The sequence below is a fragment of the Pseudarthrobacter enclensis genome (assembly GCF_030811655.1).
Classification (GTDB): domain Bacteria; phylum Actinomycetota; class Actinomycetes; order Actinomycetales; family Micrococcaceae; genus Arthrobacter; species Arthrobacter enclensis_A.
Genome location: NZ_JAUSRE010000023.1, coordinates 1 through 84,750, shown reverse-complemented (window position 1 = coordinate 84,750; position 84,750 = coordinate 1). Strand labels below are relative to the sequence as shown.

The following is an 84,750-nucleotide window of genomic DNA, read 5'->3' as shown; positions in this document are numbered from 1 at the left end:
TTTCGCTCTCGACAAGCACCACACAACACCCGGAGGTCCTCTTATTGCGTCAAATCCGTCCCCGTGTCACCAACCTGCCGGGACAGTACACCTAGCGCGATTCCCAAGGGGGCTCGGAACGGCTCCGTTGCGTTTGCCACGACGGCCATAGCCATCGCAGCAACTGCACACGTCCCAGCTATCCGAAGCCACCCTCGGCCGAGGCTGAACGCAAATATGTATTGGCCTGGTTCGGCCGGTACTGCATGTTGGTTCATCTGCCGAGGATAGCCCTACGAATACTCATAGAACATCCCCTGATGTGAACGCGATGAACTGCCGAACGCTGAACTCGTCATAGGCGTCCTTGGTCCGCTTCCCGTTCCCATCGGGGGTGTAGGTCTTGCGACCCTTCCCAAAATACGAAGTCAAGATCGCGTCGTTGTGAATTCAAGCGTTGCCTGGGTTGTCGAGTTGCTTGCGCAGCCGCTGGACTTCAGCCTCAGCCGCGGCGAGTCGAGCCTCGATCTTCTCCCGATCGAGGTTCGTCGACGGACGCGGTGCCGGCCTCGTCCTCGTAACGAGCCAGCCGATCCGCTGATAGCCAGTGATCCGCCGCACCTGCGTACACGTGAAGCAGTCCCTCTCGGGCTCGGGGCGCGGCCAGCGCAGATCGATCATCTTCCGGATGTGGTCTCGCTCGAAACCCTTTTCAGGCCATCCAGGGTTATCCGCTGCCGCCCAGCTTTCCTCGAAATCACGGCGGATTTCCACGATGCGCTCCTCGGACACCAGCTTGGGCCCGTCCTCGGGCTTCCAATCCACATCAGTGCAGACTTGCTCATAGTGCCCGCAGGAGAGCTTGACCCGCCAGAACGCCGACGAGTGTGGCTTGGGTTTCCGGATCTTCGCCCAGTCCTCGGCGTCCATCCAGTCGTATTCCGGCTCCACAGGGTCCGCCGGGAACTCCGTGACCTTGCGATCGACCCACTCGACGATGTCCCGATACGGCTTCTGAGCAGGTCCGTGGTCAGTCGTACACCAGAACTCCCCGGAGGGAAGCCTGCACTGACTGATGAGGTCGGGGAAGCGGCGATCGTCCGGATACTTGTCCTCTCCGTGCGTGTAGACCTCGTGCTTACATCCGCACTCCAACTCGACGCGCCAGCGAAACATGTTCTTGGCTTCCGGGACGAAGAGCGGCCAGAATACCGGGTCGTAATGCTGACGCAACTGGGCGACACCCTCCTCGAACTCCCGGAGGGCCTCCTTCTGAGGCCGCGCCCGCCCAGGTACTCGCTTCAGCAGTCTTGCGGATTCACGTGTCTGGTCATCGACCGGGGCAGTGTCGGCGGCGCTCACTATTCAATGCTCGTCCACAGCGTCACCCAAGTCTAGGAACAAGCCGGACATCATCCCGAAAACGTAGCTTTGAACAAAAGCCCGGTCCTGCGCAGTTCCAGCTGATGGTTTTTCGTTCGGCTAATTGTTGGCACCAATCTGCTAGGAGACAGCAGCCTGGGTGGGGACGGACAATGAGCGGCTATGGAACCAAATGCAAAGGTTTCCCGTGGCCCCTGCCCGGGGGAAGAGTGGGCCTACAGGCTGCGTGACGATGCGCCGTCCGAGCGGGTGCGGATTATGCGGGTGGAGGCCGGAGAAGCTATGTTGCAGCCAGGGCGGCCCGCAGGGCTGCAGGGGCCGGGAGTCCGGACAGGCCATGGCTGGTGAGGTAGACCAGGCAGGACAATGCCGGAGTGGAGGGGGCCGGGAACAGGTCCCCTCCGCCCGCGGTGAATGTGGGCGATCCATGGAAAGCAAGGGCAGTCGCGTCGTCCTCGGAGGCCACGACCCGGATAGTGAGCCGGTCAGCGGCTATGCCTTCCGCGGTCAGGGCCTCCCGGAACAACTCCGCTGCAGGGCGGTATTGGGGCAGCCCGGGATGACCCTGAGCTCGTAGCCAGTCACTCCCGACGCCCGGGAACTCTGATGGCGACCGGCTTCGCTGCGGCATCGTCACCGCATCCGGCGCAGCAGGAACCGCCGGTTTCTGGTTGCTGCACGGTGTCCGGTGCGGTGGTGTCAGCAGCGGCGGCGTTCGCATGACCGGCTTGTAGTTCAGACACGGTTCCCCGCGGTCCAGAGTAAGCAGAAGACCTGTTTGATGAAAGCCTAACCTGCGTCGCCCATGGCGACCGGACAGATCGGGGCAGGACCTCCGCCAGCGACCTTCGACGCCGGAGTGTGGCCAAGGACTACCCGACGCCTTTGGCTTCCAGTCGCTTCAGGCCCAGGCGCAGAGAGCTTGCCACTGGAGCGCCCCGCGTCGCGACAATCAAGAACGCTGCAACCCGCCCCGCCATGCTGGTTGGAGTCCGGTTGCACGTGATGTGAATGCGTGATCCGCCCGATACGTTCGGCTTGATCCGTGCGCTCACGTAACTCCCGGGTGCGCAGAAATTGCTCTCCTGCACAGTCCACGTCACCGTCTCGGGATCTGACCAGTCGTAGTGTTCCTTGGCCCAGATCGCGCCGCCGGGAGCCTTGCTCCCTTCCCTGATATCCGCGTACGTGTCCCCCACGTCGTACACCTCATACAGCGGCGCATGAATGCCCGGCCAGACGTTCGGCCTGCCCGGGCTGAAATCCAACAGCGCTTCCCTCACCGTCGCCGGCGGAATGGGGGTATCCACAACCATCTCCACTTTAGGCATTCCAGTTCCTTCCCTGATACATCCAGTCTGACCACTTCCTGCACGCGCACCAGCGGACCGGCCCGAGGGGACAACACATGCAAGGTCCTGCTCCAGCTTCGCGGGCGGAGTTACGAGGGGGACTGAACACCGATTACCTGCTTTTGACGGTGACGAAGGTATTCTCGCCCTGCCACAGCCAAGGTCACAGGCGCCAAAGGATGACGGCAGCAACGCCTGAATGCGGCCCCACGAGCCCATCGAACCGCCGGGGTTTGCCGGTTATCTCGCTGAAGCAAAGCCTAGTGAAGGCTGTTCCGCGTTTCAGGCCACCGGTTTGATGTTCTGGTTGATGTGGAACAGGTTGCCGGGATCGTACTTGGCCTTGATCTTGGCTAGCCGGGCGTAGTTCCCCCCGTAGTTGTCCTCTATGCGGGACTGGTCGTCGGCGTCAAGGAAATTTACATAGCCCGCGCCGGCCCCATGGGCATGCAGGGCCTGGTAGTAGTCTCGGACCCACTTCGTGTTGGCGTCGTTGTCCGCCGGGGACTCCCACATTCCGGCGATGGCTACCGAGAAGTTGACGTCCCGGTAAGGAAAGGCAGTCTCATCCTGTCCCACGCGTTGGGCCGCGCCATTAATGGGATAGAAATGATTGGCGGTTTGGGGGCTGGGCACGCCGGCTCCGAATTTCTGGGCAACGCCGATCACATCGTCGCTTAGCTTCGGAAGGAACTCCGCCTTCCAATATGCTTGGAGACCTTTCGGGAGAAGCGGGTCGAACAGAGTGTTGAGCATCGGGTAAGGGAGCGGCCCGATAAACGACCCAGCAACGGGGGCGACATCCAGGAAACGCTGCCACTGCCGCTCGCCTTCATCGTGAGGACCGGTCCAGCCACCCACCACAACCACCACGGGCTTGCCGTGGTGCTCCTCCGGCAGGAAGGGGACCGGCGGGCCCTGGTGGAATCCGAGGAAGATTCCCATCTCTTCCGGAGCCGTGGCAATGTAGTCCCGGTACAGCCGGGAAACAGCCTCAGCATGCTCGAGCAGATAGATGACCACACCGCCGTACACCACGTCGACGGGATGCAGGTCGAATTCCAGGGAAGTGACGACGCCGAAGTTTCCTGTGCCGCCACGTAACGCCCAGAACAGGTCATCATTCTCGGTTGCGCTGGCTGTGAGGAACTTCCCCTCTGCGGTCACCACATCGACGGATTTGAGGTTGTCGCAGGACAGACCGTACTTACGTGCGAGGTAGCCGATGCCGCCGCCGAGCGTCAGTCCAGCAACACCCGTGGATCCGATAATGCCGCCGGTTGTTGCCAGCCCGAATGCGTTTGTTGCGTGGTTGAAGTCGGCCCAGGTGGTGCCTGCCTCAGCCCGGGCCGTTACGGCAGCCGGGTCCACCCGGACGCCCCTGCGGTCGGCGAAGTCGAGCACGAGGCCTCCGTCGCAGGTCCCGAATCCGGGCGCGCTGTGCCCGCCACCTCTGAGTGCCAGGTCCAGGCCCTCGTCGCGGGCAAAGTTGACTCCCGCGATGACATCAGCGACTTGAGAAACACGCAATATGGCTCCGGGATGTTTGTCGATCATGCCGTTATAAACAGTCCGTGAGGCGTCGTAGAGGGGGTGGTCGGAAGTGATGACCTGGCCGCGTACTTGTTCCTGCAGGGCCTGAAATCCGTTGTTGTCCATGGTGACTCCCATTCGCCCTGAGCATGCCTTCACGATCAGGGATCTGGCACAGCCACGCTTCCGGCCGTGCGGGACATTCAAAGTGCAGCCGCTGGGGGCCAGAGGAGAGCCCGGAGCAGACCGGCAGGTCTGCTCCGGCGGCTGAGACCGGATGCACCTGTGCTGCGTGCGTCTTGGCATGCAGTTATCGGCGTGATTCTCGAACATGCGCGTGCCGACGAGCCTGGTAGGCGAAGCGGGCAGCACACCCTTTGGATCGACGGCTAACCGTAACGTACGCCTGCCCGTTTCCGAGGTCAAGAAGCCGCCAGAAAAGGCGTTGCCCTCTACGCCGTCGTCACCTGGCCACGGCATAAGGAGACAGGCGGCAGCCGATGCGGTCGCCGATTTCAACAGATGGACATTGAAAGACTGCCTCGTAGAGGGCCGGCTGTCTCGAATGCCAGCGCTATTGTCTTTGCCGTCGGCAAACGAGCTTAATGGAGCACGAGCGACGCTCCGTCGCTCCAAGGAGAGAACCATGACCCTGACCAGGAAATAACTCGCGGTTGCGGGCAAAGTATTTGCGGGGACTTTGGGATTGGAGCCAGCTGCGTCTGCAAACGACCCCATTGTCGAATCGTATGATTGCGCGATACAGCGTTTGCGAATCATCCACTGGGAGACGTGAGAAGTGCCAGGTGTGACCCCGGGCTACGGCAGTCACTCGACCAACAGTGACCTTGCATCGCTGTCGGCCACGTCGGATGGCTTCACGGACTTCTCCAGCCCGGCGTGGTCTGACTTCAAGCTCAATGGTGTTTGCGGGCAGGTTGGCCGGTAGGCAAGCAGGACGCGCGGCCCCTGTCTGGGAGGGCACGTGTATAAGTTTGATCGACAGACAGCCGCGCGCTCAGGACGAGATCGCTTTTCGTGGAAAGAGTTGTTGGGCGTCCAACTATGCGAAGGTCGCCAGCAAATTAGCAGGCATCGTCTCCCACTCGTCATCAGGTCACAAAGAGCATTTCCGCTTCGCCACTCGGACCACAGCCGTTGCCGTTGCCGTTGCCGTTGCCGTTGCCGTTGCCGTTGCCGTTGCAACAGAGTTTGGGCGATGGACGTTGGAAACGATAGTTGGTCGAAGGCGGCAAAGGCGCCGTCGAACTTCAAGCTGATGGAGTCATTCACCTTACCTGGAAACCCAATGTCAGTATCGAGGCTCAAGACGCACACGCCGCAATGGCCGCAGTCAACGAAATAGCCGAGGGTTCGGAATATCCAAAGCTGGTGGAAATGGTGACAGTAGAGGCCGTGAGCCGCCAGGCCCGCGCCGTCTTTTCCGTCCCGTCCGCGGCCTTCCGGATCGCCTCATTTGGATCCGGCCGTGTGGATCACCTTCTCGCAACCTTCTTCTTCGACGTGCGCGTCCCCGTTGCCCTACCCGCTATTTCAGTTCACGGACCGAATCCATAAACCGGCTGCTCGGAGAATAAGCTGCCCGCCGCCGTGGTTCAAACTCGCCCCGCGGCGAACGAATGGGTCTCCTGTATCTACGAGCCACATTCTGTACCTTGGAATCTGTTGTTGGGCAGTTCCATCTTCAGCGACGCCACCCCGCACGTTCGCGCGGGCTGTTGCCAAACCGACCCCTGAGCTCCAGCATTGAGTGCATGGGCAAGGATCCGGAGGCAGTGGCGCAACGGTGGGTCAGGTCCTTGTCATTACATGACTTGGAAGCAGCGGTGGATTGCTTCGACAGGGACTACACTGACGAAGCTCCGGCACGCCGCGGGGAGTCCGTCCAAGGGCAAGACGCTGTCCGGCAAAATTTCGAGAAACTACTCAGAGACCTGCCTGACCTCACGGCCACGATTTCCCGGACAGTATCGGACGGGGACGAGTTATGGATGGAGTGGGGCATGCGCGGGACCCGCAGGGATGGCACGGTCATGGAGTTCGTGGGAGTCAACATCTTCCAGGTCCAGGACGGCAGGTTCCGCTCCGGCCGGATCTATACGGAAATTGTGCGCGATGCCGGCGGTATTGAGGCGCAGATTGACCGTATGACCAAGGGTGCACCGTAAGGGCACACGCTCCGGAACACTCGCCAAAGATGGACCCTGCCGAGCAGTCGCGAGTGCAGGCCAAGGTCGCCCCGGACGGGTAGGTGCCGCAGTCCCCCGGCGCGGTCGACATATTTGCGCAGCCTCTCCCGGTCAGTACCGGGGCCAAACCGCTTTCAGCTCAAACCGGGTGTTTCGGGCTTACGCAGAGTTCAGCCAAAAAGACGGGAAGTGTTCTGCAGCGCTTCGGTGGCCTGCTCGATGAGTCGCTGGACTATGTCCCGGGCCGGCAGGACCTCGCCGATCATGCCGACCGACTGTCCTGTGAACGGCACGAATCTCTCCATGCTCTGCTTCCTGACGGCTTCCATGATCTGGCTCTGGAGGCGGGCGGCCTCAGCGGACGCATCAGCGCGGTGGTCCTGCCATTGCTCGATGAACGGCGTCTCAAGGGCCCGCGGAACAACATCGAAGGCGCCGCCGCCGGGCTTGCCGAAGATGTCATCCCACACGTCCACTTTCACAGCGTTCTGTGAGCCAGCCGCCAAAATCGCCTGTTTCCATTCACCACTGATAGTCGCCTCCTCCGAAGCCAGAAACCGGGTGCCAATGTTCACTCCCTGCGCACCCAGGACGAGGGCAGCAGCCAAACCCCTGCCATCGGCGATACCCCCGGCTGCGAGAACCGGCACCGGACCCACAGCGTCGACCACCTGCGGGACAAGAACCACTGTCGAAACCATCCCGCCGAAACCGCCCGCCTCCGCGCCCTGGGCAATGATCACATCAACTCCCCGCCCTGCGACCAGATACGCCTGTTCGACCGTATGCACCTGCTGGATAAACAGGGCACCCGCCTCATGCGCACGTGCCGGCAGCTCTCCCGGATCGCCAAGGGCTAGCGACACAACCGGCGCGTGCAGCTCAAGAGCGATGTCAAAGGATTCAGGGTGCTGTTGAAGCCAGGGCTGAGTGAAGTTAACAGCAAAGGGGCGCTCGGTCAGAGTGCGCAGAACGGACAGTTGTTCTCGCAGGTCCCCCGGCGACCGGGCCGCGCCGCCGAGGCTGCCAAGGGCGCCTGCATTGGACACCGCGGCCGCCAATTCGGCGCCACTGCCGAATGGGCCCATACCCGCCTGAACGATAGGGTGCTCAACCCCAAGCACCTCGCAAAAGGTTGTCCGCAACATCTCAATTCTCCCGGAGAAGCCGTTGATCAGGCCGATCTTACGCCGGACGCAGGTATTTGTCCGAGGTTCCGACTAAGCCCGGCAAGTTCTCCCTACCAGGGAATGCTTTGGGTGGCATACCACCCCGGCTGCAGCGAATCCTTGTTGCCTTCTCGGCATCTGTCTGCCACGGAAGAATCGGAGCATACTGAATACATCGCTGGGGCCCTCGAAGCGAGATGAGCGAGAGTTGACTGCCAGTCGTGGTGCAGACGCCGGCCCGGTTCCCGAGCGGTCGCCCGGCCTGCCGCGCAACCGGCAGCAGGAAGCCCCCGCTCAGCCGCTCCGGGCTGCAACAGCCCACCGTGACGACGGCGGCGGCATACCCCCTCGCGCTGAGGTCCCTCTCCCCGAATCATGCGAACGCCAGAGCGCCCGAAACGGCAGATCTCCCGTCCCCCGGCGCTTGCTCCTTTACGAGCATAGATATCGGGCGACATTGCGAGCAGAAGTCCGCGGCGGCGAGTTCCCTGCCATCAAGCCTTAGCGAACCGGCAGCGCGACCTGGCTGACGCCGCGACGACCGTTCCCCGCGGGCCCTTAGCAGGGCACAGGCCAGGGGAGCCACAAGAAGAAATCAGAAAGTGAGGAAAAACCATGCGCAGAATAATCGCACTCTTACTGGCGGTGCCGCTCCTGGTGCTGTCCCAAACAACGGCCGCCAGTGCACAATCAGTGAAAGGCTCCTTCGAATACCACGTCGGCGATGCACTCATCCAAAGCCTCGGGTTCCCCGCCGGCAACCAAGCCATCGCCACTAACGGCGACGTGGTGACCATCGTCGCCACGGGCACGTTCGACACAGTCACGAACTCTGCCACCGGAGGCGGCACCTTCACCCACCACGTGGCCGCAACCGGACAAACGATCACCGGAACCTTTACCACAACAGGACTGGTCAGCTTCCAGTCCTACGGCGACGCAACACCCCAGGGCCTGCCCGCGTCGTTCTTCGGCGGCAAACTGATGCTCTCCGGCACCGCAACCCCGGATGCGGCTCCCAGCGTGCACCTGCCACTCACGCTCACCATCGAATGCGATTTGGGCAGCCCTCCTGCCTCAGCGGTCGAAGGCGTGCGGGTCAACGTCAAGGACGTGATCAACTTCAGTAAGTCCGTGCCGGAAAGTGGCGCCAACGTCTACATCTTGCAGTAGCCCAAGCGCGATCCCACGAAGGCACCTTCCGGCCTCTCGACGATAAAGCGGCGCGCGAGGCGCATCCGCCGGAACCGCCATCAAACGAAACACCATGATGCCCGTTCCTTGTTTCCGCGGATCATGGATTGGACCATTCCAACGGCGGCTAGACGACCCTTCTATGGTGGCGAGTCAAGCCATGAGTGTCTGGAGTTGGCGGAAGATCTGTCTTGCGATGAAGCGTTTGAGGCAGCGGCGGATTTCCCGTGGGCTCTTTCCTTCCGCGGTGCGCCGCCCGATGTAGGCGCGGGTGGCGTGGTCTGTGAGGCTTCGGGTCCTGGCGACGACGTCCAGTGCGCGGTTGAGTTGCCGGTCACCGTAGCGGTTGAGCCGGTGCCTGTTCGTGTTGCCGGAGGATGCCGGCACGGGGCTGGCGCCGGCGAGGGCTGCGAAGGCCGCTTCCGAGCGGACCCGGCCGTGGTGCGAATAGGCGGCGAGGATGATCGCCGCGGTCACCGGGCCTACCCCTGAGATGTCCAGGATTCCCGGGGCCATGAACTGGACATGTTCGGCAAGGGCCCGCTGATTGTCCTCCAGCTCCGCGCCGAGGGTGATGACGGCGGAGGCGAGGCGACGTGCCTCTGCCCGTGCGACGGCGGCAGCAGGTCCGTCGCCCTGTCTTACCCGCCAGCCCTGGACCGTCCTGACCTGCGCAGCGGTCAGCGGGGTGCGTGCGTCGATTCCCAGATCGAGGGTTCGCAGCAGGGCGGTCAGCGCGTTGCGCGCGCCGGTCCGCTGGGTGTCCATCGAGCGCCGGGCGGCCAGAAGGATTCGAAGTGCTTCCCTGAGACCCTCGGCCCTGGGGCTGACGAGTTCGGTCGTGGCCGTTCCCAGGACGGTCCGGGCCGCGGCGACGGCGTCGATCGCGTCGGACTTGCCATGGGCGCGGCGGGATTGCCGCCGGGGCGGCCTGGCCTCGCAGACAGCGAAGCGCTCCACCTCCAGCAGACGCGTCAGTCTTGCCCCGTAGGAGCTCGTCCCCTCAACCGGGACCAGGACGTTCCCGGCGGGGGTGCGGCGCCGGATCCATTCCACTGCCCGGCTCATGCCTGCCCCGGTGGTGGGAAATGTGTCGGTCCCGATCACCGCGCCTGTGGTGGCGGCGAGCATTGAGAATGTGTGGGTCCTGGCATGTGTATCCACGCCGACGACGTGAGTGTACTGGTCTGCGACTATGGTCATTTGTTTGCTCCTGTCCGAAGAGGTCCGGTCGGAACCAGCCGGGAGGGATCACGCCGAGGCAAATCTCTAACGGGTCACGCAGCACCACCGGGGTGAAGCGGACAGCCTTCTATCAAGCCATTGGAGTGGGCCGGCTGCTCCCGGGCCCTCCGGGCGGACAGGTCGTCTATAAGACACCGCAGGGCGGGTCAGATATGAAGGGAGTCACGCCCGGCGGTCCCGGAAAGCAGTCTGCCAACCAACCTCGGGCTGGTCACTACCTATTAGAGATATGTAGCAGGAGGTGCCGGGGCCCTGGGTCGGGATCCCTCCTGGTTCCTGGGGCCTTCTGAGGGCCATTGTGGCCGGACCGTATCCGGGGCGTCCAGCTTTGTGCGGTTCCGTCCCGGGTGGTGGATAGTGGACGCCCCGGATCCTGTTTCCGGCGTTGATGGGCCTCTGTCAGAAGGCCCAGGAAGTGTGGTCCAGGGGGGCTGGGACCTCCTTTTCAAAGCGAGGCGTGGGGTTGCCTGCCACACTTGGCCGGACAGGTAGAGCCACATTTGAAATTTGGAGGTTCCAGCTATGTTCGAGGCAGGCAACCCAGCCCGCGGACCGCTTCCTCACGTTCTTGACAAATGAGAACTACATATTAGATGTCTTGACCACGGACGTTAGCGATGCGCGGCATGGTTTGGCGCCATGAAGAAGACCTCCGGGTGGAGTGAAGCTTGCCTAAAGTCCAATTTCACGCACGGAGGTCTTCCCGAACGCTCTTCTGGCCCCTCGCGGCCGGCTGCAGCTCGCGCAATGTGTCGTTGATCAGTGAGTGCTGGAGTCTGCGGCACGCCGCGGAGCGACGTCTCGTTTGGCACGTCCCTCCAGTACGTGCCATACGTAACTCGCCTTTGCTTCCGTTTGCTGATAGGGCGAAATGAGGCTGAAGGGTAGACAATCCGACTGACGTCCACTTCGGCGCTGCGAACCTTCGAGCTGCGCCGCGACCCTTTGTCCGAGCAGTGGCTGCTGGCCGGGATCAGCGACACCGGGGCTGCCGCGGCCTGAGCCCGCTCCATCTCGTAGACTCATCCCCGAGCGTGACGATTCGACTCGTATCAGATTCCATTCGATTGATCCTCTGACTCATTAGTTGATTGAGTGCCGATAGGCATTCAAAGCACAGCTATCTGAGGCAGGCAGTCATGGCAGGACAGGTCACAATTGCGGTGTGCACTCGTGGCCCGTTGACTGTGAAGAGCAGGGCGAACTTAGCCCAGTCCATGTCGCCTGGGTCAGGCTGGAGCGCCTGAACCCGTTCCCAATGGAGTTCCGCGTACTTCCCTGCGGGTCGGGGCCGTCGCTCGGCCGTTTTTACGTCCGTCTCGCCATGGACGAGGAAGCCATGGTGCATGCCACGAAGGCTTTGAAGGACATCTCCGTACAAACGGCATCTTTGCGGTCCCCGCCCCGGCTTGGGAGCCCTTCACGCCAAAGGGAGCATCGTCGCCCTCTATACCGTTTACACAGCTTGGAAGACCATCGGCGGACAGTCGCCTCACCGGATGACCCGGTCCCCCGGGCAACCGGAATAAAGTTAGGGCCGGTCGCTGACTCGAACGGTCGCCGCGGAGACCGCTGCAGGAACATATGTCCCCTAAACTCCCCCTTTGCCTGGGCGAGGGCGGCGGGGGAGATACATCGTCCAACTCTGCGCGCCGGTCCTTCGAGGGCTCACCGGTACATCTGTCAATGGCCACTAGCTTCTGCCCACGGGCGGCCAGTTAGTGTGCTCGCCGGCAGTGGGCAATTTCGTGGCCGCCTTTGGGCAGTTTTTCATGGCCGCTAACATACATCTGCGTTGCCCCGCCTTGCCGCTGTAAAAGGGGGACTCAGGGACTGATCCCGGGAGGCACGCTGGGACTTTTCCGGGCCGGTGGCTTGGTGCCTTTCAGGAGAGCAACTCGCGTCAGCGACTTTTGCCGTCGTTCACGTCGTGTTCGTAGTACTCTCCGCCGCGCCTGATCTGGGGAACCGGCATCGGGTGTCTGAGCGTTCCGGGGGGCCCGATGGCGTGCTGTATATCTTCTGCCCGAGTTCTCGGCCTGCCTTTCGGGGCTGCGTGGGCCGGAGAAGACTCCGGGCGAGTAGGTCATGTAGTAGTCAACTGACTGAACGGCCCTCCTTGCCAGCCGCCGGGGCCTGAGAGATTCCGAAGATTGCACCGGCGGCGGAGGTCACTGCTCCCCGGGAACGCCGTGGCACCCGCACGTACAGCAGCATAGATGAGGATGAATAACACAACAGCCCGGGACCGCGCCATAAGACCGCATGTGCTGCCCGGTCGCTTCAGGCCCGAGTCCGTCGACGCGGCAGACCGTAGCCGGCCAAAGCATGCATTGGAAGGTGGCGTTAAACATCAGGCCTTGCGATGGAAAAATCAAGATCTGGACAACCCGGCCCTTTCCCAGGACCCTCGCCTCAACCGAAACGGCTCTCTCCCGCACCTCTCAATCGGCGCTGACTGCACTCTCATTTCTGAAAAGTCACGTGGCCCGAATCGGTTCATCCCGCGAAAGCGAAATCGCCCCATCACCCGGGAAGTACTCCACGAAGCCGAACCCGACGTCACCAAACGCCCCTGGGTCCACGTCGGCTGACCCTTTCCCCTGACCATGGGCCGCGGAACCCGGCGGTCACCCGGGTGGGACCGGGACAGACGCCGCAAGCCATGCAGCATCTTCCAAGGAGGACGGCGTCATCTTGCGAAAAGCGGCGTCCGCGTCGCTTCTAAGGACACCGGCGGCGAGCACCCGAACCTGCACCTGCTGACCGTAGGAGGCACTGCACGCCAACACATCCCCGCGGACCAGGGCACGCAAAGAGAAGCTTTCGGTAGTGGTTCGGAAGATAATCCACCACTGACCACCGGAACTGTCCTCGAACAGGTAGCCGCCCCGGGAACGGTAGGCCGGACCCTCAACAGTCCGGCCATCAGACTCGCTGACGGTGCCGGCAGGTGCGGCATACCGTACCCCCGCGGGGAGGTCGGAGGCATACTCCCTCATACAATCTCCCGGCCGTGACAGGACATACCCGGGCGGGACAAGTTGTCGTCCTTACCAGGCGGCTGTCCCTTAGCTGGGCGTTTCATCACCGGCGCTGTCCCTTCTTTTCCACACGAACAAAGCCTGTCCCGACGAAAAGCCCGCACCATCGCGGGCGTCCACCATCTCTTTGTGCACCCAGGGACCGTTCCCTCGCCTTTCTTGATGGTTTCTTAACGGGTAGCGGCCCCGGACCCCCTGCAACGACCTCCGATGTGAGCGACAGCCGCGCAGCGTTTGACGTTCGGGTTCGCGGCATGGCTTGTTGACGTCCGTGCCACGAGGTTATTCGGATTCAGCCGCGGCGTTGCGGATGCCACGGGGACGTCCCGCTTTGGTCCAGGCCCGGTAAAGAAGTGCCGCGATGGCGAGGGCGGCCGCCAGGCTGACGAGGGGAAGACCGCGGGAGAGGTTGGCAACGAGGGTGAACGTCACGACGAGGGCGCCGGCGGTGTTCAGGATGAGGAATCCGGGTTGGTGGTCCTTGCGGGCGAAGAAAGCCATCGAGACCAGACCGGCGAGGAAACTGAGAAAGACCGAGACGGCGTAGAAAAGGACCAGCTCCTGGTCGTTTCCGCCGGCGGCGGCGGTGACGGCTCCAGCCAGGACGATGAACAGGACGACGCCCCAGTACGGGGTGTGGTGGGTGTTGGTGTGACCTACGGCGGCCGGGAGGATGCCGACGGTTTCGCCCTCATGGTTGGTGTGGCGCGCCAGGGCCTTGAGCAGGCCAGGTCCTGCCTGGAACGAGGAGGAGGCTGCGGAGAGCAGGAGCAGGGCGGTGACGAGCTGGAAGGCTGCGAAAACCGGCCCCGGAGCGGCGAGGCGGGCGAGTTCGGCGATCTGGGTGCTGTCCTCGGGCGGAATTCCGACCTGCAGGTACGCGGCCTCCAAGCTCAGGCCAAGGGTGATCGTGCCAACAATGGCGAGGGTCAGCCAGAGCGTGACCTGCCCAAAGCGGCGCCGTCCGTCGTTATCGAGCTGTCCGAGCTGAGCGACGGCCGAGGACGGTGCTTCGACCCCGGTGGCCAGGGCCATCGCTACAGGGAAGGCAAGCACGACGGCAAGGACGGGCTGATGCCCGGGGGCGCCCGTGATCGTGCCGACAGGCTGAGGTGTGGCTCCGAGACCGGAAAGAAGAACGATGACCGAAACGATAATGAACGCCACCGTCATCGCCGCGAAGACCAGCCGACCCAGGTGTCCGAACCAGGTCGCGGCACCGACGAGCACGACCAGGCCCAGCCCGAGCAACAGCCGCCAGGGCGCCAGAGCGGGGAAGTACGCTATCGCCGCCGAGGAACCGGCGGAGACGCTGATGGCGATGGTGAGCACGAAATCCACCACGAGCGCACCGATCGGGATGAAGGACCAGCCATCTCCGAAGGCCTCACCCACAGCCGCGGAAGCTCCCCCGCCCTGAGGGTAGCGGGCGATGAGCTGGCGGTAGTTCACGATGACAAGGGCGATGATCGCCACGACGAGGATCATCGTGGGGACCAGCAACGCCAAATCCCCGTTCAATGCGCGCAAGGCCGCTTCGATGGCCTACGCGACAGAGGAGACCGGGTCGGCCATGACGGCGAAGGCGAACGCCAACAGCAGCGCCGTGCGGGAGCGGAAAGCCCCGCCCACCCCCCTGGTCGACGTTCCCGCGGGCGCCGGCATCAGCAGATCCTCCCGCGGCCGCCTGCTGCACCTGCGGCGGGAAAAACCAACAGCCCAGCTCGTGGGAGAAAGCCGGCTGGGGGAAATGGCGGAATTTTCACTGAGGCCTCCGGGGTCAGGGCAGACCTATAGATCTGCCGACCAAACTTCCCGACTCACCTGGAACATACTCTACCGGCACGGCTGTTCCGCGGCGATCCTCCCTGGACATTTCTTGGCCCCGACCCGGGCCACTACTACCGGAAACCTGCCACACCCGGCAGCCCCGCGGATCCAGGACGGGTAAGCTGCTCGCACCCTTCTAATGGCCAATTCGTGGGCATTAGGCATCGCCTCCCTTCTTTGTGCATGGGGACCGTTGATACCAGGATGCTCCTCCGATGCCGGCGTCCGGTCTCGTCGACGCCATGTCCTGGAAAGGGGGTGAACAATCCCCGGAAGCTTAACGTTTTAGTGGCATTGGGATACCACGAATGCGGCCGCGCCAGCTTGAGCGCCACTTGCAGCCAACGGCAGAAACCACGCGCTTCGACTGCGTTGCCTGATCCCGCACCGTTTCGAGGGCCAAGAGGAATGGAAACCACCGCAACAAGGCCCATGCCGTCAGCGACCAAGTCCCCGTCTCTCGGCGGACTCAACAAATGTAATGGTGCGGGTCGCGGCCAGTATTTGAGGTGATAACGGTTAAGAGGCGCGGATACCGGCACTGGCGGCGCCGTCAGTATTGCCAGGTTCACTGACTCCGGGCACTATTACCCGGCATCGGCTGTCGTGCTTTTGCCCTGATTCCCGAAGGGAGGGAGGGACTGCTATGTGAGCGTCCCGCCGCTCTCCCCCGCACTGTTCCCCGAACTCGGAATTTTTAGAGGAGCCCTGCTTCGGTCATCAGCTCTGTGACCTTCTGACTGTTGAGTTTGGCGGGTCTACCGACAGTGCCTGAAGATCCTTGAGGGGCACGAGCTTGGGATTGCCTGGTACATCGGAGCCCACGGTGTATTCAAAGGAATCACCAGTCTGGAGGACCTGCTGACCCTCTTTGCCCGTGATGAACTTCAGAAACTCCTGGGCGTTGGCCTGCTTTTTACTCGACGCAAGGACGGCGCCTCCAGAGACGCTGACGAACGCGCCCGGGTCCTCGTTCCTGAAGTAGTGCAGCTCAACGTTCTTGCTGTTTTCTCCGGTCTGGGCCTGGTCCACGAAAGAGTAGTAGTGGTACAGAACACCTGCCTCCACCTTGCCGGCGTTCACGGCCGCGAGCACCGGGGTGTCGTTGGGTCGTCATCTTCCCGCTGTCTCTGGCATCCCTCGCGACCGGACTGGTGTCATCACTGGGCACAACATGGGGCCTGCTCCGGCACTACTGGGTCGTGCTAAGCTCATAATCAACGTCCTGTGCACTCTGGCCCTGCAGATGCACCTCGTCGCGACCAGCAGGCTCTCCCAGGCGGCGCTGTCCCCAACTTGGTCCGTCAATGCGTCCGCGGGACTGAGGAACGACCTCGCCCTCAAAAGCCGGCGCCGCCCTGCCGGTGCTGCTCGTAGCGACAGTGCTGGCCGTCTACAAGCCGCGCGGACTGACCCCGTACGGGCAACACAAACAGTCAGGCCGACGTACGCCAGCATCCGATGCCGAAACAAGCCCGCGGTTGCACCGGTCCAACCCTGAGCAGACCCACGCGACGTTGCAGTGAGGGATACAGACCCGCCGCCCGGATGTATCTTTGCGCCCTGGATGGTGGCAGGAACTGCCGTCACGAACGCCATCGCGCTCCGGTAGTCGTGGCTTTTCCCCTGCCCCGTTCAGTTGGAGGCGTTCAGCCGAGGTTATGTATGTCCGTGCGTTCGTCATAGAAGGCGATGAGGCCTTTGATCGGGTTCGCGTCAGGAAGGGGTTCTTCGTAACTCCATGCGATGTTCCTGCCCTTGGGGCCGGCATTGCGGACCGACCAGTAGGAGGCGTGACCCTTGTACGGGCAAATGCTCTGCCTGTCCGAGGGCTCCAGGAGTGAGAAGTCCACGTCGGAGCGGGGGAAGTAGGCCCGGACCGGCAGCATCGTCTCGTATACCAGGACAGGTTGCTGCGTCTCAGCGATGACCCGGCCCTCGAACTCAACTTTCATCCGTTGTCCCGAGGCGCGCGCATCCACGCGGTGAAACGGGTCCCTCGGGTGGCCGTCGACTGGTTCCTCGTCTTCGCGCCAACGGTCAAAAGCGCCGTATTCGAGCAGCACATATGCGGACAGCTCAGGATCATCGGCGACGAAGGCGGCGGCCGGGAGTTCGCCCCCCGGGGTCCTGAGCGTGAATTCCTGCCCGGCGCCATGGCCTCGGTGGAAGGCCGAACCGCGGCGGGAATTTTCGGCCGCCACGGGCAGCAGCTCAGCGGTGATGTCAGCGGCGGGAACGGCATAGACCGGCACAAGGGTCCCGGCTTCCCAGACGAGCACCGTACGTCGGGAGTCCACGATGAGATCGCCCAACGCCTCACCGCGGATTCTCTTCGCTGTCGGCTCATACCGCAGATGCTCGCGGAGCCTGCTGATCTGGTCCTGCATTCGAAGTGCCATGGTCATCTTTGTCCTTTCCGGCACGGCGGACACCGTGTGTCCCCTCCGCCCGTTGGGGCCAACGCAGCCCACGGCCCCGGAGCCGGTCTGTGATCTGCATTGCAGAGGAGGACTCCGGGGTCTGGCCGCGCCGGGTCCGCGTCCCGGATGGACCTGGAGACGCTGTCCGCTGAGGTGCGAGGACAGGGAACCCCGGGGAAGCGCCTGTCGCCTCCCCGGGGGTTCCTTATTCATCGGCCCGGTTTTACGGTTTACTGCAGGTATTCGGAGAATTCTTTTTCGAAGAATTGTTTCGGGCGTGCGCCGATAACCGAAGCCTTCTGTTCGCCGTCTTTGAACAGATACACGGATGGTATTGATGTGATTCCGTATCTGCTGGACGTTTCAGGATTCTCGTCCACGTTTACTTTGACGACATCGATTTTATCACCGTATTCCTCGGCGAGTTCTTCGAGGATCGGGGATAGTTTGGTGCAAGGGCCGCACCACTCGGCCCAGAAGTCCACTACGGTGGGTTTCGAGGCGCCCAGAACGTCGGTATTAAACGTGGCGTCGGTGACTTCCTTGGTTTTTCCCATGGTTCCTTTCCTTTCCTTCGGTGTGCCGCTGGGGAGGGAGCGAATGCCCCCTTCCCACGGCTCAGGCAGCGATTTCAGGGGCCGCGGGCAGGTCCAGGTCGGTGCGGGCGTAGTGGTTGAAGTAGTTGGTGAAGAGATTCTCCGCGATGTAGGCGAAGGCCTCAGCAAGCTGCTCGGTGGTCCAGCCCGCGTCCAGCGCCGCTTGCCAGACGGGGTCCGAGACGTATCCGGTGTTGGCTGCCGCTTCACGGGCGACAGCGGTGATAGCTTCCAGCTTGGGGTCGAAGTCGACTTCGCCCGAGCGTACGGCGAGGATCTGGTCTTCGCTGAGTCCCGCGGCCCGGCCCGAAAGGGTGTGCGCCGACTGGCAGTACCCGCAGTCGTTCTGGTTCCCCACGGCCAGTGCGATGGCTTCCTTGGTGCGGGCATCGAAAGTCCCGTGCTCGGCAATTGCGGCAGAGAATCCGTCATAGGCGCCGATCACGGCCGGGGAGGAAGCCATTCCCGCGTGGATGTTAAGCAGTTTGCCGATTTTCTTCTTCAGTTTGCCGGCAATTTCACGTGAGCCCTGGGGTGCAGTCTCAACGGTTTGGACGGGAATGCGTGGCATGTTTTTCCTCTTTCGCTTCGCTACTATTTGCGGGTGATTTATTAGGGCCCGCACAGGGTGTTAATGCGCTGGGGTCTGGAATAATTCCCGGCGGTTCTCAGAGTGTTGTTTCCTCGAAATGGATCAGGTCTGATGATGCGACATAGGGGCCGATCGCTTCACGTACCTGGCGGCTCTGCTCGGTCCCCGGGAAGCGCTCTGTGTGATCAGCCAGCGTGTCCCACCCGACGCGCAGGAGGTAAACCCCGGGCCGGTCGGCGCTGCGGTGGAGGGCTACGCTTTGGCATCCGGGGGCGTGCAGCAGGGCCTCACGAACGGAGGGGTAGGCGCTCTCAAAACCCTCGTCCATGCCCTCGTGGACAGTGAAGTGTGCGTGTTCAAAAACCATGGTTCAGTACTCCTCCTTGAGCCCGGCGCTTCCGGGCCCGTTACTTGGCTGGCTGTTATTCAAGAAGCGGCATCGTCATCAGCTGGTGGGCCCGGTCCGGGAACGCCCCGGTGGGTGAGGGACCGGCAGAATGCCGTGCTGTGGGGGGACCGCCGGGGTGGTGTTGCCATCCCATCCTTATCCTTCCCCTTAGGGGAAGGTCAAGGCTGGTGAGGCCTCCGTGCGGTGGCCGGACCCGGTGCTTACAGGGCCTGCCCGAGGGTCAAGGCGAAGCGTTCCTGGGGGTCTGTCCATTGGCCTGCCAGGGTAAAGCCTGCCCCGGCGAGTTCGGCTGCCACGGCCTGGGGACGGAATTTCGCTGATATTTCGGTGCGCAGTTCCTCGCCTTCTTCGAAGTGGATGTCCATGCCTGCCCCGGGCAACCGCACGAACATGGGATGTTTGGCGCGCAGGCGCATCTCGATCCATTCGTTCTCGGCGTTCCAGAGGGCCACATGTTCGAAGGCATCGACATCGAAATCCGCGTCGAGGATGTTGTTCAGGACCCGCAGGACGTTGCGGTTGAATTCTGCCGTGACCCCGGCGGAATCGTCGTAGGCCGGGACCAGCACCGAGGGGGCTTTCACCAGGTCGGTGCCAAGCAGCAGTGAGCCGCCTCCACTGCCCAGCAGTTCGCGGACCTTGGCCAGGAACGCTGCCCGTTGATGTGGTTCGAAGTTTCCGATGGTGCCCCCCAGAAACGCGACGAGCCGGTGTCCGTGCCGGGGCAGGACGTGCAGCTGTGTTTCGAAGTCCGCGAGCAGCGCATGTTGTTCAAGGTCCGGGAAGATGGCTGCCAGCCCGTCCCGGGCGCCGGCCAGGGCCGTGTCGCTGACGTCTACAGCAACGTAGCGTTCCAGGTGTCCGGTGTCGAGCAGTGCCTGGAGCAGCAGCGGTGTTTTCCGGGACGATCCTGACCCCAGTTCGATCAGGGTGCCGGCCGGGACAGCGGCAGCGATGTGCGCTGCGTGCTCTTGAAGGGCTTCGCGTTCAGCCCGGGAAGGATAGTACTCGGGCAGTTCGGTGATGCGGTCGAAGAGTTCGCTGCCAACCTCGTCGTAGAACCACTTCGGCGGAAGGGTACGTGGGCGGCTGCCCAGACCGGCCCGCACGTCCGCACGCAGTGTCCGGGCCAGATGGTCCTGGGGCAGGTGGCGGATGATCGTGTCCATGCTGTCGGCTGATCCCGTTGTCATGCGCTGTCCTTCCATGGCGCCGGGAGGGGACGCAGCGCGACCTCTCCGCCGGCGGCGGTCAGTATGGTGTTCTCAGGTACGCTGCGCCAGCCGGGCCCGTCGTCGAAGGGCTCGCTGGCCACGGCCACCCCGTCCGGCCCGGCCCGCCAGAAGAGGGTGTCTCCACAGGCGGTCGCGGCAATCCGGTGACCGTCGGTGAGCAGGAAGTTATACCTGCCTCCTGCCGCCGCGGATGCGTCCGCCGCGGTCTGGCCCAGCGCGTTCCCGGGTTCCTCGCCGCGCTCAAGCCGTTCCAGGACCAGCGCCCAGAGCAACGCCGAATCCACGGGCGCTTCCATCTCCAGCAGCCTTGATGCCGGGAGGCCGGCGGCGAGGTGTTTGACGCTGCCCGGCCAGCCGTTGACGCGGCCGTTGTGGCTGAAAAGCCAGGGCCCGGAGCTGAAGGGAGCTGCGGCAGACTCATCCGGGGCCATCGTTTCCGTGGCAGAACGCACCGCGGCCAGGATGCAGTGGCTGCGGCTCACCCGTGCCACGTCCGCGAAGGAACGGTCGGCCCAGATCGGCACCGCCCGCCGGTAGCGGGCGGGTACGACGTCGTCCTCCGCGTACCAGCCGGCCCCGAAGCCGTCGGCGTTGATGGCGCCATACTGCTGCTGACGCGGTGCCCAGGATTGCCGGAACAACCCGAACGCCGGCGCGATGAGCAGGTCGGCCAGGGACAGGGAGTTGCCGAGGTAGGCGATGTGGCGGCACATCCCTACCCCCTTTCGTCCGGGCTGGCGTCCCTGGCGGTGCGGAAGCCGGAGAAGATCTGGCGCCGGATCGGGTAGTCCCAGTTACGGAAGGTTCCCCGGCAGGCCGCCGCGTCCGTAGCCCAGGAACCACCACGCAGTACCTTGTACTCGGTCCCGAAGAAAACGTCGCTGTATTCCGGGTAGGGGAAAGCGCGGAAGCCCGGGTAAGGGCGGAAATCACTGGCAACCCATTCCCACACATCCCCGATGAGCTGACGCGCACCGGTTGCCGAGGCTCCTGCCGGGTAGGAGCCCGCCACTGCGGGCCGGAGCGTCTTCCCACCCAGGTTCGCCTGGCCCGGCGTGGGGTCCCCATCCCCCCAGGGATAGCGGTGCGACCGGCCGCTGCCCGGATCCCACCTGGCGGCTTTCTCCCACTCGGCTTCGGTGGGCAATCGGCGCCCGGACCACCGGGCGTAGGCCTCGGCCTCATACCAGCACACGTGCTGCACAGGTTCGGCATCAGGAACCGGTTCGAAGACACCGAAGCGGCGCCGGTACCACCCCTGGCCGTCGCGCACCCAATACAAGGGAGCTTCCAACCCGGCCGCCATCCGGTGCTGCCACCCTGGCCCGGACCACCATTGCGGATCCTGGTACCCGCCGGCGTCGATAAACCGGCGGTACGCACCATTGGTGACAGGGACGGTGTCGATCCAGAACGCCGGCAGGTCCACCTGGTGCGCCGGGCGCTCGTTATCGAGGGCCCAGGGCTCCAACGATGTCCCCATCGTGAAGGGCCCGGCGGGTACCGGCACTTCGTGCGGGAGATGCTCTGCAGAGGAAGGCCCGATCCCGGGCGGGAACGGGCCGGGTGCCAGGACCGGGGGGCCTTCCCTGAGCTGGTGCGTGGCGAGCATCGTCTCATCGTGCTGGTGCTCGTGCTGGATGATCATGCCGAAGGCGAACCCGTTCTCGATCAGCGCCGAACCTTCCAGCACCGATTGTTCGAGCACGTCCAGCGCTTTGTCCCGGACTTCGCCGATGTACTGGCGCGAGTGCTCCGGTGACAGCAGCGGCAACGATGGACGGGAACTGCGCGGGTGCTCAAAGGCGTCATACATCCGGTCGATGTCAGGGCGCAAAGCCTCCCGGCCGCCGACGTCGCGCACGAGCCAGAGTTCCTCCTGGCTGCCCACATGGGCCAGATCCCACACCAGCGGAGACATCAGAGGCGAGTGCTGTTTTACCAGCTCGGCGTCATCGCAGGATGTCAGCGCGTGGGTTCTGGCCCGGACCTTCTCCAAAGCACCGGCAATGCAGGCCCGGAGCAGGTCCGGTGAACCGGCCGCGGCAGATACTGGTTCACTGTATGCGTTCATGACTGCTCCTGACTGGGGGGAAGGAAAAAACTGCCCGTTCTGTGCCAATGATCGAGCCGCTCATCAGCCGGAGACCGGCCGCGCAGGGTGTACTTTTCAAGGAATTCAGCGGCCCCCGCCATGGTGGCCCGGTCTGCCCCGAACCGGGGCAGCGCGGCCAGTACCGCGTCGGCACAAGCCCGTGCCGCAGCCGCCAGCATGGGATTCTCCAGGCCGTCCCGGGCCGCACCCTCAGTGATCCCGGCCCTGCCCTCCAACGCTGCGCATGCCACATCGGCGGCCTCCGCCGCCTGCGGATCATCCATCAGCGCTGTGACCACCGCGGTGGCGGCCTCCCAGTCGGCCCCTTCCTGGGCGTCGATGACCCGCAGTTCCAGGTATCCCCGGGGCCGCACCGGCGGGAACAAGGTGGTCAAGTGGTATTCCAGGTCCGCCACGGTCACGGGCCTGGGTCCGCGACCGTTGAGCCAGTCGCGCATTGTGAGCCCGCGGGGTGCGTCCCAGTCCGCTCCTGCCGACCGGATGCACAGAACGTTCGCCTCCAGGGCATAACGTGCCCACGCCAACGCCGGATCAGACTCCCGGGCCGGGCCCGTGACAGGGGTGCTCCGCGTCGGGTCGATCGCAGCCCACACCCTGTGCCGCGTACTTTTCCATCCGCTGGGAGTCCGGTGCCGGAACGGGGAATTAGCGAACATGGCCACGAGAACCGGCGCTAGCCGGTGCAGCCGGTTCCACCGTTCGACGGCGCTTTGGGGTCCCTCCCCGGGGTGGCCTGCTTCCACGGAGATCTGTATGGCGGCCGTCGAGCACATCATGACAAGCCCTTCGGGGCCGGCCCGGTCGAAGTGCCGTTCCATCGCCGCGTACCGCGGATGGTCCAGAGAACGGGTCGGCGCACGCAAAGGATCAAGAGCCAACGGGCCTGGATAAAGTCCATCGGCGGCCAGGAGATCATTTACGGTCCGGTAATCCGCCCGGGTTGCTGCCAGCAGTGAGGCCAGGTCCGCCGCACAGGCCGAACTGATCTCCACCTGCCCGCCGGGTTCGAAACTGATGACTCCTCCCCCGGGCAGCAATCGGCCCGCCGGTGCCAGGGCCGACCGGACCCTCCCGGCAGTGACAGGCAAGCCGGGATCGTGCCGGTCATGGACAACCTGCTCAATCTCCACCCCCACAGGACCGGGAGGGCCTGTTTTGAAACACACCGACGCCACATACGTCTCCGCGTCCGCCACTGACAAGGTCCGGCAACGCTCCGGTACCCGCGCCGCCGTGGACCAACCGGGGCCGGTCTGTGCTTCGGCGTCCCGGACGGGAACGGGCCTGCCGGTCACGGACGCCGCTGCCGCCGTTGTGTCTCTGGTCATTTCAGCCCGCCGGTCCGGGGCGGGGCGTTTACTTCTTTGCCGACCGCCGTGTTGGAGGTGCTGTCTCCGCCGGCAGCTGCGGCAGTGCGCACCGTTACCGGCCGGGGACGTCGCATCATGATGGTTCCCTTTCTCTGTGGATTCTTTTGCCTGCCGGGTTGTTGTCTCTGGGCCCGCGCCTCGGCCGGGCCGGCCGGGGGTGGTTCAGGGCTGAAGCGGCGAAAAATCAACCGCTTCCAGGAACACCGACTCGATGCGGGTCACCAATTCCCCGTGGCGCACTGATTCGGTCTTCGCTTTTACCCACTCGGGGTCCGCGCTGAACTGCGCCCAGTTTTCCGCGGGTGTCCCCTGATGCCGGAGCAGGTACACGAGGGTATCGGTGTCCGCGACCGGTACCCAGTAGCCGAGGCTGAGCATTCCGTGGCGTTCCAGCAGCGCGACCGTGTGATCGCGAAATCGTTGCAGCAGATCCTCCATCCTGCCGGGAGCCGAGGTGTAAGTGCGCAGTTCAAACGTCATCGCATCGTCCTTGTTCGTTGTTCTTGCCGGCGAATCCCGCCGGTTCCCACGCTCAATGCCTGGTGCAGGTGTTCACTGGGTGAGGCCTTTGTCTTTGAGCCATGCGGCGGCCGCGTCTTCCGGGTTTTGTTTGCTGCTGCCGGAGACCTGGTCGTTGAGCTTGACCAAGTCCCCGGTGGTCAGCGAGGCGGAGACCTTGTTCAGTACCTCGGCGGCTTTACTGTCGACTCTGTCGGTGCGGACCAGAGGCACGACCTGCTGGGCGGCGAAGTTGTTCGCCGGGTCCTCCAGCGTGAGCAGGTGGTTCTGGGCGATCAGCGGGGAGGTGGTGAACACGTCGGCTGCCTGGATCTTGTCATCAAGAAGTGCCTTCACAGTGACCGGGCCCCCGCCGTCGCTGAAGGGCAGGAACTGCCCCGGCACGCACCCATATTTGGCCTTCAGCCCGGGGAGGCCTTGAGGGCGTCCCTGCGCTTCGGGGGGCATGCCGAGCGTGATTTTGTCGCAGACCTTTCCCAGGTCTGCGAGGGTTTTAAGGCCGTATTTGGCGGCGGTGGCTTCGGTGACGACGATGGAATCCTTGTCCTCGGCCGTGGAGGCGTTCAGAACCTTCAACCCTTGGGGGAGCTTTCCTGGCAGGTCCTTCATCACATCTTCCGCGCTGACGGCGGTGGCGTTCTTGTCCACGTATCGCAGCAGGTTCCCGCTGTAGTCCGGGACCAGGTCGATGGATCCGTCCTGGAGCGCCCTGACATACACCTCACGGGATCCGATGTTCGGTTTGGTCGAGGCGCTGATGCCGGCTGCGTTCAGGGCTCCGGAATAGATGTCGGCCAGGATCTGGCTCTCCGGGAAGTTCGCCGATCCCACGACCAGCGGGGCGCCCGTTCCCGGGCTGCCCGGGGACGGCTTTGCCAACGGTTCGGCTCCCGAACTGCAGGCGCCCAGTCCCAGGGTGAGGGCGGCGCCGGCAGCCAGCGCCGCCAGGCGGGAGGGTTTGAACGGGAATCCCATGGTGTTCCTTTCGGGCGCGGCGACGCTGGGGCCGCTTCTGGTGATCGTGGATGCGTGGCCGTTTCCGGGACCCGCCGGACCGAACGTAGCGGGAGGGGCCGGTGGTTCAGGATTCAGTCCTTCAGGGTTCAGTCGTTCAGGGGAGCCGCTGCCGGGAGGTCCAGGTCCGTGCGGGCGTAGTGGTTGAAGTAGTTGGTGAAGAGGTTCGCAGCGATGTGGGCGAAGGCTTCGGCCAGTTCGGTTTCCGTCCAGCCTGCCTCCAGAGCGGCCTCCCATAGAGCGTCAGAGACGTCGCCGGTGTTGGCTGCGGCTGCCCGGGCCACCTCGGTGATGGTCTGGAGTTTGGCGTCGAAATCGATTTTCCCGGCCCGGATGGCGAGGATTTGATCGTCCGTGAATCCGGCTTTGCGGCCGGAGAGCGTATGGGCGGCCTGGCAGTAATCACATCCGTTCTGGTTCCCGACGGCCAGGGCGATGGCTTCCTTCGTCCGCGCATCGAAGCTCCCGTTCTCAGCGATGGCCTTGGCCATGCTGTGGTAGGCCGCGATCACCACGGGTGAATGGGCCATTGCCGCGTGGATGTTCAGGAGTTTTCCCATGCGTTTTTCCAGATTGCCGGCGATCTCCTTTGACTCCTTGGGGGCGGAGGCAACAGTGTGAACAGGAATACGGGCCATTGTGGTTCCTTCTGTGACTTATTGGCTACCGTTGTCCGGCAGCTGCCTTGCTTGCTTGTTTCCGGATACTACGCACCCTGGCGTTTGTCTTGCAGCCGGACTCGCCCGGATGCAGCAAATCCGTGTGGAGCATTCCCCAAGACCCCTGGACCGCGCGGCGGCGGACCATCACGGGATCCTTCAGTGAGCGCACCTGGCGCATCCCGTGGGCCTTAGGGGCTGCCCGGCCGGCCTGGCTGTTCTTGAACGAGGATGCCCGTTCCGGTGTCGAAAGCGACCATGTTCCTGATCCTCCCCGCCAGCGGTGACGGTAGAGGGTAGGCCCAGGCTGCGTTGGTAATCCGGTGTCCTCCTGCCTGGACGTGGTAGTAGCGCGCTATGCCTTTCCAGTAGCACAGCGTGCGCAGCCAGCTCTTTTCCAGTGCGTCTTCGTCCACGGTTTCGCGGGGGAAGTAGTGGTTTCCTTCCAGGAACACCGTTCGCTCAGCCCGGGCCAGGACCGTCCCTGCGTAGGTTGCGGTGACCGTCGTGGGCATCGGGGCGGACCCGCCTGGTTTCGTACCTGTCATTGGGTGCTCCGGGCCATGGTCCTCAACGCCGCCGTGTCCTGAAGGCTGATCCTTCCCCTGCCCTGCCTGATGATCCCTTGGGCGGACATGTCTGCAAGGATCCGGCTGGTCGCTTCCCGGGTCGCCCCGAGCAGCCCGGCGATTTGCTCGTGGGTCAGCCGGATCTGCCGTCCATGGCTGAACCGTCCTGTCGGGGCGGTTTCAGCGAGGCCAAGGAGGGTGGAGGCGACGCGGGCAGCCAACGGCCGCAGGGCCAGATCCGTGAGGCGTTCCTCGAGTCGGGCTACCTGTTCGCCAAGAAGACGTGAGATGCGGATCGCGATCCGCGGGTCCGAGAGCAGGAAATGCTCGACATCGATCGAGTCAAGCCGGCAGATCGCCGAGTCCTCAATCGCTTCGGCGTAATTGTCATACATTTGCTGGCCCACCAGTGTCATCTCCCCGAACACCGCACCGGGTTCCAGAATTGCCATGGTCATGGCCTTGCCGTCCTCGGCGACCCGGAAGATGCGGACCCGTCCGGTCTTGAGGATGAACAGTGCCGTCACGGGTTGGGCCTGGCTGAACACCAGTTCCCCCCGGTGGAACATCCGGGCCGGGGCCATCAGGTCCATCGCCTGGATTTCAGCCACGCTGAGATCGGCGAACAGGTCCACCTCGTTCAGGCAGCTGAATCCGTGCGAGGAATCGAAACCCGGGCTCAGTGGAGAAACCTCCCGCTGGTCCGGGGACCAGGGACGGCGCTGACCTGTCAGGGCAGCGGCCACGTCCTCACCGCACTCTTCGTTCATGCCCGTCCCTTCAGGATCCGTACCGCGACAAGTGCCAGGATCACGCCGTACATCATGTGTCCCATCAACGACAGCATCACCGTCAGGTTAAACGTGAACAACGGCATACCCAGCATCATCGGCATGATCAGCAACGGGCCGATGATCCACAGCACGACCCCGTAGACCAGGCCAGTGAGGGTGCCCCGGCCGTAGGAGGTCAGGAACCGGGTGGCGAAGAACAGCGTCAACACCAGGCCGTAAACAATGGAGATCATCAGGTGGATCCCGAAACCGACCCAGGGCGACTGCGAACCCATCATCGAAGCAATGGTGACCAGCATGCCCATCATGGCCATGAGTATCCCGAACACGATGCCGCCGGCCAAACCGCCGGTGATACCGGCAGTAACCCGCCGTCCCAGAGGGGTCGAAACCGCCGACGGGCGGTGTGCTGCGCTGGATGAAGTGGACATCGGAAGTCCTGCCTTTCCTTGAAGAAATTATTGCCTACCACTGAAACGTAGAGGCCCTCGCGCAATGATTCTGTGAACCAGCACACAGAACGCCAGACCAAAAAGAAAAGCGGGCTGGTGCTCGAAGACAGGAACCGGCGGGACTTTGCGGAAAGTGGAATTGGCGGGGAGCGGTCCGGGCGCCTTCATCGCCGGGCCCCATCCCCGCCTGGCGTGCAGCACGGCCAAACCCCATCGGCTCCATCTGCTGGGAATAAGCAACAGGCATGGACCGGGTCGTTCCCCGGCCTGCATGCGCAGTTCGCGGAAGAGCCTCCTTAACAACGGGAGCCGGCCGCATGACAGTGCCGGCCAGTCTCGCGATTGACCCTCAGGAGCCCCTGGAGGTCCTCGTGACAGCCAAAAACCCGCCACCCACAAACGAAATAAGGGAGGCAGCAGACCAGGGATCCAAGCAGGGACAAGGACGACGTCATCACCAAAGGACCTCTACTGGCCGGTATCACATTCCGCGCGTAGGTTTATCGGCGGCCATGTGTCCGGCCTCACAGCTTTAGCTGTTATGGGGGCGCACGCCTTCACAGGACCATCGGGGCGGCAGCCCAGCGCCGTGTTGGCGCCCCGATGCGGAAGCGTCGACGGCGACGTGGCGGGGGCCTTCGTCGGGAGGAGAAGAATGGCAGGCATGTTCGAACTCTTCAATGATGAAGAGTCGGGCTTCAGATTCAGAATCACTGCTCCCGACGGGACGGTGATGGCCGTTTCCCGTTCCTTTCCGGACAAACCCTCAGCGGTTGCGGGAATCAAGGCGGTCCGGGAGTACGCCGGAATGGGTCACATCGCGGACCTGTGCCGGAAGTTACCGGGCACACCTACGTTCAGCTGACCCGGCAGGCGGCCCGCTACCTGGTGGCGGCGACTTTGTCCCAGGCTTTCCGGGCCGCGATGAGCACCGGATCCCACAAGGGTGAGAACGGGGGCGCGTAGGCGAGGTCCATGTTGATCAGTTCCTCCACTGTGGTCCCGTGCCAGAGCGCGACCGAGAGGACGTCAATGCGCTTCGCGGCGCCTTCTTCCCCGACGATCTGGGCCCCGAGCAGCCGGCCGCTGCCGCGCTCGGCTATCAGTTTCGTTCGGATCGGCCGGGCCCCGGGGTAGTACCCGGCGCGGGTCGTGGATTCAACGACGGCGCAGACGGGCTCAAGGCCGGCATCGCGGGCCTCCGGCTCCCCCAGCCCTGTGCGGGCGACTTCTGTGCTGCAGATCTTCATGGCTGCCGTTCCGACGACCCCCGGGAAGGTTGCGTAACCGCCGCCGATATTGATCCCTGCGGTGCGGCCTTCCTTGTTCGCGTACGTGCCCAGTGGAAGCCGGACAGGCCGGCGGGAGATGCGGTGGAACTTCTCCACGCAGTCCCCTGCCGCCCACACCCCCTCCGCGCTTGCCCGCATCCGGCCATCGACCGCTATGGCACCGGAGGGGCCAAGCCGGATTCCGGCGTCCAGGGCCAGGGCGGTGTTGGGCTGCACACCCAGGCCAAGGACCACCACATCAGCGGGTATGCTCCCCTGACCGGTAAGAACGGCGGACACGCGGCCAGCGCGCGTTTCAAACCCGGTGACTGATTCACCAAGGAGGATGGTCATTCCGAAACCGCGGACCGCGTCAGTGACCAGGTCAGACATGTCCGGGTCCAGGGCGGGCAGCATCGGCCCGGCTCCTCGCCCGACTATGGTGACCTCAAGCCCCCAGGCGGACATCGCCTCCGCCAGTTCCAGTCCGATGTAGCCGGCGCCCACGATGACGGCACGGCGCGGCTGCCTCTCAAGGGCCGTGCGGAGCGCGAGACCGTCATCGAGAGTCTGGACCCCGTAGATGCCCTCGGCATCGATCCCGGGCAAGGAAGGGCGGACAGGGCTAGCTCCGGTTCCAATCATTAACTGGTCAAAACCTTCCCAGGCTTCGCCGCCCGTGTCGAGGTTGCGGGCCAGTACCGCGCGGCGGTCCAGGTCGATGCTGCGCACCTCGTGCCGAATGCGTGCGTCTATGTGGTGGTTGCGGGAAAACTCCGCCGGTGTCCGGGCAATCAGGCTCTCAGCGTCGGCGACGTCCTTCCCAATGAAGTACGGGATGCCGCAGGCCGAGTAGGAGGTATGGTTGCCGCGTTCGAACGCGACGATCTCCAGTTCCTCGGGACCACGGCCACGGCGGGCGGCGGACGCCGCGCTCATCCCGGCCGCGTCGCCGCCGATCACGACCAAACGTTCCCTCATTGCTGTCCCCGTTCCATGAGTCCACTATGCCCCACCTGCGACGGAACACCGCATATCAGGAATGTTCCCGAACCCGCAGGAGTTGTGCTGTGAAAGCATCCCTGAAGTCCCAGGACAGGAGAACCATGAGTAACGCCAACATCAATTTCTATTTCGATCCCGTATGTCCGTTTGCCTGGATGACCAGTAAATGGGTCCGGATGGTGATGGAAGAGCGCGACTATACGGTTCAGTGGCGGTTCATTTCTTTGCGTCTGCTCAATGCCTCGGTCGATTACGACGCCCAGTTCCCGGAGGGTTACGAGGCCGGCCACACCGCAGGCCTGAGACTGCTGCGGGTGGCCTCCAAGGCCCGCTCCGAGCACGGGCCCGAGTCCGTTGATGCCCTCTATGCCCGCCTGGGTGCGCATATTTTCGATTCCGTGGAGGACGATAATCTTGTGGGCCCCGACGGGCTCGACCGCCGCGGAACAAGGGCTTTCCTCGAGCCGATCCTCAGCGAGGCGGGCCTGCCATCGTCGCTGGCGGATGCCCTCGATGATGCCTCCCTGGACGCCGGGATCCAGGCAGAGACAGACGAGGCACTCGCACTGACGGGCAAGGACGTGGGGACCCCGATCATCCATTTCGAACCACCCCATGGGGTGGCCTTCTTCGGCCCGGTGATCAGCCGTCTGCCGGCCAGGGTCGACGCCGCCGGGCTGTGGGATCACGTTGTGGGCCTGGCCCGCTTCCCCGGATTCGCCGAGCTCAAGCGCAGCCTGCGCGAACGGCCACAGCTGCGCAGTTTCGGCCTCACCGGTGAAGAAGCCGGGCTGACAGAGGACTGGCACGGCGGCAGCCGCCGTGCCAGGAAATAGGCCGGAATAAATAGCCCCTGAGCGCCCTCGCGCTGGTTTGGCATGATGGGGCCATGTCACTGAACATCGATGCGCTGCGCGCAGACACCCTCGGCGCCGGGACCGTCACCCACCTGAACAATGCCGGCAGCTCGTTGATGCCTCAGCCGGTGACGGCCGCCGTCGTGGGCCACCTGCGGAGGGAAGAACAGGTCGGCGGGTATGAAGCTGCCGCGGAAGTCGCCGCCGGTCTGGAAGAGGTGTACTCATCCATCGCAAGCCTGGTGGGAGGACATCCGGATGAGATCGCACTCATGGAAAGCGGGACGACGGCGTGGGCCCTCGCGGTAGCCCTCCTGCCCGTGCACGGACGGCGCATCCTGGTCGCGCGCACGGAGTACCGCAGTAACATCCTGGTCCTGATCCAGCTCGCGACGCGGCTTGGGCTCAAACTCGCGGTTCTGGAGGAGGACACCCACGGCAACATCAACCTGGCGCACCTTCGCCGGGAACTGGTCCGCGGCGACGTCGCCCTCGTAGCGCTCACGCACGTCCCGATGACAGGTGGTCTGGTCAACCCGGCGCCGGCTGCCGGCCGGCTCTGCGCCGACGCCGGGGTGCCGTTTATCCTGGACGCCTGCCAATCAGTGGGGCAACTGCCCCTGGATGTGGCCCAGCTGTCGTGTGACATCCTCATTGGAACCGGCAGAAAATTCCTCCGCGGTCCGCGCGGTACCGCATTCGCTTACGTACGGGCCAGTGTCCTGGAGCAGGCCGCCGCAGCGCCCCGTCCCCGGCTGCCGCTGCTCCGGGACAACGGAGAAGAGAGGCTGCAGGCGCGGCTCCTGGAAAGCAGGGAGGCGAGCATGGCCCTGCGTATCGGCCTCGGCCGCGCAGTCGACTACGCCCTGGACCTCGGCATCCACCCGATCAGGGAACGGGTTTTGCCGCTCGCGCAGACCCTGCGGTCCCACCTGGCCGACCTCCCCTGGGTCCGGGTCCACGGGCAGGAACATCCCGGCAGCGGCATCGTGACATTCTCAGTGCCCGGCAAAACGGCCCGGCAGGTCAAGGAACACCTCGCCCGTCAACACATCAACGTCTCCACCGTGGCACTGCCACCTTCCGGCACGGACGACCTGCTGCCCCTGACAGCGGCCACCCCCACGGCCGTCCGCGCATCGGTGCACTACTACAACACCGAAGAGGAAATCCAGCAACTCATATCGGCCCTGCGCTGAGACCTGATGCGCTAGGAACCGGACAGGAGGGAGTTGATGGCAGCAGCGACCGTTTCAGGGTGGTCTTCGGGGGTGAAGTGCCTGCCCTGAGGGATCCTGGTGAGGTCGCAGCCGAGTTCCTCGGCCAGACGTTCACCGTACTGGACCTGCTGGAACCTGTCTGCTTCGCCCCACACCACCCGCGCCGGAAGTCCGAGTGCGTGCAGCTGCCCGGAAACGTTGTCCGTGTCGTGCGGGGTGAGCGGAACCACCTGGCGCATCAGTGCCCGCGATGCTCCATGGGTGACATAGGGCGCCCAGTGCTCCCCTATCGATTCGAGAGCCACCTGTGGATTGTCGTGGCCGCGGTGGAGCAGTTGAACCAGCATGGGGTAGATCAGGGTCGCGGGAAGTCTGGCCAGAAAAGGTGCCATGCGCTGCATGATTTTCACGCTGGGGATCGGCCAGGAATCGTAGGCAACAGAGTTGGTCAGCATCAGCCCGGCGAAGGCATCCGGCTGCCTGACGGCCGCGATTTGAGCTACTCCCCCGCCCAGGTCGTGGCCGGCCAGTACCGGTTTCGCGTCGAGTGCCAGGGAGCCCAACCACTCAAGAAGGTAGCCTGCCTGCGCCGAAAGGCTGAGATCATGCCGCGACCCACGCGGGATGCTTGAGCCGTAGCCGGGCATCTCCCATGCCAGGCTTCGGCCCTGAACCAGCGGCATGACGTGGCGCCAGAGGCGCGGCGAGGTGGGGATGCCGTGGACAAGGATGACCGGAGCGCCGGTGCCGTGTTCGGCCCACCTTCCATATTCGTTCTCCCGCAACGGCTGCCGTTCAGTCATGTCCGTCTCCTTGAGCTTGCGTGCATCATGGCCTAACCACGGTAGCCCGCACCGCCGCCCCCTGTCTGCAGGGAGATAACTTCACCCCTCGGCCCTAATGTGCTCCAGGTTGCAGACGTGCGCCATCAGCTCCGGCTACCGTCGGGGACACGGCGCAAGCAGCAGTTGGTGAACCGGGCTTTGACTTCCTCAACGCACGGGCGGGCGCAATTCGAATGTGAAAACTCGGAGGATGAAGACATGGTCAAGGCAGTCTGGAACGGAAAAGTCATCGCCGAATCCGAAGACACCGTGGTGGTGGAGGGAAATCACTATTTTCCACGCGACGCGGTGAATCCGGTGTACCTGAAAGAGAGCGACATGCATTCCGTGTGCCCCTGGAAGGGGCAGGCGGCGTACTACAGCCTCGACGTTGACGGCAAAGTCAACGTCGATGCCGCCTGGTACTACAGTGAACCCAAAAAGCGGGCGCAGCCCATCAAGGACCGCATCGCCTTCTGGCGCGGCGTCAGGATTGAAGGATAAAACCCGGCGGTGAGCCAGGTGCGGGCCGAGGCCGGACCTGGTTTTCCCCGGCGCCGCGGCAGGAAGAAACAGCGAACAGTCTCCTTGACCTTCCCCCAGGAGGAAGGTGCAGGTTGGAAGGAGTCATGGGGGATCCATCCAGGCTTCCCCGTTCAACTCAGGCAGGGATCCTGGTCAGACAGGAATGGTGTTCCCTGCCGCTTTAGGGAGGTTTCATGGCCGTACCGCAGGGGTTTGACTTCGATCTGGCGATTATCGGCTCAGGCGCAGGCGCGTTCGCTGCCGCGATCCGGGCCACCAACCTGGGCAAGAGCGTGGTGATGATCGAACGGTCCACGCTCGGCGGGACCTGCGTGAACACCGGCTGCGTCCCCTCCAAGGCGCTGCTGGCCGCGGCCGAGGCCCGGCACGTTGCTTTGGATGCCGGCGGGAGGTTTCCCGGAATTACGGCGTCTGCGGACACGGTGGACATGCCTGCCCTGATCGCTGGCAAGCGGGCTCTGGTGGAGGGGATGCGCTCAGAGAAATACGTTGACCTGATCGCTGATTATGGTTGGGACCTTCGGCAGGGGACTGCATCTTTTGCCGGGACGCCGGAGGAACCTGCGCTGGAGGTCACCACCTCCGACGGGGTGCCGGAATCAGTGACCGCTGCCCATTACCTGGTGGCCACCGGCTCGGCCCCGTGGACTCCCCCGATGCCGGGACTGCGGGAAACAGACTATGTGACTTCGACCACCGCGATGGAACTGGAGGAGGTCCCGGAGTCCTTGCTGGTGGTCGGTGGCGGCTACGTGGCGATGGAGCAGGCCCAGCTGTTCGCCCGGCTGGGATCCAAGGTGACGATGTTGGTCCGCTCCAGGCTCGCCTCGGCGGAAGAACCTGAGGTGTCGCTGGCATTGATGAGCGTTTTCGCTGACGAGGGCATCCGGGTTCTGCGCCGCGCGACCCTGTCCTCCGTGAACCGCGACCCGGCTACGGGACGGGTCAGAGCAGTGGCAGATGTTGCCGGCGGCCAGGAGGAGTTCCAGGCCGAACGCCTGCTGATGGCCACCGGACGCCGCGCGATCACTGACGGTCTGAACCTGGACGCTGTCGGGGTGAAAACCGGTGACCGGGGTGAAGTCCTCGTGCAAAAGACCATGGGCAGCACCAACCCCCGGATCTGGGCTGCAGGGGATGTGACCGGGCACCGGGAATTCGTCTACGTCGCCTCCGCCCACGGCGCCCTCGCCGTGGAAAATGCCTTCAACGGCGCAGCCCGCGAAGTTGACTACCGGCACCTGCCCCGAGTGGCCTTTACCAGCCCGTCCATGGCCGCCGTCGGCCTGACCGACGAGCAAGCCAACGGCGGAGGGATCAGCTGCGAATGCCGGGTGCTGCCGCTGGAATACGTTCCGCGCGCCCTGGTGAACCGGGACACCCGCGGCTTCATCAAGCTCGTGGCCGAGAACGGCACCGGGAAGATCCTGGGACTGACCGCGGTCGGGAAAGAGGCGGGCGATATTGCCGCCGCGGGCGTGTACATCCTGGCTGCCGGGATGACCGTGGAGCAGGTCGCGAACCTGTGGAGCCCCTACCTGACGATGGCGGAGGGCATCAAAATCGCCGCGCAGTCCTACACCACCGACATTTCCCGGCTCTCCTGCTGCGCCACCTGACCACGCCTGCAGCGATACCTGTACACCACGAAAGGGAATGAACTGATGGAAGAACACTTTGACGTAGCCGTCCTCGGCATGGGCCCCGGAGGCGAAGTCGCGGCCAGCCAGCTTCTGAAGGCCGGCAAAAAAGTTGCCGTGATAGAGCGCGAACTGATCGGAGGCGAATGCGCCTACTGGGCCTGCGTGCCCTCCAAAACCCTCCTGCGGCCCCCCGAAGCGAAAACAGGAGCCGCCCGGGCGCCCGGAGTGACCGGGGCGGAACTGGAGTGGGCAGCGGCCAGTGACTACCGGGACTATATGATCCGCCACCTCGATGACAAAGCCCAGGTTGACAGCTATACGGGCCAGGGCGCCACCGTGATCAAGGCCGAAGCCAGGATCACCGGGCCCGGGACCCTGCAGGCCGGGGACAGGACGATCACCGCCGACCACATCATCATCGCCACCGGATCCGAGGCCGTCGTCCCCGACCTCGAGGGCGCCGGAAACGTGACCACCTGGACCAACCGGGAAACCTTCACCACCACGAGGCTGCCCGGCCGCGCGGTGGTCATCGGGGGCAGTGCGGTGGGCACCGAAACCGCGACGTTCCTGGCACGCTTCGGCGTTGACGTTACCCTGGTGCACCGCGGCAAACACCTCCTGGAGCGCGAGGATCCCCGCGTCGGGGAACTGGCACAACATTATCTCCGGGAGGCCGGCGTGAAGGTGCGGCTGGAGACGAACGCTCTCAAGGCCACGCGCGAGGGCAACGGGAGCCTGCTGGAGCTCGATGACGGCACATCGGTCGAAACCGACGTCGTCATTTTCGCCACCGGCCGCAGGCCACGCAGCAAGGAACTCGGTTTTGAGGCGGCCGGGGTGACACTTGGTGCCACCGGTGCGGTGGAGATTGACCAGCATTGCCGGGCCGCAGGGAACGTCTGGGCCATCGGGGACGTCACCGGTGTGATGCCCTTCACCCATGTCGCCAAGTATCAGGGCCGGATCGTCGCCGACGCGATCCTCGGCCAACCCAGGGCCGCCACCTACGAGGGGATCCCGAGGGTGGTGTTCGGCGATCCAGAGATCGCCGCTGCCGGGATCACCCAGGCCCAGGCCGACGAACAGGGACTCTCCACCGCCTTCGCAGAACTGGACCTGGCCGCATCACTCGCCCGCCCCTGGACCTACGAGCGGGAGCCCCGCGGCCACCTGGGCCTGCTCACCGACACCAACAAGGGAGTCCTGATCGGGGCGTGGGCTGTGTCCCCGCTGGCCGGGGAATGGATCCACCAGGCTTCCCTCGCGATCCGGGCCCGGATCCCGATCAGCGTCCTGCACGACCAGGTCGCCCAGTTCCCCACCTACAGCGAGGCCTTCCAGGGCGCCCTCGACAAACTCAAGTACCGCAAGGAAGACTGATTCCGGCGGCCGCCGGGCTGCCCTGTTTGGAGAAGGAGAAACACGGTTGAAACCTTCAGTCATTGTTTTTGACGTCAACGAGACCCTGTCCGACATGTCCCCGCTTGGCCACCGGTTCGTCGAGGTCGGCGCGCCTGCCCATCTGGCAAAATTATGGTTTGCCACACTGTTGCGGGACGGTTTTGCCTTGACGGCCGCCGGAGACAACGGAAGCTTCGCCGCGATCGGAGCCGACGCTCTGCGGGGCCTGTTCACCGGCGCTGAACTGAACCGCGATGCCGACTCGGCCGTGAAGCACGTCATGGCCGGCTTCGCCGGTCTCGGGGTGCACCCGGATGTCCCCGACGGCGTCAAAGCCCTCGATGCCGCCGGCTACCGGCTTGTCACACTGACCAACGGCTCAACGCAGGTGGCCGAGAAACTGTTCGCCGACGCCGGCATCCGGGACAGGTTCGAACGGCTGCTCTCCGTCGAGGACGCACCGGCCTGGAAACCAGCCAAAGCATCGTACGACTACGCCGCTTCGGTCTGCGGCGTTACACCCGAGCAGATCCTCCTCGTGGCCGTGCATCCCTGGGACACCCACGGCGCCGCCCGCGCCGGCCTCGCCACGGCCTGGATCAACCGGACGGGCGCAACGTATCCGAACTATTTCCAGGCGCCCGACTACACCATCTCCGCCCTGCCCGAGCTTTCCGAAGTCCTGGCCCGGTAACAGCCGTGTTGTGTGCCGGAGAAAGGAATGATGCCGGATGAGTGACTACCCGGTCCAGCGGAAGACTGTCCAGGTCAACGGAACCGCCTTGTCATATCTTCAAGCCGGTGATGAAGGCCCTCCCCTGCTCCTGCTCCATGGCACGTTCTGGAGCAGGGTGTGGCTCCCCGTCCTCCCGGAACTGGGCACCCGGGCCCGGTGCGTCGCCCTCGACCTGCCGGGGTTCGGCGGCAGCGGCGGTGAACTCGGCCCCCGCACAGCCACCGTGCCGGAGCTGGCCCGGACGGTGCTGGCGGCAGCGGATGCGCTGGGTCTGGGGACGTTCGATCTGGCCGGTCATGACATCGGCGGCGGGATCGCCCAGCATGTGGCCGCCAGGTCCGGACGGGTGGAGAGGCTGATCCTGATGAACTCGGTCACGTTCGACTCCTGGCCGGTCCCGGCTGTCGAACGCTTCCGCGACCCGGACGTGCGCGCCTCCATGGGCGTTGAAGAGATGATGGCGGCCCGGGCTGAGACCACACGCAGGGCTGTGGCCAGGAACCTGACGGAGGAGGAAGTCGCCGACTACATCTCGCCTTGGAAGGATCCGGCCAGGGTCAGGTCCTGGATGGCGATGGCTGCAGCCGCTGACGCCAGATACACCCTGGAGCTTGTCCCGGCCCTGATTAAAGCTGCGGTTCCCACGCGGCTGGTCTGGGGCACGGAGGATGATTTCCAGAAAGTCGCGTTTGCCCTCCGCTACGTGGCCGAGATCCCGGCAACGGACCTGGTGGAGGTTCCGGGTAAACACATCCCCACCGAGGACAGTCCCCAACAGGTCACCGCGGCCATCCTCGACCACCTCGCCCCGTAAGTCCTCCCAGCAGCCGCTTCAGAGGGCCGTGTTCAGCCGGCGCGGTGCCCGGACCGCCCGGGCAGTTCCGGTGGCGTTTCATGCCGGAACCTTCGGGGTTGGCGAAATCAGGGCAGAGGTCTCCGCTGTGGGCTGCGGGGCCACTGCTGCCAAAGCTGAAGTGGGGAGTTGGAGCCGGACCGTGTCCCCTGGTGCGGGGTGCGGGCAGGTGGTTTCTTCCGCATTGAGCGTCACACCTGCGGCTTCGACCGTCATCAGCCGCCGGGGGCCCCTGGCCCGGATCCGGGTGATTACCGCCGGCAGTCCCGGGTTGTGGTCCTCCAGGACGATGATGCGTTCGGGCCGGATGAGCAGCGTGGCTGGTCCTTCGGCCCACGGGTGGTCCGCGGGCAACGCATGGGCGCCCAAAGCGGAGTAGTGGACGCCGCCGCGGATCGTCCCCGGCACTTCATTGGTGCCTCCCATGAGGCGGCTGACCTGAAGGGAAACGGGCCGGGTGTACATTGCTTCAACGGAACTGTGCTGGAGCAGTGTTCCTTCGCTGATCAGTGCCAGCTGATCGGCTACAGCTGATGCTTCGTCCCTGTCGTGGGTGACCATGAGCACCATGGGGTTTAGTTGCTCTCGCACGTGTGAGAGCAGTTCGTGCATGGCTGAGCGGAGCTCTGGGTCCAGGGCGCTGAAGGGTTCATCCAGCAGCAGCACCGCCGGCCGCGCGGCCAGGCCGCGGGCGATGGCCACGCGCTGTTGCTGGCCTCCGGACAGACCGGTGACGGCCCGTCTGCCTGTTCCTTGCATCTGGACCAGCTCGAGAAATGATTCAGCATCCGCGCGGGCACGCCGGCGCGGAACGCCTCGGATCCTGGCTGCGAAAGCGACATTGTCAAGGACGTTCAGGTGCGGGAAGAGCAACGGCCGCTGAAAAACCATCGCCATCCCCCGGCGCTCAGGCCGGACCGTTGCGAGGTCCTGGCCGTCGAGCAGGACACTGCCGCGGTCAGGGATTTCCAGGCCCGCCACCGTCCGCAGGAGGGTGCTTTTGCCGGACCCGGATGGGCCCAGTACCGCGGTGCAGGAACCGGGCGCCAGCGACAGGCTGAACTCCTCAAGGGCCGGATGGGGGGCGCCCTTGAACGACTTTGACAGCCCCTGCACTACCAGTCCCTGCCTCATGGCCGGGCTCCCGGACGTCGTCGTCCTGTCATCCCCGCGAAAAGCAGCAGCGCCAGCGGCGGTGCCAGCGCGATGAGTGACAGCACCGCAACGATCCCGTCGTTGCCGGTCCCCGCCGCGGCGGATGCCACCAGCAGCGGTACCGTCACCAGGGAGCCGCCGCCGATGAGGACAGTGACCAGGTAGTCGCTCCATCCCACCAGGAACGCCAGGAAAGCCGCCCGGGCCAGGGCCGGTGCGATCAGGGGCAACTGGACCCGAAGGAACACCTGGCCCCGGGTGGCGCCCAGGGTGCAGGCCTCCTCCTCGAAGCCGAGGTCATGTGCCCCGAACGCCAGGCGCATGACGTAGGTCGTGTAGGGCAGGGCGTACGCGGTCAGGACCAGGACGACCCCGGCGGAGGAGGGGACCTGGAGCCGGACCAGGAGGACATTGAGCCCGAACACCGTGACGAAGGCCGGCAGCGCCAGAGGAGCGAACAACAGGGCACTGAAGAGGGCCGACCACCGGGAGGGGTGGAACGCCAGGCTCCGGGCAGCCAGGACACCCAGAGGGGTGGCCAGTGCACTGACGGCGAGGCCCAGGGCCAGTGAACCGGCAAACCCGGTGGCCGCGCCCCGGGACAGGGCGGAGTCAACGTTCTCCAGTCCCCAGTGCTGGGGCAGCGGTGCCGGATAGGACCAGCGGTCCGCGAAAACCCAGAGGCCCAGGGGCACCAGCGGCAGCACAAACCACACCGCAAGCGCTGCGGCAGTTGCTGTCCGCAGAATCCGGCCGGCGGCACGGGAGCGCGTCAGCCCGTTCCGGGCCGCGTCTTTTCGTAAGGCCTCCCGGGGGAGCCCCGGCGGCAGGGTTACCGCCACAGCGGGATCTTTCGAAGGAAGGCCAGTGCCATGAGAACTGCGCACAGGGACACCGCTGCGGTAACCACGGCGACGGCGGCCGCCTCAGGCCGGGAGGTGAGCGTCACGGAATTGTACAGGCGCAGGGCCATGACGGGCAGCGGCTCAGGATACGGCCGGCCCAGAAGCCATGCAACCTCATAGGAGCCGAAGCTGTAGATGAACGCTATGGTCCCGGAAGTCATCAGGGCGGGCAGGCTCAACGGCAGCAGCACGTGGCGGAGCCGCCCGAGCCGCCCGGCGCCCAGGAGGGCCGCTGTTTCCTCATAGTCAACGGACCGGGTCGCCAGCGTCCCGGCGAGGACGAGTCCTACGAACGCTGACTCCTTCCAGGCGTACTCAAAAATGACAGCGGCCCACCACGGACCTCCCACAAGGGGCGGCCAACGCTCTGCCGTCCCAAAGACCCTGGCCAGCAGCCCGGAATCGGCCAGCAGCAGACCCGTCGCTGCCGCGCCCACAATATGTGGAAGAGGGATGGACAGCGAGCTCATGGCCGCCACGAGCTTCCCGCACCACCTGCCCTGCATCATGATCAGCGCTGCCATGAAGCCGATCAGGCAGGCCAGGAGCGTGGACGTGCCGGCGATGGCCAGGGAGAGCCCCCCGCCCACCAGGAGGTCACCGCCGTGGGCGGTGTAGGCGGCCGTCGACAATTCCGGACGGCCAACCAGCGGCATCAACCCCAGACTCTGTGCCGTCACCATGGCTGATCCGCCAACGACAACGAAGGCGACAATCACGATAGCGGGGACTGCCAGAAGCGCCCCCGGGACGCGAGGCTTCGGCCGGGACCGGGTTATCAGGACCTCAGTTTCCGGCAAGAACATGCCTCCGCCAGGCCTCATCCAGAGCGGGCACCCAGGCAGCGGCGAGCTCCGGATTCGCGTTCTTCGACAACACCTCATAGCCGGGCACCACAGGTGAGGACGGGAGGTGGTCGAACAGGGCGCGCCCTTCGGGGCTGAGCGCACCGGGGTTCAGGACCGGGAATTGTCCCCAGATCGCGGGGTCGGCTTTTTGGGCCTGCTGCTCTTCGGACAAGGCCAGGTTGGCTACGACCATTGCGGCGGACCGGTGACCGGACGTTGAGGGTATGGCGAGGAAGCTGGCGTTTCCCACCGTTCCCTCCTCCAGGGTGAGGACTTTGGTCGTTGCCGGATATGTTCCCTCCGTCACCAGTTTCGTTAGTTCCGCCGGGCCGTAGGTCATCGTGAAATCCACCTGCCCTCCCGCGTAGAGAGCGTTCAGTTCGCTGGAGGATTTCGGGTACGTTGATCCTTCCCGCCACAGCGAGGGCTTCAGGTCCTGAAGTTCCGTCAGGAGGGCGGGGGTGAGCCTGTCAAACGCGCCCTGGTCAAAGGCCAGCCGCACCTTTGCGTAGCCCCCGGAGACGCTGTAGAGCACTTCGCGGGTAAAGACCGAGCCGGTGAAGTCCGGCGGCGCCGGATAAGTGAACCGGCCCGGGTGGGCTTTGACCCAGTCCAGCAGGCCGGCGAGGGTTTTCGGAGGATCGGGGACGGCGGCGGAGTTGTAGGCGATGGTGAACTGCGCTTTGCTCCACGGGGCTTCGCAGCCCTCCACCGGGGTGCCGAAGTCCTCTGAGAGCAGCGGGTCTGCCGGGTCGGTGAGGCTCATGTTCGGCAGCAGGGAAGTCCACCCGCAGGCCCACGCCCCGGCTTCCTTTCCGGTTCCGAAGTTGTCGCCGTTGACCCAGACGAGGTCCACTTGGCCAGCGGTGGTGCCGGACTGCTTCTCGGTCAGAACGCGGTTGAGGGCGTCTTTGGTGTCGGCTACCGGCACGCGTTCGAGCGTGACGCCTTCCTTTGCCGCGGCAGGGATGAGGTGTTCGTCCACGTAGGCGTTGCCTTGGGTGTCCCCGCCATACATCCACAGTTTGACTGTTTGTCCCTTCGCTTCGGAGGTGATCTGCTCCCAGCTCGCCGCTCCGGGCGGTTGCGCCGGGGCCGGCGGGGGCGCCGCGCAGCTGCTGAGGAACAACACCCCTGTTACGGCTGCCATAATGAGAGCCCGGCTGCCCACGGCGCGGGGTGATTTCACCGGTCGGTCCTGACTTTGGGGGTGAGGGGGAGCAGCTTGCGCAGGCCGGCGTTCTCGGCCGGGTCCAGGACCGAATGCTGGACGCATGCGGGGACCAGTTGCCCGGTTTCGGGATGGCTCATGGTGTACATGCACGCACCCAGACGTTCCTGGACCTCGCGGGTCTTCGGGTCCTCACTGGTGATGCCCTTGCCCATCAGGTCCCAGGCGGGTGCTACGTCCGCTGCATCCATGAAGTTATGGACCACGAAGGTCCGGAACGATAGTTTTCCCGCCCGTAAGGCGGCGAAGACGTGGCGCAGGCCGCCGGCGCGCGTGGCAAGACGGAACCCGAAACCAAGAATCAGGGGGATGTCGCGGGGGTGGGCCAGCAGGGCCCTGATGACTTTCAGAGCAACGATCCAGTGTGGCGTCCCGCCGAAAAACATTCCACCGAAATGGGCCAGCACCCGGTCCCGGGCGGCGAGATCCTTCGGGTCGGCCGGGTCCAGCAGCGGTGCCATCGTGTCCCCGGCCCGCAGGACCACAGCGCTGCGGTTGCAGCGCGGGTCCCCGAACTGGGCGCCCTGCCAGGGGATGGGCTGCCCGGCGCCCGCCTCGATCCGGTCCCACACCGCATCAATGGTGATGTCGGAGAAGTCCTTGCCCCATCGCCTGTCATCGCCAATGTACGCGGCGGGCTGGAAGGACAGCATGTCGAACGGCATCTTCAGTACCGCTCCGGTCACCCCGGCCACCTGATCGATATTCGCGGGGGTGACCGTCATGTTGTGGGCGAGGTAGGACCTGACGCGGTGCTCCCGGCGCAGGGCTGTGAACATCGCGGCGAACCGTTCACGGAAAGGGTTCAGTTCCTCCTCCGTCCTCGGACGGGGCGCTCCCCTGCGGCCACGCATGAGCGAATCAAAATGCCCTGCGAATGAAACCCGCCCGAACCGGGGCTTGCCGGTGTCATCGAGCGCCACGTCGAGAAGGTACTGATAGTCGAAGTCGCCATGGGTCATGGACATCGGTTCCCGCCCTGCGGCCTGCATGGCAAGCAGCGCGGCAGCGTGGTCTTCTGCTGGCAGCAGGCTCACTTCCCCGCCGATAAGCTGGGCGTGGGCGCGGGGTCCGCGGACCCGGCGGAGGAATCCGAGCTGGTCCTTCACCGCCCGCACGGTATGGCCGCCGTCGATCCGTACTTTATTCGCGTCTGCTGAGTGGTAGCACGGGGTGCAGGTCAGGTTGCACTTGGGAAAAACCCCGTGGGTTCCTTCGCATCCCACCGCCGCCCTGCCCAGCAGTTGAGCCGGGGTTTTGAGCTGCCCGGGCAACCCGGACCAGCGCCGGTCCAGGGCCTCCCGGCTCTCGGGGTGGATGGGCCGGGTCGCCAGTTCCAGGCGGCGGAATGCCGCGGCGATCTTCCCCGCAGGCCTTCCTCTCCACACCACGGCGCCCGTACGGCCGGGCATCGGAACGCTCCCACTGTCTGAGGCACGGGCTCCCGGACCCATTGGGCCGCCTTTCATCCTGCACGAAGATAGTCGTTGATACCGGACAAACCCTACGGCCCAAGGCCCGGCGGTTAAGTAACCTGGGGCACACAGGGACCGCGTATTTTTCCCCTTGCCGCTGAGCGGACAGGAGGCCAACCAGAACGGCCCCGGCAGCTCAACTCTCTGATGACACGCCGTGCAGCCGCGCCTGTCCCGCCCACGCACCGCGCACCTGGCCCCTTTCGTGGGGCGGACATGCTGCTGAGCCTCCCCCCCCCCGCAAGCAGGGTGAGTTGGTTTTGTGCCGGTCACCATGGACGTTCTTACCTCACCGGCGCAGTAGTGTTCGCCGTGCTCTTCCTTCGCCCCTTAGCCGCGTCTGACGAAGTTCATTCGTGCCTCCAGCCTCCTTCCTGCATGCTCGGTGGAAACATGCATGCTTGGGCGAAAGAGGGCCGCCGCAGGCGCAGGCCCTGGACCGAACGCACTTCTTCGGGATCTGGCATCCGGCGGAGCTGGCATGGGGTGTTCGCAGCCATCCCCGCTCCCGGGCTGGGCGGGCGTGGTCATCACGGGTCCGGTGTTTAGTTTCCGCTGCCGGCGCGCTGCACATTCCGGCGCCGGCCAATCCCTGGCAGCGTTCCGGCGCGGATCTGCAGATGTCCTGCCCGGGCGGAGGCCCGGATGACGTCGGTGCAGTCCTCCTCGACGGCCTGCCAGGGATGCGCTGTGATGTCCGCGCCGGCCACGGCGCAGGCCGCCCGGGCCAAGGGAGTGAGCAGGCGGGCCCAACTGACCGGGTCCTGCATGTCCACCACGGCGACCCGGGCATCATCGCGCAGCAGCTCCGCCGTGTTGGCCCAGGCTTTCCGCCATTCCGGCATCAATGAGAGCGCGTAGGTGGCCAGGGCGGCGTCAGAGAGCCCCTTTCCGCCCTGGCTTTGCATGACGGCACGGATGGTTGCGGGGTCCATTTCGACGGCGTCCGCCTGGATGAGAATGATGTTGTCCCATCCGGCCTTTGCGGCCCGGCGGCGCGCCTGGTCCAGCATGCGGTCGCTCCGGTCGATTCCGACAATGGTCCCCGAGGGACCTATTCTTTGCTGGAGCAGCGGAAAGTTAAGCCCGGTCCCGCAGCCCAGGTCCAGGACCTGCTGCCCGGCCGCCGGGGCCAAGCCGTTGATCCCGCGGACCCTTCCGGCCCGGTACACCGGATATTCTCCGGAAAGGGCATCGTAAAACGGCGCGAATGCTGTGTACTTGTCTGGGATAACCCACTCCTTGGCTGAATAAATGCGCAGGAAGCAGCCGGCAACGAACGTAAGGATCTTCATCATGGCATCCAGCGACGGAATGATCGACTTCCTGGTCCTCGGCGGAGGAACAGCAGGAATTGTCGGCGCCAAGACGGCCGCCGGTTTCGGTGCCAGCACCGTCCTGGTGGAGCAGGGACGCACCGGAGGGGACTGCCTCTGGACCGGCTGCGTTCCCTCCAAAACGCTCCTCTCCGCCGCCGCGCAGGCCAAAACGCTGCGGGAGCACACCGGCCGGGAAGCTGACTTCCCGGCCGTCCGGGACCGCATCGCCAACACCATTCGCACGATCGAACCCGTAGACACGCCGCAGGCCCTGGAACAGGCAGGCGTCGAAGTCCTGTCCGGCCGGATCACCTTCACCGGAGCCGGAACCGCAGCACTGGACGGACGCCCCTTACGGTTCCGGCAGGCGTTGATAGCCACCGGCGCCCAGCCTGCGGACCCCGGCGTGCCCGGGCTGGACCCGGCCCGGACCGTCACCTCCGAAACAATCTGGGACCTGACACGGCTGCCGGCCCGCCTCGCGATTCTGGGCGGCGGCCCGATTGCCTGTGAACTCGGTCAGGCCTTCGCCCGGCTCGGCTCCGAGGTCACGATGATCGTCCGCTCCCGGATCCTGGCGAAAGAAATACCGGAAGCTGTTGACATTGTGCGGGAAAGCCTCACGGCCGATGGGGTGACCATCCTGGAAAACTCCAGCGTTACCCATGCAACCAGCCCCGGGGATATACAGCTTCAATTGGCGGACGGAACGGTCGTTGGCGCCTCCATCGTGCTGCTGGCGACAGGCCGCACTCCACGGACCACGGCCCTTGGGCTCGAGCACGTCGGCGTCCGCGTGGACGGGCGCGGGCACGTGATCACTGATGCACGCATGAGGACCTCCAACCCCTTGATCTGGGCGGCAGGTGATGTCACCGCGCATCCGCAGTTCACCCATCTGGCCGGCGTCCACGCCAGCGTGGCTGCCGCCAACGCGGTGCTCGGCCTCCGGCGCCGGATCAGCACCGCGGTCCCCCGGGTCACCTACACCTCACCGGAAATCGCCACCGTCAACAGCACCGACGGCGGTGAGACCGGGAGGTCCCGGACTGTGTGGCATTCACACCTGGACCGGGCCGTCACGGAGGACAGGACCGAGGGTTTCACACGCCTGCTGGTGGGCGCGGGCGGCCGTGTTACCGGGGGCACCATCGTGGGCCCCAGGGCAGGGGAATCCCTCGCCGAGCTGTCCCTGGCTGTGCACAAGAAGCTGCGGACCTCAGACATCGCCGGTGCCACCCACGCCTACCCCACGTACTCGGACGGTGTGTGGAACGCCGCCGTGGCGGATGTCCGCGAACGCCTGGCTTCCCCGCTGACCGGTACTGCCATCAAGGTGTTGGCCAGGATCCGGCGGCTGGCCATTGACGGGGGCCGGATCAGCTCAGGGCCCGGTACCCGGCCAGGATCCGGTGGGCGGCGCTGACCCCTACCAAAACGGCCCAGACGCTTGCGGTCAGCCAGGCGATCCCGGGGAAGATCAGCCACACGCTGTGCACCACAATGGTCTCAGCCCCCTCGGCCAGTCCGCCGAGGAAGGACAGCGACCGTCCGTCATCGAGCTGGCGTCCGGTTTTCTCGGCAATGGAGGAAAACGCGAGGAACACGGCACCGTTGATGTAGTAGGCGAAGAGGACCAACAGGAACGGCAGCCACGGGGCGGCGAAGGCCGACGTGGCACCCAGCGCCACCCCGACGACAGTGGCGCCGTAGACGACGAAGTCAGCGCTGATATCCCAGAATCCGCCCCGGCCGGGATCCTCCTGCCCTGACCGGTGGCGCCTGAGACGGGCCAGCGGCCCGTCCAGGCCGTCGGCCAGCCTGCTCAGGAGCCACGCGGCCAGCGCCGGAAGCCACCATTGGGCCGCGGCCAGCCCTGCGCTGGCCAGACCCAGGACCAGGTTCAGGCCGGTCAGCCGGTCAGGGGTGACCCAGGTCCGGTCCGCTGCCGAAGCCATCCGGTCAAGGACGGGCCCGGTGTGGTGGCGCAGCAGGGCGTCAAACATTCCCTGCCCCTTTCTGCCGCCGCATGCGTGCGGCCACGACCAACCCGGCGATGGTCAGCAGGCCCAGAGCGGCCGCCGCGGACTGAACCTGCCATCCCAGCTGCGCGCCGAAGGCGCCCAGGGTCACGTAACTGAGAGTGCCCGGCAGGATTCCCACCGCTGTGCCCAGGAGATAGGGCCACCAGGAAACGGATGTCAAGCCGGCCAGGTAATTGATCGCGGTAAAGGGAAGCACCGGCACCAGCCGTACCCCGACTACCGCGGTGAAGCCTCTCCGTCGAAGAAGACCGTCCAGTTTCTCCACTCCCGCTCCCGTGAACGCCTCCACAGCGTCCCGCCCCAACCAGCGTCCCAGCCAGAAAGCAGCCGTCGCTCCCAGCAGCGCCGCGGACAACACCACCCCCGTTCCGCCGGCGAAACCAAAAACCACGCCGGCACCAATGGACAAGAGATTCTTCGGCACTGGGGAAAGCGTCAGGGCGGCATAGCCCAGGATAAAAACTCCCGCACCCCACGGCGTGCCCGTGAAATACCGCTGCAGATCATCCACCGACGGGAGGGGGAACAAAAGCACGGCCGCAGCAGCAGCGGCAATGAAAACCAGCAACCACACCAGGCGGATCAAGGCCCGGTGACGGCCCGGCAGGGACCGTGCCACCGGTTAGCCCTGCGTCCCGCGGGGCCCCGGAGGCGGGGATCCCCCGCTTTTTTCTTCTGCCCGGCTGATTGCCCAGGCAGCGTTGACCAGCCCGATATGACTGAAAGCCTGCGGGAAGTTTCCCAGCAGTTCACCACTGCCGGGGTCCGCTTCTTCTGAGAGGAGGCCAAGATCCGTCGCGAAGGCGGCTGCGGATCCAAACACGTCCCGGGCGCGTTCGAGGGACCCGGCCAGGGCGAGGGCGTGGGCGAGCCAGAACGTGCACAGCAAAAAAGTCCCTTCGGCCCCGGGCAACCCGTCTTCGACCCCATACCGGTACACCAGTCCCCGCGCATCCGTCAGATGCTCCTGGACCGCATCAATGGTTGCCAGCATCCGGGGATCATCCCCCGGCAGGAAACCAACAATGGACAGCATCAGGGCCGAGGCATCCAGGTGGTCTGAACCAAACGCCTGCGTAAACGCGTTCGCAGTTTCGCTCCAGCCCTCGCTGGTTATGGCTGCGGCTATTTCTTCGCGGGCCTGCCGCCAACGCGGAATCCTGTCAGTGGCATCCAACAGGGCGGCAAGGCTGATTGCCCGGTCCACAGCCACCCAGCACATGAGTTTCGAGTACAGGTAATGGCGGGGTGCACGGCGGAACTCCCAGATCCCGTGGTCCGGGGACTGCCACCGGTCAGCGGCCGCATCCGCGGCATCTGCAAGGAACCTGCGGGTGTCGGAGTCCATGCCGGCGAGGTATTCGGGCAGGGTCGCCGCAGCGTCCAACAGTTCCCCGTAAACGTCAAGCTGACGTTGGCGCCATGCGGCGTTGCCCACCCTGACCGGGGTGCTCGAACGCCACCCCGGCAGGTGCGGCAGTTCCCGTTCTGACAAGTCCCGCTCCCCGCCGATCCCGTACATGATCTGCAGTTCATCACCTCTGCCCAGTTGGCCCGAACCGGCCGTGGCCAGGAAACGAAAGAACTTTCCGGCCTCGTCCGGGCAGGCGGCAACCCAAAGGGCCTGCAGCGTCATGCTTGCATCCCGTATCCACGTGTAACGGTAGTCCCAGTTGCGCAGGCCTCCAACGACTTCCGGCAGGGACGTCGTGGGAGCGGCGACAATCGCCCCCGTGGGGTAGAACGTCAGCGCCTGCAGGACCCGGCCGCTGAGCGCGACCAAGTCCTGCCACGGACCGGTGTAGTTCTGGTGCATCCCCGACCAGCTCGCCCAGCCTTCAACAGTGTCCGCAAGCCGGCCCCTGATCTCCTCCTGCCCCCAGAAAGCCGGCGCAGCCTCCGAGCTCGTGGCGTGGTCCAAGGCGAAACCCCAGGTGTCACCTTTCTCCATGACGAGGCGGGACCGGGCGACGTCGCCGTCGACCGCGAACAGGACAGGCGCGGAAAGCGCGAGCACCGCCGCCCCTCCCCGCACCAGCAACCCGCCTGATTCGGGCCGGACCAACGGGCGTATAGACCCGTATTCGGGCCGGGCCACGAAGACCACGTCAAGCTCCACCGTTCCCCGCGTGCAGGAAACCACCCGCAACAGGGCCCCGGGCGACCCGGAACCTAGATCATGGCCCCTGTTCCCATCCCCAAGAGCCAGAGCATCGGTCAGGATTACTTCCCCCTCACCGGCATGAAAAGTGGTCTCGAGGACCATGCTCGGACCGACGTACCGGCGGGAGGAGGTAAAGTCGCCAACCGGACGGATCGACCAGAATCCGGCCTCCTCACCCAGAAGCCGGCCCAACACCGACGGGCTGTCGAACCGCGGAAGGCACAGCCAGTCCACCGACCCTTCAGCGCTGACCAGTGCCGCTGACCGGCAGTCAGAAAGCACCCCGTAGGCTGCGATCGGCGTGCTCGTCATTGGGCCGCCCTGACGGACAGTATCCGGGGCAGCGGAGAAACCCCGCAGGCCGGCCAACCCGGAGCGTCAGTCCTCATGACTGGGAAGCGAACTGTTCAACGGCGTCCTCGGTGGAAAGCACTGCCCCGGCAATATAGTTGAAGTTCGTCAGGGCCGCTTCATAACCGTCTCCGAGTTCGGGATGCTGCGCCGCGGCTGTCGCGTCGGCCACAACGGCAACCTCGAAACCCTGTTCAAGCAGTTCACGCAGGTGACTTTCGACGCAGAGATTCGCTGACATGCCGGCCAGGACGATCTTACTGATCCCCCGTTTCCGAAGCTGGAGCACCAGGTCATTCTGCTCCGGCCCGTACACCTTGTGCGGGCTGCAAATCACCGTCCTGCCATCGTCCAGGAAAGGCTTGAACCGGTCCAGCCAATCCGCACCGGAATCCCTGAACCCGGCCAGCTCCAGCGGCCCGGAGCGGTCAAACATCCCAATCTCATGCATCTTCTTCTCCAGCGTTCCGCCGAAATCCCATTGGTGATCGTGCGGAAAATAATAGTGCGGAGACACGAACACCCCGTAGCCGCCTGATTTAGCGGATGCCAGTAATTGCTCAATGTGATCGACGGTATGGTTTTTCTCCACGCTCTTTCCTACCAGTTCCCACGCCACACCGTCGGGGCTGAGGAAATCATTCTGTGGATCGGTCAGGACAAGTGCGGTCGTTGCGCTGTCAAACTGCATCGAATTTCTCCTCTTTCAAGCCGGATACGTGCACAGCACGCCTGCCTGATCAACCTAGGCCCCCAACTACACCCGGTCTGTAATCTGCCGCACAAAGCAATTCGCCACTCGTGCCAAAGCATCCCATCAAGGGTTGCCTTCGTGGCCGCGGCGGCCCTTTCAGCAGCCAGGCGCCGCAAAAGGGGGACCCATGCACGGGCCCTTCGTGCGTCAGGCGTATCATCGCCACCCCGGCGGGGACGGCGTGCGAAGTTCCCTGCCCGCAGTTACTGCAGGAATAGCTCGCCGAGGCCGCCCTCAGCCCTGCACGACCAGCGGGGTAATGAGCCGGGACAAACACTGTGAAGGTCAGGAACGCATCAGTGCCGCAACCCGCGCAGGTCGGGATCCGAGGGGTCAGACCCGTGACGAGGTCCCGTTGGGGTTTGCCGGGGAGCGCGGGGACTTCAGTCGACAATACAGATGCACATCCTCTTCGGATGAAAGGTTAGGTGGGTGGGTGTTTAGACAGGACTTGCAGATCACCTGCACGGGAGCCTCAGCCCAGGAATCCCGGAGGTTCCCTGGCTTCCCGGAAGATCCACCGGTCCCTCCGGCTGCGGCAGCACAACGGTGGACCCGGCGGCCAACGGAAACTCAGCTCATGCAGATGACCGCTGTGGGAGGGGCCAAAGGGAATGGGTGCGCCAGATAACCCGTTGCCGCACCCATTCGAAGCCACCTGCATCCTGATCCTGCTAAAAATTGCCTCCATAAACACAGTCTTGACCTTGCCCTGTGGAGCAAGGTCAAGAACGAATTTCCTGAGCTGAACAGGCCGCCGGCGCCCGCCCGGTATCGACTGCGGACACGAGCATCATCCCAATCAGATGAACATGCGCGGCAATCGACGGCGCGACGGCCAGTCGTACGGTAGGCCTCAGCACACCGGAGCACATCGCTAAGCGCTCTTCCTCGACCCCGGCACGAGGACTCTCATCAGCAACGGCCCTTAAGCCACCGGAACGTAACCTCACGGAAACCGCTCCTGTCCCGCAGGAACCGGCCGGGAGAGGCTCTTGACCTTCCCCCAAGGGCAGGGACCACGATAGGCGCGAGAACAAGAACAACAGAATCCCCTTGAGCGGCCCACATCGAAAGGCGCAGCAGTGAAGCAAACGGTCATGAATCACCACCGTACCGTTGCTGCTGCGGGCCTCCCGTTTCCGGAGCGGGTGCCTTTTTCGGGGAAGGGGCAGCCCCTAACTGACAGGTCAGGAACTTAAAGGAAAGGACGCAATGATGAAGGTGAAGATCGGCATCATTGCCGGAAGTACGCGCCCGGGCCGGGCAGGCCGGGCCGTAGCCGACTGGGTATACCAGCAGGCCTCCGAATGCGCAGGGGATGCGGCGTTCGAACTTATCGACGTAGCCGACTACGGGCTGCCGCTGCTCGACGAGCCGCTGCCGCCGTCGCTGGGCCAGTACAGCAATGAACACACCAAGACCTGGGCGGAAGCCATCACGGCATTTGACGGCTACATCTTCGTCACCGGCGAATACAACCATTCCGTACCGGGGGCACTGAAAAACGCCATCGACTTCCTCTATTCAGAATGGAACAACAAGTCCGCAGGTTTCGTCAGCTACGGCAGCGCTGGCGGCATCCGGGCCGTGGAACACCTGCGCCTGATCGCCGCTGAACTTCAAATGGCCGATGTCCGCGCCCAGGTCGCCCTGCCCCTGGCCAGTGAGTTCACCAACTACACCGACTTCGCCCCGACTGAACAGGCCACCCAGGCGCTCGGCCCGCTCCTTGACCAAGTGGAAGCCTGGGCCCGTGCGCTCAAGACCCTCAGGACCAAGCCGGGCGCCTGAGGGCTCCCGCTCCCGGGTTTCCCGTCCGGGGGCTTCCGTTCCCCGAGAGGCATACCAGGTACAGGGAAAGGCTCATGAAACGGCGGATACGCCCCGGAGTCTGTGGCCAGAGCCAGCTGCAGAGGCCGGGGATCCTCGCCCAGGCACCGACCGGCACTGTCGGCGTGGTTCGCTGAACAGGGCGTCCCACCGCTCAGGAAATCGTTCGCACCCGTCAAAGGGGACGTGACTTGTGAACGCGCCTGCAAAAGGTCATGAAGGCGCTGTCTCCCTGTGCCAGCGGTCATTTTCCAGCGTCGTACCGTAGGGAACATCCCTGCTGGCTTCAACGGTGAACAAGGACCTGCTCCGGCGGGTGATGAGTATTCCCCGACGGTCCCCGGCCATAGCGGCCGCACGCAGCTGCTGAACGGCGTCATCCAGGCCGTTCTGCAAGGATTCCGCGTCCTGGGCGACTACGTGGAGGACCTCGGGGGCCGGCCAGTGGGGCAGCCCGGAGTTGGGGGCGGCTGCGGTTATCGGCAACGTCTTCCTCAATCTGTTAACGTGCAGGGCCTGGCCCGCACGGCCACTACAGGTCATCCATTTCCGGCATCCGGTGGGCCGACCCTGCGCCGGACGAACCATACCGGGCCTTTGCGGCCGGGAAGCGCACAGCCCAAAACCTCCAACAGGATAAACCCTTTCCGGGAATCATTCCCCGAAATTCACCGTACGGCCCGTTTCCCTTGACAAGGGCCTCACCTCTGCGGATGTTCATCACCGGAAGCTCCTAAAGGGCCGGGAGACCTTTAGGGACTGTGCGGGGGCGCCCTTGACAGGTAGAGGCGCCAGGACGCTCACGGGCGGGCGGTCCTGTCCTGGTTCAAGGGCGTGCCGCCGGGGTGTTTCCCGGATTGTGTGAGGTCGGGCGTGGACGTGGCGCAGCAGTCGTTGACACCCGGTGTGCCGTCTACCGGTCCGGCTGCCTCAGCCGCGGCGCCCGAGGGACCACGGGCCCGGCTTCTGGCGCGGGCGCGTCGGCGCAGCGTGTAGAGGACCGCGCCGGCCAGGACCAGAACAGCGATGGCCAGGACAACAGGGGTGGCCAGGACCCCGCCGAGAAGTACGAGACCGCTTCCGGCGAGCAGCGCCGGGCCCGCGCAGCAGGTGACCGCCAGGAACACAGCCCCGATGGTGAGCAGGATCCCGCCCGGGCCCTGCCCGGGATTCAAAGGACGTTCAGACATTAAAATCTCCTAAAAACGGGTGCCGGACGTTGCCCGGGTTCCGTGGTCACCGCCCCGCGCGCGATACCGGCGATGCCGGCACGGGTGCGGGCGGGATTTTTCGTGAGAGGAACTTCCCGGGAGCGTGTGAGGGAGGGACCCATCCGCACACTGCGCCCGTGTGTTGCGGCACCGCCGCCCAGGAGTGCAACCAGGACAAGACCGGCCGCCACAGCCTCGGCCCCAGTCACCGCCACTGGATCCGGCAGCAATGCACCGATCCAGCCTAAGGCCCCGAAAACGGCCCACGCGATCAGCAGCGGCGCCCCGCAGCAGGCCAGCTGCCGCAGGACAAGAACCCAGGGCGCACGGGGACCGGGTGCGGCCCCTGTCACAAAGGTCGGCATATTCATTCCTTACCCTTCGCCCGCACGGAGTCGGCCATGGACCGGTGGCCAGCGGCTTGACCACCGGTCTAGTGCCAGTGTCATCCTTTCCCTATGGGTCAATGTCAAATTTCCCGGGCTGTCCGCGCCTGCCCGTGGCGGGTATTGACACGGTCGCCGCTCATGCTGTGTTCGGCGAAACCTTAAAATATTTCACTTCCCAAGCACGGGTTGGTGGGGGATATGTTTGGGGCATGGATTGGGGTGTGTATTGGTTCATGTTTCCCGGATGCATCCTGATCGCGGCAGTGGCGACCTTCAGCGGGATCAGCGGCGCGGCGCTGCTGACGCCGGTTTTCCTGATTGGGTTCCCGCTGATGCGTGTGCCCGAGCTGGGTACGGCGGCGGCGATTGGGACGTCGCTGTTTTTGGAAGCCGCCGGTTTCGGGGCTGGGGTGTTCAGGTATCTGCGGCTGCGGCTGGCTGATTTGTCAGCCGTCCGGTCCCTCGTAGCGCTGACGCTGCCCGCAGGTGTTCTCGGTGCGGTGCTGGGCGAGCACGTGCCGGGGCAGTGGTTGCTTATCGGCTACGGCGCGGCCATGTTGGGCGTGGCCTGGCTGATAGGTTCGACCGGCAGGAAAACCGTTGTTCGCCGCCCTGACCGGCCCTGCCCATGCCTGGTCTGTGAATCTGAATGTTCGGACCCGGAATGCGCTGGCCCGGACCGGCGCTCGGTGCGGGCCGCTGACGGTCAACGGTATGACTATTGCGCTTCCGGGATGGGTTGGCAGCGGGTTTTCTCCGGAGCCGGAGCCGTGGTGGCCGGGATGATTTCTACCGGTGTCGGCGAAGCGACGCTGCCCACGCTGGTGCGTCGGTCCCGGTTCCCGGTACCGGTCGCGGCCGCCACGTCGACCCTGGTGGTGGCCGGGACGGTGGTGGGGGCCGCCGCGACCCATTTGATCCAGCTCACCGCTTCCGGAGGCCTGGCGGCGATTCCCTGGAACCTGATTGTCTGGGCGGTGCCGGGAGCTGTTCTGGGCGCCCTGGCCGGAACCCGTCTCCAGGGGCGCGTCAGTGAAAAGCTCACGCGCCGGTTCTTCTCCATGCTGTTTGTCGGTATCGGCCTGGCATTCCTGATGGCCTTCACGGTCTTCAACGGCGCTTTCAACGCCCGCTGATCAACCTCGGCCTGGCCGTAATTCCTTGGCCCCGATGATTTTATTGATCAGGTGAAAGCCGGCAGCAGCTAAGGAAAGCCTTTCGCTGCCGCCGGCTTAGCTAAGCCTGACTGCGGGCAGGTCTTAGCCGACCTTGTCCATCGCGTGTCCGCAGCAGCATGTCGGTGCGTTCTGCCCGGCGTCACTGTCAACGGCGCCCTTGGTCACTGTCATCTCACACCCACACCCGGAATCGGGGCAACGGTACTGTTCACCTTCCTGCAAACCCATCTGACATCACCTTTCCTTTTCTCAGCATGGCGGCCGCGTTGTCACGGCCGTTGTTACATCTCCACCCTTACACCTTCCCCTGCAAGGAGAGTCAAGGGGTGTCCGGGGGTGGATAAAGGGTTGGGGAGGCCGCACGGCCTCGTGGCGGGCTGGAGAGTCCCGGTTCACCTGCCGGTAGAGGCGCTGGTGAATGCGCCCGGGTTGGCCGCGAAGGTGTCATGGCAGCCCTGGGAGCAGAAGTAGTAGGTGTTCCCGTGATGGTCGTGGGTCGCCGCCGGGCGGGCCGTGTCCACGTCCATCCCGCAGACCGGGTCCACCGCAACATTCGGGGTCTGACCGGCGTCTGATCCAATAGGGATGGTCTGTGCCGCGCTGGTGAATGCGCCCGGGTTGGCCGCGAAGGTGTCATGGCAGCCCTGGGAGCAGAAGTAGTAGGTGTTCCCGTGATGGTCGTGGGTCGCCGCCGGGCGGGCCGTGTCCACGTCCATCCCGCAGACCGGGTCCACCGCGCCATCGGGGGTCTGATTGAGTCCGTCTTCTGGCTTGCCGGCGACCCGGGCTTGGCTTGCATCCGGTGCCGGTGCTGCCGCCCCCATGGGTTCGGCGCCGGGCTGATGGATGTATTTGCCGGGGTCGTTGACGAACTTTTCGTGACACCGGTCCGAGCAGAAGTAATAGGTGTTTCCGGCGTGCACGTGGGTGGCGGGAGCGTGTGCGCGTTCTACCTGCATCCCGCACACCAGGTCCTGGGCGTATTTTTCCATCCCGCCGTAGCGTTCCCTGTTCCGGTACAGCCAGTACACGACCGCCGCGGCGGCGATGGCGATGATGTTCAGCCAGGTGGTGTAATTCCACTCGAAGGACGTGTGGGCGATCTCTGCGGGACGGGCGGGAGCGGGGATGCCCAGGGCACGGAAGAGCAGGTCAACGGCGAGCCCGGAGACGCTCATGACGGCCCAGAACGAGAAAAAGATCCGGGCGGCGATCCGGCGGCCGTAGAACTTGCCGTAAATGATGACCAGGGGCAGGGCGATGAGGTCCGCGAAGACGAACGCGACGGTCCCGCCGAAGCTTAGGCCGCCTTTGAACAGGGCCGCGGCCAGGGGAACGTTCCCGATCGAGCAGACGAAGCTGATAAACGCCACGAAGGGCCCGACGATCACGTTTTCCAGATCCGTCCAGAACCCGTGGCCGGAGAAGAAGATCACATCGTAGGCCGAGGCCGGGACGGCGACGGCGAGGATCCCGGCGACCAGGTAGCCGATGAGCAGTTCACGGCGGAGCATGCTCACGTCCGAGACAGCGTAACCGGCCGCGTCAGCCCAGCCTGCCTTCGACCGCAACCGCTGCCACAGGCGCACCCCGTGCCGCTCGGCCTCGTCCGACACATCGGGGCGGCCCTTCACAGCGGCCCGGGCGTTGAGCTGTTCCCTGGCCTGCTCGAGTTCGGCGGCGGGGAAAACACGCGGGGCGACCAGCACGAACAAGGCGATCATGATCGCCCCGCCGACGAATTCGGCCAGGGCGAACTGCCAGCCGATCAGCAGCCACAGCACGATACCCAGTTCAACCACGAGGTTCGTGGAGGCGATCATGAAGACCATCGCGGTCGTGAAGTCCGCGCCGCGCTGGAACAGCGATTTCGCCAACGCTGTCGCCGCGTAGGAGCAACTTGAGGATGCGGCGCCGAGGAACCCGGTGCGCACCACAGTCCCGGGCCGGTGATCCCCCATGGCTTTCTGCATCTCATGCCGGGACACAAAGGCCTGGACCGCCCCAGAGAGCGTGAACCCGAAAATCAGGGCCCACAAGGTGGCCCAGAACATGAAAAACGCTTCCAGGACGCTCTGCCCTGCTGTCTGCAGCACTACCATCAATCCATTCCTTCGCTGCTCGTGGTTCCCGGACTCCGGCCGGGGCCGACAGGTGTCGCGGCGCCCCCTGAACCAGCGGCCTCTGAACCGGGGGCCTGGGTGGTGTCCGGGGTCGTGATTCCGTTGGTTCTGCCACTTCGACGGCCGCGTAAACGGGCCAGTGCATGACCGATTTCCCGGATGACGAACGCGGCCCTCCCGGCAGGCCCGGCGTCACAACCTGGCAGGCCCTCAACTATCGCGCACCTCTTGGCGCTGTCCCGGCCTCCCTGCCCGGTGCTGCTGTCGCGCCGGGCAAAGGTCCTGGCAGCGGCCACGGGGACCATCAATTCTCTGCTTTGCATGATTCTGCCCTTTTCCATATGGTCCGTCTGCTTCCCGTTTTTGTCGCCGTCCGGCCCGGGCTCATGCTGGCACCAGCCCCCGGGCGCACGTACAGGCGCAAGCTGCGGGATCGCGCCGAACCATCCTAAAACTTTGCCCTTGGGGCAAAGTCAAGTCGGGGTCTGGTGTCATTTCTACCGGCCGGGGATGGGTGCGGCCCTGGACGGGGCCATCCTCCGGGGCAGGTTTTCCAGAACCGTCTGCCGGGTGCCCTGGATGCGTTTGACGGCCCTGTGGCTGCTGATGTTTAACAGGTGCGGAGATCAGCTGCAGGTGCTTGAGGCGTTGGCGTTCGGGCAGCATCGCGACAGCCGACGGGCGTCGGGTGAGCATCGCCGCCCGGTGCTCCTCGGGCAGGTCCGCCAGCGAAGCGGTCATGATCCGCACGGTGCCACCGAATTCCCCGGTTCAGGGCCAGGGCGCAGCGGGATGAGGATGAGGAAGCCGAGCGGGAAACCCAGAGGCCCCGCCAAAAGCTGTAGTAGCCGCAGCAGCTGATGCTCAACGCCCTGCCGTCGAAGATGGGAAGGAAGCCGTAGACCATCAGGGCCAGCCCGGCCCACAGCACGCCTGCTTGTCCATCATGAGGAAAGGGGTCCGGCTCACCCAGCCGGGTCTTGAGCCAGCCCCGCAGCGCGGTGAACCGGCGGGGGTGGGCGGTGATAAAGGGTTCGGGCCGGGGTTCCAGCGCCCGGCAGGGTGCAGAGGTTTCCTACCGGAAATCCAGCGGCACCATCCCGGGCGGGGTAGGAACCCGGTCCCGGGCGGCTTCGTCAATCATTGCCGGGCCGCCGATGGCAGGTTCACTGCCGCTTACTGCCCGTCTCATGCTTCCTGCTCCTGGGCCGCAAGCCGGGCTCTGCGGGCTTTGACGCTGCCGATGGCGTCGAAGAGCAGGGCCGGGCGGGTGCCGATGGAGTTCAGGAAGATCGCCGTGACGGAGGCGGCCATCGCGATCATCGCCCAGACCGGGTAGACCAGGCCGGTGGCTGCCAGCGGGACTCCGATGCCGTTGAAAGCGAAGGCCAGGGCGACGTTGGTCCGGGTCCGCCGGTAGGCGGAGTCGCTGATGGTGCGGGCGTCCATCACCCCGGCGACGTCTTCGCGCAGCAGCACGATATCCGCGGATTCGACCGCGATGTCCGTACCGGCTCCGGCGGCGATGCCGACGTCGGCCTGCATCAGGGCCGGGGCGTCGTTGATCCCGTCGCCGACCATCGCGACCCTCGTACCTCCGGCCTGCAGCTCCCGGACGATGCCGGCTTTGCCTTCGGGCCGCACCCCGGCGCGCACATCACTGATGCCGGTTTGTTCGGCGACCCGGCGGGCGGCTCGTTCGTTGTCCCCGGTGACCAGGACCGGTTCCAGGCCTGCGGCGCGCATCGACTCGACGGCTGCAGCCGCGTCGGGACGGAGGCGGTCGGCCAGGGCGATCACCCCGAGGGCACGCCCGTCCCGGGCGATGCCGATGACGGTGTTCCCGGCCGCTTCGAACTGATCAATCCGGTGTACCAGGCCCGACAGGGCCACGCCTTCAGCGGTCAGGAAGGCCGGTGAGCCGGCCAGAACCACGGCGCCGCCGATCATGGCACGGACCCCGGAGCCGGTGACCGATTCAAACTCCCAGGCAGGAGCCGGGGTGATGGCCCTGTCCCGGGCAGCGTTGACGATGGCCCGGCCCAAGGGGTGTTCGGAGTGCTGTTCGGCCGCCGCGGCCAGCGCCAACAGCTCATGGGCGGTACCGGTAGCGGGTTCGGTGGCAGTGACGGCGGGTTTGCCTTCGGTGAGGGTGCCGGTCTTATCCAGCACGATGGTGCGGACCTGGCGGAAGGTTTGGAACGCTTCCCCGGTGCGCATCACGATCCCCTTGTCCGCGGCCGTTCCGGCGCCCCGGACAATGGCCAGCGGGGCAGCGATACCCACGGCGCAGGGGTAGCCCATGACGAGCACGCTCAGGGCCGCGAACACGGCGCGGCGGACATCCGGTTCCCCGGTAAGGGCCCAGCTGCCGGCCAGCCAGCCGAGGAGGGCAACGGCGGAAATGGTCAGAATGGTGGGGGTGTAGACGCGCAGGATCCGGTCGACCAGGTGCAGGATCCCGGGTTTGAGGGCGCGGGCGTCCTCAACATGGCGGATGACCTGGGCCAGGAACCCCTCGGCCCCGGTCGCGCTGACCTGGACCCGCAGCGTCCCGGTGCCGTTGACGGAACCGCCCACGACCTGGTCCCCGGGGCCGGCGTCGACCGGCACCGGTTCGCCGGTGACCAGGGACACATCCACCGCGGACACCCCGTCACGGACCCGCCCGTCCAGCGGGATCCGCTCGCCGGGACGGACCCGGACCAGGTCACCGACACGGACCTGTTCGACCGGGACCTCCGCCTCGGCCCCGTCAACAGTCACCAGGCGGGCCAGGTCCGGCTGGAGATCCAGCAGTTTGCGCACCGACTGACTCGATCGGGTCTTGACCAGCAACGAGAGCCACTCTGAGAAGATGTGGTAGTTCATGATCAGCACAGTGACCGCGAAAAATGCCGCCGTCGGATAATCCGGCAACACCCCGGTCAGCCCGATCAACCCGCCGGCGATCCCGGCGAACGCGCCGACCTCCAGCAGTACGTGCTGGTTCAGGATCCCCCGCCGTCCCGACTGGTACGCCATCCGCAGGATATGCGGGCCGATCCCGAACACCGCGGCCAGTGCCAGGAGCCCGGCACTGACACTGACCACCGGTTCGCCCAGCACCCCGGCCGCCCGCAGGACCAGGGCTGCGACACCGGGCGCCACAACACCAGCGGCCCCGGCCAGCGCCCGGGCCCTCCCTGCCGGGCGCAGCAGCACGTACGAGAGCGGGACCATCAGGACCACGACCGTGGCCGGGACCAGAACCGAAAGTACCCCGGTCACCACAGCGATCAGCCCGATCGCTGCCAGGCTCGCCGTGACCGCCGCCAGCAGCCGAACACCTTCCCGGACCAGGACCGCTTCCTCTTCCTCGAACGGACGCAGCTTACGCGGGTCATAGAGCTCGTACCCGATGTCCCTCAGTGTGCCCAGAATCAGGTCCGGGGAAACGATCTGCGGGTCGTAGTCGACCAGGGCCTGTTCATGGGTCAGGGACACCGCGACCGTGCCCACACCGTCCATCCGGCCCAAAGCTTTCTCGATCGTTCCCGTGCACAGCGAGCAGTGCAGGCCCGCGATCCGGGCCCGGATACGCTCATGCCCCGGTTCAGCGCCCGGCTCCGATGCCCACAACCGGGCACTGTCCTTCGTCGCGTTAATCATTCCGCTGCCCTCGGTCCGGCTCGTCATCAGGTCCAGCCTTCATGCCCGCATCTGACTCTGTTTCGCTGCCCTTCACGGTGTAGCCCGCGGCGGTGATTTTCGCCGCCAGCACCCCCGCTTCCACTCCCGGCCCGACATGGACCCGGACCCGCCCGGTGGTGTGATCGGCGGTGGTTTCCCGTACTCCTTCGACCCGGCGCAGGGTGTTGCCGATCCGCTGCTCGCACCCGGTGCAGGACATGCCCTCCACCTGCAGCGTGATCAGCGCCGGACCTGCCGCGTTGCCGGGAAAAACATTGTTGTTCATTGCTGATTCTCCTCATTCCTGTCGGGGCTTGTCCTCGTACTCCGGCCATGCTAAAACTTTGACCCAAGGACAAAGTCAAGGGTGCGTTGTTCGCCGCCGCCAGAGAAAACAAAAGGAGTCCGGATGAAAGTTGGACAGGCAGCCGACGCAGCCGGGGTCACGCCCAAGGCCGTGCGCTTATGGGAGTCCAAAGGGCTCCTCCCACCGGCGGGAAGAACTTCCACCGGATACCGGATCTTCACCGATGAAGACGTTCGGATTCTGCGGTTCATCCGGCAGGCAAAAGCACTGGACCTCAGCCTCGAGGAAATCGGGGACGTGCTGGACCTCCAGCGTCACGGCGCAGTCACGTGCGGGAAAGTCACCGCCTTGCTCGATGCGCACATCGAACGGCTCGACCGCACCATGACTGACCTCAAGCGCCTGCGCCGGACCCTGGACCGCGCACGCAAAACTGCACGCGATACCCGCGCGAGAGGCCAGGAAGCGGTCGTCTGCCACATCATCGAAAACACCGGGTGAACAGCTCTTCCCCCGTCCTGGGTCTCACCCGACGGCACAGGGGTATTCCCAAGACGCAAGGGACACAACCGAGATGAACCTCACCCGCGGTCCCTTCAGCGGAAGTTAGAGGTAACTGCAGATCCGGTTGGGATCGCAGTCCGCCGGGTCGCCGGCGGAGGCGGTGTGATGGAATCCGGCGACGGCATCCCGCAAGGCGGCCAGTTCTGCGATCTGGGCGTCCAGGTCAGCGAGTTGCCCGGCAAGCAGGTCCCTGACGTGGGTGCAGGGGGCGCTGCCGCGGTCGCGGAGGGTGAGGATCTCACCGATCTGGGCCAGGGTCAGGCCCGCAGCGCGGCCCCTGCGGATAAACTCCAGCCGCGTGATCGCGTCGTTACCGTACTCGCGGTATCCGTTTCCGGTGCGTTCCGCGGGCGGCAGCAGACCGCGGTCCTCATAGAACCGCAGGGTTTTAGTGCTCGTTCCGGCAGCTGCTGCCGCCTCACCAATCCGCATCATCTGCTCCTGCCGTGAAGGGGAAAGCCGGGGGTCCGATAAACCCCGCTTGACATTCCAGCATAGGGGAAGGTCAAGAATGGGGATACAGCAGAGCTTCAGTATCCCAAGTCCCGCTTCGGAACTGCCAGGCAGGCCCCACGCCCTCGGCGTTCGCGGCGGCCCGTTTTGCCGAAACCGATCCTTCCAGACCGACCCCTACCGGAGGTACCGTTGACCACCCAGACCACACCAGCCACCCTTTCCGGCGGTGTTCCCGCACCGGCAACACCGCCCGCCGTTCCGGTGACGGCCCTCATTGACCTGCCCGGCCTCCGCAACGCCGCACCCATCGGCGGGGGCTGCTGCTCGCTCGCCGCCGATGACGCTGTCAGGGACGAGCTTGAGAGCTGGCCCGGGGTTACGGTCGAGAAGATCGATGCCGAAGCTGAAACCGTCCCGGTCCGGTACGAGCCGGACCGTGCTGACCGGCTTTCCGATGCCGTGGACGCGGTCCGTGACCTCGGCTTTGACCAGGCCGGCATCCGCGGCCGCTGACCCCAGTCCGGAAAGTTTCCGGCCGACCGGCCCTCTTGACCTTGCCCTGCAGGTCAATGTGCAGACTGGGCATGAACATTAGCCATTGGCGACGCGGGGACCAAAGAGCTCTTCGCACCCATTTTCTGGAAGGTCTCATGACTGAAGCAACAGCGTTTGATTATGATCTGGCAGTGATCGGCTCCGGCGGTGGGGCGTTCGCCGCCGCGATCCGGGCAACCAGCCTGGGTAAGCGGGTCCTGATGGTGGAACGGTCCACAGTCGGGGGGACGTGCGTGAACACCGGCTGCGTGCCCTCCAAGGCCCTGTTGGCTGCCGCGGACGCCAGACATATTGCAGCAGATGCCTCCGGCCGGTTCCCCGGCATCAGCACCTCGGCCGCGCCGGTGGACATGGCCGCCCTTCTCGCCAGTAAGCGGTCGTTGGTGGAGGGGATGCGCACGGATAAGTACGTTGACCTGATCGCGGACTACGGGTGGGAGCTGCGCCAGGGTAACGCGGTGTTCGCCGGAACCCCTGAGGAACCCGCCCTGGAAATCACCGGACAGGACGGCGCCCGTGAATCCGTTACCGCCGCCCACTACCTGGTCGCTACCGGTTCGGCCCCCTGGGCGCCCCCGGTTGAGGGTCTTCAGGATGTGGAGTACCTGACGTCGACAACGGCGATGGAACTGGAAGAGGTCCCCGAATCCCTGCTGGTGTTCGGCGGGGGCTATGTGGCGCTGGAACAGGCGCAACTTTTCGCCCGCCTTGGCTCCAGGGTGACCATGCTGGTCCGTTCCCGCCTGGACTCGGCGGAAGAACCCGAAGCATCCCGGGCACTAATGGGTGTGTTCGCGGACGAGGGCATCCGCGTCGTCCGCCGGGCGATGGTCACCGCCGTGCGGAGCGACCCGGATACCGGAGAGGTCCTCGCGACCGCCACAGTATCGGGCGGCCAGGAGGAATTCCGCGCCGCCCGGCTGCTCGTCGCCACCGGACGCCGGCCCGTCACCGATGGTTTGAACCTGGACACCGTCGGGGTCAAGACCGGTGACCGGGGCGAAATCCTGGTGCAGAACACCTTGGCCAGCACCAACCCCCGGATCTGGGCCGCCGGCGACGTCACGGGTCACAGCGAGTTTGTCTACGTTGCCGCCTCCCACGGTTCCCTGGCGGTGGAGAACGCCTTCAACCAGGCCGGCCGCGAGGTCGACTACCGCCACCTGCCCCGGGTCACCTTCACCAGCCCGGCCCTGGCTGCGGTCGGCATGACCGACAAGGAAGCCAACGCCGCCGGGATCCGGTGCGAATGCCGGGTCCTGCCCCTTGAATACGTCCCCCGGGCACTGGTGAACCGCGACACCCGCGGCTTCATCAAGATCGTTGCAGACGCCGATACGGGACGGATCGTGGGAATCACCGCCGTGGGCAAGGAAGCCGGGGACCTGGCCGCAGCCGGAGTCTACATCCTCGAAGCCGGCATGACCGTGGACCAGGTCGCGAACCTCTGGTCCCCGTACCTGACCATGGCCGAAGGCATCAAAATCGCCGCCCAATCCTACAAAACCGACGTCTCCAAACTCTCCTGCTGCGCCTCCTGACCCCTTGGGCCAGCACTCCCCCTGACCCTATCCGCATTGGACGAAAGGCCCCCAATGACCACTGACTTCAGCCACTTCACCGGGCGCATGACCTCCCCGGATACCGGCATCGAACCGGCGCTCTGGCTGCCCCTGTTGCACCTGCTGGCCCAGGGCGAGCCCGTGGGCATCAGGGATCTCGCCGCCGTTAGCGGGCGCACTGTGCGGGAAGTCAGCGCCGCGCTGCTCGCAGTCCCGGACACCGAATATGACGGGACCGGACGCATCGTCGGGCTGGGCCTGACACTGCGGCCCACCCCGCACCGCCTGGAAATGACCGGGAAGCAGCTTTACACCTGGTGCGCCCTGGACACCCTCATCTTCCCGGCACTACTCGGTACCACCGCACGGGTTGAATCGGTCTGCCACGCCACGGGCGAGCCGGTACGGCTCAGTACCGGTGCACCGGGTGTGACCGCTGTGGAGCCGGGCACAGCCGTGGTCTCGCTTGTCAACCCTGAGGACATGAGCCGGGTACGATCGGCCTTCTGTAACCAGGTCCACTTCTTCGCTTCGGCCCAGGCAGCACAGCCCTGGCTGGACGCCCACCCGGACGGTTCGATCCTCCCCGTCGCTGCCGCAGCCAAGATCGGGGCTGCCATGGCCGCATCCCTGCTTGACGAAACCCTGCCCGAAGAACCCGGCGCCCCCGGCAACGCCACACACCGGTGCGCCTGCTAAACAGCCCAACCCTTCAGGGTGGGACAAACACGTCGAGGTCGACGACCGGAAGAACGCTGGAAGAAAGGCCTTCCGAACGGCTTGGATGTTTGTCCACCACGAGCACGCGTTGGGCTGGTCACCTTCAGGCGCGAGGCCACGTCTGTAACTCCGGTGGACCAGGAGGACGGTGAGTATCAAAGCCTGGATCGTTTATCGCTGTAGCTGCCTCCACGGGGGAAGCCGAATGTCATCTACTCCTTCACCTCCCGGGGCCCAGTGGAAGACCTGGTCCGTCTGCCCGAACCGCCCAGCAGCAGCGCGGCGATACCCGCCCTGGCACCAGGTAACAGAAGACGGGGACGCGCCCGGGAGCATCCTCGGTGGTAGCGATGACGCGGGCGTTAACAGGTCACGTCCCGTGGAGTGGTGTAAATCTCGGGTTCTGAGCGTCGCTTCGTTGACGTGAAGAGCCATCGTGCGATGGTCAGTGAGAACTGTCTAGGAATCTCACGAGAGGACACAAACACACGATGGCTCTTGACCAGTCTGCCCTGGTGGACCTGCTTGGCCAACTGAAACTCACCGATGTCACTGAACGGGTCCGCACGGCCACGGAGAAGCTCTACCAGGAGCTCATCGACGCGGAAGCGACCGCGTTTATCGGCGCCGGCCCGTTCGAACGCACCGATGAGCGCGCGACGCACCGTAACGGGACGCGCCCCAGGACCCTGGCCACGACGGCCGGGGACCTGGAATTGAAGATCCCGAAGCTGCGGTAGGGCTCATTCTTCCCCTCCTCGCTCGAACGGCGCCGCCGCGTGGATCAGGCCCTGTTCGCTGTCGTGATGGAGGCCTACCTGCACGGTGTCTCGACCCGGAAAGTCGATGATCTGGTCAAGGCTCTCGGGGCTGATTCGGGGATCTCCAAGTCCGAGGTGTCGCGGATCTGCGCCGACCTCGACGCGGAGGTCGGGGCGTTCCGTGACCGGGATTTATCCGCGTTGGGCTACCCATACGTGTTTCTCGACGCGACGTATTGCAAGGCGCGCGTGAATCACCGGGTCGTGTCCCAGGCGAGCGTCGTCGCGTTCGGTGTCGCCGCGGACGGACGTCGGGAGGTGCTCGGTTTCGACGTTGGCGACAGCGAGAACGAGGCGTTCTGGACGGACTTTCTTCGCTCGCTCAAGACCCGGGGTCTGGGTGGGGTCAAGCTCGTCATCTCAGACGCCCACAGCGGGCTGAAGAAGGCTATCAATACTGTCTTTCAGCGCGCGTCCTGGCAGCGCTGCCTGCACTTCATGCGCAACGTGCTCTCGACCGTGCCCAAGGGCGCCCAGGAGATGGTGGCCTCGATCATCCGCACGGTGTTCGCCCAGCCCGATGCCGGGCATGTGAATACTCAGTTCGACGAGGTCGCCCGCATGCTGGGGAAGTCCCACCCGAAGGTCGCCGCGATGCTCGACGATGCCCGTGAAGACGTTCTCGCGTTCGCTGGGTTCCCGACGAAGCATTGGCGTCAGGTCTGGTCCACGAACCCGATGGAGCGAGTGAACAAGGAGATCAAACGACGCACCGACGTTGTCGGGGTCTTCCCCAACCCGGCAGCACTGCTGCGCCTGGCCGGTGCGGTCCTCGTCGAGCAGCACGACGAGTGGGAAGCCGGGGACCGCCGTTACCTCTCCGAAGCATCCATGCAAGAACTGAACGAATCCGGCACACCGGCAGCCAAGCAGGTCGAGGAGGTGGTTCCAATTCCCGAACTCGCTGCGGCATAATCAAAACCAACTGACCCGCACGGTGTCGAGAAACTCCACCACCCAGCGGGACGTGACCGCGTTAACATGCTCATAGGAGCGAGGTGCGGTCCGGTGGGAACAGCCCGGATCATCTGAGATCTGGCGTCGAGGGGGCGCCTCGCCGCTCATCCTCGATGGGCCGGCTCCCGCCCGCGGCCCCGGTATTACCCTGTACTAGGTTTCGGGCCCGGCTGCGGCGCCGCAGCGCATAAACAACCGCGCCGGCCAGTACTGCCGCGGCAAGTGCCAGAACAACGGGACTGCCCAGCGCACCCCCGGCCACCACGAGAATACCCCCGGCGAGCAGCGCCGGACCGGCACAACAGATGACAGCCAGGAACACCGCACCCGTGGCGAGCACGCTACCGCTCGGACGCTGCCTTTGGTTCAAACGACGTACAGACATGAAGATCTCCTAACAAGGGGCGCCCGACATGGTCGCGGTCCGGTCGTCATCCGGCCAGCCGAAGGTAACGAGCCACCGGAGCGGCTACCCCTCCAGTCTCAACGGTTCCCCGTGGGGCAATGTCAACCCGGCGTGGCTCGTGAAAAAGGGTAATGATCGTCGCAGGCTATGTCGTCGAGCTGGTGTTCACCCGGCTCGGACTTGTCCCGGCAGGTCAGGAAACCTTTGGCAAAGGACAGCGGCGGCTGATATCAGGGACCCGGGAGTTTCGGTACCCCGCTTTATCTCAAGGCCGGATCCGGGCAGATTCTCTCCAACCTCACTTGTTCGTTACGTCGGCCGTCCCGGCACCATGGCTGCCGGCACGATCACTGTCCTCTGGAGATCCACAGCCGGCAGGCCCGCGAACTGTATCCGTAGCGGAGGCTTCTATATCGTCCGGCCCCTCTGGGAAAGGAAGGTTTTCGTGCCAGCCCGGCGCCCTCCTGTCGACTATGAACGGGGCCGTTGCCCGCGCCGTCGGAATGGCCAGGGGTGCCGTGGAGCGTGGCCGGCGGAACAGGACCAGGAACGCTACCGTGCCGGCGAGGAAGATGAGCCCGGCGACCCAGGTGTTCACGCGCAGCCCCAGGATCAGGTTTGCGTAGTCCGAGCGCATGAGTTCGAAGACGAATCTCCCGCCGGTGTAGGAGGCGACGTAGAGGGCGAAAACGCTGCCGGCCCCGAGACGGAACCTTTTGTCCAGAAACAAGATCAGCAGCCCCACGACCAGGCACCACAAGGATTCATACAGGTATGTCGGCTGGAAATAACCCAGGACTGCGGGCGCGCCGGCGGCGTCCGTGAGAGCCTTCCCTGTTTGGGGGTCCATGGGGTGGATCTGCAGTTTCCAGGGCAGGGTCGTCGGGTCACCGTAAAGTTCGTTGTTGAACCAGTTACCCCACCGGCCCAGTCCCTGAGCGAAAACAACGCCGGGTGCCACTGCGTCCAGGAAGCCGACGAAGGAAACCCCCGCCCTCCGACAGCCGATCCACGCGCCCAGACAGCCCAAGGCGATGGCACCCCAGATCCCCAGACCGCCGTCCCAGATCGCGAAAGCGTTCCACGGGTTTTTACCCGGCAGGAAGTACAGTTCCGGGTCGGTGATGACGTGATAAATCCGGCCGCCGATGATCCCGGCGGGAATGGCCCAGATGCAGATATCCAGCACCTGCCCCGGCTGCCCGCCACGTGCCTGCCAGCGTCGTGACCCGAGCCAGAGGGCAAGGACGATGCCTGCCATGATGCACAGGGCGTAGAAGTGGATGGTCAACGGTCCCAGATGGAACGCGCTGACGGTCGGCGACGGAATGAAGGACTCGGTTGGGATCATAGCGGGCAAGGCATCCTGTCAGGGAATCAGCAAAATATCGGAGGCAGTGAAAGAGGCACAGAGCCCACACACGCATGCGCACGGTGGGCCGTCACACGCAGCGGCACCCGCGTGGGCGTGTGCCCGGTTTACGGCAGCGGGGTGATGAGGCTGTTGTGCCACGTCACACCCAGCGTCCCCGGTGTTGTTCCATGGGGCTTTCCGTCGCTGTGCCAGATGATGACCGCCGCTTCGCGGTTACCCAGACAGCCGGAAACCGTGTTCGTTACCGTCGCAGTCCCGCCGGCATCAGCGGTGAAGTTATTAGTGCTGCCCTGGCTGTCGCCCCAGGGGGTGAAACGGCCGGGCCCCTGGACATCCAAATGGACCACGAAGGTGCTGTAGGACCCGTTGGGAATCAAGCCCGTCAGCTGACTGGCGGCCTCCTCCTGACCCGCGGTGCAGCTGAACGACACCGTCCCGGCAGCTTTCTCCCATTGACCCAGGGTGATGTTCAGCGCCGAGCCGTCCGCTGCCAACAAAGCAGTCCCAGGATCCGCGGCCTTGGCGGCCGGCGTCGTTCCGGCAGCATGAGTGATACCCTGCGGGCCGGAGCCGGCCGGGGCCCCGGGGGAACTCTGGAACACCTGCGGATCGATCACGGAGCCAAGTTTCGATTCGTGCGAGAAGAAGTCCATGTGCAGTTGATAGGTTGCCTGCGCCGGGGCGGAGGACGCGGCTGTTGTGGACGGAGCCACCGGCGAACTCTGTGGCGTGCTGGCCGCGCTGCAGCCAGCCAGAGCGGCCATGGCCACCATACCGGCGAAGACCACCGGTCCACGGCGCAGGTGCCGCTTGGATCCTGACGTAAAACCTATGTTGGTCATTACCTCTCCGGACGTCGACATAAGGGGTGCGTTCCCCTCCATGAGCATGGCCGCACACCTAAACCACGTACACGACATAGAGATCGTTCCTCCTTAGTTAGTAGGCGCCCAGCGGAACCCTCGCGACCTGCCACGCTCTCCTGCGTTCGGTAATGATCGTTCGCACGACAGTCCCATGTCGAGTTCGAAGAAGCGCGGCTGCGGGCGGCGTCATTTGTAACGGTTCGCGCGTACCCTCCTATGCAACGTCCAGTTGGGGGCTGATACATTTTGGGGTGCGTACCGAATACGGACGCCTGGCCCCACATGGCTGGTGGCCGAGGCGCAGCAGGGTCCTCCTGACTGCAGTTCGAAGCAGTACACCGACACGCCGGTGGTTACGGCGGGCCATCAGTGAACATCGCAGGAACTTAGACCTGACAAGATTAAGTACACCCCAACCTGACGTGAAGGCTGGCTGACGTGTGAGGACTTGGCTGGTGCGCGGAAGTCCGGCATGTTCACCGATGCCCGCCCAGATAAAGCATGTGACTTCAGCACCGACTTCCCACTGCAAACTTCATCAAGTCCAGAATTTGTGACTGTTTTGATTATTCCCGGGCTTCGTTAGCCCGGTTACTTGTCCTGCCCCTCTGTCAAGGTGGGATCTGAAAACATCATGAGCGCGCTGTCAAGAAACTGGAACTTCGCCCTATTCTGACGCCAGCGCAGTCAAGGGCATCCAGACGCAGATGACCGTTCTCCTTCAAGACACGGGCAAAATGGTCAGCCTTGGAACGGCAACAGAGTAGACTCACAGGCGCTCACAAGACTCACAAGGACTCACAGGAGGTGTTGCGGTGAGGAATCCTTTCCGCCCGACGGCGGGCGCCACACCCCCGGAACTGATAGGACGTGAGGGCATGCTCGACGAGTTCGAGTACGGCCTGCAGCTCGGCTCCGGGGCACCTGGACTGCTGACCATCATCACCGGCGCCCGGGGCATCGGCAAGACCGCCCTGCTGAGCGCAGCCCAGGACAAAGCACGGCAGCAAGGGTGGATCGTCATCTCCGAAACCGCCACGGCCGGCTTCGTGGGGAGAATCGGCGAGAGTATGCGGCTTCATGTGGAGGAACTCGGCTCCGGCCCCAGTGGCCGCAGAATCACGGCCCTGGGCGTTGCCGGCTTCACGGTGACCACGCAGCTCCCGCCGGAGCGCCAGGTCGATTGGCGCCGGTTGGGCGGCCAGCTCCTGAGCCTGCTCGCGGAGAACGGGACCGGGCTGCTCTTTACGGTCGACGAGATCCACTCGGCGGACCGCACGGAGCTGTCCCAGCTTGCCGCGGACGTCCAACATTTCATTAGGGACGGACTCCCGATAGGTCTAATCTTCGCCGGGCTTCCAGCAGCGGTCTCGGATCTGCTTAACGAGGGAGTCGCCACCTTCCTGCGCCGGGCGGACCGAATCGATCTACATGCCGCGGCCGTCAAGGAAGTCGAGCGTTCCTTCACGCACACTTTCGAGCAGGCCGGAATCAAGATCAGCGACGAAGAGATCCGGCACGCGGCACAGGCGACCGGCGGCTACCCCTTCCTGATCCAACTCATCGGCTACCAGCTCTGGCGGCAAGCTGAGATCAACGACCTCGCCCTTGAAAAGGACAACGTCACCCAAGCGATCCGTGCTGCCACCAGGCGCCACGAAATGACAGTGATAGAAGCCGCCCTCTCCACAACCTCGGACAAAGACAAAGACTTCCTTCAAGCCATGGCCCAAGACGAAGGGCCTGTCGCCGCCGGCGACATCGGAAAAAGACTCAATGCCAAGAGCAACGTCGTAGCCAACTACCGGGCCCGGCTCATCGCCGCTGGACTCATCGAAGCCCCAGCGTACGGCAAGGTCGACTTCGCCATCCCGGGCCTTCGCGAGTACCTCCGCAAAATACGACCCACATAGCCCGTCCCCCACCGAGGACAGAGCTTAACCTCGCCGGCGCCAACCCGACAGAATCTTCACTATCGGCGCTCAAACAACGGGAGTAGAAGTAGCAGCGTGACCCCCGGTTTGGGAGAATTGGTCGTTCCCATGTTGAGCCCCTGTCGTGGATCCCAGTATCACGGGCGGCTGAGCACCCCATGCAGCCGCCGAGCCGCGATCGACTCAGGGTCCTGGCTTGTCGGCCCTGTTCCGTCCGGTAGCGTCTCCGTATATGCCGTTCCACGTCGGGGTCAATCGACCCGGGTTCACGACGGCCGGATCGATGCGGCCGGAGCTGCGCTTCTGGTTGTTTTGAGTGCGTGTGCTCCCGTCGGCGTCCACCCGCAGTCTGTGTTCAGGCAACCAGCATCGGCCCGCTCGACCGCGAGCACAGCAGGCGGCATATCTGAAACGGTGTCTATGGACACCACGGCCAGGATTGTCGTGATTGGTGACTCGCTGAGCACGGGGCTGGGAACGTCACCAAACCAGGCGTGGCCGAAACTCTTGCAGTCGTCGGTACGCCTGCCCGGCAAGCGGGCGGTTGAAATCACTAATGCTGCCGAGAATGGTAGCGGCTACCTGGCCACGGGTGTTGAGGGCGACACGTTCCGGATGGAAGTCCAGGCGGCAGTGACACCTGAGACCGACGTGATCCTGTTCTTCGGATCCGACAATGACGTGGGGGCAAATCCGGAGGAGCTCAAGGCGGCAGTTACGTCAACCTTCGGAGCCGCGTCGTCCTTGGCTCCCAAGGCCACTCTTGTCGCGATCGGTCCGCTGTCCGGTAGCGAGGAGCCGGATCAGGTGCTGGCCGAGGTGTGCAGCTCTGAGGTTTCCGCCGCGCAGGATATGGGGTGAAATTCATTGATCCCATAGCCGACCACTGGCTCAGCGACCGCGCAGACGTTTTGCTCGGACCGGACGGTGAACACCCCAGCGCCAAGGGACAAAAGTTCCTGCGCGACAAAATGAAGCAGATTCTTAGCGCCGCCCTACCCAGCTGAAAGGCTCACCTGTTCCGGGATTTCCCAGCTGCAGACGGCAGCGTCCGGCTGTGTCCTCGATTTCGTTGGCGAGCGGCCCGGGTGCCCGTGGTGCTGCTGCTCTGCGGGCTGACAAAGCTGGTGTAGCTGGCCTCGGGCTCCCGGCGCCACGTGCTGCGTACGGCCCCGATGGCGCTGGCCGCTACGGGGGTTGACCGGGGTGCTGCAGATATTGACGGAGGGTGTGTGGAACATCTGGGGAGCCCCGCCGGAAGAGACTGTGCCGAACGGCTGGTGTTCAGAAATCCCAGCCTGGAATGAGTTCGGGTGCCCAGAGACAAGGCAGTCCAACGTCGCTTTGTAGCGGTCGATCCATAGATCCTCGGCGCGGTGGTGGGTTCGCTACAAAACGGTTCCTGGCGCGGCTGCGTAGCCTTCTTACAGAACGCTGCCCATATCATCAGGAGGAACCATGAGTCACCCGACTACCCGGCCCCACCCCAGCCAGCCCAGACCAGCCCCCGCCTGCCCCGTATGTTGTGGGACGCGCAGTCGCTCGCTCTCGTTGCCGTTTTCGCGGCCTTGATCGCGGTCTCGGCGATCGTCCCAGGGGTCCCTGTCGGTAGTTTCGGGGTGCCTATCACGCTGCAGACGCTCGCCGTCATGGTGACCGGCCTTGTCCTTGGCGGATCGCGTGCCGCTGCCGCGGTGGCGCTCTACCTTCTTGTTGCGTTCGCTGGGCTGCCGATATTCTCGGGCGGCCGGGCCGGCCTGGCCGTCCTCGCCGGCGGGTCTGCCGGATACATCGTGGGTTTCCTCCTGGCCGCTTTGCTCGTTGGCATCGCCGCGGAGCAGATCATCCGGCGCGTCCGGGCCAAGCGGCGCGGTCTGTGGTTCTTCCTCGCTGCGGTCGTGGTTACCGTGGTCGCATCGCACTTGCCCGGCGTCCTCGGGATGATGGTCAACCTCAAGCTCTCCTGGCAGACTGCCTTCGCCGGTGACCTGATCTTTTACCCGGGCGATATCGTGAAGGACGCGGTGGCATCCGTTGCGGCGGTGGCCGCCCACCGGGCTTTCCCGGACATCCTCGTGCGCCGCATGAAGTAAGCGAGCCCAGTGCCATGAGGATCTTCGGCAGAACCGTGGACGACGAAACCCGCTGCATTCACTACCACACCGAAAAAGATGTCATAGCCATCAAGTTCAAGTGTTGCCTTCGGTACTATCCCTGCCACCTCTGTCACGAGGAAGACGCAGATCACCAGGCCCAAACATGGCCAAGGAATCAGTGGATGGAGCCAGCAGTTCTGTGCGGCGTCTGCAAAGGCGAGATGTCCATCCACGCTTATCAGGCCACCACATCCTGCCCAAACTGCAGTGCTCGTCTCAACGAACGGTGCGCCGCCCACGCACACCTATACTTTCAGACGACCTGAGCGGAACCTGCCTGCCAACTACGTAAAAGGGGCTGCACTCGAAAAGTTTCGCGCGCATATCTATTACCCCTACAGTAGGCCGGAGGCCGGCGTCAGAGGGGGTCACCAGGGCGGAGTGAACGAGGGTGGCCACGGGCCGCATTTCCGGCTCAAACCGTCCCGGTCCAGTTGCCATACCGTGCCCGGAACACTGAGGCCGTCGGGCCCGACCGGTTAGGGTGTCGAGTCTGTACCGGCCCGCGACCACAGCATCCGGAGACCCCGCGAACAAACCCTCAGAAACTTACTCCCCCGCTTTCTGTGACCCGTCGAAAACCCCTTGGCCGGACTGGTATCCACCCAGAAAAGGGCACGGCCCGCGCAAAGATATCCGGTGCCCCGGAGGCAGTCCTCATCATACGTTTCTCCGGCCGGCAGGGCCGGCTGCACGGGTCCCCGCACCCCCGTGGACCTGCCTGTGAGTTAGAGGATGGGTTAGAGGAGCCCGGCTTCTGTCATCAGGTCGGTGACCTTCTGACTGTTGAGTTTGGCTGGGTCTACCGAAGGTGCCTGAAGATCCTTGAGGGGTAGAAGTTTGGGATTGGCTGGCATGTCGGAACCCACGGTGTATTCAAAGGAATCACCAGTCTGCAGGACCTGCTGCCCCTCTTTGCCTGTGATGAACTTCAGAAACTGCTGGGCCTGGGCCTGCTTTTTACTGGAGGCCAGGACGGCGCCTCCGGAGACGCTGACGAACGCGCCGGGGTCCTGGTTCCTGAAGTAGTGGAGATCAACGTTCTTGCTGTTTTCTCCGGTCTGGGCCTGGTCCACGAAGGAGTAGTAGTGGTAGAGGACACCTGCCTCCACCTTGCCGGCGTTCACAGCAGCGAGCACCGGGGTGTCGTCCTTGTAGGACTGGAAGTTGCTTTTCGCCGCCTCAAGCCAACTCCGCGTCGCGTCCTCTCCCTTGAGCGCAAGCATGGCGCTGACGATGGCCTGGAAATCGGCTCCTTCGGTGGAGGCGCCGATGCGTCCTTTCCAGACTGGGTCCGAAAGGTCCATCAAGGACTTGGGCAGCTGGTCGGGAGTGAGCTTGTTCTTGTTGTAAGCCAGAACGGTCGAGCGTGCCGCGATGCCCGTCCAGTCTCCCGTGGAGGGCCGGTACTGTGCCGGCACCTGGGCCAGGGTTGCCTGGTCCACCGGGGCGAGCAAGCCTGCCCCTTCGACGCGGACCATCGCAGGGGAATTTTCCGTCAGGAAGACATCCGCCGGTGAGTTCTTCCCCTCCTCGGTGAGCTGGTTGCTCATTTCCAGGTCGTCACCATTCCGCAGCGTGACCTTGATTCCCGTTTCCCTGGTGAAGGCCTCCACCCATGCACCGGTCAGGTTCTCGTGCTGCGCGTTGTAAACGACAATGCTGTCACCCCCGGACCCCGCGCCAGCGGTGGAACCCTCGGTGGCGGACCCGGCGCTTCCGGACCCAGTGGGGGCGCCCCCGCAAGCCGAAAGAGCCAGCAGGGCGGCGGCGGCGGCCAAGGCCGCTGCGGGTTTGATGAGGAAGTTCATAGTGGCCTTTCGAGGACTCCGGTTCCGTACCGGAGCTACTGGGAGGGGACAGGTTGTTCACGGACACGACACACCGGTCTTGGAACCGGGAAGACTGGCGAGGTCGCCCCCGCCGAAGGGTTTGAAGGTGCTTCGCCGTACTCTTTGAATCCTCCCGCCGGAATAAATTGCAAAGGTAAGGCAAACCTAAGAATAATAACATCAGGCCGATGTTGCGTAATTCGGGAGCACTCGAAGACGGACTGTTACAGCGTCCATGGTCAGCACGCCTCATACGGAAGCTTGAATCGATGCTCCTCCCCCGGGACGGCTGCATCAGATGAACACTCCAGGCCCCGCGCGCCCTGCACCTGCGCTCCTGCGGAATTCCTTGACGCCATCACTCCGGCAACTTGTGGAAACCGCGCCTGGGGCGTTGCCTGCTCCAGCCGGCAAAAGTCGGTACGGGCGCGGCGGTCCACGTGGCCGTTCGTCAGCCGGGAGCGGCCAGCCCATACCCCGTGACCCCGCTACATTTATTCCGTCCCCGAGGGCCGGGGATTTGGTCGCTGGACCTGGTATGACTTTCTTGCCCTGTCACTGATGATCCGGGGGGTGTTGTCGCCAGGTTCGGAGACACGCGTTGACTGCTGATAGGGACACGGCCGGCTCCTTCCGTGGGGCCAGGTCTCTTTGTAACGTGGGTGCCAGCATCGGGTGTCGTGACTGCGGCCAGGAGTGGTGCAAAGGAGCGCCGGATGGACGAAGGGTACGAGGTCTACTGCGGGCTTGATGTCGGCAAGTCTGAGCATCACGCCGCGGCGTTGAACGCCGTCGGCGAACGGGTCTTTGACAAGCCGTTGCCGCAGGATGAGGCGCGACTGCGCGAGCTTTTCACTGGCCTGCAGGAGCACGGCAGGGTGCTGGTGATCGTGGACCAGCCCAACACGATCGGTGCGCTGCCGATAGCGGTGGCGCGGGACTGCGGCTGCACTGTTGCCTACCTGCCGGGCCTGGCGATGCGCAAAGCCGCTGACCTGTACCCGGGAAAGTCCAAGACGGATGCGCGGGACGCGTTCATCATCGCCGAGACAGCGCGTGCGATGCCGCACACGCTGCGGGCCGTCGACCGGGACAGCGAGGTGCTCGCGGGGCTGAAAGTACTCTCCGGATTCGACGCTGATCTGACCCCTGAGTGCACCAGGGCAATCAACCGTCTGCGGTCCCTGCTGCTGCAGATTTTCCCCGCCTTGGAGCGTGTCTTCCCGGGAACAGTGCTGACCCGCGCTCTGGTCCTGGAGCTGTTCATCAAGTACTCCGGACCCACCGGGCTGCGGGCCGCTGGCCGGGGCAATGTGCTTCGTTGGGCCCGGAACCACAGCCGGAAGGACCCGGTGAACCTGGTCGACGCGGTCTTCACGGCGATGGACGAGCAGACCGTCACGGTCATCGGCACCGAAGCCGTCGAACTGGTCATTCCCCGCGTCGCGGCGCAAATCAAGGAACTCAAACACCAGCGCGGCATCGTGGCCGAAGAAGTCGAAAAGCTCCTCGATGACTTCCCTCTTTCCCAGGTCTTGATGTCCATGCCGGGAGTCGGCATCAAGACCGCAGCGACGATACTCCTGACCATCGGCGATGCCGGCACCTTCACCTCCGCAGGACACCTTGCCGCTTACGCCGGCATAGCCCCCGTGACACGGCGCTCCGGCACTTCGATCCGCGGTGAATTCCCTGCCCGCTCCGGCAACAAACAGCTCAAGAACGCCTTGTTCAGATCCGCATGGATCGCCAGCTGCCACCATCCGGCGTCGAAGGCCTACTACCAAAAGAAACGGGACCAGGGAAAGAAACACAACGCAGCCGTCATCTGCCTGGCCCGGCGCCGTTGCGACGTTATCTACTCCATGCTCAGAAACGGCACTCTCTACGAGGAGAAACCCGCCCAAGCCGCTTGACAAAAAGCATAGGGACACCCCCCGTACACCACCACGAATGAACTGCATTCCCGCCGTGTCTTGGTGAAGTCTTCGAACCTCCGAGCGTTCGAAACAGTCCCGAAACACTCATAGTGGAACATGGAAGATCGAGCAGAAGTAATCCAGGACGGGACGGGATCGGCAAAATGGGCACCAGGCGACGTCAGTTGGCCGCTGCGGGCCTTTGTGTTCTCGCGCTGACAGCAGGTGCATCGGTGCCGACACACCCGGCCAGCACGGGTGCTCGGCCGATGCGTGTCGTCGTCATCGGTGACTCTCTGAGCACCGGTTGCGGGACCTCTCCGCAGCTCGCCTGGCCAGCGCTGCTCGGCGCCGACTCCCGCTTCAAGGGCAACGTCAATATCATTAACGCGGCGGAAAACGTCAGCGGCTACCTCAGCCAGGGAGACTTCCAAGGGACGTTCGGCACACAGGTCAACAGCTTCGTGACTCCCGACACCGATACCGTAATCTTGTTTGGCTCCGAAAATGACATCGGCTACGCCCCGGACGCAGTGCGCGACGCGGCCACAACCACAATCCACGCTGCCAAGACCACCGCCCCCAACGCCCGTGTCATCGTCATCGGACCGCCGTCTTATACTCCCGAACCCGAGCCCGAAAGGCTTCAAGTACGCCACGCAATAAAGGCGGCCGCAGCCAACGCGAAGGCCCAGTTCGTAGACCCCATCTCGGAATCCTGGATATCCGGTCAGGTAGACGAACTCATCGGTCCCGACGGCGATCACCCAACCGAAGCCGGACAGCACTATCTGCTCGAACACATGCAACGGCTGATCGGCGACCCCGGCGCGCAACTTGCCAAGGCGAACGAGGCCAGCAGGACATAGGCTGCTGCTTCTGCGTGAATTTTCCCCGCGGGCCCGTTCCGCCCGCTACAGGACAGCGGTCCGGGCACTTTCCAAAGGAGACCGCTGGGCGGAAATGCCTGTATCTCGTCAACAGAGCCCGTGATCCCACCGGGGGGCAGGGGCACGCTGGCTGATGAGGTGCAGCCCAGCGCTAAAGGCGATCGCCAGTATCCTCGCAGGCCGGCCCGAACGAACCAACCACGAGTGAAACCCGGCCAGAGCTTACCTATCGCGTTTATCAGACAGCCCCGTTACCCGCCGTGTTGAGGTTTAGATGGCTGTTGGTCCGCGTTCTCCGGTGCGCACCCGGATGACGTCGTGGATGTCTGTGATCCAGACTTTGCCGTCGCCAGGGCGCCCTGTGTTTGATCCGGTGAGGATCAGGGCCAGGATCTGCTCGTACTGTTCATTGGTCGTGAGGACTTCGATACGGACCTTGGCCAGCAGGTCGGAGGTGTACTCGGCTCCCCGGTAGACCTCGGTGTGCCCGCGTTGCCGGCCGTAGCCGCTTGCCGCGCTGAGCGTCAGACCTTGGACTCCGTGGTCTTCCAAGGCGCTTCGGATGTCATCGAGTTTTTCCGGGCGGACAATGGCGGTGATCAGCTTCATGACTGGATCCTAGCCGTGCTCCCGGCGTCGCCAGGGCGGTGGGGGTCTTTTTTGTTAAACGAGTGCTGAATCTGGTCGTGAAGCGGCTGAAAGCTGCCCGCGACTCCGACGCCTCCGTACTCGTAGGCGGACTCTGCATGCTCGCTGACGTCGATGCCCTCGATCTCATCCTGGACCGGGATGCGGAAGCCCATGGTCCTCTTAATGGCCCAGCCGATGACGAAGGACAACACGAACGAGTAGATCAGAACTGACCCGGCGCCGATGGTTTGCTTGCCCAGCAGCTCCAAGCCCCCGCCGTAGAACAGGCCTTGTCCGGCCGCGGGGGACCCCGGGTCAGCGGCGAGGCCGATGAAAAGGGTCCCTGCGATTCCGCCGACCAGGTGAACGCCGACGACGTCGAGTGAGTCATCGTAATTGAGCCTGTACTTCAGGCCAACGGCCAGTGCGCAGAGTGCCCCGGCGAGCAGACCCAGGACGAGCGACCACACCGGGGTCAGTGCAGTGCAGGCCGGTGTGATTGCGACCAGGCCCGCGACGGCGCCTGAGGCCGCACCGAGTGAGGTGGCGTGTCCGTCCCGTATCCTCTCGATAATCAGCCAGCCCAGGACCGCGGCGCAAGGAGCAGCGAGGGTGTTGATCCAGGCATAACCGGCGATACCGTTCGCGCCCAACGCCGAACCGGCGTTAAAGCCGAACCAACCGAACCACAGCAGCCCGGCACCGAGCATGACGAACGGCAGGTTGTGGGGACGGTGTCCCGGGTCCTTGCCGAAGCCCTTGCGTTTCCCAAGCAGAAGCGCCAATGCAAGGCCCGCCGCGCCGGCGTTGATATGCACAGCCGTACCACCTGCGAAGTCGATCACCCCGAGGCCCTGCCCCAGCCACCCGCCCGTGCCGTTGCCCGAGGCGTCCTTATTCAGATCGAAAACCCAGTGTGCAACGGGGAAATACACGATCGTCGCGAACAACCCGGCGAAGACCAACCAGGAACTGAATTTTGTGCGGTCTGCAATGGCTCCGGAGATGAGAGCGACCGTAATGATAGCGAAAACAGCCTGGAAACCGACGAAAACTATCTCCGGAATCGTTCCAGCCAGCGGCATATCATCACCCGTGGACAGGATCCCGGCGAGGCCAAACTTTTCACCAGGGCTGCCGACCAGACCGGCGAAAACGTCGGTCCCGAAAGACATGGAGTAGCCATAAAGGACCCACAGGACACCGACCACAGCGATCGCGCCGAAACTCATCATCATCATGTTCAACACGGCCTTCGCACGGGTCATGCCGCCATAAAAAAACGCCAGGCCCGGCGTCATCAACAGCACCAACGCTGCCGAAACCAGAACCCACGCCGTATCCCCGGTATTCATCGAATCTAGACCTTCCTCATAAGGATCCACATCGCTGCGCCCACTCCGATGTACGGGCGTGGCCCCGCAAAAGAACCTAGCCTCCGCTTGTTTCCACAACCGCTCCCACGCGTTACCACCGTGTTACAAACACCACACCAAGCCCCAGTCCTGGCACCAGTGTCGGCGATTGACGAAAAGTTCGCCGTTGGAGGCGGTAACTGGAGCTTTTCAGGATCATGACTTCGGCGTGGCAGACGAGGCGGTCGATCATGGCCGACGCGACGACCTGATCGCCAGGACGTCTCCCCAGCGGGCGAACGGGAGACTCGAGGTCAGGATCAGCGAGGCACGTTCGTAGCGGGACGAGACCAAGTGGAAGAACAGGTCAGCCGCGTCCTGCTCGAACGGGATGTAGCCAACTTCATCGATAACAAGGACGGCACCTGCCGGCACCGTGCCACACTCGACGCCCTGGTTGACATGGGCGATTACCTAATCGCGAGTGGTTCCACGGCCATGCGGGACCAGGCCGCCGCGGAACCTTCTGGCTTAACTGGTGGTAGGGGCATCCCAAAGGGCTATGTGATGGCCGGGGACGCACAGGCCCTGGCAGATTTCTTTGGATTTGTCCCTTGCTTCATGAGCCGAATATTGTGTGCACGCTCGGCTGCTTTCGCCACCGGGCCCGGGTTCAGCTTCCGTTTCTTGGCTAGCGCCATCGCAACTCCTGAAAGGCTCAAGTGTGGCAGTGATCGTTAGAATCCACCCGGTTAGGTTTGGCCCCACTTCATCGGCTCAGCTCGCTGTTTGCCCTGTCCAGCCACGGGCAATCACATCGAAGTTACTGCGTGGTTGGATTTCAATGGGGATCAATACTGGGATAGCAACACCCCGCTGCGACGTGCAGGGAACTCCTGGCGGCTCCAAGAGCCGGGCCATGGGTACCCTTTCACCGCGCATGCCGCGCCTGTGCTGCAGGAGAACTTGCGGCCTGGCAGGGGCTCGCGGGCACTGACCGGGCCGTCCTGCCTGGACAGCCAGGACGGCCCGGTGGGGTTGAAGGACTTTACTTCACGTCCTCGTCGACCCAATCCATGGACTTGGTGACGGCTTTCTTCCAGAGGCGCAGCTGGCGCTCCTGCTCCGCCTTGTCCATTTGCGGTTCCCAGCGCTTGTCCTCGGACCAGTTGGCGGACAGTTCGCCCAGGTCCTTCCAGAAGCCGACGGCGAGACCGGCCGCGTAGGCGGCACCCAGCGCGGTCGTTTCCACGACCTTGGGCCGGATCACCGGAACGCCCAGGATGTCCGCCTGGAACTGCATGAGGGCATCGTTGGCGACCATACCGCCGTCGACCTTCAGCTCGCTCAGCGGAACGCCGGAGTCCGCGTTGACGGCGTCCAGCACCTCGCGGGTCTGGAACGCGGTGGCTTCCAGGGCCGCCCGGGCAATGTGGTTCTTGTTGACGAACCGGGTCAGGCCCACAATCGCACCGCGGGCGTCCGAGCGCCAGTACGGAGCAAACAGGCCCGAGAAAGCGGGAACGATGTACACGCCGCCGTTGTCCTTCACGGCCGCGGCCAGGGTCTCCACCTCCGGTGCGCTGCTGATCATGCCCAGGTTGTCCCGCAGCCACTGGATGAGTGAGCCCGTGACGGCGATGGATCCTTCGAGGGCGTAGTGCGGCTTGGCGTCGCCGAGCTTATAGCCCACGGTGGTGAGGAGCCCGTTCTTGGAGTGGACGATCTCCTCGCCGGTGTTGAAGATCAGGAAGCAGCCGGTGCCGTAGGTGTTCTTGGCTTCACCGGTGTCGAACGCTGCCTGCCCGAAGGTGGCGGCCTGCTGGTCGCCCAGGATACCCGCCACGGGTGTCTCGCGGAGCAGCTGGGATCCGTGGACCTCGCCGTACACCTCTGAGGAGGACTTGATTTCCGGCATCATGCTGCGCGGCACGCCGAAGATGCCCAGGATCTCGTCATCCCACTGGAGGGTCTCGAGGTCCATGAACAGCGTGCGGGATGCGTTGGTGACATCGGTGACGTGGACGCCGCCGTCAACGCCGCCCGTCAGGTTCCACAGGACCCAGGCGTCCGTGTTGCCGAACACCAGGTCCCCGGCCTCGGCTTTCTCGCGGGCGCCGTCGACATTGTCCAGGATCCATTTGATCTTGGTCCCGGAGAAGTAGGTTGCCAGTGGCAGCCCCACCTTTTGCTTGAAGCGGTCCCCGCCGCCGTCCCTGGACAGTTCATCAACAATGTCCTGGGTCCGGGTGTCCTGCCACACAATGGCGTTGTAGACCGGCTTGCCGGTGGTCTTGTCCCACACCACGGCGGTTTCGCGCTGGTTGGTAATGCCGACGGCGGCAATATCGTGCCGTGTCAGGTTCGCCTTGGAAAGCGCGGAGCCGATGACCTCACGGGTGTTGTTCCAGATTTCCGTGGCGTCGTGCTCCACCCAGCCGGCTTGCGGGAAGATCTGTTCGTGTTCCATCTGGCCGGAGGAGACAATGGCGCCGCTGTGGTCGAAGATGATAGCGCGGGTGCTGGTGGTGCCCTGGTCGATGGCGATTACGTACTGGTTCATGATGACGTCCTTGTCTTGTTGTTCGAACTGTTAGCCGGGGTCTTAGGAGGCGGCAGTGATGATGATTGGAACGATCCTTGCAACAATTCCGGCCAGGGCGCCGCCCACGAGCGGCCCAACCACCGGGATCCAGGCATAGCTCCAGTCACTGGAGCCCTTGCCCTTGATGGGAAGCAGTGCGTGGGCAATGCGTGGGCCCAGGTCACGGGCCGGGTTGATGGCGTATCCGGTGGGGCCGCCAAGGGACACACCGATGCCCACCACGAGGAGTGCCACGGCCAGCGGGCCAAGCCCCGAGGGGGTGCCGCCCAGGGTCAGGATCACGAAGACCAGGACGAACGTACCGATGATCTCGGTGATCAGGTTCCACGGGGTGGAACGGATCGCCGGGCCGGTGGAAAACGTACCCAGCTTGCCGGCAGGCTCGGGCTCGTCATCAAAATGCTGCTTGTAGGCCAGCCAGCAAACCACGGCACCGAGGAAGGCGCCCACCATCTCGCCGCCGAGATAGGTCAGGGTGGAGCCGAAATCTACAGCGACCCCCGGAGCGTACTCGGCCTTGCCGTTCATCAGCAGGCCCAAGGTAACGGCCGGATTCAGGTGGGCACCGGACTTGGCGGCGACGAAGACGCCGGAGAAGACGGCGATTCCCCACCCCCAGGTGACCATCAGGAAACCGCCGTTGTTGCCTTTTGTCCCCCTCAAAGCCACGTTGGCAACGACGCCGCAACCCAACAGGGTCAGCATGCCCGTACCAAAGACTTCGGAGAGGAAGACTATTCCTAGAGACATCTTTGACTCCTTCTTTGTTTAGTTGTCGGTCCTCTTCGGGTGAAGGACCGTTGGGCCGGGGCACTGGCGCGCCCGGCCGCCTGGCCTCAGGAGACCAGGCTGTGCGTTTCCACCCGGTGGAGACGCTGCAGCACGTCCTGGGCGTGCTTGATCTCAGCGGCGCGGGTTGCGGCGTCCCATTTCAGTGGTCCGGACAGCACCTCCGCCACTTCATTGAGAAGTTCGCCGGTGACGAGCCCCCGGAACGCCAGGGAGGTACGCCGGATGAAGACATCCACCAGGTGTCCCACCTGCTCGTTTGCCGCCATGAACTCCAGCTCACGGACGCTGAGCTCCCTGGTGGACCGCAGCGGCTGGTCGGGTTCTGCGTCGAGGTATTCGATGACCGCTTCGGCCCGGGTCCCGTAGCGGGTCAGGAGACCTGCGGTACGGTCCGCGTCCCGGCCGGCAGCCATATGCGCCTTGATCCACTTCTGCTCTCCCGCTTCATCCGCAGGGAAGCCGGCGCCGCCGCCGATGGGAAGCTGGGCTGTTGACACCTTGCGCTGGACGCCAAGTTCGGCGAGGACGTCATTGGTCAGGTGCTCTGCGAGGGCACGGAACGTGGTCCATTTGCCGCCCACCAGGCTGAGGACGACGGCGCCGCTCCCCTTGTCCCCGGAGGCCCGCCGTTCGATGCGGTAGTCGCGGGAGACGAAGCCCGGCTGGGTGGCATCATGGCTCGGGAGGGGGCGCACACCGGAGAAGGTGTACACGATGTCGTCGGCTGTGACGTTGATCGAGGGAAAAACGTGGCCGATCAGGTCAAAGAAGTACTGGATTTCCCCGTCTGTGCAGATGGCGTCCTCTGCCATGTCCGCGTCAACGTCGGTGGTGCCCACCAGGACCCGGTCCCCCATGGGGTAGATGAGGACAATCCGGCCGTCCGTGTGCTCGAAGAAGATTTCGCGTCCGCGGCAGGCGGCGAGGAGGCCGGGGTGATCCAGCACAATGTGTGATCCCTTGGTGCCACCCATAAAGGATGATGCAGCACCCATCGCTTCGTTGGTGAGGTCCACCCACGCCCCGGTGGTGTTCACGATGATGTCGGCCGTGAAGTCGAATTCTTCCCCAGTGAGTTCGTCGCGGAGGCGGACGGTGCCTCCCTTGCCGGTCCCTGGGTTGGGGGCTGATGACATCGACTGCAGGGAAAGGTAGTTGCTGGCCCGTGCGGTGGCCCCCTGTCCGCTGGTACCGGCAAAACCTGCGCGGCCGGCCTTCTCACCGTCCTGCAGGACGTCCAGGGTCAGACGCTCGGGATTATGGACGGAGGCATCAAAGTAGGTGGCGGTGTATTTCACGTCCGGACGAAGGGCGGGCAGCTCTTCAAGGGCTGCCTTGTGCGTGCGGAA

Annotated in this window: 74 protein-coding genes and 3 pseudogenes; 27 read left to right on the top strand and 50 right to left on the bottom strand. The window is 64.5% G+C overall.

The annotated features are described in order from the left end of the window. Positions 1 to 429 precede the first annotated feature (429 nt). The 4 genes from J2X98_RS18595 to J2X98_RS18580 all read right to left on the bottom strand — a co-directional run bounded on the left by J2X98_RS18595 (position 430) and on the right by J2X98_RS18580 (position 4,373). On the bottom strand, positions 430 to 1,341 hold the full coding sequence (locus J2X98_RS18595; RefSeq protein ID WP_307311126.1) for a hypothetical protein: 912 nt from the start codon (positions 1,339 to 1,341) through the stop codon (positions 430 to 432). Between the two features lie 301 nt (positions 1,342 to 1,642). After that, entirely contained in the window at positions 1,643 to 1,828 is a 186-nt protein-coding gene (locus tag J2X98_RS18590) for a hypothetical protein (protein ID WP_307311122.1), read from the bottom strand. Between the two features lie 406 nt (positions 1,829 to 2,234). Further along, the gene (locus tag J2X98_RS18585; protein WP_307311120.1) at positions 2,235 to 2,693 is read right to left on the bottom strand and encodes a hypothetical protein; all 459 of its coding nucleotides are present in this window, start codon (positions 2,691 to 2,693) and stop codon (positions 2,235 to 2,237) included. Between the two features lie 303 nt (positions 2,694 to 2,996). Beyond that, positions 2,997 to 4,373 (bottom strand): FAD-binding oxidoreductase, encoded by a 1,377-nt coding sequence (locus J2X98_RS18580; protein ID WP_307311117.1) that lies wholly within the window; start codon positions 4,371 to 4,373, stop codon positions 2,997 to 2,999. Positions 4,374 to 5,486: 1,113 nt separating this feature from the next. Here J2X98_RS18580 and J2X98_RS18575 point away from each other — a divergent pair. Both J2X98_RS18575 and J2X98_RS18570 read left to right on the top strand, forming a co-directional pair. Continuing rightward, positions 5,487 to 5,825: a DUF7793 family protein gene (locus J2X98_RS18575; RefSeq protein WP_307311114.1), complete on the top strand. Its 339-nt coding sequence runs from the start codon at positions 5,487 to 5,489 to the stop codon at positions 5,823 to 5,825. 62 nt (positions 5,826 to 5,887) lie between these two features. Continuing rightward, on the top strand, positions 5,888 to 6,436 hold the full coding sequence (locus J2X98_RS18570; RefSeq protein WP_307311111.1) for a nuclear transport factor 2 family protein: 549 nt from the start codon (positions 5,888 to 5,890) through the stop codon (positions 6,434 to 6,436). Between the two features lie 191 nt (positions 6,437 to 6,627). On the opposite strand, the gene J2X98_RS18565 is transcribed toward J2X98_RS18570, so the two are convergent. After that, positions 6,628 to 7,605 (bottom strand): NAD(P)H-dependent flavin oxidoreductase, encoded by a 978-nt coding sequence (locus J2X98_RS18565; protein WP_307311108.1) that lies wholly within the window; start codon positions 7,603 to 7,605, stop codon positions 6,628 to 6,630. Between the two features lie 636 nt (positions 7,606 to 8,241). Between J2X98_RS18565 and J2X98_RS18560 the strand changes: the two genes are divergently transcribed. Continuing rightward, complete coding sequence (locus J2X98_RS18560; RefSeq protein ID WP_307311106.1) at positions 8,242 to 8,799, top strand: hypothetical protein; 558 nt, start codon at positions 8,242 to 8,244, stop codon at positions 8,797 to 8,799. A gap of 174 nt (positions 8,800 to 8,973) precedes the next feature. Here J2X98_RS18560 and J2X98_RS18555 read toward each other — a convergent pair whose 3' ends face one another. The 3 genes from J2X98_RS18555 to J2X98_RS18545 form a co-directional block, all read right to left on the bottom strand. Further along, complete coding sequence (locus tag J2X98_RS18555) at positions 8,974 to 10,023, bottom strand: IS110 family transposase (protein WP_307311102.1); 1,050 nt, start codon at positions 10,021 to 10,023, stop codon at positions 8,974 to 8,976. 2,672 nt (positions 10,024 to 12,695) lie between these two features. Beyond that, positions 12,696 to 13,067: a hypothetical protein gene (locus J2X98_RS18550; RefSeq protein WP_307311098.1), complete on the bottom strand. Its 372-nt coding sequence runs from the start codon at positions 13,065 to 13,067 to the stop codon at positions 12,696 to 12,698. A 324-nt stretch (positions 13,068 to 13,391) separates the two neighbouring features. Further along, a complete protein-coding gene (locus tag J2X98_RS18545) occupies positions 13,392 to 14,585 on the bottom strand; it encodes a hypothetical protein (protein ID WP_307311094.1) in 1,194 nt (397 codons plus the stop codon). Between J2X98_RS18545 and J2X98_RS18540 the strand changes: the two genes are divergently transcribed. Further along, positions 14,575 to 15,060 (top strand): hypothetical protein, encoded by a 486-nt coding sequence (locus J2X98_RS18540; protein WP_307311091.1) that lies wholly within the window; start codon positions 14,575 to 14,577, stop codon positions 15,058 to 15,060. The genes J2X98_RS18545 and J2X98_RS18540 overlap by 11 nt on opposite strands. 576 nt (positions 15,061 to 15,636) lie before the next feature. Here J2X98_RS18540 and J2X98_RS18535 read toward each other — a convergent pair. The 15 genes and pseudogenes from J2X98_RS18535 to J2X98_RS18465 all read right to left on the bottom strand — a co-directional run. Then, a pseudogene (locus tag J2X98_RS18535) lies at positions 15,637 to 16,028 on the bottom strand (extracellular solute-binding protein); the annotation flags it as partial. Positions 16,029 to 16,588: 560 nt separating this feature from the next. Further along, entirely contained in the window at positions 16,589 to 17,341 is a 753-nt protein-coding gene (locus tag J2X98_RS18530) for a DUF427 domain-containing protein (protein ID WP_307311089.1), read from the bottom strand. A gap of 251 nt (positions 17,342 to 17,592) precedes the next feature. Continuing rightward, positions 17,593 to 17,919 (bottom strand): thioredoxin, encoded by a 327-nt coding sequence (trxA, locus tag J2X98_RS18525; RefSeq protein ID WP_307311085.1) that lies wholly within the window; start codon positions 17,917 to 17,919, stop codon positions 17,593 to 17,595. Between the two features lie 61 nt (positions 17,920 to 17,980). Continuing rightward, positions 17,981 to 18,529, bottom strand: coding sequence for a carboxymuconolactone decarboxylase family protein (locus J2X98_RS18520; RefSeq protein ID WP_307311082.1), 549 nt, complete (start codon positions 18,527 to 18,529; stop codon positions 17,981 to 17,983). A gap of 97 nt (positions 18,530 to 18,626) precedes the next feature. Continuing rightward, positions 18,627 to 18,917, bottom strand: a complete 291-nt coding sequence (locus J2X98_RS18515) for an antibiotic biosynthesis monooxygenase family protein (protein ID WP_277798659.1) — start codon at positions 18,915 to 18,917, stop codon at positions 18,627 to 18,629. Between the two features lie 242 nt (positions 18,918 to 19,159). Continuing rightward, positions 19,160 to 20,152, bottom strand: a complete 993-nt coding sequence (egtD, locus tag J2X98_RS18510; protein WP_307311078.1) for an L-histidine N(alpha)-methyltransferase — start codon at positions 20,150 to 20,152, stop codon at positions 19,160 to 19,162. Beyond that, complete coding sequence (gene egtC, locus J2X98_RS18505) at positions 20,149 to 20,907, bottom strand: ergothioneine biosynthesis protein EgtC (RefSeq protein ID WP_307311076.1); 759 nt, start codon at positions 20,905 to 20,907, stop codon at positions 20,149 to 20,151. Before egtC ends, egtD begins: the two co-directional genes overlap by 4 nt. A gap of 2 nt (positions 20,908 to 20,909) precedes the next feature. Beyond that, positions 20,910 to 22,268, bottom strand: coding sequence for an ergothioneine biosynthesis protein EgtB (gene egtB / locus J2X98_RS18500; RefSeq protein ID WP_307311073.1), 1,359 nt, complete (start codon positions 22,266 to 22,268; stop codon positions 20,910 to 20,912). After that, positions 22,265 to 23,638, bottom strand: a complete 1,374-nt coding sequence (gene egtA / locus J2X98_RS18495; RefSeq protein ID WP_307311069.1) for an ergothioneine biosynthesis glutamate--cysteine ligase EgtA — start codon at positions 23,636 to 23,638, stop codon at positions 22,265 to 22,267. The genes egtB and egtA overlap by 4 nt, the downstream gene beginning before the upstream one ends. A 204-nt stretch (positions 23,639 to 23,842) precedes the next feature. Further along, positions 23,843 to 24,160 (bottom strand): NIPSNAP family protein, encoded by a 318-nt coding sequence (locus tag J2X98_RS18490; RefSeq protein WP_307311066.1) that lies wholly within the window; start codon positions 24,158 to 24,160, stop codon positions 23,843 to 23,845. A gap of 72 nt (positions 24,161 to 24,232) precedes the next feature. Further along, entirely contained in the window at positions 24,233 to 25,174 is a 942-nt protein-coding gene (locus J2X98_RS18485; protein WP_307311063.1) for an ABC transporter substrate-binding protein, read from the bottom strand. Positions 25,175 to 25,302: 128 nt separating this feature from the next. After that, a complete protein-coding gene (locus J2X98_RS18480; protein WP_307311060.1) occupies positions 25,303 to 25,851 on the bottom strand; it encodes a carboxymuconolactone decarboxylase family protein in 549 nt (182 codons plus the stop codon). A 212-nt stretch (positions 25,852 to 26,063) separates the two neighbouring features. Beyond that, the gene (locus tag J2X98_RS18475) at positions 26,064 to 26,420 is read right to left on the bottom strand and encodes a DUF427 domain-containing protein (protein WP_307311057.1); all 357 of its coding nucleotides are present in this window, start codon (positions 26,418 to 26,420) and stop codon (positions 26,064 to 26,066) included. After that, on the bottom strand, positions 26,417 to 27,211 hold the full coding sequence (locus J2X98_RS18470; protein ID WP_277798650.1) for a Crp/Fnr family transcriptional regulator: 795 nt from the start codon (positions 27,209 to 27,211) through the stop codon (positions 26,417 to 26,419). Before J2X98_RS18470 ends, J2X98_RS18475 begins: the two co-directional genes overlap by 4 nt. Beyond that, positions 27,208 to 27,666: a hypothetical protein gene (locus J2X98_RS18465; RefSeq protein ID WP_307311055.1), complete on the bottom strand. Its 459-nt coding sequence runs from the start codon at positions 27,664 to 27,666 to the stop codon at positions 27,208 to 27,210. The genes J2X98_RS18470 and J2X98_RS18465 overlap by 4 nt, the downstream gene beginning before the upstream one ends. 676 nt (positions 27,667 to 28,342) lie before the next feature. Here J2X98_RS18465 and J2X98_RS18460 point away from each other — a divergent pair. After that, positions 28,343 to 28,552 carry a YegP family protein gene (locus J2X98_RS18460; protein ID WP_307311053.1) on the top strand — a complete coding sequence of 70 codons (210 nt, stop codon included), beginning with the start codon at positions 28,343 to 28,345 and terminating at the stop codon, positions 28,550 to 28,552. Between the two features lie 16 nt (positions 28,553 to 28,568). Here the strand turns inward: J2X98_RS18460 and J2X98_RS18455 are convergent, their stop codons facing one another. Next, positions 28,569 to 29,939, bottom strand: a complete 1,371-nt coding sequence (locus J2X98_RS18455; RefSeq protein ID WP_307311050.1) for an FAD-dependent oxidoreductase — start codon at positions 29,937 to 29,939, stop codon at positions 28,569 to 28,571. 125 nt (positions 29,940 to 30,064) lie between these two features. Here J2X98_RS18455 and J2X98_RS18450 point away from each other — a divergent pair, with 125 nt between their 5' ends. Continuing rightward, positions 30,065 to 30,799 carry a mycothiol-dependent nitroreductase Rv2466c family protein gene (locus tag J2X98_RS18450; RefSeq protein WP_307311047.1) on the top strand — a complete coding sequence of 245 codons (735 nt, stop codon included), beginning with the start codon at positions 30,065 to 30,067 and terminating at the stop codon, positions 30,797 to 30,799. Positions 30,800 to 30,852: 53 nt separating this feature from the next. Continuing rightward, entirely contained in the window at positions 30,853 to 32,019 is a 1,167-nt protein-coding gene (locus J2X98_RS18445) for an aminotransferase class V-fold PLP-dependent enzyme (RefSeq protein WP_307311044.1), read from the top strand. 11 nt (positions 32,020 to 32,030) lie between these two features. On the opposite strand, the gene J2X98_RS18440 is transcribed toward J2X98_RS18445, so the two are convergent. Continuing rightward, positions 32,031 to 32,843: an alpha/beta fold hydrolase gene (locus J2X98_RS18440; protein WP_307311041.1), complete on the bottom strand. Its 813-nt coding sequence runs from the start codon at positions 32,841 to 32,843 to the stop codon at positions 32,031 to 32,033. A gap of 117 nt (positions 32,844 to 32,960) precedes the next feature. On the opposite strand from J2X98_RS18440, the gene J2X98_RS18435 reads away from it, so the two are divergent. The 5 genes from J2X98_RS18435 to J2X98_RS18415 all read left to right on the top strand — a co-directional run bounded on the left by J2X98_RS18435 (position 32,961) and on the right by J2X98_RS18415 (position 38,007). Continuing rightward, the gene (locus tag J2X98_RS18435; RefSeq protein ID WP_307311038.1) at positions 32,961 to 33,368 is read left to right on the top strand and encodes a DUF427 domain-containing protein; all 408 of its coding nucleotides are present in this window, start codon (positions 32,961 to 32,963) and stop codon (positions 33,366 to 33,368) included. A gap of 215 nt (positions 33,369 to 33,583) precedes the next feature. Beyond that, positions 33,584 to 35,029 (top strand): mercury(II) reductase, encoded by a 1,446-nt coding sequence (gene merA / locus J2X98_RS18430; RefSeq protein WP_307311036.1) that lies wholly within the window; start codon positions 33,584 to 33,586, stop codon positions 35,027 to 35,029. Positions 35,030 to 35,074: 45 nt separating this feature from the next. Next, positions 35,075 to 36,436: a dihydrolipoyl dehydrogenase family protein gene (locus J2X98_RS18425; protein ID WP_307311034.1), complete on the top strand. Its 1,362-nt coding sequence runs from the start codon at positions 35,075 to 35,077 to the stop codon at positions 36,434 to 36,436. 46 nt (positions 36,437 to 36,482) lie between these two features. Next, positions 36,483 to 37,151: a haloacid dehalogenase type II gene (locus J2X98_RS18420; protein WP_277798640.1), complete on the top strand. Its 669-nt coding sequence runs from the start codon at positions 36,483 to 36,485 to the stop codon at positions 37,149 to 37,151. Positions 37,152 to 37,188: 37 nt separating this feature from the next. Further along, positions 37,189 to 38,007, top strand: a complete 819-nt coding sequence (locus tag J2X98_RS18415) for an alpha/beta fold hydrolase (RefSeq protein ID WP_307311033.1) — start codon at positions 37,189 to 37,191, stop codon at positions 38,005 to 38,007. A 78-nt stretch (positions 38,008 to 38,085) separates the two neighbouring features. On the opposite strand, the gene J2X98_RS18410 is transcribed toward J2X98_RS18415, so the two are convergent. The 6 genes from J2X98_RS18410 to J2X98_RS18385 form a co-directional block, all read right to left on the bottom strand. After that, positions 38,086 to 39,180: an ABC transporter ATP-binding protein gene (locus J2X98_RS18410; RefSeq protein ID WP_307311031.1), complete on the bottom strand. Its 1,095-nt coding sequence runs from the start codon at positions 39,178 to 39,180 to the stop codon at positions 38,086 to 38,088. Then, on the bottom strand, positions 39,177 to 40,043 hold the full coding sequence (locus J2X98_RS18405) for an ABC transporter permease (protein WP_307311028.1): 867 nt from the start codon (positions 40,041 to 40,043) through the stop codon (positions 39,177 to 39,179). Before J2X98_RS18405 ends, J2X98_RS18410 begins: the two co-directional genes overlap by 4 nt. Beyond that, positions 40,034 to 40,789, bottom strand: a complete 756-nt coding sequence (locus tag J2X98_RS18400) for an ABC transporter permease (RefSeq protein WP_307311026.1) — start codon at positions 40,787 to 40,789, stop codon at positions 40,034 to 40,036. Before J2X98_RS18400 ends, J2X98_RS18405 begins: the two co-directional genes overlap by 10 nt. A gap of 103 nt (positions 40,790 to 40,892) precedes the next feature. Then, on the bottom strand, positions 40,893 to 42,143 hold the full coding sequence (locus J2X98_RS18395; protein WP_307311024.1) for an ABC transporter substrate-binding protein: 1,251 nt from the start codon (positions 42,141 to 42,143) through the stop codon (positions 40,893 to 40,895). Continuing rightward, positions 42,140 to 43,597 carry a hypothetical protein gene (locus J2X98_RS18390; RefSeq protein ID WP_307311022.1) on the bottom strand — a complete coding sequence of 486 codons (1,458 nt, stop codon included), beginning with the start codon at positions 43,595 to 43,597 and terminating at the stop codon, positions 42,140 to 42,142. Before J2X98_RS18390 ends, J2X98_RS18395 begins: the two co-directional genes overlap by 4 nt. A gap of 608 nt (positions 43,598 to 44,205) precedes the next feature. After that, entirely contained in the window at positions 44,206 to 44,955 is a 750-nt protein-coding gene (locus J2X98_RS18385) for a class I SAM-dependent methyltransferase (RefSeq protein ID WP_307311020.1), read from the bottom strand. Between the two features lies 1 nt (position 44,956). Here J2X98_RS18385 and J2X98_RS18380 point away from each other — a divergent pair, with 1 nt between their 5' ends. Then, a complete protein-coding gene (locus tag J2X98_RS18380) occupies positions 44,957 to 46,405 on the top strand; it encodes a dihydrolipoyl dehydrogenase family protein (protein ID WP_307311017.1) in 1,449 nt (482 codons plus the stop codon). On the opposite strand, the gene J2X98_RS18375 is transcribed toward J2X98_RS18380, so the two are convergent. The 4 genes from J2X98_RS18375 to J2X98_RS18360 all read right to left on the bottom strand — a co-directional run bounded on the left by J2X98_RS18375 (position 46,359) and on the right by J2X98_RS18360 (position 50,230). Continuing rightward, a complete protein-coding gene (locus J2X98_RS18375) occupies positions 46,359 to 46,985 on the bottom strand; it encodes a CDP-alcohol phosphatidyltransferase family protein (RefSeq protein ID WP_277798631.1) in 627 nt (208 codons plus the stop codon). The genes J2X98_RS18380 and J2X98_RS18375 overlap by 47 nt on opposite strands. Then, positions 46,978 to 47,643, bottom strand: coding sequence for a TVP38/TMEM64 family protein (locus tag J2X98_RS18370; RefSeq protein WP_307311015.1), 666 nt, complete (start codon positions 47,641 to 47,643; stop codon positions 46,978 to 46,980). The genes J2X98_RS18375 and J2X98_RS18370 overlap by 8 nt, the downstream gene beginning before the upstream one ends. A 3-nt stretch (positions 47,644 to 47,646) precedes the next feature. Continuing rightward, positions 47,647 to 49,500 carry a glycoside hydrolase family 15 protein gene (locus J2X98_RS18365; protein WP_307311012.1) on the bottom strand — a complete coding sequence of 618 codons (1,854 nt, stop codon included), beginning with the start codon at positions 49,498 to 49,500 and terminating at the stop codon, positions 47,647 to 47,649. 73 nt (positions 49,501 to 49,573) lie between these two features. Further along, positions 49,574 to 50,230: an isochorismatase family protein gene (locus tag J2X98_RS18360; RefSeq protein ID WP_307311010.1), complete on the bottom strand. Its 657-nt coding sequence runs from the start codon at positions 50,228 to 50,230 to the stop codon at positions 49,574 to 49,576. A 1,278-nt stretch (positions 50,231 to 51,508) separates the two neighbouring features. Here J2X98_RS18360 and J2X98_RS18355 point away from each other — a divergent pair. Further along, positions 51,509 to 52,087, top strand: coding sequence for an NADPH-dependent FMN reductase (locus tag J2X98_RS18355; protein ID WP_307311008.1), 579 nt, complete (start codon positions 51,509 to 51,511; stop codon positions 52,085 to 52,087). 252 nt (positions 52,088 to 52,339) lie between these two features. Here the strand turns inward: J2X98_RS18355 and J2X98_RS18350 are convergent, their stop codons facing one another. Together J2X98_RS18350 and J2X98_RS18345 are read right to left on the bottom strand one after the other, a co-directional pair. Further along, positions 52,340 to 52,612, bottom strand: a complete 273-nt coding sequence (locus tag J2X98_RS18350; RefSeq protein WP_307311006.1) for a hypothetical protein — start codon at positions 52,610 to 52,612, stop codon at positions 52,340 to 52,342. 314 nt (positions 52,613 to 52,926) lie between these two features. Next, positions 52,927 to 53,316 carry a hypothetical protein gene (locus J2X98_RS18345; RefSeq protein WP_307311003.1) on the bottom strand — a complete coding sequence of 130 codons (390 nt, stop codon included), beginning with the start codon at positions 53,314 to 53,316 and terminating at the stop codon, positions 52,927 to 52,929. A gap of 487 nt (positions 53,317 to 53,803) precedes the next feature. On the opposite strand from J2X98_RS18345, the gene J2X98_RS18340 reads away from it, so the two are divergent. Further along, the gene (locus tag J2X98_RS18340; RefSeq protein ID WP_307311001.1) at positions 53,804 to 54,862 is read left to right on the top strand and encodes a sulfite exporter TauE/SafE family protein; all 1,059 of its coding nucleotides are present in this window, start codon (positions 53,804 to 53,806) and stop codon (positions 54,860 to 54,862) included. Between the two features lie 434 nt (positions 54,863 to 55,296). Here J2X98_RS18340 and J2X98_RS18335 read toward each other — a convergent pair whose 3' ends face one another. From J2X98_RS18335 to J2X98_RS18325, 3 genes are all read right to left on the bottom strand, one after another. Then, on the bottom strand, positions 55,297 to 57,006 hold the full coding sequence (locus tag J2X98_RS18335; protein WP_307310999.1) for a permease: 1,710 nt from the start codon (positions 57,004 to 57,006) through the stop codon (positions 55,297 to 55,299). A 1,209-nt stretch (positions 57,007 to 58,215) separates the two neighbouring features. Next, positions 58,216 to 60,705 carry a heavy metal translocating P-type ATPase gene (locus J2X98_RS18330; RefSeq protein WP_307310997.1) on the bottom strand — a complete coding sequence of 830 codons (2,490 nt, stop codon included), beginning with the start codon at positions 60,703 to 60,705 and terminating at the stop codon, positions 58,216 to 58,218. Beyond that, positions 60,671 to 60,985 (bottom strand): heavy-metal-associated domain-containing protein, encoded by a 315-nt coding sequence (locus J2X98_RS18325; protein WP_307310995.1) that lies wholly within the window; start codon positions 60,983 to 60,985, stop codon positions 60,671 to 60,673. Before J2X98_RS18325 ends, J2X98_RS18330 begins: the two co-directional genes overlap by 35 nt. Before the next feature lie 123 nt (positions 60,986 to 61,108). Here J2X98_RS18325 and J2X98_RS18320 point away from each other — a divergent pair, with 123 nt between their 5' ends. After that, positions 61,109 to 61,507, top strand: a complete 399-nt coding sequence (locus J2X98_RS18320) for a MerR family transcriptional regulator (protein WP_277798619.1) — start codon at positions 61,109 to 61,111, stop codon at positions 61,505 to 61,507. Positions 61,508 to 61,612: 105 nt separating this feature from the next. On the opposite strand, the gene J2X98_RS18315 is transcribed toward J2X98_RS18320, so the two are convergent. Beyond that, the gene (locus tag J2X98_RS18315) at positions 61,613 to 62,002 is read right to left on the bottom strand and encodes a heavy metal-responsive transcriptional regulator (RefSeq protein ID WP_277798618.1); all 390 of its coding nucleotides are present in this window, start codon (positions 62,000 to 62,002) and stop codon (positions 61,613 to 61,615) included. 213 nt (positions 62,003 to 62,215) lie between these two features. Between J2X98_RS18315 and J2X98_RS18310 the strand changes: the two genes are divergently transcribed. From J2X98_RS18310 to J2X98_RS18295, 4 genes and pseudogenes are all read left to right on the top strand, one after another. After that, complete coding sequence (locus tag J2X98_RS18310; RefSeq protein WP_307310991.1) at positions 62,216 to 62,539, top strand: hypothetical protein; 324 nt, start codon at positions 62,216 to 62,218, stop codon at positions 62,537 to 62,539. A gap of 137 nt (positions 62,540 to 62,676) precedes the next feature. After that, on the top strand, positions 62,677 to 64,122 hold the full coding sequence (merA, locus tag J2X98_RS18305; protein WP_307310989.1) for a mercury(II) reductase: 1,446 nt from the start codon (positions 62,677 to 62,679) through the stop codon (positions 64,120 to 64,122). Positions 64,123 to 64,176: 54 nt separating this feature from the next. Beyond that, complete coding sequence (merB, locus tag J2X98_RS18300; RefSeq protein ID WP_307310988.1) at positions 64,177 to 64,842, top strand: organomercurial lyase MerB; 666 nt, start codon at positions 64,177 to 64,179, stop codon at positions 64,840 to 64,842. A gap of 512 nt (positions 64,843 to 65,354) precedes the next feature. Further along, positions 65,355 to 66,599, top strand: a pseudogene (locus tag J2X98_RS18295) (IS256 family transposase). Between the two features lie 746 nt (positions 66,600 to 67,345). Here the strand turns inward: J2X98_RS18295 and lgt are convergent. Both lgt and J2X98_RS18285 read right to left on the bottom strand, forming a co-directional pair. Continuing rightward, complete coding sequence (gene lgt / locus J2X98_RS18290; RefSeq protein WP_307310985.1) at positions 67,346 to 68,398, bottom strand: prolipoprotein diacylglyceryl transferase; 1,053 nt, start codon at positions 68,396 to 68,398, stop codon at positions 67,346 to 67,348. 128 nt (positions 68,399 to 68,526) lie between these two features. After that, entirely contained in the window at positions 68,527 to 69,264 is a 738-nt protein-coding gene (locus tag J2X98_RS18285) for a hypothetical protein (RefSeq protein ID WP_307310983.1), read from the bottom strand. 839 nt (positions 69,265 to 70,103) lie between these two features. On the opposite strand from J2X98_RS18285, the gene J2X98_RS18280 reads away from it, so the two are divergent. The 5 genes from J2X98_RS18280 (at position 70,104) to J2X98_RS18260 (ending at position 73,644) form a co-directional block, all read left to right on the top strand. Further along, entirely contained in the window at positions 70,104 to 71,201 is a 1,098-nt protein-coding gene (locus tag J2X98_RS18280) for an ATP-binding protein (protein ID WP_307310979.1), read from the top strand. A 441-nt stretch (positions 71,202 to 71,642) separates the two neighbouring features. Next, entirely contained in the window at positions 71,643 to 72,083 is a 441-nt protein-coding gene (locus J2X98_RS18275) for an SGNH/GDSL hydrolase family protein (protein ID WP_307310976.1), read from the top strand. Beyond that, positions 72,080 to 72,229 carry a hypothetical protein gene (locus tag J2X98_RS18270; protein ID WP_307310974.1) on the top strand — a complete coding sequence of 50 codons (150 nt, stop codon included), beginning with the start codon at positions 72,080 to 72,082 and terminating at the stop codon, positions 72,227 to 72,229. Before J2X98_RS18275 ends, J2X98_RS18270 begins: the two co-directional genes overlap by 4 nt. A gap of 513 nt (positions 72,230 to 72,742) precedes the next feature. Then, the gene (locus J2X98_RS18265) at positions 72,743 to 73,315 is read left to right on the top strand and encodes a biotin transporter BioY (protein WP_307310971.1); all 573 of its coding nucleotides are present in this window, start codon (positions 72,743 to 72,745) and stop codon (positions 73,313 to 73,315) included. A gap of 14 nt (positions 73,316 to 73,329) precedes the next feature. Then, positions 73,330 to 73,644, top strand: coding sequence for a CHY zinc finger protein (locus J2X98_RS18260; protein ID WP_307310967.1), 315 nt, complete (start codon positions 73,330 to 73,332; stop codon positions 73,642 to 73,644). A gap of 474 nt (positions 73,645 to 74,118) precedes the next feature. Here the strand turns inward: J2X98_RS18260 and J2X98_RS18255 are convergent, their stop codons facing one another. Beyond that, the gene (locus J2X98_RS18255) at positions 74,119 to 75,189 is read right to left on the bottom strand and encodes an iron ABC transporter substrate-binding protein (protein ID WP_307310963.1); all 1,071 of its coding nucleotides are present in this window, start codon (positions 75,187 to 75,189) and stop codon (positions 74,119 to 74,121) included. Positions 75,190 to 75,926: 737 nt separating this feature from the next. Between J2X98_RS18255 and J2X98_RS18250 the strand changes: the two genes are divergently transcribed. Continuing rightward, positions 75,927 to 77,126: an IS110 family transposase gene (locus tag J2X98_RS18250; protein ID WP_307310961.1), complete on the top strand. Its 1,200-nt coding sequence runs from the start codon at positions 75,927 to 75,929 to the stop codon at positions 77,124 to 77,126. Between the two features lie 167 nt (positions 77,127 to 77,293). Next, the gene (locus J2X98_RS18245; RefSeq protein WP_307310958.1) at positions 77,294 to 77,998 is read left to right on the top strand and encodes an SGNH/GDSL hydrolase family protein; all 705 of its coding nucleotides are present in this window, start codon (positions 77,294 to 77,296) and stop codon (positions 77,996 to 77,998) included. A 291-nt stretch (positions 77,999 to 78,289) separates the two neighbouring features. Here the strand turns inward: J2X98_RS18245 and J2X98_RS18240 are convergent, their stop codons facing one another. From J2X98_RS18240 to J2X98_RS18215, 6 genes and pseudogenes are all read right to left on the bottom strand, one after another. After that, positions 78,290 to 78,628: a P-II family nitrogen regulator gene (locus tag J2X98_RS18240; RefSeq protein WP_307310953.1), complete on the bottom strand. Its 339-nt coding sequence runs from the start codon at positions 78,626 to 78,628 to the stop codon at positions 78,290 to 78,292. Further along, entirely contained in the window at positions 78,625 to 80,004 is a 1,380-nt protein-coding gene (locus J2X98_RS18235; RefSeq protein WP_307311128.1) for an ammonium transporter, read from the bottom strand. Before J2X98_RS18235 ends, J2X98_RS18240 begins: the two co-directional genes overlap by 4 nt. A 112-nt stretch (positions 80,005 to 80,116) precedes the next feature. After that, positions 80,117 to 80,424, bottom strand: a pseudogene (locus J2X98_RS18230) (ATP-binding protein); the annotation flags it as partial. A 628-nt stretch (positions 80,425 to 81,052) separates the two neighbouring features. Next, complete coding sequence (gene glpK / locus J2X98_RS18225; protein WP_307310950.1) at positions 81,053 to 82,567, bottom strand: glycerol kinase GlpK; 1,515 nt, start codon at positions 82,565 to 82,567, stop codon at positions 81,053 to 81,055. Between the two features lie 42 nt (positions 82,568 to 82,609). After that, positions 82,610 to 83,359, bottom strand: coding sequence for an MIP/aquaporin family protein (locus tag J2X98_RS18220; RefSeq protein WP_307310947.1), 750 nt, complete (start codon positions 83,357 to 83,359; stop codon positions 82,610 to 82,612). Between the two features lie 86 nt (positions 83,360 to 83,445). Next, positions 83,446 to 84,750 (bottom strand): glycerol-3-phosphate dehydrogenase/oxidase (locus tag J2X98_RS18215; protein WP_307310944.1); only part of this gene is annotated, 1,305 nt, incomplete at its 5' end.

Bases quoted from the DNA above. Each gene is read 5' to 3' on its own strand.
- J2X98_RS18330 (WP_307310997.1), bottom strand. From the start codon at position 60,705: ATGACGAGCCGGACCGAGGGCAGCGGAATGATTAACGCGACGAAGGAC.
- J2X98_RS18275 (WP_307310976.1), top strand. From the start codon at position 71,643: ATGGACACCACGGCCAGGATTGTCGTGATTGGTGACTCGCTGAGCACG.
- J2X98_RS18235 (WP_307311128.1), bottom strand. From the start codon at position 80,004: ATGAATACCGGGGATACGGCGTGGGTTCTGGTTTCGGCAGCGTTGGTG.
- J2X98_RS18515 (WP_277798659.1), bottom strand. From the start codon at position 18,917: ATGGTTTTTGAACACGCACACTTCACTGTCCACGAGGGCATGGACGAG.
- J2X98_RS18480 (WP_307311060.1), bottom strand. From the start codon at position 25,851: ATGGCCCGTATTCCTGTTCACACTGTTGCCTCCGCCCCCAAGGAGTCA.
- J2X98_RS18485 (WP_307311063.1), bottom strand. From the start codon at position 25,174: ATGGGATTCCCGTTCAAACCCTCCCGCCTGGCGGCGCTGGCTGCCGGC.
- J2X98_RS18550 (WP_307311098.1), bottom strand. From the start codon at position 13,067: ATGAGGGAGTATGCCTCCGACCTCCCCGCGGGGGTACGGTATGCCGCA.
- J2X98_RS18490 (WP_307311066.1), bottom strand. From the start codon at position 24,160: ATGACGTTTGAACTGCGCACTTACACCTCGGCTCCCGGCAGGATGGAG.
- J2X98_RS18455 (WP_307311050.1), bottom strand. From the start codon at position 29,939: ATGAGGGAACGTTTGGTCGTGATCGGCGGCGACGCGGCCGGGATGAGC.
- J2X98_RS18540 (WP_307311091.1), top strand. From the start codon at position 14,575: ATGATCGCCACGACGAGGATCATCGTGGGGACCAGCAACGCCAAATCC.
- J2X98_RS18265 (WP_307310971.1), top strand. From the start codon at position 72,743: ATGTTGTGGGACGCGCAGTCGCTCGCTCTCGTTGCCGTTTTCGCGGCC.
- J2X98_RS18385 (WP_307311020.1), bottom strand. From the start codon at position 44,955: ATGAAGATCCTTACGTTCGTTGCCGGCTGCTTCCTGCGCATTTATTCA.
- merB (WP_307310988.1), top strand. From the start codon at position 64,177: ATGACCACTGACTTCAGCCACTTCACCGGGCGCATGACCTCCCCGGAT.
- glpK (WP_307310950.1), bottom strand. From the start codon at position 82,567: ATGAACCAGTACGTAATCGCCATCGACCAGGGCACCACCAGCACCCGC.
- J2X98_RS18285 (WP_307310983.1), bottom strand. From the start codon at position 69,264: ATGACCAACATAGGTTTTACGTCAGGATCCAAGCGGCACCTGCGCCGT.
- J2X98_RS18245 (WP_307310958.1), top strand. From the start codon at position 77,294: ATGGGCACCAGGCGACGTCAGTTGGCCGCTGCGGGCCTTTGTGTTCTC.
- egtB (WP_307311073.1), bottom strand. From the start codon at position 22,268: ATGAACGCATACAGTGAACCAGTATCTGCCGCGGCCGGTTCACCGGAC.
- J2X98_RS18250 (WP_307310961.1), top strand. From the start codon at position 75,927: ATGGACGAAGGGTACGAGGTCTACTGCGGGCTTGATGTCGGCAAGTCT.
- J2X98_RS18325 (WP_307310995.1), bottom strand. From the start codon at position 60,985: ATGAACAACAATGTTTTTCCCGGCAACGCGGCAGGTCCGGCGCTGATC.
- J2X98_RS18565 (WP_307311108.1), bottom strand. From the start codon at position 7,605: ATGTTGCGGACAACCTTTTGCGAGGTGCTTGGGGTTGAGCACCCTATC.
- merA (WP_307310989.1), top strand. From the start codon at position 62,677: ATGACTGAAGCAACAGCGTTTGATTATGATCTGGCAGTGATCGGCTCC.
- J2X98_RS18410 (WP_307311031.1), bottom strand. From the start codon at position 39,180: ATGAGGCAGGGACTGGTAGTGCAGGGGCTGTCAAAGTCGTTCAAGGGC.
- J2X98_RS18255 (WP_307310963.1), bottom strand. From the start codon at position 75,189: ATGAACTTCCTCATCAAACCCGCAGCGGCCTTGGCCGCCGCCGCCGCC.
- J2X98_RS18375 (WP_277798631.1), bottom strand. From the start codon at position 46,985: ATGTTTGACGCCCTGCTGCGCCACCACACCGGGCCCGTCCTTGACCGG.
- J2X98_RS18260 (WP_307310967.1), top strand. From the start codon at position 73,330: ATGAGGATCTTCGGCAGAACCGTGGACGACGAAACCCGCTGCATTCAC.
- J2X98_RS18520 (WP_307311082.1), bottom strand. From the start codon at position 18,529: ATGCCACGCATTCCCGTCCAAACCGTTGAGACTGCACCCCAGGGCTCA.
- trxA (WP_307311085.1), bottom strand. From the start codon at position 17,919: ATGGGAAAAACCAAGGAAGTCACCGACGCCACGTTTAATACCGACGTT.
- J2X98_RS18345 (WP_307311003.1), bottom strand. From the start codon at position 53,316: ATGTCTGAACGTCCTTTGAATCCCGGGCAGGGCCCGGGCGGGATCCTG.
- J2X98_RS18415 (WP_307311033.1), top strand. From the start codon at position 37,189: ATGAGTGACTACCCGGTCCAGCGGAAGACTGTCCAGGTCAACGGAACC.
- J2X98_RS18390 (WP_307311022.1), bottom strand. From the start codon at position 43,597: ATGCCCGGCCGTACGGGCGCCGTGGTGTGGAGAGGAAGGCCTGCGGGG.
- egtC (WP_307311076.1), bottom strand. From the start codon at position 20,907: ATGTGCCGCCACATCGCCTACCTCGGCAACTCCCTGTCCCTGGCCGAC.
- J2X98_RS18580 (WP_307311117.1), bottom strand. From the start codon at position 4,373: ATGGACAACAACGGATTTCAGGCCCTGCAGGAACAAGTACGCGGCCAG.
- J2X98_RS18475 (WP_307311057.1), bottom strand. From the start codon at position 26,420: ATGACAGGTACGAAACCAGGCGGGTCCGCCCCGATGCCCACGACGGTC.
- J2X98_RS18460 (WP_307311053.1), top strand. From the start codon at position 28,343: ATGGCAGGCATGTTCGAACTCTTCAATGATGAAGAGTCGGGCTTCAGA.
- J2X98_RS18450 (WP_307311047.1), top strand. From the start codon at position 30,065: ATGAGTAACGCCAACATCAATTTCTATTTCGATCCCGTATGTCCGTTT.
- J2X98_RS18340 (WP_307311001.1), top strand. From the start codon at position 53,804: ATGTCAAATTTCCCGGGCTGTCCGCGCCTGCCCGTGGCGGGTATTGAC.
- J2X98_RS18440 (WP_307311041.1), bottom strand. From the start codon at position 32,843: ATGACTGAACGGCAGCCGTTGCGGGAGAACGAATATGGAAGGTGGGCC.
- J2X98_RS18585 (WP_307311120.1), bottom strand. From the start codon at position 2,693: ATGCCTAAAGTGGAGATGGTTGTGGATACCCCCATTCCGCCGGCGACG.
- J2X98_RS18335 (WP_307310999.1), bottom strand. From the start codon at position 57,006: ATGGTAGTGCTGCAGACAGCAGGGCAGAGCGTCCTGGAAGCGTTTTTC.
- J2X98_RS18315 (WP_277798618.1), bottom strand. From the start codon at position 62,002: ATGCGGATTGGTGAGGCGGCAGCAGCTGCCGGAACGAGCACTAAAACC.
- J2X98_RS18355 (WP_307311008.1), top strand. From the start codon at position 51,509: ATGATGAAGGTGAAGATCGGCATCATTGCCGGAAGTACGCGCCCGGGC.
- J2X98_RS18465 (WP_307311055.1), bottom strand. From the start codon at position 27,666: ATGTCCACTTCATCCAGCGCAGCACACCGCCCGTCGGCGGTTTCGACC.
- J2X98_RS18470 (WP_277798650.1), bottom strand. From the start codon at position 27,211: ATGAACGAAGAGTGCGGTGAGGACGTGGCCGCTGCCCTGACAGGTCAG.
- J2X98_RS18240 (WP_307310953.1), bottom strand. From the start codon at position 78,628: ATGAAGCTGATCACCGCCATTGTCCGCCCGGAAAAACTCGATGACATC.
- egtA (WP_307311069.1), bottom strand. From the start codon at position 23,638: ATGACCAGAGACACAACGGCGGCAGCGGCGTCCGTGACCGGCAGGCCC.
- J2X98_RS18555 (WP_307311102.1), bottom strand. From the start codon at position 10,023: ATGACCATAGTCGCAGACCAGTACACTCACGTCGTCGGCGTGGATACA.
- J2X98_RS18365 (WP_307311012.1), bottom strand. From the start codon at position 49,500: ATGACGAGCACGCCGATCGCAGCCTACGGGGTGCTTTCTGACTGCCGG.
- J2X98_RS18400 (WP_307311026.1), bottom strand. From the start codon at position 40,789: ATGGTGACGGCACAGAGTCTGGGGTTGATGCCGCTGGTTGGCCGTCCG.
- J2X98_RS18570 (WP_307311111.1), top strand. From the start codon at position 5,888: ATGGGTCTCCTGTATCTACGAGCCACATTCTGTACCTTGGAATCTGTT.
- J2X98_RS18360 (WP_307311010.1), bottom strand. From the start codon at position 50,230: ATGCAGTTTGACAGCGCAACGACCGCACTTGTCCTGACCGATCCACAG.
- J2X98_RS18320 (WP_277798619.1), top strand. From the start codon at position 61,109: ATGAAAGTTGGACAGGCAGCCGACGCAGCCGGGGTCACGCCCAAGGCC.
- J2X98_RS18530 (WP_307311089.1), bottom strand. From the start codon at position 17,341: ATGGCACTTCGAATGCAGGACCAGATCAGCAGGCTCCGCGAGCATCTG.
- merA (WP_307311036.1), top strand. From the start codon at position 33,584: ATGGCCGTACCGCAGGGGTTTGACTTCGATCTGGCGATTATCGGCTCA.
- egtD (WP_307311078.1), bottom strand. From the start codon at position 20,152: ATGACAACGGGATCAGCCGACAGCATGGACACGATCATCCGCCACCTG.
- J2X98_RS18220 (WP_307310947.1), bottom strand. From the start codon at position 83,359: ATGTCTCTAGGAATAGTCTTCCTCTCCGAAGTCTTTGGTACGGGCATG.
- J2X98_RS18380 (WP_307311017.1), top strand. From the start codon at position 44,957: ATGGCATCCAGCGACGGAATGATCGACTTCCTGGTCCTCGGCGGAGGA.
- lgt (WP_307310985.1), bottom strand. From the start codon at position 68,398: ATGATCCCAACCGAGTCCTTCATTCCGTCGCCGACCGTCAGCGCGTTC.
- J2X98_RS18425 (WP_307311034.1), top strand. From the start codon at position 35,075: ATGGAAGAACACTTTGACGTAGCCGTCCTCGGCATGGGCCCCGGAGGC.
- J2X98_RS18560 (WP_307311106.1), top strand. From the start codon at position 8,242: ATGCGCAGAATAATCGCACTCTTACTGGCGGTGCCGCTCCTGGTGCTG.
- J2X98_RS18445 (WP_307311044.1), top strand. From the start codon at position 30,853: ATGTCACTGAACATCGATGCGCTGCGCGCAGACACCCTCGGCGCCGGG.